This is a genomic window from Enorma massiliensis phI (assembly GCF_000311845.1).
GTDB lineage: Bacteria > Actinomycetota > Coriobacteriia > Coriobacteriales > Coriobacteriaceae > Enorma > Enorma massiliensis.
This window is the reverse complement of record NZ_HE978574.1, coordinates 1454688-1568510: the sequence shown is the minus strand read 5'-3', so window position 1 is coordinate 1568510 and position 113823 is coordinate 1454688. Positions and strand designations below refer to the sequence as shown.

Here is a 113823-nt window from a genome sequence, read left to right as displayed (position 1 = left end):
CCCGCGGCGGCCGTGGGCAGCGCGTCTGCCGCCGAGCACCTCGCTCGCCTCGCTGCGGAGGTCGATCATGTTCCCACGGACCCGGGGTGCTATCTCTGGAAAGATGCCTCGGGCACGGTCATCTATGTCGGCAAGGCCAAAAACCTGCGTGCGCGCATGCGCCAGTATGTGACCCTGACCGACGACCGCGCCAAGATTCCCCTCATGATGCAGCTCGTGGAGAGCTTCGATTACCTGGTGGTGGATACCGAGCACGAGGCGCTCGTCTTGGAGCGCGAGCTCATCGGCCAGTATCGGCCCTACTTCAACGTCGACTTCAAAGACGATAAGAGCTATCCCTTCATCGCCATCACTAAAGGCGACGTGTACCCCGCTATCAAGTACACACGCGAGAAGCACAAGCCCGGCACGCGCTATTTCGGCCCGTATACCGATAGCCGTGCCGCGCGCGAGACCATCGACACGATTCGCAAGGTTATTCCTATCTGCATCGCGACCTGCGCGGAGTGGAAGCGCACGCGACGGCTCATTGAGGCGCATGTAGACGAGAGCGACGTGATCAACCTTGTGTGCGCGCAGCATGGACGCCCGTGCTTCGATTACCACGTTGGGCGCGGCCCCGGCGCCTGCGTGGGCGCCATAACGCCGCAGGATTATGCTGACAATGTGAGGCGCGTCGAGCGGTTCCTCTCGGGCCGCCGGCGTGAGGTGGTCGATGAGCTTTCCAGCGAGATGGGGCGTGCCGCCGAGGAGCTCGATTTCGAGCGCGCGGGCCGCATCAAACGGCGGCTCGAGGTCATCAACGGGCTCGATGATCGCCAGCAGGTGGTCTTCCCCTCGCGCGTCGACATCGATGTGGTCGGGTTTTTCCGCGAGGAGACCATCGCGGGGGCCTGCGTCTTCGTGGTGCGCGACGGTCGAACGCAGCGAAGCTGCGAATTCATCCTGGACAAAGGGCTCGATGTATCGGAGGAGGAGCTCGTCGGAGGCTTCATCAAGCGCTATTACGATGAGACCTCGGATATTCCTTCCGAGGTGAACGTGGCATGCGAGCTTGCGGACGCTGAGCTCATCGGGGCATGGCTTACCGAGAGACGAGGCCGCGTGTGCCGCGTGCATCGCCCGCAGCGTGGCGAGAAGCATCGTCTGCTCGAGACCGCCGAGCGAAACGCCCGACACGCGCTCATGCGCTACATGATGCGCACCGGGTATGCTGACGACCGCACCAATCAAGCGCTTCTGCAGCTGGAGAGCGCCCTTGCGCTGCCGGCGCCGCCCCTGCGCATCGAGTGCTTCGATATCTCGACCATCCACGGTGCCTTCACCGTGGCGTCGATGGTGGTCTTCACCAACGGCAAGCCCGATAAGTCGCAATACCGGCGGTTCAAGATTCGCAGCATCACGGGCGAGGCGAACGACTTCCTCTCCATGCAGGAGGTGCTGGGGCGCAGGTACGCCCCCGAACGCATGGCAGACGAGCGCTTCGGCGCGCGCCCCGATCTGCTCGTGGTCGATGGCGGCAAGCCGCAGCTCACGGCGGCGCTCACGCAGCTCGAAGGGTTGGGCCTCGATATTCCCGTCTGCGGTCTTGCCAAGGCCGATGAGGAGGTGTTCGTCCCCTGGGACGAGACGCCCGTGGTTTTGCCCAACGGTTCTGCCTCGCTCTACCTCATCAAACAGGTGCGCGACGAGGCTCACCGCTTCGCGATCACCTTCCATCGAGAGCTGCGCGGCAAGGCCATGACCGTTTCCGTGCTCGACGAGGTCGAGGGCGTGGGGCCCACGCGCAAGCGGGCCATCATGCGGCACTTTGGTTCCATGAAGAAGCTCCGCGCGGCGAGCGCAGACGAGATCGCGGCCGTGAAGGGCGTGCCGCGGCATGTGGCGGAGGACGTGTACCGAACGCTTCGCGCTTGGGATGCCGAGCGAGAGGCCGGGCGCGCGGGCTCTGGTTCCTGACATTGGAACGTGGAGGCACAACATCGCATGAAAGGGGACGCCGTGTCTATTCACCCGCTCATCCAGTCACTTAAGGGAACGCTGATCGTGAGCGTTCAGGCATATCCGGGCGAGCCGCTCCGCACGCCGGAAACTATGGCGCTCATGGCGCGCGCGTGCGAGCTTGGTGGGGCTGCGGCCATTCGTTGCCAGGGACTTGCCGATATCTCGGCGATAAAAGGGCGTGTCGAGGTGCCGGTCATCGGATTGTGGAAGGACGGCCATGACGGCGTCTACATCACGCCGACGCTTCGGCATGCGCGCGCCTGCGTGGCGGCCGGCGCCGACATCGTGGCCATTGATGCCACGGACCGCCCCCGTCCCGATGGAAAGTCGGTGGCCGACACCCTCGCTCCCCTTAAGGAGGAGGGGGTGCTCACCATGGCTGACTGCATGACCATCGACGACATTCGCCGTGCGGTCGACCTTGGGTTCGATATCGTATCGACGACGCTCTCGCATGGGACCGCAGCGATCGACTGCACGATGGCCGATGGGCCCGACCTCCCGCTTCTTCGGCAGGCTGCCGAGGAGTTCCCCGGGTTCCCCGTGGTCTGCGAGGGTCGCGTGCACACGCCGGCCGAGGCCCGGGCCGCTATGGACGCCGGCGCCTGGGCGGTGGTGGTGGGAACGGCCATCACGCATCCCACGAGCATCACGAACTGGTTTGCCGCCGCGCTGGATGCATAGAGGGCTCGCCGTTGTCGCAAGCGATTGATTAATCGCGTACGGGTCGCTCTGGTGGCTCGCGAGCGGGGTGCCGTTTTGCTCGCGCGCGGCCGGAGCGTCCTGTCGGTAGGGGAGGCGCACGGGTATACTGGGGAGGACGGCTCGACGGCAGGAAGGCGATCCCCATGGCAGAGATGAATCCTCAGGCGATCACGGCGGCGGAGCTCGCCGATCGCGTTCCGGACATCGTGATCATCACAGGTATGAGCGGGTCTGGGCGCACGCAGGCCATGCACGTGTTCGAGGACATGGGCTACTTCTGCATCGATAACCTCCCGCCGAGCCTCGTGCTGCAACTCGCCCAGCTGGTGGGCATCAACACGGGCGTGGGGCGACATCTCGCCGTGACCTGCGACCTGCGTAGCCAGGGGCTCTTCGACGAGCTGCTCGATGTGATCGTATCGCTCGAGGCGCACGAGATGACCTGCAAGGTCGTCTATCTTGAGGCGTCGGACGAGGTGCTCATGCGTCGTTATAACGAGAATCGCCGCCGGCACCCGCTCGCAAAGCCGGGCGAATCCACCGCCGACGCCATCCAGCGCGAGCGCGTCCAGCTGCGCAAGGTACGTGATCGGGCCGACATGATCATCGACACGAGCCGACTGCGCGTATCGGCGCTGCGCACGCGGCTGCGCCTTGCGTTTTCCGAGCTCACCGACCAGCAGCTGATGGATGTGCAGGTTTTCTCGTTCGGCTTCAAGCATGGCATGCCGGTCGAGGCGGATATCATGATTGACGTCCGCTTCCTGCCCAATCCCTTCTACGACCCTGAGATGCGCACCATGACGGGGCTCGATGAGAAGGTGTCGACCTTCGTGCTCGAGCATCCGAAGACGAAGGAGTTCCTCACCGCGTGGTACCAGCTGCTCGATGCCGTGATGCCCGGCTATGTGGCCGAGGGCAAGCCGCAGCTATCGATCGCCATCGGCTGCACGGGCGGCCAGCATCGCAGCGTGGCCATCGCTGAGGCCACGGCGCGCTATCTGGAGCGCCAGCAGTACCATGTGTCGATTTCGCATCGCGACCTAGCGCGTGCCAACAAGACCGCGACGGGCGAGGCTCACTAGGGCCTGGTGGGGATTGGTCGTGGGTCATTCTGGGACGGGGTTGTTTTGACTCACCCGGGTGAGTCAAAACAACCCCGTCCCAGAATGACCCAACGCGACTGACCTGGGGAGGAACAGGTGTATGTCATTTACGGCTGAGGTGCGCGACGAGCTTTCGCGTTGCGAGCCCACCTGCGAGTACTGCGACCTTGCGACGCTCGCGGCCCTCGTTCGCGTTTGCGGGACGCTCTCTATCACGGGGCCCGGCCGCTACCGGCTCACGGTTGCCACCGAGACCGGTGCCGTGGCACGCACCATGCTCGGGCTCACCCATAAGATCTTGAAGCTGCGCACCGAGTTCACCGTCCGCCGTTCGGTGCTCCACAAGGTGCGCAACTACCTCATCACCCTGCCCGATCAGCCGGGGCTCGACAAGGCGCTCGTGCTGCTTGGTATTCTCGACCGCCGCGGCGGGCTCGTGCGCGGGATTCCCCGGCATGTGGTGGCGCGGCCCTGCTGCCGCCTCGCCTACATCCGCGGGGCACTGATCGCGGGGGGCTTCGTGGCGGACCCTCGTGGCGACTTTCATCTTGAGATCGCCGTGCAGGGCGAGGAGTTCGCCGACGCGCTCGCCGAGCTCATCGGCCAGATCGGGGTCAATGCCCGCGTGAACCGGCGCAAGTCGACCTTCGCTGTCTATGTGAAGAGCGCACGCGACATCCGTGCCCTCCTCGAAGCGGTGGGGGCTCAGCGCAGCGTAGACGTCCTGGAGGACGCTCGCGCCATGAAGTCGGTGAAGAACGAGGTTAATCGCAAGGTGAACGCCGAGCTCGCCAACCAGACACGGAGCGCCGGTGCAGCACAGCACCAGCTCGAGCTCATCGCGGAGGTTGAGCGCCGGGGGCTGCGGGGCACGCTTCCCCGTGCCCTGGAGGACTTCTGCGCCCTCCGAGAGGCGTATCCAGACCTATCGCTTCGCGATCTGGGCGAGGTTTCGGACCCGCCGCTCTCGAAATCTGCCCTCTACCACCGGGTGCTGCGCTTGGAAAAGCTCTTAGAATGATAAAACGAACCGGGTTCGTTTTATCATTCTGCGGAAATCTGCTGGCTGGTTAGGGTTAAAGCGTTTCAATGCAAGGGAATCATCAAAAAGTGCGCAATTACGCGAATAGGGCTTAGAAAAAAGGTATATTTGGTGAGTGGTTAGTTTGTGGGTCTAAACGGTGGGCAAAGAACCCGCCGGGCCCTACGAAAGGAGACACACATGGCAGTAAAGGTTGCGATTAATGGCTTTGGCCGCATCGGTCGTCTCGCGTTCCGCCAGATGTTCGGTCACGAGGGCTCCGAGATCGTCGCGATCAACGACCTCACCTCCCCGGATATGCTCGCGTACCTGCTGAAGTACGACTCCACGCAGGGCAACTACAGCCGCGATCACGAGGTCACCGCCGGTGAGAACTCCATTACCGTTGACGGCAAGGAGATCACCATCTACAAGGAGGCCGACGCCAACAACCTCCCGTGGGGCGAGCTCGGTGTCGACGTCGTGCTCGAGTGCACCGGCTTCTACACCTCCAAGGAGAAGGCTCAGGCCCACATCAACGCTGGCGCCAAGAAGGTCGTCATCTCCGCTCCCGCGGGCAACGATCTCCCCACGATCGTCTACAACGTGAACCATGAGCAGCTCACGGCCGAGGACAACATCATCTCCGCCGCGTCCTGCACCACCAACTGCCTCGCCCCGATGGCCAAGGGTCTCAACGACTTCGCGCCCATCGTGTCCGGCATCATGACCACCATCCACGCCTGGACCGGCGACCAGATGCCGCTCGACGGCCCGCAGCGCAAGGGCAACAAGCGTCGTAGCCGCGCCTGCGCCGTGAACATCGTCCCGAACTCCACCGGTGCCGCCAAGGCCATCGGCCTCGTGCTCCCCGAGCTCAACGGCAAGCTCATCGGTGCCGCCCAGCGCGTTCCCACCCCCACCGGCTCCCTCACCAACCTCTATGCCGTGGTTGACAAGGAAGTCACCAAGGACGAGGTCAACGCTGCTATGAAGGCTTACGCCGCGACCATCTCCGAGACCTTCGCCTACAACGAGGACGACATCGTCTCCACCGACATCATCGGCGAGACCCATGGCTCGATCTTCGACGCCACCCAGACCATGTGCGCCCCGCTCGGCAACGGCCAGACGCTCGTTCAGGTCACCTCTTGGTACGACAACGAGAACTCCTACACCTCCCAGATGGTCCGCACCATCAAGTACTTCGAGAAGTTCGTCGCCTAGTCGCGCGTCTCTCGCATGCTTGGGCGCGGTCGCAGCTCACAGGGCCGCGGCCGCGCCCTTTTTGTATTCACCAGATAGAAAGAGGAGCGAAATGGCTTTCACCAAGAAGACCGTCCGCGACATCGATGTGGACGGCAAGCGCGTGCTCATGCGCGTTGACTTCAACGTGCCGCTGAAGGACGGCGTCGTGACCGACGACACCCGCGTGCGCGCCGCCATCCCCACCATCGAGTACCTGAAGCAGCACAACGCCAAGATCATTCTCATGAGCCACCTCGGCCGCCCCAAGGGCGATGGCCCCGAGCCCGAGCTCTCGCTCAAGCCTGCTGCCGACAAGCTCGCTGAGCTCACCGGCTTCGACGTGAAGTTCGTCGACGACACCTATGGTGAGAAGGCCGCCGAGGCCGTGGCCGCGCTCGAGCCGGGCGACATCCTGGTGCTCGAGAACGTCCGCTTCGACAAGCGCGAGAAGAAGAACGACCCGGAGATCGCCAAGACCCTTGCCTCCTACGGCGACGTCTTCGTGCTCGACGCGTTCGGCACCGCGCACCGCGCCCAGGGCTCCGTGGTTGGCCCTGCCGAGTACCTGCCGGCGGTCGCTGGCTTCCTGCTTGAGAAGGAAGTCGACACGCTCACCAGCATTTTCGCCGAGCCGGAGCGTCCGTTCGTGGCCATCGTGGGCGGCTCCAAGGTGTCCTCCAAGATCGGCGTGCTCGATCACCTCATCGACTCCGCCGATACGCTGATCATCGGCGGCGGCATGGCCTACACCTTCTTCCTGGCCAAGGGCTACAAGACCGTCGGCACCTCCCTCAAGGAAGAGGACTGGATTGAGCGCGCGGCCGAGATGCTCAAGAAGGCCGAGGACAAGGGTGTGAAGATCCTGCTCCCGGTCGACAACGTCGTGGCCGACCACTTCGGCGAGGATGCCGAGGGCGAGGTTGTGGCCTCCGACGCCATTCCCGAGGACCGCATGGGTATGGACATCGGCCCCAAGACCGAGAAGCTCTATGCCGACGCCATCGCCGAGGCCAAGACCGTGTTCTGGAACGGCCCCATGGGCGTCTTTGAGTTCGATAACTTCGCGCACGGCACCCAGGCGGTCGCCGAGGCCGTGGCCGCGAACGAGGGCTGCACCTCGATCATCGGTGGCGGCGACTCCGTCGCAGCCGTGAACAAGTTCAACCTGGCCGACAAGATGTCCTGGATCTCCACGGGTGGCGGCGCCTCCATGGAGCTCGTCGAGGGCAAGGCCCTTCCTGGAGTGGAGGCTCTGAACGATGCCGAGTAAGCGTACCCGCCTCATCGCAGGCAACTGGAAGATGAACAACGACCTCAACGAGGCCAAGGACCTGGCGCAGGCGCTCGTTGCCGCGCTGCCCGAGATTCCCGAGGGCGTCGAGGTGTGCGTCTGCCCGCCGACCGTCGACCTTCGCGTCGTGTCTTGCAAGGGCGGCGTCAAGGAGAGCCCGATCAAGCTCGGTGCTCAGAACGTGTACTGGGAGGCCTCCGGTGCCTACACCGGCGAGACCTCTGTTGCCATGCTCAAGAGCGTGCCCGTCGAGTACTGCATCATCGGCCACTCTGAGCGTCGCGACTACTTCAAGGAGACCGACGAGGACGAGAACAAGAAGGCCAAGGCGCTCATCGCCGGCGGCATCGTCCCGATCTTCTGCTGCGGCGAGAGCCTCGAGACCCGTGAGGCGGGCGAGCACGTTGCGTTCGTGACCGGTCAGATCAAGGCTGGCCTCGAGGGCGTCGAGATTTCCTCCGGCGACCAGCTCGTCATCGCCTACGAGCCCATCTGGGCCATCGGCACCGGCAAGACCGCCACGGCCGATGACGCCCAGGAGGTCTGCGGCGCCATCCGCGCCACCCTGGTCGAGATCTTCGGCCAGGAGATCGCCGACGGCATCCGCGTACTCTACGGTGGCTCCGCCAAGCCCGAGAACATCGCCGGCTTCCTGGAGAAGGAAGACGTCGACGGCGCGCTCGTGGGCGGCGCCTCGCTCAAGGCCGATAGCTTCGCGGCCATGGTCGAGAAGGCGGGGGAGTAGCGCATGGCAGAGCGTCATCTTCCTGCGCTCCTGGTCATCATGGACGGCTTCGGCCTCGCCCCTGCGGGCGACAACAACGCCGTCTTCAAGGCCAACAAGCCCTACCTGGATAAGCTTTGGGAGGAGTACCCGCACACCACGCTCGGCGCTTCGGGTGAGGATGTGGGCCTGCCTGCGGGCCAGATGGGCAACTCCGAGGTCGGCCACCTGAACATCGGCGCCGGCCGCATCGTGTTCCAGGAGCTCAGCCGCATCAACAACTCCATCATCGATGGTTCCATCGAGGAGAACCCGACGCTCGCGACTGCCATGGAGGACGTCGCCGCGCGCGGTGGCACCGTCCACCTGCTGGGCCTCGTGTCCCCGGGCGGCGTGCACTCCATGCAGCGCCACGGCGAGACCCTCTCGGTGCTCGCCGCCATGCACGGCGTCGAGAAGATTCGCTTCCACTGCTTCATGGACGGCCGCGACGTGGACCCGCACTCCGGTGCCGGCTACATCGAGACCCTGGCCGAGAACCTCGAGGCCCTCTCCAAGTACACCGGCGTCGATGCGCGCATCGCCACCGTGTCCGGTCGTTACTGGGCTATGGACCGCGACAATCGCTGGGAGCGCGTTGAGCGCGCCTACGACGTCATCACGCTGCCTTACGACGGCGAGGACGTGGACCCGGTCGCGGGTGTTAAGGCTTACTACGAGAAGGACGAGCGCGGCGACGAGTTCGTCGAGCCGTTCGCCTGCCACAACGAGGGCGTGCACGACGGCGACGCGATGGTGTTCTTCAACTTCCGTCCCGATCGCGCCCGCGAGATGACTCGAGCCTTCACCGAGAAGAACTTCAACGGGTTCGACCGCAAGGTCGCGCCGAAGCTCTCGCACTTCGTGTCGATGACCGAGTACGACGAGACGTTCAAGAACGTCGAGGTGGCCTTCCCCAAGACCTTCCCCGAGAACGTGCTTGCCGATGTCATCGCGCAGAACGGTTTGAAGCAGCTGCATACGGCGGAGACCGAGAAGTATGCGCATGTGACGTTCTTCCTGAACGGCGGCGTCGAGGAGCCCAAGGAAGGGGAGGAGCGCGTGCTCGTTCCCTCGCCCAAGGTCGCTACCTACGACCTGCAGCCCGAGATGTCTGAGCCCGAGGTCACCGAGAAGCTCGTCGAGGCCATCAACGAGGACCGTGCGGACTTCTACATCGTCAACTATGCGAACTGCGACATGGTTGGCCACACCGGCGTCTTTGACGCTGCGGTGAAGGCGGTCGAGGCTGTGGACGATGGCCTTTCCAAGGTTATCCCCGCCATTCTCGCCAAGGGCGGCTTTGCGCTCATCACGGCCGACCATGGCAACGCGGACCATATGTACGACGTGGACGACGCGGGCGAGAAGCACCCGTTCACGGCGCACACCACCAACCGCGTGCCGTTCATCGTGGTCGACCCGGCCGCTAAGCTCACCGGTATCGAGGACGGGCGCCTCTCGGACATCGCTCCGACCATGCTCTCCCTCGCCGGCATCGAGCCTTCTGCCGAGATGACCGGTCGCGTTCTCGCCACCGAGGACTAACCAGTCATTCTGGGACGGGTTTGTTTTGACCCAAGTAGGGGCTGTCGCACTCTGCGGCAGCCCCTTTTTTATGCGTCAAAATGGTATGCGTCAAAATGGGACGTGTTTGTTTTGACCCATGTGGTCAAAATGGGACGGGGTTACTTTGACTCACTTCGATGATGCCTGTGAGAGAAGAGGGTGAATGTGGCAGCGAGTATCGATCGCTCCGCTCTGTAAATGAGGCAGTTTTTAGCTTCCGGCAATATCCCTTTCAGATATTTGTCAGATAGTGTTCAGTGTGGAAAACTGCAGGTACCGACTACCGTTTTTCAAATACCGCTCGCCGTGGACGACATGACGCACCCTTTTGAACGCCCTACGCTTTGAGGATGCTCGCTGCGGGGAACAATGGCATTCGCGAAACTTGACAACGAAGATGCGACGGATGGTGCGGAATCGCGACGCCACTCTCTGCAGGCGATGCTCAAACGTCGGGCCAATACCAAGGGGTGATGGGGAATGCCGCGCGTAGCACGACAGATTGCAGACTCGGGCTTCTATCACGTGACGTGCCGGGGAAATGGCCGTCAGCTGCTCTTTGAGGACGATGAAGACCGCCGGCATTACGTAGCGTTGCTGGAGAACAAAGCGAGATCGCATGAGGTGGCGGTGCTCGCGTGGTGCCTCATGGACAACCATGTTCACCTTCTGCTTGATGATCCGAAGAACGAGGTCAGCCACATGATGCATGGCCTCACAACGGCCTACGCCCAGTATTTCAATAGCAAGACCGGTCATGTTGGCGCGGTTTTTCAGGGCAGGTTCACCGGCGTGCCCATTACGGACGATCGTCAGCTGCTGCAGGCGGTTCGGTATATTCACGAAAACCCGGCTAAGGCTAACATCGCGGCGGTCGATCGATATCGGTGGAGCAGCTATCAGGAGTATCTAACTGGTGGCGGTATCGTGTCGAGTGAGCTCATCCTTGATATGGTAGGCGGTCCCAAGGGCTTCAGGGAGCTATTTCAGGACGAGAGATACGCATACTATTATGTGAAAGCGTCGCGTAGGGTTGCCGACGACGAGGCTCTATCGGCAGCGAGATGCGCACTAGAAGGCAGGCAGCCAAGTGATATCAAGGCTCTTTGCCGAGAAGACCGGGATGAGGCTTTGCGCAGGCTTAGGGAGACGGGGCTGACTGTCAAGCAAATTGAGCGGTTGACGGGCATTGGGAAAAGCTCGATAACGCGAGCAACGGCCGTGCGTAGCGATATGATCCGCTCCCAATAAATCGTTGAAAGCCCGTTTCAACCTGCATGGGAGGGCGATGTGCGAAATGAGTCAAAACAACCCCGTCCCATTTTGACCGGAGGGCGATGCGCGAAATGAGTCAAAACAACCCCGTCCCATTTTGACTGTCCCATTTTGACTCAAAAGAGGGGTTAACAGTGGATGTGCCGGTGTGCTACGATACGAGAGTTTTGCTGTGGTGAAAAGGAGTCGTTTATGGGTCCCTTCCAGGTCATCATTTTCATCGTGTGGGCGCTCTCCGCGCTCGCGCTCATCGCCCTCGTGCTCATGCACTCCGGCAAGGGTACCGGCGTTTCCGATATGATCGCCAGCTCGCTTTATAACTCCAGTGCAGCTACGGGCGTCATGGAGCGCAATCTCGACCGGCTTACGGTGATCGTCGCCGTGGTCTTCGCCGTCTGCGTCGTCCTGTGCATGTTCTTCTTCCCGCAGGGCGGAATTCAGGGCGTCGATTTCGTCTAAAACGTCCGGCGCCGCTCGATTGCAGAAGAACCGTTCACAGGCTCGATTCGACCGTTCATCGCTGGAGCGCCCGAAAGGCGTTTTCACGACAAGGAGCGCTCGTCAAGCATAATTGCATCGTTATTACGCAGACGCATCCCGCTCTGGCACGGCCTTGAGCGGGATGTTTGCATAAGAAGGATTGTGCAATGCATATCGGAAAGGCTTTCGTCGCTTTGTTGAAGTAAAGTGTTTCCTTCGTTTCTGTAAGGTTTCTTGCAGACTTTGTGATGAGAATCCGGTATTGTATTCAAAGCGTCCCTTCGTCTGAGTTGCCATGGGCGAAGATCGACGGATGCATCAAAGGTGGGGCAGATCGGCTCTACCCGTTAAAAAAGGAGGAAGGCATGGCAGATTTCGAGAAGAAGCGGCCGGTGCTCGACCGCCGTCACTTCGTGGGCGGAGCCCTCGCTGCTAGCGCGCTCGCCGCGCTCGCGGGTTGCACCAAGGGTGGCACCACGACCGGTGGTTCCGCAGCCACTGGTGGCGCCCAGGGCGGCACCCTGCGCTACTACATCAACAACCCGGTCTGCATCGAGCCGTACAACCTGCAGGAGGACCAGGGCACCCAGGTCGGCTTCCAGCTGTTCGACTCCCTTACCCAGTACAACTTCGAGACCGGTGAGCTCGAGCCGCTCGCGTGCGAGAGCTGGGAGGCGAACGAGGATGCCACCGAGTTCACCTTCCACCTCAAGGAGGCCAAGTTCCACGACGGCACCGACGTCCTCGCTTCCAACTGGAAGTATGGCTGGGAGCGCATCGTGAACCCCGCCACCAACCCCGAGAGCCCCTCGGTCATCGGCTACCACCTCGCCATGATCGCCGGCTACGACGAGCTGGCCGCTGGCGAGGCCGAGGAGATGTCCGGTCTCACCTGCCCGGACGATCACACCCTCGTGGTCACCCTCTCCTACGCTTACGCTGACTTCCCCTATGTCGCCTCTCACCCCGCGCTCGCTCCTATTCCGGATTGCGCCAAGGACATGACCCAGGTCGACTTCGGCCTCGCACCCGTGGGCAACGGCCCGTTCAAGATGGACGGCGAGTGGGTCGACGGTCAGTACATCAACATCGTGCGCTTCGACGACTACTACGGCGAGCCCGCGATCCTCGATGGCGTGAACTTCATGATCCAGAAGGACGTCGAGACCGCCTACAAGGAGTTCCAGGCCGGTAACCTCGATGTCTCCGACGTGCCCGTTGCTTCGCTGCAGTCCGCTGCCGAGCAGTACGGCGAGTCTGAGGATGGCTACACCATCACCCCGGGCCATCAGTTCCTGAACGGCTCTGAGCCCTCCACCTACTACCTCACCTGCAACGTGGTCGAGGGCCCCTTCACTGACGTGAACCTGCGTCACGCCGTGTCCATGGCCATCAACCGCCAGGCCATCTGCGATACCCTCTTCCATGGTTCGCGCACCCCGGCCGACAACATCGTCCCGCCCGGAATCGCCGGTTACGAGGAGGGCGCCTGGACGTACTCCAAGTACGACGTCGACGCCGCGACCGAGATCCTCGACCAGTACTATCCGGCCGATGCCGATGGTAACCGTGGCCTCGAGCTCGAGATTACCTCGAATCAGGACGGCGGCCACAAGGAGGTCATGGACTCCATCATCTCCGACCTCGCCGCTGTGGGCATCACCTGCACCGCGAACACCCCTGACTGGGCTACGGTTCTCGACCTGTATCAGAAGCTCGACTACCAGTTCGGCCGTCTGGGCTGGGTCGCCGACTACCCGATCATGGACAACTTCCTGTACCCGCTGTTCTACACCGGCAACGGCGACAACCGCGCCGGCTACAGCAACCCCACGGTTGACGAGGAGCTCATGGCTGCCCGTCAGACCGTCGACGATGCCGAGCGCATCGCCGCGCTGCAGGAAGTCAACAAGCAGATCGCCGAGGACATGCCGGTCATCCCGCTCATGTTCTACACCCACACCATGGTCGGTGGCTCCAACGTGGCGAAGCTGTACCTCGACCCGCAGAAGAAGGCTGACCTCTCCCAGGCTCAGCTTGTGAGTGCCGAGTAGTTATGATGTAGGTTCCAAATCTGCGTTATAATTTGGAATCCATCTGTACAGGGCGCCTGTCCTCGCAGGATAGGCGCCCGTTTTTAGTGGCTAGTTTTAATGCTATAGCCACGTATCAACGGACCAGGGGAGTATTGTATGGGAAAATACATATTGAAGCGCGTGCTTCAATTCATCCCTGTCTTCATCGGTGTGACCATTATTCTTTTTGCCATGAAGACCATCGTGCCCGGTGACCCGATTTCGATGATCACCGGCGGTCGCTCGGTTCCCGAGCAGACGCGACTCCAGCTTGAGGTGGAGAACAACATGATCTACGGCGACGAGAACGGTCGCCCGATCTACGATGAGAACGGCGACACCATTCCCGTTCCCATCTGGGAGCAGTATATCCGCTACATGGATGACCTGCTCCATGGTGATCTGGGTACTTCCTATCAGAAGAAGCGCCCGGTCACGGATATTTTCGCTGAGAAGTATCCCTATACCGTCAAGCTTGCTGTGTGCGCCATCTGCCTTGAGGCGGTTATGGGCATCGGCGCCGGCTTAGTCTCCGCCATCAAGCGCTACTCCTTCTGGGACATTCTGGTTACGCTCATCACGTCGGTCCTCGTTGCCGTCCCGGCTTTCTGGCTCGGCATGATATTACAGCTGACATTCGGCATCTGGCTCAAGGACCTCACCGGAGGAGCCATCTCGCTGCCCATCTCGGGCGCGGGCGGTCCCAACTCCCAATACATGGATTGGGTCCACTACATCTTGCCGGCCTTTACGCTGGCGGCGGTCTCGACCGCCTACACGGCGCGCATCATGCGCTCGCAGCTTCTTGACGTCATGAACCAGGATTACATCCGCACCGCGAAGGCCAAGGGCCTCTCCGGTCGGGCGATCATCCTGCACCACGCGCTCAAGAACGCGCTCATTCCGGTTGTTACCTATATCGGCATCGACTTCGGCGCCATGATGGCTGGCGCGATTCTTACCGAGACGGTGTTCAACTGGCCCGGCGTCGGTTCCGAGATCTACCGTGCTATCTCGTCCCGTGACTGGCCGCTCGTGATGGGCGGCGTCACGATCATCATCGTGGTGGTCATGGTCATCAATCTGCTCGTCGATATCAGCTACGCCTTCCTTGATCCTCGCATCAGGCTTGGCAACAGCAAGAGCGAAGACTAGGAGGGAACACGTCTATGTTGTACCCGAGTCCTACGCAGCGCGCCGGAATGGCGGCGAAGGCTGAGGCTTCCGCGCCGCACAACGTTTCGGGCGAGGCCTCCCGCACGCTGTGGGGAGACGCCTGGAAGCGCCTTCGTAAGAACAAGCTCGCGATCATCGCTGCCGCATGGATCGTGTTCGTGGCGCTTGTTGCCATCACGGCCGATCTCTGGGCTCCCCAGCTCCTCGGCTCGCCTACCGCAGCCGATACAACCGCTATGGCGACGAGCTCGCTGCTGCCTCCGTCGCTTGAGCACCCCTTCGGCACCGACGTCACCGGTCGCGACATTCTGGTCCGCGTGATTTATGGTGCGCGCATCTCGCTTACCATCGGCTTGCTCGCAACCGCCATCTCTACGGTCATCGGCCTCATCATGGGTGCCATCGCCGCATACTACGGCGGCATCTTGGACACCATCATCATGCGTGCCGCCGACATCTTCCTTGCGTTCCCGTACGTGCTCTTCGTGCTGTGCCTGATTGCAGCGCTCGGCCAGAGCATCACGAACGTGTTCATCGCCATCGGCATCCTCGGCTGGCCGTCGATTGCGCGCGTGTTCCGCTCCGCGATCCTCTCCGTTAAGGAGAACGACTACGTTGACGCCGCCCGTTCCATGGGAGCTTCTGACGCCCGCATTATCGCGCGTCACATCTTCCCTAATTCGGTCGCTTCCATCGTGGTCTATGCCACGATGAATATCGGTTCGGCGATTCTTACCGAGGCTTCGATTTCGTTCCTTGGTATGGGCGTGCAGCCGCCCAACCCGTCGTGGGGCATCATGATCCAGGACGGCCAGGCGTATCTCATGACGGCCCCTTGGCTCATGATCATGCCGGGTCTCGCAATCCTTTCTACGGTGCTTGCGTTCACCCTGCTCGGCGACGGCCTGCGCGACGCACTTGACGTCAAGATGAAGGATGCATAATGGCGAAGAAGAACAACAACGGCTACGTCGACCTTAAGACGAAGCCCGTGCCCGAAGGGCACCATCTGCTCGAGGTCGACAATCTTAAGATGTATTTCCACACGCAGGACGGCGTCGTGCATGCCGTCGACGGCGTGTCTTACACGCTCGATCGCGGCGAGACGCTCGGCGTGGTGGGCGAGTCCGGTTCCGGCAAGTCGGTGACGCACATGACCATCATGGGGCTCATCGATATGCCTCCGGGCAAGATCGAAGACGGCGACATTCTCTATCGAGGCGAGTCGCTCCTCGAGAAGTCCGAAGAGGAGATGCAGCACATTCGCGGCAACGATATCGCGATGATCTTCCAGGACCCCATGACCTCGCTGAACCCGGTCTACAAGATTGGGCGCCAGCTGGGCGAGGGCTTGCGCCTGCACCGTGGCTACACTAAGCAGCAGGCACAGGAGCGCGCCATCGAGCTGCTTCGCCTCGTGGGCATTCCGAACCCAGAGAAGCGCGTGAACGAGTATCCGCACCAGTTCTCGGGCGGCATGCGCCAGCGCGTGATGATCGCCATGGCGCTCGCCTGCGACCCGGATATCCTTATCGCCGACGAGCCCACCACGGCGCTCGACGTGACCATCCAGGCGCAGATCATCGAGCTCATGCAGGAGATGCAGCAGAAGAACGGCAACGCCATCATCATGATCACGCACGACCTGGGCGTCGTGGCCGATATGGCCGATAAGATCATGGTCATGTATGCCGGCCGCCCGGTTGAGTTCGGCACTGCCGACGAGATCTTCTACGAGAGCCGCCACCCCTATACCTGGGGCCTCATCCGCTCCATTCCGGAGCAGGCGGTCGACGAGAAGAAGCCGCTTACGCCCATTCACGGCAACCCGCCGTCGCTCGTGAACCTTCCCAAGGGCTGCCCCTTTGCCCCGCGTTGCCCGTATGCGGTGGATGTTTGCCATGAGCAGGCGCCTGAGTACATTACGACCGAGACCGGTCATTACTCCGCATGCCACTTTGCCGACGATCCCGCGTTCCTCAAATTCGCTCCCGATACTTCGCGCTCGCGCGGTAAGATCGCGACGGGAACGCCCGATACCATCGAAGCATTCTCGAAGGGAGGCGAGGCTTAATGGCCGATACCACCAAGGAGCCGCTGCTTAAGGTCGAGCATCTGAGCAAGGAGTTTCCTGCGGAGGCGGGCATGCTCGCCGGTAGGTTCTCCAAGCGCGTTGTTTCCGCTGTAAACGATGTTTCGTTCGAGATCCATGCGGGCGAGACCTTCGGCCTCGTGGGTGAATCCGGCTGCGGTAAGTCCACGACGGGCCGCTCCATCATGAGGCTGACCACCCCCACCTCGGGCAAGGTGTATTTCCAAGGCAAAGACGTCTCGAAGATGAGCCATAAGGAGCTCAAGGAGATGCGCCGCGACATGCAGTTCATCTTCCAGGATCCCTATGCGAGCCTGAACCCGCGTATGACCATCGGCGAGATCGTGTCGGAGCCCATGACGATCCACAACGTGGGCACGAAGGAGGAGCGCATGCAGACCGTGCGCGAGCTCCTCGACGTCGTGGGCCTCAACCCCGAGCACATCAACCGTTACCCGCATGAGTTTTCCGGCGGTCAGCGCCAGCGTATCGGCATCGCCCGCGCGTTCGCGCTTAAGCCGAAGCTCATCATCTGCGATGAGCCCGTTTCCGCGCTCGACGTCTCCATTCAGGCGCAGGTTCTGAACTTGCTCAAGGACCTGCAGGACCGCTTTGGTACCGCCTACCTGTTCATCGCGCATGACCTTTCGGTCGTTCAGCACATCTCCGACCGCGTTGCGGTGATGTACTTAGGCAAGATGGTCGAGGTTTCCGACTGGAAGACCCTCTACACTGAGCCGCATCATCCGTACACGCAGTCGCTGCTCTCTGCTGTTCCGGTGCCCGATCCCGACGTGCAGAAGACGCGTTCCCGCATCATCCTTGCGGGCGATCCGCCTTCGCCAATCGATCCTCCGAGCGGCTGCCGTTTCCACACCCGCTGCCCGATCGCGCAGGCGATCTGCGGCAAGGAGGAGCCTAAGTTCCGTGAGGTTGCACCGGGTCATATGTGCGCATGCCACTTCGCGGAGAAGTTCCCGATCAAGGAAACCCACATCGACCTGTAGGATAGGTTGACAGGCGGACGAGCCCCGTTCTCTTCTCTTCGCTAGTCCTCGGAACTCGGCAGGGCCGAGTTCCTGCGGAAGCGCTCAGAGGAGAGAACGGGGCCCTCGCATTTCGGAGCCTTTGGGTCTAGATTCCTTTGATCGGCGGTAACGGGCTTGGCTTGCATGGCGCACGCGGCATTCTTGTCGAGTGGGTGGTGCTCCGTGCGGCGGCTCACGTTGTTGCGGCCATTTTGATAAGCTGGTCGCGGTAGATGATTGCGATATGAAGGGCGCTTGGCATGGATCGAATGGCTCATGGAACGCTAAGCCGCAGGCGTTTTCTAGGCGGATCGCTGGCTGCGGGTGCGCTCGCTGCTCTTTCCGCGTGTACCTCAGGCGGGCAGACCGAGCAGGGGAGTGCGGCGGTTGCCGAGCAGCCTCTGACCATCGGCTTCTCGCGGCCTGCAAGCATCGACCCCGCCCTTGCGATCGATACGAGCTCTCTTACCGTCGTGTGGCAGCTGTTCGACTGCCTCACCTCGTATGATTTTTCCACCGGAGAGCTTTCTTGCCTTGCCGCGGAACGCTATGAGGTGTCGGATGATGCCCAGACGTTCACATTCTATCTGCGGGATGCCACGTTTCACGATGGCTCGCGGGTAACCTCTGAGGATTTCAAGCGCGCATGGGAGCGAATCGTGAGTCCGTCGAGCGCTCCGAGCCAGGTTGCTGGCACCACGCCCTATGCCTACCTCCTTTCGCTCATTGATGGCTATGATGCTCTTCACATTGGGTCGGCGACGGAGTTTTCCGGTGTCACGTGCCCGGATAGCGCAACGCTTTGCATACGCTTGAGCACGCCCTATGCCGATCTACCCTATCTGCTAGCGCATCCGGTGCTTGGCCCCGTTCCGTCTTCCGCTGACGACGACCTGCCGTCCTTCTCCCAGCGACCCATCGGCAACGGCCCGTTCATGATGGCAGATACGTGGAAGAGCGGCTCGGGCACGCTCTCGCTATCCCGCTATGACGACTATTATGGCGAGGTTGCATCACTCGACCGCGTGCTCTTCGATGTCGAGCCGGATGCGGAATCGTCGTTCCGTTCGTTCCAAACGGGCGATATCGATGTGAGCCTGTGCCCTATAGGCGATGCGAGCGACGCCGCATCGAGTTTTGGGCGCTCAGAGGATGGCCGCACGCTCGGCGATGATGGGCGCTTTGTCTGTGTGACCGGGCTTACGACAAGCATGCTCGCCTGCAACTGTTCGGCGGCACCGCTCGATGATCCCGTGGTGCGGCGCGCCATCTCCCTGGCAATCGATCGCGATTACCTGTGCGACACGCTTTACCGCGAGACGCGGGTGCCGGCGCACGGCGCTGTTCCACCGACGGTCTTCGGTTATCGCGAGGAGTCGTGGGCGTACGCTGCGTTCGACCCCTCGAGCGCCGCGGAGCTGCTTGAAAGCTCCTATCCGCTCAATGATGACGGCGATCGTGGCATTGAGGTTCGCCTCTCGTATAACACCGATGGCGGGCATGCGGAGGTCATGCAGAAGATTTCTGACGACTTGGCGGACCTCGGTATCACGTGCCGTCTCGAGGCGCTTGATGCCGAGACGCTTCGGCAGCGCATCGAGGATGGGGATTTCGACCTCGTTCGCGTTGACTGGACGGCCGATGCGCCAACCTTGGATAGCGTGCTCTTCCCGCTCTTCTTCTCGGGCTGCATTGGTTCGACGAATTATGCCCGTTACCAGAATGCCCATGTTGACCAGCAATTTGCTCAGGCCCGAACAGAGCTTGATGTGGGCACGCGGGTTTCGCTCTTGCAGGGGGCGGACAGCATCATTGGATCCGAATGCCCGGTGGTGCCGCTCATGTACCATGCCCGGTCGTATGCGGCTTCGGAGCGCGTGACCCATCTGGCCATCGATACCCAGGGGCGCCTCGATCTCGCTTCGGCTGAACTCGCGGAATAGCACTTCGAACTGCTGCTTCTGAGTGACGGCGGACGCGGTGGGCCCGCGCGAGAAAAATTTCTCAAAATTCTTCTTGCGTTCTACGGAGGGGCTGGGGTATTATCTACTTCGCTGCTTGTCGGAGTGGCGGAATTGGCAGACGCGCTAGCTTGAGGTGCTAGTGATCACTTTTCGATCATGCGGGTTCAAGTCCCGCCTCCGACACCATCGAGTGTTCAGGGCCTCCACGGAGGCCCTTTTTCATGTCTCAAGCGTCTATGACATCGGATGTGCGCCCTGCGCGAGCGCTGCGATATGCGTGCAGTGTGTGCTCGGGCGCAATCCGGACACAGGTGCTGCGCCATCTTCGGGCGTCTTTCGACCCTGGAGTCGTTCTCGGGCGTGATCCGGACACAGGGACCATTCTCGGGCGATATATCGCCATGTTTGCGCCTCCTAGCGGAGAATTGTCGCCCGAAAATGAGATTTGTGTCCGAATGTCGCCCGACAACGCCGCCTGCGTCCGAATGTCGCCCGAAAGCGGGGTGCCTACCCGCAATCCGTTCAAGAACGAAGCGTTCGCCCAGATTCCGCTCGAGAACCCTAAGGCGGGGGAGACCCGATAACGGGGTATAGTAGGTCAAGACGCTACGAACGAGAGGACTCGCGATGGATGCAACGGGACGAGATGAGCTTTCCGACCTCCCACGGCTTGCCGAGCTTACGAGCGACGCCATCATCGCATGCAGCACCGACGGTACCATCTACCAGGTCAATTCCCGTCTGGTCGCTTTAACGGGGGAAGAGGCCAACCAGCTTATAGAAACCGATGTCAAAGACCTCCTCTTCAGCTCATCTTTCGAGCGCGCTGCCGATCACAAGCTGCCGTTTTCCCTCGATGGCAAGGATTGCCCGCTCATGCTCAAGCTTGCGGACGGTTCGTTCATTCCAGTGCTCGTGCGCGCGATTCAGGTGACACCGTCCGAGCGCCTGCGCAAGCGTTTGCTCAAGCGCGCTTCTGGTAAAGGGCATGTGCTTCTCGCGCTTCGCAGTCTCGAAGAGCGCTATGCGCATGATCGCCAGATGCGCCGTGTGCTCTCGGAGCTTCAGGCGGCGAACAAGCGCCTTTCGGGGACGCTCTCGGTCATCATGTCCACCGTGGGTGCAGAGAATCTCCCATCGCTTCTGGACACGGTGCTCAACAAGCTCGTGGATGCGCTCGATGCCGATGGGTCGACAATCTACTTCGCAGAGGGCGGAGGGTTCAAGCTACGGGGTATTTCGCGAAGCCTCGAGCTCGATTATGTACCGGAGTTCATCCCCTTTGGCGCGGGCGTGCCCACCTATGTGACACGCAAGGGTTCGAGCTGCCGCCTCACCATCATCCGCTCTGGCGAGGGCTCGGGCACCAACGCCGGTTCGCTCTACGACCTGGACGCTCGGTGCGGTAGAAACCTCCGTGCGCACTATATGCCGCCCTTCAAGACACTCATCGCGGTGCCGGTCTTCTTCGGTACGCAGATTCTCGGTGTGATTGAGCTGGGCTGGAAGCGCCCCACGGCATCGCGTGCGTATGACGTGAACGTTATCGAGGTCGTTTGCGATTATCTATCAATCGAGCTCATGAGTTTGGCAACGAGCATGCGCTCCCAGCGCACCGCCGAGCTCAGTCGCTCGCTCAACCATGTGCGCGATGTCGTATATGGTGCCGAGGGCGACATCGGGCTCATCTGGGCCGAGACGATCACCGAGGTGCGCCGGGTGCTCTCGTGCCACATGTGCCCTGTGGTGAGCAACCCCCGTACGGGGCAGCTTGAAATCGACTTCGAGGGCGGGAGCCGCGTCGCGCTCCCCGGCGACATCGACCAGCTCTTCTTCTCCACGACCGCGCCCGCCGCCCGCATGAACCAGGAACCGCGGGATTACTTTGCGCATGCAGCGGGGGAGTTTAGGTCGGACGGGACCGAATTGGAATACGTGCGCATCACGCGCATCGAGCGCATGTCTCGCATGGGGACATGGCTGAGCTCGCAGGGTCTGCCCGACCAAGGCGTGTTCTTCGAGATGCGCGGAGACTTGGCGTTCGGCAGTGTCGATGCGGGCGCTACTCCTTTGGGGGAGCATGCCGATCGCGATGCAGCAGAAGCGTCTCGCGCGGCGGAAGCGGGCGATACGGGTGCCTCGGAAGGCCTGGACGAGGCTTTGCAGACGGCGCAGGGGGTTGGTTCTGCCCTTGCGCCGCGATCGCCCGGGCTCGCTCCTAACACCTTCTTGCTGTTGCGCGACGACTCCCAGGAGCCTATCGACGATATGGAATTCGATTATCTCGTGCGCTTGGCGCATGAGTTCGAGCTCCGGCTGCGCGACGCCACGCAGAGCAAGGAGGACCGGAGGATCGCCCAGACGCTGCAGGCAGGCATGAGAAGCTCTCTCGGGGCCGTTCCGGGCATCGTGAGCGACTCCCTGTACTCATCCGCCACGCAGCAGGCGCTCGTGGGAGGAGATTTCTACACGCTTATTCGCCTTCCCGACGATCGGGCGGTCATGATTCTGGGCGATGTATCCGGTAAGGGCATCGAGGCCGCCTCCATGTCGGCGCTCGTCAAGACAGCGCTCTCCGCCTATGCATGGGAAGGGCTGAGCCCTGTTCGCATGGTCCGCTCGCTCAATGCGATGCTCATGAATTTCTCGCGAGTCGAGACGTTTGCGACCATGTTCGTGGCCAAGCTTGATTTACGGCGCGGGAGGGCAACGTATTGCTCGGCGGGGCACCCACCCACGATGCTCGCCCATGTGGGCGGCGATGCGGGGGCTGCGCCAACAGAAGATGGAGAGACGCTCTCCGGGGGAGAGGCGTCTCCGAGTGAGGTGGAGCTTCTGAGCGAGCAATCGGGCGTGGTCGGCGCATTCGAGGATATGGCATTCAAGAGCGGGTCGTTTGCCTTCGCCCGCGGCGATGTGCTGTTCATGTATACCGATGGCGCCATCGAGGCACGGAGCGCCTCGGGCGAGTTCTTCGGCGAGCGGCGCCTGCGCGACATCATCCTTGCGAACGCGCGCTTTGGCGCGGACGGACTGTGCCAGCGCGTGCTCGACGAGCTCGATTCCTTTACCGATTCATCGCTCGAAGACGACATCGCGCTCGTGGCGCTTGAGTTCCAGGGCCCCGAGCGTTCCGGCTTTCAGCATGCGGCAACGGAAGGCGTTGCGCGATGAGGCTGCATATCCAGTTGCCGGAGCGAGCGGCTCGTCTGCGGGGCGCACTGATTAGAAGTGCTTCGACGCGGGAAGCATGTGCATATGCGTGAGTGGAACGACATAGCGGTTCTCGCCCCGCCGGGCGATATCGACATCTCGACGACGCCTTCGTTGCGCGCCGACGTCGATGCCCTGATTGATGGCGGCGCGCGGCGCATCATCGTCAATTGCGAGCACGTGAGCTTTATCGATTCCACCGGCCTTGCCTTCCTGCTCACCCGCGCTCGCCGCTTTATGCGAAGCGACGGCTTGCTCTCGCTCGTTAACGCATCGCCGGCAGTTGCGCGCTTTTTGCAGATTGCCCGCCTCATCGACGTGCTTCATGTCACCGCTGCCGACCGGCCGCCCATTCCGGCGCTCTCACCTACCGAGTTGCCGAGCTGGAGCAAGAGCATCTCTGTTACCGAGGGCATCGAGCACCTCGGCTTCTATCGTCATCGCGTTGTCGAGCTGCTTGAGAGCCTGCCTATGGCACAGGACGCGCGCTACGATCTGGCACTTGCTGCGAGCGAGGCCCTCGGCAACGCCTACGACCATGCATGCGGGGTGGGGTGCGTGCTCAACGCGCGGGCCTATCGCGATCGCGTGGTGATCGAGGTTTGCGATTGCGGGTGTGGGTTTGAGATTTCGCCCGATGAAGAGCCCGAGGAGAGCGAGGAGCGCGGGCGTGGCATCAAGCTCATGCGCCTGCTGGTGGATAGCGTTGAGATACGGCGCCGTACCGATGCTCAGGGCACCATGACGCGCTTGATTAAGCTCTTGTGACAAGCCGGCTGGAGATAAGTATTTCCGAGGGCTAGAGGCAGTTGGCCGTAGGGTACGTCGATGGACGGCACCCTAGGCTTCGTTGTCCGGTCGGCGTCTCGCGGATCGTTATCCAGCGGGTATGCTTGCCACAGATGCGCAGGCTACAAAAAACGGGCACCGTGAAGGCACCCGTTCAATGCAATGGAGGCGACGCCCAGATTCGAACTGGGGGTAAAGGCTTTGCAGGCCTCTGCCTTACCACTTGGCCACGTCGCCGATGAAAAAGGCCGAATGAAAATGCTCCATCCGGCCCGTCTCATGCAATGGAGCGGACAACGGGGCTCGAACCCGCGACCCCAACCTTGGCAAGGTTGTGCTCTACCAACTGAGCCATGTCCGCTTGCAGGAAGATAATATACGCGAGTTTGTAAGGACTTGCAAGCATGATTTTCAAAAAATTTTGGCTTGGGTACAATACTGCTCGACCGGGGGCGTCACGCTGCTGTGTTTACGGGCCGTTTTCCAAGATCAGGCGTGTCGCGCACATCTAACGGCGTTTAGCGAACGGGGGATCTCCCTTGCTCTTCACCATTACCGTCTTTATCGTTGCGCTCTTCCTTGTGGCGCGCGGCATCACATTCCTCATCCAGCGGTATCTCGATTTTTCGCGGCGCGGGAAGGTCGTTCAAGAAGCTTCTTCGGCAGGGCCGTATCGATGCGGGAGTGTATGCAGACGCGGTGTGGTCGGAGGTCAACCGATTCGGCCACAAGAAGCTCCGCGCGAAGATTTCAAAGGAGCAGCAGCGCGTAATTCGCGACGCGCGCCGGCAGCTGCGTGACGACTTCCTGAACGATAACTGTCCCGGGTTCTACCAATATCTCATCATCTTCTTGGTTGCCTCGGTGCTCGGTCTTATTCTCGAGACCATTTGGATGTTCGTGGCCTATGGCGTGCTCGAGAGCCGCGTAGGGCTCGTGTGGGGTCCGTTCTCGCCGCTATACGGGTGCGGCGCGGTGCTGCTCACCGTTGTGCTGTGGCGTCTGCGCGATCAGCCAGCCTGGATGATTTTCCTTATATCCGCGGGTCTTGGTGGGATTCTCGAGCAGCTCGCTGGGTGGAGCATGGAGACGGTCATGCACGCATGGTCGTGGTCGTACCTGCATTTCCCCGATCATATCACCCAGTGGGTGGCATGGCGCTTCCTCATCGTGTGGGGGCTGTTGGGCGTGGCGTGGTGCAAGGTCATCATGCCCGAGCTTTTGTACCGGATCGGCGAGCCTACGTCGCGCCGCCAAGCCGTGGTGGTGAGCTTCCTGACCGCGTTCATCGCGCTCGATATCGCCATGACGGTTGCGTGCTTCTGGCGCGCTGGCAAACGCGAGGAGGGGGTGCCTCCTCAGAACGTCTTTGAGGAGTATGTCGACCGTCATTTTGGGGATGAGTTCATAAAGGGCAAGTTCGAGAACCTCAGGATGGATAGCGACGAGCGCCCCCGTACGTCATAGGGCGCGCGGTCTTCATCACGGCATCATATTTTAAGAAGTTGAAAAATTCTCGTTGGCATATGGCTCCGGGCATGGTAGTATAGCTACCGCTGAAAAGCACACGGGCGTTTAGCTCAGGGGGAGAGCGCTTCCCTGACACGGAAGAGGTCACAAGTTCAAATCTTGTAACGCCCACCAAACTTTCGCAGCTCAGAGCATGTCGGCTCTGAGCTGTTTTCGTATCTGTCCAAATGATGTCCAAACAGCTGTCCAAATTCGGCAGGATTCACCGGACGGTATGGAATGTCAAGATGTGCACGGACTTGAGCAGCCTGCTCTTCAGTTGGCGACATAATCCCACCAATACTCCATATTATTTATCTGTTTGGATGCCCCGGGGCCTTGGGAAGAAGTGGCGGACTGTGGGCCGTTACGTTGTGTGGAGGCTCTCAGAGCCGCCGCTTCGGTCAGGATACTTTACTGAGGCTAGAAGCCAACCTTTCGCTAAACTTGATCTCCCTGATTCCAAGTATTTTCGATTCATCACTTCAATGCCAGTGATCATTTCTACTGTCTGCGCAAAATAAAGCTGCTCGGGATGTTGGTGTGATTCTGTTGTACTATAGTTATGCTTTTACCGAATGGGGAAGGAGCTGTAGTGGATATCTCGACATGCACCTTTAGTCTTTTTTTCAACCCATTCCCAATATTAGGCGCGAAGCTTTTGAGATTGAAGCCAAGCTTGATGGCTATATGAAGCCGTTCCAAATTCACTCTGTTCCCGACGAGGCGCCTTTCGAGCTACCACGCATCTCTGCAACTACTGAGAATGGACATTCTTCGCTAAACATTGCGGCACAAAGCGCTCAAGTTTTGTCGCGATATGATGAGGCCTTTTCCAAAGATTTCGCAAAGAGTTTAAATTACTCAAAAAGCAAGGCTTTGGAGCTTTACGCCGCTCTGACGACCATGCCAGCTATCCGGCTGCATTTTGCGGGGCTAGCTGTTCAGCTTCTCATGTCCGCTTCTGAAATCGGCTCGTCACCCGTAGAATTTATCAGCGATACTTATCTGAAGGTTTCAAGCAAACTGCCAATGTCTGATGCGTCTGCAAAGCTTGTCTACAAAGTGGACAACGACTTGTACCTAAATCTTGAGGTACAGAAGATTGTCTTGACTGATCCCCTGTCGATCAACATTGGGCCCGACGGCATATCAGTAGTAAAGAAGCTTCAATCGAATAACGAGGAGATGCTGGCCATTTCCATCGACTTCAATAATCGGCTTGCATTCAATGAAGGCCGAATTCTTGGGTGTGATAAGAATACAATCGAAAGCTTCTACGGTCGCATTCAGGCTTTCCTTGAAAGTGGATTCGATATATTACTCAAGAATGGGGAGGTGAAGTTCTGATGCCTGAAACCGCAATGAAAAAAACGCCCGCCGTAGTTGCGACAACGTCAGTTGCTTCACTCATGGTGGCAACGATGTTTGCCGTCCCCATGACAGGCACCACTGGACAGAATGCTTATCTCGATACGCCCGACGCTATGGTTCGATACGTGAACAATGGCTTCGACTTCTCTACATCTACAAATTGCATGATGTTCTACGAGCAGATTCAGAAACCAAATTATGCTGCCAAGTACGCAGCCTTCGAGATGTTCGGGGAGATGAGAGGCTCGACTTCAGAAGAGAGGAGCTTGTACGGGGACATGCTTGCTCGTATGAGTAGGCCGATTGATGTGGACATCTTTGCTCTATGATGAACGGCTACATTGACTTCCTCGAAAAACTATTTCCTGCGATAGAGCCCTACACTGCGGAAAGGGCGAAGGAAGCCGTAAGGGAGTTCTCGCGTTATGGGACTAAGACACCGTTCTTCTCTCGCCCCCTAGACAGAGACTTCCAACAAGGCGATCTCTTCACGAGTGTGCCGTTTGTCTACATTGACAAGAATGGAAAGGGTCAACTCGCTGAAACCGGCGGCATGTTGCTTACCAACTCTTGCGATGCAACGCGCAATGATTTTCTTCAGTTTGCAGCTATGACCCCACTCGCAAACTACTCTACAAACCCCGCACATCAAGATGCAGTCAAGAGCAATATTAACTATGAGTATCTGTATTTTCCGGATACTGAAATTGATGACTCTTTCGTAAACTTTGGATTGATTACTTCAGTGTCTCGTGAGGCTTTTGAAAAGTATGTCAAGACTGGGAAGAGTAGGCGTATAGCTTCACTTAATGCGACGGGTTACTTCCTTTTCATTACGAAACTCACTGTTTTCTTGATGAGACCGGAGGACAGCGAGGTTTATCATGCGCGCGGCGTTGCGACTGCGTAGTCTCAGTAATATTCGGATAAGGATTGAGCGACTACTTTCATATTCAAGTAACCAGTCAAGAGAATAACAGTCTCGCTATCTACGACTAAAAACGATGTTTGTCATGGCCATATTTCATATAACAGCGGTGGTCGCCGAGCCAGGCTTCGTCACCGTTGTGCGCAGCAGCTCGTGACTACCGTCGCCTTGCGCGACATACTCGCCGGTAACTACGTCGCCCCGGCGGAGTTTGACGCGGTCGCTGACCTCCGCCCACCATGGCGGACGATACAATCGCTCGCTATGGGACGCAGAACCCTCTTGTATCCCACCCTGCGTTTCCCGCGAGGGTCCTTGATTCGACGCGAGGCTGATGCCATGATGATGTACACAGATGCAAAAACCTCCGAGGTTTTGCGAGGGCCGGTCCTCTCGGAGACTGTGAGTACTGCACGTATTTAGTACCGCCGTTCTGCGAAAGCGGTACCGGTGACTTAGTCCCAGTATCCCTTCTCCCTCTCCGCCTTCAGCCTGGCGGTGTACTCGCGCATGTTGGGGCCCTTGATGTCCAGGAACCTGGCATGCTCCACGACCCTGTTCAGGATGGAGTCCGCGCACAGGTCGGAGTTGATCCTCAGGTACCACTGGTCGGGCTCGAGCTGGGTCGCGATCAGTGTGGAGCCCCTGCCCTCCCGTGCCTCCAGTATCTCGAAGAGGTCCATCGCGTTTGCCGGGTTCTCCACCGGCGTGGTGAAGAAGTCGTCGATGATGAGCAGGCTCGGCTTCGAGAACTCGTCGAGGGCGTCGTAGAGCCTGCCCTCGGTCCTTGCGACGTTGATCTCGCGGAACATGTCGTTGAGGCGGACGTAGCGCACGGAGAGGAGCCTGCGGCACGCGGCGACGCCCAGGGCCTGGGCCAGATAGCTCTTGCCCCCGCCGCTCTCGGAGACGATGATGGATTGGCTACACTAGATTGGACAATCTGAAGAGGGCGCGAGGGACGGGAGGGAGACATGAGGGACCCGAAGCACCCGAGGCACTTCACCGACGAGTTCAAGAGGCAGATCGTCGGGCTGCACGACGCCGGCAAGCCCAGGCGCGAGATCATGGAGGAGTGCGATCTCGGCAAGAGCGCGCTCGAGCGCTGGATCAAGTCGATGAACGCCACCGGCTCGCCGCGGGCCGCGGACAACAGGACGCCCGAGCAGGACAGGGTCATCGAGCTGGAGCGCGAGGACAAGAGGCCCCGCATGGAGGTCGACGTCCCAAAGCAAGCGGCGCTGATATTCGCACGAAAGTGACGGCGATAGCGGCTAACGCCGACCGCTGCCCGGTATCAGCGCAGTGCGAGATCCTCGGCGTGCCGCGCTCCACCTACTACCACCTGCGCTCCCACCCGGAGACGCCGCCCGCGCCGGACCCCATCGAGCCCGACGTGCTCGCCGCCCACGCGGAAAGCAGGGGCAGGTACGGGTCGAGGAAGGTCAAGGCGTCGCTCGAGCGACGCGGCATATCGGCGAGCCGAAGGCGGATCGCGCGGATCATGAGGGAGAACGGCCTCTCGAGCGCGTACGGGAGGAAGCGGTTCAAGGTCCACCCCGGCAAGCCGAACGAGGCGGAGCTGCCGAACCTGGTGGCCCGCGAGTTCGACGGCCGCGCGCCGCGCACGCACGTCTGCAGCGACCTCACCTACGTGCGCGCGGGCGGATCGTGGTGCTACGTCCGCCTGCTCGTCGACCTCTACAACAGGGAGATCGTCGGCCGCGCCGCGGGCAGCAGGAGGGACGCGCTGCTCGTCAAGGCGGCCTTCGCCACCCTGGAGTTCCCGATATCCGACATCGCGGTGTTCCACACCGACCGCGGCAGCGAGTTCGACAACGCCGAGATCGACCTCATGCTAGAGGCCTTCGGCGTAGAGCGGTCGCTCTCCGCCAGGGGCTGCCCCTACGACAACGCCGTCGACGAGTCGACGAACAAGATGCTCAAGGCCGGACTCGTCTACAGGGAGAGCTTCCGGGACCTGCGCGACCTGCAGGCAGGGCTGTCCGACTACGTGCACTGGTACAACAACCTCAGGATCCACTCGACGCTCGGCTACATGAGCCCCGTCGAGTTCAGGAAGGCGGGAATGCCCCTCTCAAAACCGTCCAAATAAATGTTGCCAATCCAGGCCGTGTAGAAGCGCACCTGAGGTACCTCCACGATGCGGCTAAAACGCTCGAGCACGCGGTTGGATCGCGTCGGGTTCGCCAGCGAGAAGTCGTCCAGGATGCCGCGCAGCGTCGGCGTAATGAACAGGTAGCGGCTGCCGGTGGACACCTGCTTCTCGTCCATGTCGTTGGTCACGGCGCGTAGGGCAGCGAGCACGTCCACGGCGGACGCCTCGGAGAGGTCCTCGCCCTTCACGGTCACGCCCTCGGTAGACGCGATCTGGCTGAACGTGTAGGCGTCGCCCTCCGGCGCGACCTGCGTGCGCTGTAGCTCCGCTCCCGCCTCGACGAAGCAGTCCAGGACGCCGCTCTCCTCCACGTCCATGACGTCCGCGAACAGGCGGATGGCCCGGTCGTAGCCGAAGCTGTGCGTCTCGTACTCGTAGGTGATGGACCCGGTCTTGTAGCCCACGTTGCGGGTGTAGTCCCCGAGTCCCGTGACGGAGATCTTCGGGATGAGGATCTCCTTGGCGTTGCGCCCGGCGCGGACCATGCGCCCGCTGCTGTTCAGGCAGCGCGAGACCGCCGCCCTCTGGTACACCTCGTCGAGGATGCCGGTGTAGTTCTTCGCGAACTCGATGCTGTTGGCCATGTCTCAGCCCTCCTATGCGTTGTCGTTGGAATCGTCCACGCCGGCGAGCCTGCGCCAGCGTTTTATCGTCTTGTCGGCATCCGAGCTGGTACCGGCGTTGGGAAGTCCGGTCTTGCCACCCTGTTGCTTTGCGGGGGTGTCGGCGAACAGCCACGGCTCGGCCTCCTTGAGCGCGTCGACGTCACCGGCGTGGTCGCCCAGGACAGCACGCGCGACCTTCACGTTTCGCACGCCTGCCAGCTGCAGCTTGAAGTCGATCCGGTCGGACTCGCCCTGGGCCTTGAGCTCCGCGATCTGGTTGCGCAGTTGTTCGGCCGTCTCTGCGTTCCTGGCGGCCTCTGCCACTTGGGCTTCCAGCGCCGCGATCTTCTCGTCACGCTCCGCGACGGCCTTCTCCCAATCGGTGCCGCTCACCTGCGGCTGGTCTTGCGCCGCCTGCTGCTGCCCGAGGTCTTCCTGGGCTTGCGGCTCCTCCTGCGTCTTGTCGCCATGGTTATCACCGGCCATGTCAGCCACCTTTCGTGTCGTGGCCGACAAAGAATTCGGCCCCTTAACCTGTATGTAGGCTAAGGGGCTGTCACAAGCTCATCTAGATTCGTAGCTGAGCCAACTACTCTGTCACAATCTCATTCCTGAAGACCAGGGAGCTTTTGAAGCGAGATTCCGATTAACTTTTCGTAGCTCCGACCACCTGGACGACGGCTGACCCGCCGCTCTGCCTCGATGTCAACCTGATCGCCAGGATGCAGGGTCACTACATCGGCAGCTGAAATCGTTCCTATAGAGAGCGTTATTTCTTGCTCGCTGTCCGTGAGGACACGGAGCTTATCTTTCTGCGACATGGTTACAGTCAGGATTTTGCCAACGATGTGAATCGTCTCGCTATCGATATTTGCGTTCTGAATGACGACGGAAGCGTGTTTAGCTGTCTCATGCGTCAATCTAGACGTCTCGGGCGGCCTACCAGGTTCCTCCCATTCGAAGTCAACGTCAAGCGCGCCTTTGTCGACAGAATCACAGAAGGCTTTCATGGTAGAGGCCACGCGTGGGCCATGGTCCGTAAGTCGGTCGAGAAAATCCGTCTTGTCTGGCCCATCGACGTTGAGATCCTTAATCAGAGATGAGAATTCGTCAAACGCCAGGTCGGCAAGAGGCCGCGCGCCGATTTCGTCCTCGAGATCGAAGAGCGACTGGTCCTTCCCCTCGGGATAGAGGTCCGATATTCTGTCAAGCGTTGGAGCGACCTGTATGACCACAGAGCCAGGCATTGGCGATGCCACCATGGAAAGCTGTGTCCTACCGGTAACGCTGAATGGCAATGCGCCTGCAGAAGTCATAATTCCCTGAATGGAAGCCCCAATTGCATCAACACCGTCTTGCAGGGCCGAGAGGAACGTGCCGACGGCTTTGAGCGGTGCGGTGTGACCCTTTACGGAAGGTCCGGTGATGTGAATCACACCAATAGACGCGGGGTCGTCCTCTGGAGAGTGTTCGCGGACAAAGGCGTTCACACCCATCAGGGCCGCATCAGCAGGGTTCTCTGGCACCGTATAGGTGACATCGGGGTCAAAGCCCAGGGAGGACAAATAGTCATCGAGGTTAGGCGTCGTAGCCATCGATAATCACCTCCAGGTACCCTGCAGCCGGATAATGCCAGCGATCGTTTCCTTCAGCAAAACGTGCCTTCGACCAGAACTGGTCCCAATAACCACGTGTCACCATGTAGTTGTAGTCGTACCCGTACTCAGTTGGCGGCACTGGCAGCAAGTAGGAGTCAACACGGTCGTTCAGGCGCTTGATGAGCGGGTTCTTGTGCAGAAGGACCTGTGTAATGAACTGGCCCCTCGGGTCACTGGCAGCTTTGTTATACGCATCGCCATCAACCAGATAGACGACGTCGATATCGTGCGGCACTTCCTCTGAGGTGATAAAGCTGCCGCCAATCCATACAGCCGAGAGCCTTCCATAAGCTTGCTGCACGACGGCGGTTACTTCTTGGAATGCATCCCATATCTCACGGCGATTTGCATTGTCTTCGGGTACGTATTTATTGCGTAGCTCATCCATGGTCGTCTGATATCGGCCAAGCGGAAGAACCCTGCGAACTGCACCGATTTCTTGCAATTCAGGAATCAAGGCTCCTCCTTTCGCTTGGTTTCAAACTGCCGAAGTTTGAATTAGAAAGTATATACCCCCTGACGTCACCGAAGGCTTCACGTTACTGGACTTTTGGGTAACTGTAAGCATCTGTCCGGCAGTTAGCACTCTCAACTTGCATAGTAGGTAAAGGTCACATATTAGCTGCGCAGTCTGTAGAAACCCGCTTCGTCCACGACCATCTTACTTCCTATACAGCGCATCCAGCGTCTGCTTGTCGCCGTCTTTCCACTCAATCCATCCGTTGTTGGACCCACCCAACACGAAGTCGGCTGCGCCGCTGGGCGTCGAGAAGGAGACCGTCTTCACCAGCCGTCCGCCATCGCCATCCTGGACTAGGTCACCGGACGCCAGCAGCTCCTGCCGCAGCTTCTCGTAGCGGTCGAGCTTCGGCTTCACTTTAAGGTCAACAGGTGAGCCCTCAAGCACATCGAACGTATCGCCCGTATACACACCACGCGCGCGCACGCCGCGCCGCGAAGTGTAGAACAGCTTCACGTCCGCCAACGCGTCATCGCTATCCTCGATCTGGTAGTCGAACGTGCCCATCACGAAGGCGATCTCCTCGTAGATTTGCTCGACGGTGGGCTTTTGGTACTGGTCGATCACGTAGCGCGGATCCACCTTGTTCTCCACGGTGTACCGCTTCGATGCGGTCGCCTGCTCGATGGCGAACTTCTCAAGTGCGCTCACGTTATCGAGCGAGAACGACTGAATGTCATCCGAGAGGAACAGTATCGCCTTGTTCCAGAAGTCCTTCTTAGCGTTGTGGTCGTCGAGCCGTGCGATGCCCTGCTTGGTCTGTCCAACGTACAAACGAGAGATGGCCCCATCCTCGTCGTTGATGAGGTAGTAGATGCCGCGCATCGGCAAGTCTGCAATTTGCTTTGCGCGGGAGAGGAGCGGTCTCGGCACGAACACCGTGGTCATGGTCGAGAGCGTGCAGCGGCAGATTCGCACCCCGTTGGGCTCGCCATCAATGAACTGCGTTGTCATGGTCTTCAGTCTTGCCATACTGCGCCCCTTATCAGAGTCTATTCCTGCGGCGAGTTATCGCCAGCGCCGTGCAGGCTCCGATACACGTCATCGACAAACGCATGAACCAGCTGCCTGCGAGCTTCCTCGTTGTTCAAGAGGAAGCCATACCACTCGTTGTCCTGGTCGTAGTCTTTGACCAACGCGTCCTCAGCGCGGTCATCCACCGTGTTGCGGAAGTCGCGGGCAGTGTTGACCCTCGCACTTTGCTGCACCTTCGGATCGGCGCGGAGCGTGTCAAGCAACGAGACAAGCGACCCCGCATGCACCACGGGATCGAGCGTCAACCCGAATCGAGCGCTCCACTCCTCAATGATGCGCGAAAGCTTCTCGTACTGGTCCTCGGCAAGACCGGTGCCCGTTCCCTTCGGGATATGAACCTCAGGCTCGGGCTCAAGTGGGACACCAACGTGTTCGCCCGACTTCTCGACCGTGAAATCTTCGAGCGAGACTTTATCGGCGATGTTGAAATCGTTCCCACCACCATGACCGGAGTCAATCTCGCGAATGAGCGACACGCAGAAGTTGTACTCCATGTGCATGTTCTTGTTCACGAACGGCGCAGCCTGCAGAAGGAAGCCGTACTGCTTGATGAAGTTCCTGATGACGCGTCTGACTTCGTCGGCCTCGTCCTCCTCCATCGCCCTAACCAGCGTGGCGGCAGAGTCGAGAAGTGCCCACATGCGGCCCTTCTCGCTGTTGGTCCGATGGGCCTTCGCGAGCAGCGTGTTGAACTCTTCGACGTCATCGAGGTCGAGGATGCCATAGCCGAGGAGCCTGCGCTCGGTCTCCCTCACATCGTCGATGGTCAGCGGCTCGGTGAGCAACGTGTCCTCGTAATAAGGGGCGAACGATTTCCTCACGTTGTCGTAGCTGTTTCGGTAATCGAGAACAAAGGTGCGCTTCTCGTATGGCGGGCAGATGCGGTTGAGCCTCGAAAGCGTCTGCACGCAGGTGATGCCCGATAGACGCTTGTCCACATACATTGCCGCAAGGAGATTCTGATCGAAGCCCGTCTGGTACTTATCAGCGACGAACAGTATGCGGTAGTCATCGGTATCGAAATAGTCGGGCAGCTTCTCCTCGGCGAAACCGTTGATGCCGACCTCCGTGTAATCCGTCCCGTCAACAGAAACAGAGCCAGTGAACGCCACGAGGGCGCGGTACGAGCCCATTGTCTGCATGTGGGCTCTCCGCATCCCCTCGTATGCGAGGTAGTAGCGTACGGCCTCCTCGCGTCCAGCGGTCACCACCATCGCCTTCGCCTTGCCGCCAAGCGTCATGGCAACCGTTGATGCGAAATGGTCGACCACCACGGATAGGTTGCCCTCGATGGTCCCCGGTGCGACCGAGATGAGGCGCGCCAGCTGCCGCTTTGCGGCCTTAGATTCCAGCTCGGGATCGTCATCAATCACCTTCACGACCCTGCAATACGAATCGTAGGTCACGTAGTTCGAGGTCACATCCAGGATGAACCTCTCCTCGATGGCCTGCTTCATGGAGTACAGATCGAAAGCCACCTTTTGGCCGGATGCGTCGGTTTGGCCAAACTGCTGCAGCGTCTTGCCGGTCGGTGTCGCAGTGAAGCCGATGAGCGTGACATTCGGCTGCTTGCCAGAACGTGCGATGTCATTTGCAACGAATGCGGAGAGCTCGTCAAGCGACGAATCCTCCTCGACGCCTTCTGCGAGCGTGCTGTTCACGGCCTGCATCGTCTTGCCCGAGGTTGAGCCATGGGCCTCGTCGATGAGCACGGCAAAGTGACTGCCCTCGCCCTCGAAGGTGCCCGGCTCAAGATGCAGGAACTTCTGCATGGTCGTCACGATGATGCGATAGCTTTTATGCAACGCACGCCCGAGGTCGGCCGAGGTCTTACCCTTGTCCATTACGCACACGATGGCGGGTTCTTTGGCCGTATCGAGCACGGTGTCCTGGAGCTGCTTGTCGACAACCCGACGGTCTGTCACGATGACAACCTTGTCGAACAGTGGTGAATCGGTGCCCGGCAGATACGCTGCCGCCAGCTTATGCGATAGCCATGCGATGGTATTGGTCTTTCCCGAGCCTGCACTATGCTCTATCAGGTAGTTTCGTGCGGTAGCGTTGTGCGAGATGTCATCGACAACCTTCTGAACGGCGCGAAGCTGCTGATAGCGCGGGAAGATGCGCGTCTCGCCAATCTTCTTGCCCTGCTTGTTGCGCTTGGTCGCCATGTAGATAAAGTCGTAGATGAGGTTGAAGACGGAGTCCTTGGTAAGAACTTCCTCCCAGAGATACGCCGACCTTGGCCCTCGCGGGTTCGGCGGATTACCAGGGCCGGTCGCATGAGCATCGCCACCCTCGTTACAGCCTTTGTTGAACGGCAGGAACGACGATTCTTTGCCTCTCAGCTCGGTGCATACGTAGACCTCGTTCAGGTCTACGGCAAAGTGTGCGAGAGCGCCTGCCTTGCTGTCGAGCAGCCTCGTTGTGCAGTCGCGGTCCTCCTTGTACTGGCGTATTGCCTCGCGATAGTCCCAGCTGGTTCCGGCAGAGTTACATTTCAACTCGATAGTGAATATTGCCAAGCCGTTCAGAAAGATTACGAGATCAATCCGCTCGTCTTCCTTGTGCCAGACCTCCTGCATCACCGAGAGGTCGTTCTCCTCGAAGAGCCTGACAGCATTGGGGTCGAATACGGCAGACGGCTTCGGATACACGAGATCAAGCGTGGCTACGCCATCGAAGTCGACGCCGTCCCACAACACGCGGATGAGTCCACGCCTGCCAATATCGGTGGCGACGCGATTAAAGATGCCCTCCTCGATGTCGCCGTCGAACAGGTTCCAGAGCTTCTCGAACGTCTCGGGCTGCGTGTCCTCGATGAACGCCATGAGCATGCCAGGGTCCATCGCGCGCTTGGAATCAAACTCGAAGTTGCCGCGTTTGATGTAGCCGTTCATTTCCAGCCCGTCATAAACGAGCTGCTGGAAGTCTTTCTCGGTAAGTGGGTTCTGTACAGTCATGGGCGTATCCTAAACAACGCGGCGCTTGCCGGTAACATATTCGTAGATGAGGGACTGACGCTGGGCGCGTAGGGTTTCAAGCTGCTTGCGCTTTCCGGCGATAAGGGCATCGACCTTCGAAATCTTGTCATCGAGATACTCGACTACTGCTTGCATTTCCTCAATTGTTTCGGGTATGGCAAACGGCATGTTGAGCAGATCGAACGAAGCGATATTCTGCATTGACTCACTAGCCCCGACTGACATCATCCAGCAATAGGCTCGAGCATAGGGCGAACTCAACGCGTACCGAACATATTGATTGTGTAGGGACGTCTCGCAATCGATTTGCCAAATCTTGTCTGGCAAGTAAAGGTTGTCGCATTCCTTGTCAACCAAAGCGGCGGTTCCCACCCACTCCGAAGTATTGCAACGACTAACCAGCAATGTCCCGTACCGTACAGGGCACGACAAGCGCGGCGCCTCGTCATCGCCAACCGCCTTGTTGGCATCGGCGTTAAACCTGCCCTGAAAGACTGCGCTAAGAGACAGAACGCCGGGTTCGCCATCAATAGCCGGATACTGCGCGGCTCGCACGCTCGTGCCACTTTCAAAGTGACGAACGAGCCCCTTGAGCTTTGTCGTTTTCCATCCTGCGGGGATAATGCCAATCCAATCAATGCCACTTGGTTTTAGCTCAACATCGGGATTCAACCCTTTAGTAACTGCCTCCTGAATCAGGGATTTTCGGTAGGCATCGAGAGTTTCTAGCTGCCGCGTTACCAAGCTAATCGCGTGGTCGAGCGCCGCTGTTCTCTTGTCGAGCTCCTCGGCAATGGCTTCCTGCTCTTCGATTGGGGGTGATGGGTACACGAAATGTATGAAGTCCCCTTGAAAAAGATGTTTAATGGTGCTTGCGCCAGCGTCTATCTCGCGATACCAGTCATAAAAGACATCGGTTTGCAGCACGTAGTAGAGATACTTAGTGACATAACCATTCGATCGAGGCACGATTCTCATCAATCCGCTGTTGAGCGAGGCATGTCCTGGTAAATTGCTGACAATTGCGAGCTTTCCGATGGTCCCGTCCTTGGAAATAAGCAAATCGCCTTCCTGCAGCTTTATCTGCCAAGCTTCTTCCCACCGATCTTCCGATACATGCACGCAGCTTGACCAGTCAATATAGCCATCTCGGAAATCAGTTCCAGTGACGAGATATGCGCCTTCGTCTGTATACTCGTCACTGGTCAACCCCTGCCAACCAATTCGCCCGAATAGTCCAGCAACGTTATTGAGCCGCTCGAGCTTCCAGGACACAGGAATTGCTCCAATGGCCGCTATGCCCGTCTCTCGCACTATAGCTGCCATGCTACTTCAAGCCGCCAATCAATTCCGAAAGCTCGTCTTCCATCTGCAGAAACTCATCGAGCAGTTCGTCTGAAGGACGAGGTGCTTCGTACTGGTAAAAGTAGCGCGTGAACGGGAACTCCGCTCCAGTCCGTATGACCTTGGGCGTTTCCTCGTCAAACCATTGGGCGTCAGGCACGTACGGGTGAACCTCACGGGCAAAGTAGTCTTCGACGGGCTCGGCCAAGCGTACGATCTCTGTGTCCTTGGTCGCCGGATCGTACTCGACGCTGCCGTCGCGCTTGTACCGAAGCGGTGCCTCCTTGTCGATGACCGAGAGGGCAAACATGACCTTCTCTATGACGGCCTTGCGCTGGGCGGGCGTTTCGCCCTTTCGATAGTCCGGCACGTCAGCAAAGAGCGTTTTCAGGTGTGCCTCAAACGCCTTGTGGTCGTACCAAACTTCATCACTCACGTTGTCACGTAGAATCTGCACCATCTGTTCGAAGACCGGCTCGGCCGCTTCGAGATCGGCTAGAAGTTTTGCTTCCTTGTCCTTGCGATCCGCCTCGTCGATGAGTCGCAGCTCCTTCACCTTCGCGGGGTCGTGCATGCCGCGCATGAACTGGCCCTCGCACATAGCATCAATGCGCTCGTCGCAGATGCAGTAGCTTCGCTGAAGAGGCTGGTAGACCGCATACTCCTTGTAAAGGAACTCTTCGCAGGGGAGAATGTGGCTGCGCTCGTTTTCCTCGAAGGCGTGATAGAGCCCCGTGATCTCCTCGGCCTGCTCTTCTGAAATGAACTTGCGCTTCTTGCCGAGCGAACGCCTCATCGGCTCCCAAATGTCGGTTGCATCGATGAGTTGCACCTTGCCGCGACGTTCCGCCCGCTTGTTGCGTGAGATAACCCAGATGTAGATGCCGATGCCGGTGTTGTAGAAGAGGTCGGTCGGCATGCCGATGATGGCTTCGACGTAGTCGTTTTCCAGCAACCAACGGCGCACCTGGCTTTCGCCCGATGTCGTTCCTCCCGAGAAGAGCGGGCTGCCGTTCGAGATGATGCACGCACGCCCGTATTGCGGATCGAGCTTGTAAATAACGTGCTGCATGAAAAGGAGCTGCATGTCGCCCTTCGCGGGAAGTCCCGCTGGGAATCTCCCGTTGGGCTTAAGGTGCTCCTTCTCCACGGCCTTCTCCACGCCCTGAGAGGCATCTTTGCCGCCCCACGGCTGTCCAAACGGAGGATTGATGAGCGACAGGCGCATGAACTCGCCTGGGAAACAGTCTTCCTTCATGGTGTCCGCAAGCTTGATGCGGTCCTCGCGCTGTCCCTTGATGAGCATGTCGGCAAGGCAGATGGCATGCGATTCAGGGTTGACCTCCTGACCGTACAGATAGACCGTCGCATCGGGGCACATCTCGGCGAGCTTCTCCTGGGCGCAGGAAATCATTCCGCCCGTTCCGCAGGCGAAATCCCCCACATTGATGTTCTTGCCAGGTTCGGTTAGGTCGTCGCATCCCTCGGCAAGGGCAAGGCGAACCATGAGTCGCACGATCTCGCGCGGAGTGTAGTGATCACCAGCCTCAGCATTCTCAGAAAAGCGTCGGATGATCTCCTCGAACATGTATCCCATGGCCACGTTGCTCACGGTATCGGGGTCGAGGTCGAGATCTGCGAATTTGCGTACCACTCCCGTGAGCTTGGCTCCCTTCGCCATCTTGTCAATTTGCTTCTTGAAGTCGAGGTCGCTGATGATCTGCTTGATGTTGGGCGAGAAAGAGTCAAGATAACTCTTGAAGTTTCGCGCAAGCGACTGCGGCTCAGCCAAGAGCTTGGCGAGCGTCCAGCGGCTGTAGTTGTAGAACGGGAATCCCGAAATCTTCCGTAGAACCGCATCGGGTGTGTGCTTGTTCTTCTCGTATGCGGAGCAGACGGCATCACGCGTATCCGCCATGGCGCATTCCAGTCGACGGATGATAATCATTGGAATGATGACGTCCTTGTACTTGTCCGATTGGTATGTTCCACGAAGACTGTTCGCTATGCTGAATACGGCATCTACCTGCCGCTTGACGTCGATGGAGCTCTCGCTTGCCACTGCTCTCGCTCTTCCTATAACAGACTGCTGCCGCAGAGGCAAGCAGAAACCGATAAGTATAACCAAACCATTTTACCAGCGAGAAGAATCGATGAGAGTGAGGCAATAGGCGGGTTATACTAGCGATTCCACAGGCGGGATAATCCGCTGCTGGTGAGCCAGCAAAACAAGCGCGTCTGCTCTTCTCGAGTTTTTTGCCGCCATCCCTGGCTGCTGGCCTGGCCGTGCGCTACCAACCTCGAGTTGTCCGCAGCCCGGCCGCCCACGCTCCGGGTGTGCGCCGCTGGCCGGGCGTGCCACACGCAGCCCACGCGCCCATGGGAGTCTCCCGTACGGCCAGCCGTCGGCTTCGGTCGGTCTTCGCATACGCGCCTACAGCAGCCCGCTTCGCGGTCTGCTTCCGGCCGCGTGCTCAGCCCGCCCTACGCCGCCGCCCGGCCTAATGCAAGGTCAACGGGGGCGCGTGGTCAGCGTGCGTCACGCCCGGCCAGCGGCGCACACCCTACGCGCGGTCGTCCGGTCTGCTGCCGTCACGCGCTCGTCCGCGCCCGTCCAGTCCATCAGCCAGCGCGGGCGGCAAAGGCTCACTGCGGCGGCAACTCAGCAGCCACCACACGCCACCGGCATCCGCCTCCCAGCCGCTCCACCAGCGGCCGACGCCCAGCAGCGCCCGCCAGAAGCCGTCCCAGAGCCGCGATAGCCCCTCTTGCGACCCCCGAACTCACCAGCTCCACAGAGAGCGCCTGCGGGCTCCTGGCAGCCCACCCGATGCCGCATGCCACCCCGGACGCCGCCGCACCTGAAGACCGCCTCCCCCGACGGAAGACGCCGCCCCAGCCGTTACAATTGCTCCTGCAATCGTCCACCGAAAGCGAGGCGAGCCCCATGGCCATGCCCACCACCATAGACGGCCGTGCGGCCATCCAGTCATCCCTCGTGCGGGCGTGAGGGCTCGAGGGCTACGCCCGCATACAGCGCACCGTGCGCGAGATCGACGTCAGCTCCGACGCCGACTTCCAGCGGTTCTACAACCGCTTCTACAGCGTGCGCAGGAACGCGGAGTGGCAGTCGAGCTACTACGCGATCATGGAGAGGGAGAAGGCCACCCCCTCCATGGCGTTCGGGGACGTGCTGCGCGAGATGCACGAGCTCACGGGCAATGTGGAGGCGTCCTTCACCAGCAAGATGATCGCCACGCTCCACCCCGACAGGCCGATATGGGACAGCCTGGTGCTCGCAAGGCTCGGCCTGAGGCTCAAGGGAACGACGGCGCAGGCCAAGCTCGAGAACGCCGTCGAGTTGTACGGACAGATCGCCTCCTGGTACGAGACCTACCTGGCCACGGAGGATGCCGAGAAGAACATACGGCTCTTCGACGAGCTCCTTCCCGACTACGCTTGGCTCACCCCCGTAAAGAAGGTCGACTTCCTCCTCTGGAGCGAACGCTAGGTATCCTCACCATTGGAAGCCCGAATCTGCCCCGAATCCGTTGACAGGTCGAGTTCCGTTTCGGCACCATTGCCGTTGCGGGGGAACGGAGGCGGATCATGGGAAAACCGTGCCCCAAGTACACGGCCGAGTTCAAGCGGCGCGCCGTGCAGCTCTACAACGAGAGGGGGACCACCTATGCGGAGGTCGCCCGCGAGATAGGCGTCGACCCGTCGAGCCTGGCCGACTGGGTCAGGCGGGCCGGAGTGGGGCGACAGGGCCGTTTGGGAGGAGCTCCGCCGCAAGGACCCGTACCCCTTCTGGCTCGACTGAAAAGCACACATTTTGTCCTATAAGCCTGATACGAGGCGCTGCTCGGCAACGACCTGCTGGACAGCGCCTTTCTTATGGATTTGCCCGGCGTTGCCGCTTCGCACCGTTTGTAGCGTATAGGGCGCAATGAATATGCGCGCGGACCCTGGCAGTCTAGTTCCCTCGTAGCGCGTGGCCAGCTCTAGCAATCTACCTGCGTCTTGCCGATCATGATGTTGAGGATCTCAACGTCGGTGGGCTTCATGCCCACGCGGCCCACATAGCCCATGCTCGCGATGGTTTCTTCGATGGTCTCCTGCACGATTCCCTCGCCCGCATGGAAGCTCTTGCCTGCCATGGCCATGCTGTGCCCCAGAATCGCCGCGTCCACCGAGGCAGAGATCTTGGCCGCGCAGCTCGACTTTGCGCCGTCGCACACGATGCCGCCAACATTGCCAAGGGTGTTCACTACGGTGGCGCCGATCTGCTCGAGCGTGCCCCCGCTCATCCAGGTGATGGCCGCGCCCGCGCCGCACGCCGCGCACACGGCGCCACAGAAGGCGGAAAGCTCGCCGATATAGCTCTTCACGTGGATGGCGACAAGGTCGGAGAGCGCGAGTGCGCGCAGTAGTCGGTCGCCCGTCACGCCCAGCTTCTCGGCGTATTCGAGCACGGGCAGGCAGGTGGTGATGCCCTGGTTTCCCGAGCCGCATACGATTACCACGGGCATGGCGCATCCGCTCATGCGCGCGTCGGACCCGGCTGCGGCGCGGGCGCGGGCGCGGTCCGCCACGTCATCCGGGCGGCTTGCCAGCAGCGTGCGTCCCACCTCGGCGCCCCAGGCATGCTCGAGCCCCTCTCGCGAGATGGCGTCGTTCAGTTCCATCTGGCGCATGAGCGCCGCTCGCGCGCCCGTGATTTCTCCATGCTCTGCAAAATCGATGATGCCCTCAAGGGATAGCGAGCTTCCCTGTGTGCGGGCGGCATCGGCCACCACGGCAGCGCACTCGGGCGCGTCCCAGGAGCCGGAGAGCTTTCGGTCGTCAAGGGCGCGCCAGACCACGTTGGTGTGGTGGTCTGAGATGATGATGTCGGCAGTGTGCCCCTCGGAGCGGGCCTTCACGCGGATATAGAGGTTTGGAACGTTCTCGGCGAGCGAGACGTCGGCGAACGCAGGGTCGGCGAGAAGCTCGGCCGTGCGGGCGCGCGCCGCATCGTCTACCGATTCCAAGACTTCGAGCGCGTTCTCGGGGTTGCCGCCAACCGCGCCAAGGGTGGCCGCGGCTTCAAGGCCGTGCATGCCACCGGAGTTGGGAACGGTGACGCTCTTCACGTTCTTGATGATGTTGCCGGAGCATTCGAGTTCAAGGTGCTCGGGCTCGCTGCCGAGCGTCTCGCGCGCGATCGCAGCCGCGTACGCCACGGCAATCGGCTCCGTGCATCCCAGCGCGCAGACGAGCTCTCGGTTCAAGATGCTGCAGTACTGCTCGTCACGGTCGGCAACGGTGGTGGAATCGATCTCGCAGGACATGTGTGCTCCTCGGCAACGGGGTTATGGCGTCCCCATTGTAGCGCCCGCGCCCGCTTGTGTGCGACGCGCGCCGTTCGCCCCGCGATTATGCGCGGCCGCGCGTCACATCCTGCACGATATCGGAGAGCTCTCGCTCCTGGCGCTCGTAGAATCGCTCTTCAATCTCGTTAAAGCTGGAGGCGAAGTCTGCCATGGAGCCCGACCATGTGGCGCGCACCGGCCTGCCCGTTCCCACGTAGGCGGTTTGGATGCCGCAGTCCGGGGTGGGGAAGTCGCGCTTAGGGTCGTTGCCAACCATGAGCACCTCATCGGGCTTGAGACCGAGCGATTCGATGGACTCGAGGTAATAGCGCGGGCTGGGCTTCACGCGCGTGCTGTTTTCCATGGTCGTGACGAGCTCGAACGGCATGTCGAGCATGTCTCCCCAACCCATGCGGCATTCGATGCAGGCGCGGCTGAAGCTCGGGTTGGTGAGGAGCGCCACGCGGAGCCCTCGGCCCGTGACCTCCTCGATAGCCGCGCGCGCTCCTTCCCGGGGGCGTGCGGCGATGATGGCGTCGTTGCGCTTCGGCAGAACCTCGCGCTCGTAGCATTCGAATGCATCGGCGATCACGGGGTCATCGATGGGCACGCCGCACCGCTGCCTGAGGGTGTCTACGAAAAACGCATAGTTGGTGCGATCATCGTCCTCGTCTCGTTCGTTCGCGTTGAGGTCGTAGAGCGACCCGCCGAGAGCTGCAAGCGCGGAAAACGGGTTCTTGCGCCCGATATCGCCGAGGAGCCGCGCCTCGTCGCGCACGTAGACGGCGAGAAATGCGCTCAGGTTGATGCTGAGCAGCGTGTCGTCCATGTCGAAGACCACCGCTTTGAGCACCAGCTACCTCCTTTTTCCTCGTCGAATCGTCGCCTTTTCCAAAGCCCGGCAGTGCCGGGTAACTCCTATGAGCTCTATTATCCCCACATGATGCCCATTTGTGCCCGTGATGATTCTTACGGTTCTGTCATGCAGATTATTGGCATGAGCGTTTGTTTGCGTTGTCGGGCGAGATTCGGACGTTCACCGCGTTCCCGGGCGACTTCTGGACGTTCAGGCCCCTCTACGCGTCCAAATCTCGCCCGAGAACTATCTGATTGTCCAAAAGTCGCCCGACAGCCCGCCGATGCCCAAAAGTCGCCCGGCAACGCTGCAAGCGTCCGAATCTCGCCCGAGAATGCCCTGCCATCGAACACCGCGCCCGAACGCGAGCGCCGCTTACCGTTCCGTTCGGACCGCTTGCGGAGCGGCTTTGGCAAAACGAGAGAAGGCGTGAAAAAATCCGTGCTCAACCTTGAAAAGCAGAGCGTTTCCACGTAATCTATTACTTCGTGAATGCATACGCTTCACATCCGTATCTGTTGGCCCCCGAGTGTTTTCCAGAGGGTGTGCGTAGGCGCGGTTTCGCCCTGTGCCCATCCGCAGGTCCTTGCAATCGGGGCCCCGTTGTTCGAAAGGGGTCCACCTTTGAGTGAGATTCAGAACACGTCCATCTTCTCGCTAGACGATATGAATGATGAGGAGATGAACAATCTCGTCGACGGTACCATTACCGACTTCGACGAGGGCGATCTCGTGAGCGGCACCGTGACGAAGATCGACAAGGACGAGGTCCTGGTCGACATCGGCTTCAAGTCTGAGGGCGTCATTCCGGTCCGCGAGCTGTCCATCCGCAAGGACGCTAACCCCGCAGACATCGTTTCGGTGGGCGATTCCATCGAGGCTCTTGTTATGACCAAGGAGGGCACGGACGGCCGTCTCGTGCTGTCCAAGAAGCGTGCTGAGTACGAGCGCGCTTGGAGCCGCATCGAGGAGAAGTTCCAGTCCGGCGAGAACGTCGAGGGCGAGGTCATCGAGGTCGTCAAGGGCGGCCTTATCCTCGACATCGGCCTGCGCGGCTTCCTGCCCGCCTCGCTCGTGGATCTTCGCCGCGTGAAGGACCTCCACAGCTACATGGGCACCTCCATCGAGGCTCGCGTCATCGAGATGGATCGCAACCGCAACAACGTCGTGCTTTCCCGCCGCGTGGTGCTCGAGGAGTCCCGCAAGGCCGAGCGCACCGAGATTCTTTCCAAGCTCAAGCCCGGCATGCGCCTCAAGGGCACCGTTTCCTCCATCGTGGACTTCGGTGCTTTCGTGGACCTCGGCGGTATCGACGGCCTGGTTCACATCTCCGAGCTCTCTTGGAACCATGTCAACCATCCCTCCGAGGTCGTCAAGGTCGGCCAGGAGATCGAGGTCGAGGTGCTCGACGTGGATCTCAACCGCGAGCGCATCTCGCTGGGCCTCAAGCAGACCACCGAGGATCCGTGGCGCGCGCTCGTCAAGAAGTACCCCACGGGTGCTGTGGTCGAGGGCACCGTCACCAAGCTCGTTCCCTTCGGCGCGTTCGTCGACCTGGGCGATGGCATCGAGGGCCTCGTGCACATCTCCGAGATGGCGCACAAGCACGTTGACCAGCCCAGCCAGGTGACCCACGTGGGCGCCAAGGTTCAGGTCAAGGTCATGGACATCGACCTTGAGCGTCGCCGCATCTCCCTCTCCATGAAGTCCGCTGCCGAGACCCTCGGTACGGAGATCGAGGTTGCTCCGCTCGAGAAGCCCGAGGAGAAGGCCGAGGACGCCGAGTAGCAGGCGCCTCGCGTTCTTTCGCGCATCAAAGCGCCCCAGTGCATTGCGCTGGGGCGCTTTTCTTTTATCTTCTTCAGGTATGATGGTTGGCGTTGCACGCAACGTAAACGGAGGCGTATGGAAACGGTATATGAGCGTGGCGCGTTCGAGCGTCCGGCTGTGCTCTTCGATTTCGATGGGACGATTGCAGATACCGGGCCCGCGGTGCTTTCTATCTCCCGGCGAGCGCTTGCTGCCCGGGGGTACGACCTCGAAGCGGTGGGCGATCTGCGCCAGCTCATAGGTCCGCCTCTCGTTGATGGCTTCATGCTCGTCACGGGCGGTTCGCGCGATGAGGCGCTTGAGCTTGTCGATGTCTATCGCGGGCTCTTCAACGAGTACGTTGCTCCAGACGACTATCCGCCGTTTCCGGGCATCCCCGAGCTGCTTCGCGCCCTATCAGATCGCGGCACCAAGATTGCGGTTGCGACGTCGCGCCTTGATGAGACCGCCCGCCAGATGATCGCCGCGCTCGATCTTCCGCCGTTCGACATCATCGCCGGCCGCCTTGAGCCGGGTCGCGCTACAAAAGCGGATTGCATCAGGGCCTGTCTCGACGGGCTGGGTATGGGCCCTTCAGACGCCGTGATGGTGGGCGATAGGCACCATGACGTATTGGGCGCTCACGAAGTGGGGCTTCCATGCATCGGCGTTTGGCGCGACGAACCTGCCCGCGCTGAACTTGCTGGGTCTGGAGCCGATGGTCTTTGCCGCGACGCTACCGAGCTCGGTTGGCTTCTGGGCGTGGACGGTGGTTTCATGGAGCGATTCGCCTGATTCCTGCATAAGCTCAAGGTGCCGGTTGTGCCGGCAGAGAGGAGTAAACAGTGGACAAGACGCTTGAAGAACGAGTAGACGCCTATATCGATACGGTCTGGGACCAGGTGCTTGCCGACATCGCCGAATTGGTGGGCTGCCCGTCGGTTGCGGATACTTCGCTGGCGGAGCCCGCGGCGCCTTTCGGTCCCGACGTTCGCCGTGCGCTTGATTGCGCTCTGGGCATCGCGCGGAGGTTGGGGTACGACACCGCCGACGACGAGGGCTATCTGGGATGGGGCGATATCGCGGGGGAGCGCCCCGAGCAGGTTGCCACCATCGCGCACGTGGATGTTGTGCCTGCTGGCCCTGGCTGGTCGACCGATCCCTTCAGCATGGAGCGCCGCGAGGGCTGGCTGCTTGGCCGCGGGGTAATCGACGACAAGGGGCCGGCGGTGCTATCGCTCTATGCGGGCGCGTTCTTCCTGCATGAGGGCATCACCCCACGCTACAGCTTCCGTGCGCTTCTAGGATGCGACGAGGAGGCGAGCATGTCGGATGTGAAGCATTACCTTGCGGGACACGAGTGCCCTGCCTTCCTTTTCACGCCCGATGCCTCATTCCCGGTCTGCAATGCCGAGAAGGGCTGCTTCGGCGGTTCCTTTGTGAGCGGACCGATTGCGGATGGCGTCATCCGCTCGTGGAGCGGTGCCGAGGCAACCAACGCTGTCCCCAGTGAGTCCGTGCTTGTCGTGGGCGTCGATGCCTCCGCATTGCCCGCGCCCCGCATGAATGCGGACCGTCTGACCATCGAATCGACGGCGCCCGGCGAGGCCCGCATCCTCGCTCGGGGTATCGGAGGACACGCCTCGCTCCCTGAGGGAACGCTCAACGCCATCGGCTTGATCGTCTCCTATCTTGGGGAGATTCGCGAGCTGCTTGCCCCTGCAGAGCGCGACTACCTTGCGCTGCTCGAGCTGGTGCACGCCGATACGGCCGGCGAGGCGGTGGGGATTGCCTGTTCAAGCACTGCGTTCGGTGCACTCACCTTGAACGCTGGGACGATCGCGGTCCGGCCGGATGGCCGCATCGAGCAGACGATCGATGTTCGTTTTCCGGATGCGACGACGACCGGTGCCATGGAGGCGACGCTAACCCAGCTCGCGTCTCGTTTCGGGGCATCGTTCGTGCTTGGGCGTTCTAAGGATCCCTTCTCCGTCGATGCCGGGCACCCTGCGGTTCAGGCGCTGCTCGATGTGTATCGTGAGGTAACGGGAAGGGAGGCCGAGCCCTTCTCGATGGGCGGCGGCACCTATGCCCGCAATTTCGCCCGAGCCGTCTCCTTCGGCCCAGAGGACGAAGAGCTGGAGCTGCCAGCCTGGGCTGGTTCGATGCACGGACCGAATGAGGCTGCAAGTGAGGAGGCGCTCAAAGAGGCGCTTAAGATCTATATTCTGGCGCTCGTACGGCTTATGGGCTTAGAGCTTTAGCATAAGGGCGGCATGATGGAGCAGATTATCTATATAGCGGTCATTGCTGCCGCCATGGTGTTCGGCTGGCTTCTCAGCCAGCGCCGGCAAGCATCGCGTAAGGGCGACGAGCATGCGGTGGCGCGTCGCACGCGCAAGCCGCGCCCGAGGAAGCGCTCGTAGCCGGCCTGGATCGCTTTGGATTCGCGTCGTTTCGCGGGGCCTAGGTGCGACCCCGCGAAACGCGCGCTTAGCTTTCGAGCTGTTCAGATACCTCGAGCCATGCGGTCTCGAGGTCGTCAATGGCGGTACGGGCTTCATCGATTTTGCGCTGCTGTGTTTCGAGCGCGAGGTAGTCGGTCGGGTCGACGGCGGCCATCTGGGCTTCGAGCTCGTCGATGCGCTTGCGCTGGGTGTCCATGCGGCGCTCGAGCGAAGCGGCTTCCTTGCGCAGGCGCTGGCGCTCGGCGTTGGAGAGGCCGGTCGAGGCAGTTCCGTCAGGTTTCGCGTCGGACTTGCCGGCGCCAGTGCGGGCAAACGTAGGCGATCCTCCTTGGCCACCGCTCAATCCCGCGCTGCTTGCGAGGCGCAGGTACTCGTCCACGCCGCCCGGGACATGCCGTAGGTGCCCGTCGATGAGGGCGAACTGCTGGTCCGTTACGCGCTCCATGAGGTAGCGGTCATGGGTGACGAGGATGAGGGTGCCGGGCCAGCCGTCGAGCAGATCCTCTACGATGGCGAGCATGTCGGTATCGAGGTCGTTGCCGGGCTCGTCGAGGATGAGCACGTTGGGCTCTTTGAGGAGCGTGAGCATGAGCTGTAGCCTGCGCCGCTGCCCACCGGACAGGTCGCCGATGCGGCTCCAGAGTTGCTCCTGGGTGAACCCGAGCCGTTCCAAGAGCTTTTCAGGGCTTGTCTCTTTGCCGTCGATGATATAGCTGCGCTTATAGCGGCTCAGCACTTCGCGAATGGTGTCGTTGAGGAGAGGCTGAAGCTCGTCGAGCTGTTGTGAGAGCACGCCGAAGCGCACGGTCTGCCCGATCTTCACCCGTCCAGACAACGGCTTGAGCTTGCCCTGAATGATGTCGATCAGCGTCGATTTCCCGGCTCCGTTTTCGCCGAGCAAGCCAAAGCGGTCGCCCGCTCCAATAAGCCAGGTAACATTCTCGAGCACGGGTTTGTCTGCCCGCTCGTTCGGCACCTCTTGACGGTGCTCGCTGCCATTTCGCTCCTTCAGGGGGTCGGGATAGCCCGCAGTCACATCGAGCACATCGATAACTTGCTTGCCGAGCCGCGCCACAGCGAGGCGCTTGAGCTCAAGTTCGTTTCGCAAGGGCGGCACATCGGCAATGAGCTCGCGCGCTGCCTCGACGCGGAATTTCGGTTTGGTGCTTCGCGCTTGCGCTCCGCGGCTCAGCCACGCGAGCTCCTTGCGGGCCATGTTGCGCCGGCGTTCTTCCTCTACCTGAGCTCGGCGGTCCCGCTCAACGCGCTGAAGGATGTAGGCAGAGTAGCCTCCCTCGAACGGGTCGACCGATCCATCGTGGACTTCCCACATCGAGGTGCAGACCTCATCGAGGAACCATCGGTCGTGCGTGACCATGAGCAGCGCGCCCGCGCCCGCCTGCCAGCGGGTTTTCAGATGGTGGGCGAGCCAGTTGATGGTGCGCATATCGAGATGGTTGGTGGGCTCATCGAGCATGAGAACGTCGTAGGTGCCGATGAGCAGGCGCGCAAGATCGACGCGCCGGCGCTGGCCGCCCGAGAGCGTGCCGACCGCACCCTCCCACGGGACGTCGGGAATAAGCCCGGAAAGGATTTCTCGCACGCGCGGCGAAGAGGCCCACTCGTACTCGGGTGCGCTCCCCACCACCGCGTGGCGCACGGTATCGGAGTCATCGAGGCTGTCGCGCTGGCCAAGAAGCCCTACGGAAAGGTTCCGCCGGTGGGTTACACGCCCATCGTCGGGTTCAAGTATTCCGGCAAGCAAATTGATGAGTGTCGACTTGCCATCGCCGTTGCGGCCAACGATGCCGATGCGATCGCCCTCATTAACACCGAGGGTGACGTTTTTAAAGACGCGTTTTGTGGGAAAGTCCAAAGATATGCTGTCGCAGCCCAGAAGGATTGCCATGTCATGCCTTTCGAAAGCGCTGGAGAGGAGGCCCAGGCAATCGCCGATTCAACGGCGCGCTGGGCTGATCGCGTGTGGTGTATCCGACTGCCTATCCTAGCAGACTGGCGTGGAGGTCGTAGGGTCGAGAGTGGGGTGCCGCGCGCCCGCTCGGCGCCGTTTGGATACAATAGGTGCGTTTGCGCAGTCGGACGCACGGGGGAGCAGGCATGATTAAAGCCGCCTTTTTCGATATCGATGGTACGCTGCTGAGCTTCAAGACGCATGCCATGCCAGAGTCTACGAAGCACGCGCTTCGCGCCCTGCGCGAGCGCGGCATCAAGACGGTCATCTCGACAGGCCGCTCGATGCTCGAGCTCGTTGACGAGCTAAAGAACGGGTTCGATGCCTATATCACGCTCAACGGCCAGCTCTGCCTCGATGAGACGGGTGCGTATCGCGATGTGCCGGTTGACGCCGAGGATGCCCGAACCATTGTGGAGCATGCGTACCGGGAGCGTCGCTACGATATCTTGGTGCAGCAACCCGAGGCAAGTTTCGTGAGCCGCCTGAGCGATCGTGTGCGCACGGTTGGCGATAAGGTGGGCATTCAGTACCACGAGGAAAGCTACGAGAAAGCGCTCTCGGCACCGATCTACCAGTTCTGCGTTTTCGTCGATCCGGGCGAGGAGCACGTGTTTCTCGATTACACCCACAACGTGAAGGCGACACGCTGGACCGAGCTGTTTTGCGACGTGGTGCCGCGAGAAGGCGGTAAGGCATATGGCGTTGCCGCCACGCTGGAACGATTTGGCCTTGAGCCCGAGGAAGCGGTCGCCTTTGGAGATGGGGAGAACGACCTCTCCATGTTCGAGGCGGTGGGAACGAGCGTGGCTATGGGCAACGCTTGGGATTCCGTGAAGGAGCGGGCAACGTTCGTAACCAATGATGTTGACGACGACGGCATCTATCATGCTTGCCGCCGTTTGGGCCTTCTGTGACGTGCTTCATATGCTAGCGGGTGCGTATGGGGATCGACGGGGCGCATTCATGCTGCGGGGCCGTCAGGTTGCGTCGAGTCGGATTGCTAAAAACCGGGCGCTAGGGCTAGACTATCAAGCCCGGTCAATAGTAATGCCCCCGCACCCTATAAGTGCTCGAGCCGCTAGTCCTTCTTTAGATTTGGAATGATGCGCTTTACGATCCACCAAATCGCAACGACGATCACGATGGCGATAATGATGTATTTCACAACGTCGGATACCCACTCGGCCTGAGCGGTCACGGTTTCCCAAGCGCTTCCCGCCGCCGCGCCGAGCGAGCAGAGCACCGTGTTCCAAACGGCCGATCCGAACAGCGTGTACAGGGCGAACTTGACCATGTTCATGCGCGCCACGCCTGCGGGAATGGAGATAAGGCTGCGAACGATGGGCACGAAGCGGCAGATGAGCACCGAGATCTGGCCGCGTCGGTCGAACCAGTCAATGGCCTTGGCAATATCGTCGCCCTTGAAGCCCAAAAGACGCATGGGCTTCGTCTCGAAAAGCCGCATGAGGCGATCGCGGTTCAGCACATAGCCGATGCCGTAGAGAATGTAAGCGCCGAGCACCGACCCGGCGGTCGCAGCGATGATGACGCCGGGCAGGACCATGTCGGTCGTAGTGGTGAAGAAGCCTCCGAGCGGCAAGATGAGCTCGCTCGGAATGGGCGGGAAAATATTCTCAATAAAGATAAGTGCGCCCACGGCGAAGTAACCGAACTGGTCGATGAAATTGAAGAACAGCTCTTCCATTGATATCCCTTCATAGGGGCAGCCCCGATCGGGCTTCCCAATTGCCTGGAAAAGTGTAGCCCATGCATGGCAATGGGGCGGATATTACACGGTACCTCCGGAAGCCAGGTGCGCTGAAGCATAGACCGAGCAGCCTCGTACGACGGCGTTTCGCGCGGTGCCTGATCAGGCGGTGTGGCCTTCTGCCGAGCGCTTGGGGATCCAGCGCATGCGCATGAGCGCATCGAATGGCGGGGTGAGCGCCGGGATCGCGCAGAGGACCGTGATGCCTCCGCTCAGAGCGAGGATGATGGCTGATCCGATGAGCGGGTCGAGCAGAATGGGCAGGTGGTAGAAGGGCGTTTGAAAGGTAAGCCAGGCGCGGATGAGGCGATGGAGCACATAGACCTGCAGCGTGCGGGCGCCCAGAACGGTGAGCTTGCTCGAGGCCTTCGGTACGAGCTTAAGGGTGGCAAGCGAGAATAGCACGGCAATGGCGGTTGCCGTGAGCCGCGCCGCCACGCCGGAAGCGATGCCGCTTCGATACGGGTTGTCTCCATAGACCATCTGGAAGAACCAGTCGTAGGCGTGAGCGTCTGCGATGCGCAGCAGCGCGATGCAGACTGCCGCCACGACTGCTGCCCAGAGCTCTCGGCGATATGAGAGGTGCTCGAGCTGCTCGGTTGTGCAGTAGTATCCAAGGCTGAAGAAGGGGAGGAAAGCGAGCGAGCGGCTGATGGCGAGGAAGCCGTTCGAAAGATCGATGCAGCCCGAGGCGAGCGATGCACAGAGGCTCACCGCAAGCCCGGCGGGCGCTGGCAGGCGGGAGAGCATGGGTGTCGCCGCGTACCACCACGCCATGCCGATGAGGTACCACGGTGCGGAGGTGAAGAGCAGCATGCGTTGCGGCGTGAGCATGCCGCTGATGGCGAGGTACGCCGCCTGGTATGCAAGGCCGAGCACAAGGAAGGAGATCATGCGGTTCACATTGAGGTGCCCCTCGCGATAGGCTCCCTTGGCGAAAAGGCCCGACATGAACACGAAGAGCGGCATATGGAAGAGGTATATCACGTCGAATGCCGCGCTGAGTGCAAGGTTATCGTTGTGAACGGGATGCATGAAGTGGCCTGCGACCACAAGGATGATGAGCACGCCCTTGATGTTATCGAATAACGCGATGCGTTTTGCCAAGGTTTCCCCTCCTCGTACAACGCCGCGCGGGCGGCATCCGCGCGGCGCGCACGATTATACCCGCATGGCGCGCATGGCGTTCAGGATGGCGATGATCGCCACGCCCACATCGCCGAATACGGCAAGCCACATGTTGGCGATGCCGAGCGCCGCAAGCACGAGAATGGCAATCTTGATGCCGAGCGCAAAGATGATGTTCTGCCAGACGATGCGCATTGTTCGCCGGGCGACGTTCATGGCGCGGGCAATGTTCGAGGGCTTGTCGTCCATGAGCACGACATCGGCCGCTTCGATGGCCGCGTCCGACCCCATGGCGCCCATCGCGATGCCCACGTCTGCGCGCATGAGCACGGGGGCATCGTTGATGCCGTCGCCCACGAACGCGAGCTTTGCGCCGTCGCGCTCGAGCGAGAGCAGGCGCTCGACCTCGTCAACCTTGTCCTGCGGCAGCAGCTGTGCGTGCACCTCGTCGAGTCCGAGTTTGGCTCCAACCTCCTCGGCAACATCGCGTCGGTCGCCGGTAAGCATGACGCACGATTTCACGCCAGCGGCATGGAGGTCGCGGATGGTCTGCTCGGCATCGTCTTTTACCGTGTCGGCGATCACGATGTTGCCAACATAGCGGCCGTCGACGGCGACGTACAGAATCGTCCCGATCTGCTCACTTTCCTGCCAGGCGATTCCGTGTTCGGACAAGAGCTTATCGTTGCCAACGAGCACGCCTTTCCCGTCGACCATGGCAAAGACGCCGTGGCCGGACTCTTCGCGCACGTCGCGCACGCGGTCTTGGTCGATGCCGGTGGCGAGCGCTTCCTTGATGGAAACGGCGATGGGGTGGTCGCTGAACGCTTCCGCGTGAGCGGCGGCATCCAGAAGGCTTGCCTCGTCGATGCCTTCTTCCGGGCAAACGGCAACGACCTTGAATGTGCCGGAGGTGAGCGTGCCGGTCTTATCGAAGACCACGGTGTCAACGTTCGAAAGCAGCTCGAGATAGTTTGATCCCTTCACAAGGATGCCGAGTCTCGAGGCCCCGCCGATTCCGCCGAAGAAGCTGAGCGGCACCGAGATGACGAGTGCGCAGGGGCAGGACACTACGAGGAAGGTGAGGCCGCGAAGCAGCCAGTCGCTCCAGTGCCCCATGCCAAGCAACGGCGGGATGATGGCGAGGGCGAGCGCCGCAAAAACGACGATAGGGGTGTATACGCGGGCGAACCGGGTGATGAAGTTCTCGGTCTTCGCCTTCTTCTCGCTCGCATTCTCCACAAGTTCGAGGATGCGATGCACAGTGGATTCGCCGAACGGCTTTGTGGTGCGGACGCGCAGCGGTCCCGTCATGTTGATGCACCCGGATATCACGTTGTCGCCCACTTCGACATGGCGAGGGACGCTCTCGCCGGTGAGGGCGGCGGTGTCGAGCTGGCTTGCGCCGTCTGCCACGACGCCGTCAAGCGGCACGCGCTCGCCCGGCTTGACCACGATGATGCCGCCGACGGGGACATCGTTCGGATCGACCTCGACGAGCTCGCCGTCGCGCTCGATGTTGGCGTAGTCGGGGGCGATGTCCATCATGCTGGCGATAGACTTGCGACTCTTGCCCACCGCATAGCTTTGGAAGAGTTCTCCTACTTGGTAGAACAGCATGACGGCGCAGCCCTCTGCAAGCTGAGGCTCGGTCTCGGGGAAGCAGATGGTGGCAAAAGCGCCGATGGTGGCGACGGTCATGAGGAACGCCTCGTCGAAGGCTTCGCCGCGCCGAATGTTGCGCCATGCCTTGCGCAGCACGTCATGGCCGGCGATAAGGTAGGGGATGAGGTAGAGCGCAAATTCCCCGTAGGTGGCGTAGCTGCCGAAGAGCGCGTTCCATAGGCCGAGCTTCTCGGCGAGCATTATGGCGAAGAAGAGCGCGATGGCGACGAGGATACGGTTGCGCCACCTCCGTTGCTTCTTGTTCACAGTACGTTGCTCCTTCCTGGACACGGGCCTTGAAACGTGAGGCCGCAGGGATGCTGCTAGCGCAGGATCTCGCAATCCGGTTCAAGGTCTGCGGTGAGCTTAACCACGCGGTCGAGCACGTTGTCGAAGATGTTGTCTGGCGCGGAAAGCGTGAGCTTCTGGGTCATGAAGTTGACGCTCGCGCTCTCCACGCCTTCGAGCCCGTTGATGGCGTCTTCGAGTTTCCGCGCGCAATTCGCGCAGTCGATCTCGTCGAGCTTGAATGATTTACGCATGGTTGCCCCTTTCTTTCTGCCGGGTGCCCCGGCGCGGTTCCCAGCTGTTGGAACTTACTCGCAGATGTGGCTCATGCCCTGGTTGAGCATGGTGTAGACGTGGTCGTCGGCGAGGGAGTAGTTGATGTTGCGCCCGTCGCGCCTGAACTTCACGAGGCGCGACTGCTTGAGGATGCGCAGCTGGTGCGATACGGCGCTTTGCGAGGTCTCGGTGGCCTCCGCGATGTCGGAGACGCTGAGCTCGCGGCCCATGAGGGCGTAGAGAATTTTGATGCGCGTCGTGTCGCTAAAGATTTTGAAGAGGTCGGCGAGGTCATAGAGGAGTTCCTCATCGGGCATTTCTTCCGGAGTCTCGTTGGATGCGCCTTGCTCCTGGAGTTCTTCTGTCATAGTCTCATCTCTTCTCATATGAACACGCGTTCAGATATTAGATGACTATGATTATATGAACGTATGCTCATATGTCAAGAAAATTATCGTAAGAATCGCGATTTCTTTTTGCGCCGCAGGCAGATCCTTTTAGCGCCACGGACAAAACCTCTTTGCGCCGCAGACAAAGCTCCGCGCGCTGGGGCGCGTGCAGGCAGAGCTCCGCGCGCTGGGGCGCGTGCAGGCAGAACCCCGGCGGTTCGAGCGCATGCAGACAAAACTTGCCTCAAAGGATCGAATTTTATGAAGCAAGGCGAGTAGACCAAGAATGCGCAAGTCATATACCTGCGAAAACGCCAGCGAAGAGTTGAGGGATAGGAGCATGGCGGTCCAAAATCCGATCCTTTGAGGAAAGTTTTGATGTTCCCCGGCATCGGGGAGGCGCGCTAGCAGACAGTACGCTCGTGGCAAGACGAAATGGCTGCGAAAAAAGCGACGGCGTCGTGGGTGTGACGGGATTGAGGCGCGGTGCTTACACTGCTGGTCCCTGCACGAACCAGATGACCTCAGATTGGCATGGGCCAAGCGAATGGTCTAGGCGCAGCGCCGCCGCGGCGCCCGGTCGGAACGAGAGACGCGAGCCGGTAAGGTATTCCGTTACGCGGTCGACGAAGGGGATGTGCCCCACCACGATCAGGCAATCGGCATCGGTTTGACGCACATGCTCGATGAATCGCTGCTCATCCTGGTCGAAAAGGTAGCTATATGAGGTGATGGTGCGTTCTCCCAATACTGCCGCAACCTCTTGGGCCGTCTGCCGGGCGCGTAGCGCCTCGCTTGCCCAAAGCGCAGCTTCGCGGCGTTCATCGCTGCTCAGCAATGCGAAAGTACGCGGGAATCCCTGCGGACCGGCAAGTGCGGCGCGACCGGCGTCGGTCAGCGACCGCTCAATATCCGGCACTGCTGCCGAGGACGGCTCGGCCTGACCATGTCTCACAAGAATCAACGTCTTAACCATGCATGCCTCCTCGTAAGCGCGCTGCACCCGCGATCTGGGGCAGCGGCGCAGCCGTTATGCCGCTGATGTGAACTCTACCACGGCATACGGCTCGCCGTCACTGCCGTTGAGTGCAACGACGAATCGTCCGTCTTCCTGCCCGACCATCGGGTAGATTGTGTCATCGAGGACGGCGGCGCGCCGGTAGTCTACGCGAATGCTCACGGGGTCGAGCTCGCGAGGGAGCACTTCGAGTGCCATCTGCACGTACTGCCCGTTGTTGACGTGTTCGTTGGTGTCGATCTGGTGCAGGCGCACCGTGAGCGGCTCGCAGGAAGTGGGCACGGCGGGCACCCGCACGCGGCGCTCCTCGTCGGGCATCTCGAGCGGTTCCGCCGTTCCGTATGCCTTGACGAGCTCCGGATCGGGGCGCATAAGGCGGCCTTTCCTAAAATCCATGAACGCCCAGGTCGAACGGGCGCGCGCGATGAGCTCGCCCTGCGCGCCGCGCATATAGAAGAATCGCGTTGCCGCAACACCCTTGAAGGAGCTCGGGAAGGTGCCGACAACGACGTGCTCGCAGAGGCCGGGGTAGCGGTCGATAACGATTTGCCAGTGCGTGAGCACCCAGCCCTGACGCTCTTCGTGGAGTTTCCCGATGTTCATGCCGATTTCGGCCGACTGGAAGGTGCTGCAATCCTGAAAGCAGTTGATGAGCGCGGGAATCGTGAGCGTGCCGCGGTGATCGACCTCGCTATAGCGGATGCGGGTGTTAAGCTCGTACACCGGAGCCCCGTCTCGCGGCGCCTGATACGTCATGAATGCTCCTCATGCATGATCTCGATGGAACCGTGCCGGGCGGCTGCGCCCGCGTTGTAATCCATGAGCATAGCACGTGCGGCACGCGAACGAAATCGGGTACGCCGTGCGCGCGTTAGCTGATTTGTGACACAAACCCATCGAGCGAGGTTCCGCCGTTCATGCGTACGCGCGGTAGCGCGCGAACGTCGTCGCCAATGTGAGCCCAGCTGTTTTTAGTGGTGAAAGCGCAGAGGATACCGGCTTCTTCGACCGCGGCACGGCCATCGTCGGTCACATCGCCGAAGGGGTATGCGAACGCCTCAGTGGTGCCGAGAATCTGCTGTGCGTGCTCCAGATCCTCGACGATCTCGTCTTTGCTAAGCGCGCTGATGAGACCGCCGTGCCCCACGGTACCGCCAGGCTGATGCAGCCCGAAGGAGTGCGACTGGAACGAGATGTAGGGGTTCTGGTACGTTACCACGACGTCACCCGCGTCGCTGTTGTTGCAGATGATGAACGATGTCACCGGAATGTGGTACTTCTCGAAGAGCGGGCCTCCGAGCGTGAAAACGCCGTTTTGCCCGTCGTCGAAGGTGAGGACGATGCTTTTGGCCGGCAAGCTGTGGGTGCCCTCGATGAACGCCTTGAGCTCCGGGTAGGAGGGGAAGTAATAATCGTTTTCGGAAAGGTAGGCGAGCTGCGCATCGAGGTCGGTGTCGAGAATATAGTTGGCGTTGAGGTCTTCGGGAGGGTTGTCTGCGCTGTAGACATAGTGGTACATGACGATCGGGATGCCGTCCTGCTGGGTCTCCATGTCGTCTACCACATGTATCGTGCGTGTTGCTTCGGCGACGTGGCCGGAGGAATCTTTGACGCGATAGGTGACGGTGTAGTCTCCCGCTTGGGACGTGTCGACATCGCCCGAGATCTCGATCTTGTCATTCAGAATGCCGTCCGTGGGCTCTGCTGCGTGGGCACCGGCCTCAAGATACTCCTCGCCGGTGAGCACATAGGTGTCTTCGTCGCCATTGAGCCCGATTACGATGTCGCCGGGATCAGCAACGGCTTCTTGTATGGTTGATGGCTCGTTTCCATCTTGTGCTTGAGAGGCATCGCTCGAGAAGATGCCGGCGACCACCGCGCCAATGTTCCACAGGGCAAAGGCGAGCACGGCGAGAACGCAGGCTCCTGCGATGATGGGTGCAATGCCGCGCGCGCTTCTCCTCCGTGCGGCCGCCGTCCTGCGTCCGGGCTGTTGCCGCCTGTACCCGGGCTGCTGCCTGTACCCGGGGCGCTGGCTGCCTTCGGGCTGTTGCCTCCTATGCCCAGGCTGCTGCAGCGAAGGAACCTGCTGGTTCCTCGGCGCCCTCGGGCGGGCGGGATGGGCGTTTGGGAGCTGTCGAGAGCCGTGAGCGGATTGATCGCTCCGGAGGTCCCGGCGTGGTTGACGTCCGGTAGGCCGTGGTCGCGCCGCAGGGTGTGTCTCGCTGTGCATCAAAGGCGATCCATGCTTGCCGCGTGGTGCCCGTCGCATGTGCGGATGCTGCCCCGCATCTCTCCGCGGTGTGCGGTCGTTCATAGGTGCCCCCGTACCTCTTGTTGTTCCCTAGCGATATTGTAGCAAGCGGCTTGCGATCAGTTGCTTACATGGCGCTGCGCGCATTCTTCGAGTGAGCGCGATTTCGCTTTCCAGATGATTGTGGCGATGCCGCGCGGGCTCTCGGGGCAGCCACGCCGAAGCCAGAGCCAGATCACCGACGCCACGCCCGAGAGCATCATTTCGCGCGCATAATCCTCGGGCACGTCTCCGTAGTCCACCGTGATGCCGTGCTGCCGCGCGCTGCGTTCGACCAACTCTCCGATGAGCGCCTTCATCTGCTCGTAGATGCGCTGATCGGTGCCGTTGTCGGTGAGGGCGGCAAGAAGGGCGTAGTGGTCGCGCGCATAGACGAGGGCGGCCTGCACGCGCTCGAAGGGTATGGGCTCCACCGCGCCCGGCTCATCCGCCGGCACCTCGCGGTCCTCGCCTTCCGCATCGGCCGCGACGCCTTCCTCTCCGAGCACGATATTGGTGAGGTCCTCGAGCACGCCGTTGATCAGCTGCTGCACAAGATCGTGTTTGTCGGTGTAGTGCGCGTAGAAGGTGCCACGGTTGACGCCCGCTCGCCGCGTGATGTCGCTCACGGAGATGGTTTCGAGGCCGCGCTCTGCAAGGAGCTCGGTAAGCGCCGCACGGAGACGTGGCTCGGTGGTGGTGCGACGAATCTGGTTTGCCATAGTGCCCTCCTCGAAGCGCGTGTTCTTCATGTGGAGATGAACCCTAAATCAACAGGTGAGGAATATCTGTCGATGGACTTAAAACAACACGTTGTCTATTTTATTCCGCAACGAGTGTCGGATGCAACCTTCCCCTATGGATGGCGGGGCGCTCGAACTCGTAGGCGGACAGGCACGCGGGCATGGCCCGCGAGAAGAGAGGACGTGGCTGATGGCATACATCGAAGTGCAGAATGAGTGCAAGCGATACCGAGCAGGAGGAGGCGTAATCTGCGCCAACGATCATGTGAGCTTCGAGGTCGAGCGCGGCGAGCTCGCTATCGTGCTCGGCGCGTCGGGTGCGGGGAAGTCGACCGTGCTTAACATTCTCGGCGGTATGGATACCTGCGACGAGGGGCGCGTGGTTATCGACGGGACGGACATCGCGGGATATTCGGCCCGCGAGCTCACCCGCTACCGACGCGAGGACGTGGGCTTCGTCTTCCAGTTCTACAACCTCGTCCAGAACCTCACCGCCAAGGAGAACGTCGAGCTGGCGAGCGAGATCGTCGCAGATGCCCTCGACACCGTGGAGGTGCTCCAGATGGTGGGGCTCGGCAAGCGCATGGACAACTTCCCCGCGCAGCTCTCGGGCGGCGAGCAGCAGCGCGTTGCCATCGCCCGCGCCGTGGCGAAAAACCCCAAGATCCTCTTGTGCGACGAGCCCACGGGTGCCCTCGATTATCGCACCGGTAAGCAGATCTTGCAGCTTCTGCAGGATATGAGCAGGGTGCGCGGGGCAACGACGGTAATCGTGACACACAACTCGGCGATTGCCCCCATTGCCGACCGCGTGATCCATATGCACGACGGGCACGTGACGGCGGTCGAGCTCAACGAGCGGCCGCAGGCCATCGCGGATATCGAGTGGTAGGTGGGGCGGATGAGCAGGAAGAATAGGAAGGTACCGCGCGGCAAGCGCATGCTTTGGCGCGACATCAAGCGCACGGTAGGCAAATCGCGCGGGCGCTTCGTGTCGATCGTGTTGCTCATGGCCCTTGGTGCCTTCGCGCTCGTGGGTCTCAACGTGGCGGGCCCGGATATGCGCATCACGGGCAGGCATTACTTCGACACATACAACGCGGCGGATCTTACCATTATTGGAGGTCTGGGAATTGATGAGAGCGACGAGGCCGTGATCGAGCGGGCATCGGGCATCTCGGATGTCGAATATGGCTACATGAAGGACGTGACGGTTGCAGGCACGCATAATGCGGTGCGCGTGAGCTCGCTGCCGGAGCGCATCTCGCAGTATGAGGTGGTCGAAGGCAGGCTTCCCGAGGAAGCAGACGAGGTTGCGATCTCCACGACCATAGCGGACGAGCATCCGGTAGGTTCGACCATCGTCTTCGCCGAGGAGGAAGACGTAAGCGGTGATTACGCGCTCACGCGGCACGATTTCACCGTGGTGGGTGTGGTGAACTCGTCGGAGATCGTCTCGAACCTCAACATGGGCCAGTCTCAGGCGGGCACCGGCGATCTTGCCGGCTTTGCCGTGGTAACTGACGATGCCTTCGATGTTGACTATCACATGGTGGCGCGCTTGCGTTTCGACGACACCGAGGGCCTCGACCCGTATGGCCAGGAGTATCTGGATAGGGTCGCGGCGCATAAGGAGGAGCTCGAGAAGCTGCTCGAGGGCCGCGGGGCGCACCGGCTTGCCGTGGTGCAAGGTCAGTTTGACGAGCAGATCGCCGACGGCCAGGCGCAGGTCGACGATGCGCGTGCGCAGCTTGATGACGCCGCGGCGGAGCTCGCGGGCGCCTCCGCCCAGCTTGCAGATGCTCGCGAGCTGATCACATCCTACGAGGGCGAGCTCGCGGACGCCGCTGCTCAGCTTGCGGATGGTCGTGCCGCGCTCGATGCGACGTGGGGTCAGCTTGAGACGGCGAAGGCCCAGCTGGATGCCGGCCGCGCCGAGCTTGATGCAAGCGAGCAGCAGCTTGCTGTTGCGGCGCGGCAGCTGGCGGACGGCCGGCGGGAGCTTGCAGAGAAGCAGCAGCAATACGACGAAGGCGTGGCCGAAGCCGATGCCGCGCAGCAGCAGGTCGATGCCGAGCGAAAGAAGCTCGAAGGGGGCAAGGCCCAGTACGAGCAGGGGATTGCCCAGCTTGAGGCCGCAATTGGGCAGGCGGGAGCGGCAGGCGAGGACACGACGGCGCTCGAAGCGCAGCTCACGCAACTCAAGGCGGCGTATGAGGCATTCATGAACGTGGACGCCGACCAAGGCACCGCCGGTGACGATGGCGGCTACTACGCCTGCATCCAGGCGATCGATGCTGCGCAAGACGAGCTTGACGGCAAGCGGGCGGAGCTTGCATCGGCTGCCGAGCAGCTCGCAGAAGCGGGCCGGCAGCTCGCCCAAAAGCAACAGCTCTACGAAGCCGGATATGCGGCGTACCAGAAGGGCGTCGCTTCGTACAACGAGAACCTCGGTGCCTACCAGAGCGGGCTCGCCGCATGGCAGGCCGGGGCGGAGGAGCTTGCCGCCAAGACGGGCGAATATGATGCCGCCGCCGAAAAGATCGACGCGGCGCGAGAGGAGCTTGCCGCGAATCAGACGGCCTACGAGGACGGGCTTGCCCAGTACAACGAGGAGCTTCCCGAGGCGGAGCAGGAGATTTCCGATGCCGAGGAGGAGCTTACCGACGCCCGCGAGGCGCGCGACAGCATCGATTCGCCCCTGTATACCGTTTATAACCGCCGCGAGGTCCCCGGTTCAGAGGGCTATACTGTCTACGCGACCATCTCCGAGATCGTCGATGCCATCGCTCGCATCTTCCCGTACTTCCTCTACTTCGTGGCCGCGCTCGTGACCTTCACCACCATGACGCGCATGGTCGACGAAGAGCGCATCAACGCCGGCACGCTCAAGGCGCTCGGCTACGACGACCGCGATGTCATCAAGAAGTTCTCGTTCTACGGTGCGGTCGCGGGCCTTACGGGCACGGTGATCGGCGTGCTTGCCGGCCATACGCTTCTGCCCCTCATCGTGTGGGCCGCGTACGCGCATGCCTACACCATGCCGCTCATCGAGCTCCATATTTACCCCGGGGTGACGCTGCTTGCGTTCGCGTTCTGCTTTATCGCCGCGGTGCTTCCCGCCATCATCGTGGCGAAGCGGGAAGTGCGCGAGAAGCCCGCGGCGCTGCTGTTGCCCAAGCCCCCTGCGGCGGGGTCGAAGATTCTGCTCGAGCGCGTGGGGCCGGTGTGGCGCCGCCTTTCCTTCACGCAGAAGGTCACGGCGCGCAACCTCTTCCGCTACAAGAGCCGCGCGCTCATGACCATCGTGGGCGTGGCGGGTGCCGCGGCGCTCCTGTTCACGGGCTTTTCGGTGCAGCACTCCGTGGGCGGAATCGGTGACCGGCAGTTCGGCGAGCTCATCGACTACGATCTTATCGTGGCCGAGGGCGCGCACGTGTCGGACGAGGAGCAGGCAGCGATCAGCGAGGTCCTTGCATCGGATGAGGTGTCGAGCTATGCGCCCATCCGCTACGAGAGCGTCTCCAAAGAGGCGGGCGACAAGGGCGACACGCAGAGCATCACGCTGCTCGTGGCGCAGGACGGCATGGACCTCTCGGATTACATCGACCTCAGGAACCGCGTGACGGGCGAACCGCTCGATCTGCCCTCCGACGGCGCCGTGATCTCAGAACGCCTGGCGGACCTCACGGGTGTCGAGGTGGGCGATACGCTTACCTTCAAAGATGCCGATGGGGCCGACCACGAGGTGCGTGTTTCGGGCATCTGCGAGATGTACGTCATGCATTTCATGTTCATGAGCGAGAGCTGCTATGAGCAGGTATTCGGGCAGGTATTCGATTCGAACGCCTACGTGGCCAAGCTAGCCGACGGCAGCCTTTCGAACACGCAGACCATGGCGGCCCGCTTCATGGGGCTCGACGGTGTGGCGGGCGTGGTGCAGAACACGATGTATATCAACCAGGTGAACACCATCGTGCGATCGCTCAACATGATCATGGGGGTGCTCATCGTAGTCGCTGCGATGCTCGCGGTGGTGATCGTCTACAACCTGGTGACCATCAACGTGAGCGAGCGCATCCGCGAGCTTTCGACCATCAAGGTGCTCGGGTTCTACGAACGGGAGGTGACGATGTACATCTATCGCGAGACCATCCTGCTCTCGTTGATCGGCGTGCCGGTGGGCTGGGGCGCGGGGCGCATCCTGCAGCTCTATATCATTCGCGCGGTGCCACCGGAGGAGCTTATGTTCAACCCCGCATGCGGCGCGCTTGCCTTCACGATGCCGGTGCTCGTGGTGGCAGCCGTGGTGATCGTGATGTACTTCGTGGTAAACCGAAAGCTCAGAAACGTCGACATGCTGGAAGCGCTCAAGAGCGTGGACTAAGGCAAGGTGCACGCTTCCGTCAGGGATCGAGGGGACGGGCAGCGTCCGTAACCCGCATCCCCTCTCGCCGACAGCCCTGTAAGGCCTAAGCGCATGGCATCCCTCTGCGCACGCGGCGGCCCTTGCCCCGAGCGCTTCCGCAGCAGTTCGGCCATGCCGAACTGCGAGGACCAGCGAGGGGCAAGGGCCGCCGCGTGCGCAGAGGGACGCCCAGGGGGAGCGAGGCCTTACGCTGCGAACATTGACTTTCGGTTGAATTCTGCCTGCACCGTTCGAAGCATGAGATCGGTATCCTCGAGGCCCTGATGGCGCTCGGCTTCGTTTTCCGCAAGGGTCCCACGGCGGCGCGCCCAGTTCTCAAGGGCGGCGGGAGCGGATTCGCGCGGCAGCGAGACAACTTCACCGTCGAGGCGGCGGCAGATGTCGCGCGAGTCGATGACCACGATCTTGCCCTCGCGTCGCGCCTCGGCATAGCCCTCGAGGTGCATCATGAACCAGGAGTCCTCAAAAGCGGCGTTGTGGGCCATGATGGGGTGGCTCGTCATAAGGTCGAGGAGCCGTGCCTGCAACTCGCGGTCTTCGCGGAAGAGCGGCTTGCCCTCGATGTCCGACCAGCTGATGTGGTGGATGTTCTCGAGCGGGACGCCGGTTTCCTTGTAGGGGTTCTCGGGCAGGCCGAAGAAGTGCGCTTCGCCGTCGCGCGGCACCGCGGTGCTCGTGAGGTCCATAAGCTCCCAGCCGACGTTGATGATGTAGCCGCGCTCGGGTGCGGTGCCCGTGGTCTCTATGTCGATACCCAGCACGGTGCCACTGACCTTCTCGCGCACATAGGCGACGCCGAGTGCGTTGCGGTCACCGCGCACCTCGCGCTCGACCGAGGCGAGCGTGCGGCCCTGCATCGTTGCGATGCCTTGGCAGATGTCGCGGTCGGAGAGGCTGCGCGCGAGCACGCTGCTCGCGGTGTTGCGGAGGCGCGACTCGCCGATGGCATCGCAGAGCGCGCGGTTGCGATCGCCGAGCTCGCGCACCACGTCGAAGCCGAACGAGGTGTCCTGGCCTTCATTCCAGGCGGCGACGAGCGCCTTCAGCGCCTCCTCGCCCTTCTGGCGTTCCGCCTCCATGACCTCGTAGCCGCCACCGAAGATGAACTCGGGGATATAAAACGCGTATGCGTAATCAAGTGCCTGCTGGGTATTCAAGAGGGCCGTCCTTCCCTGATCGATCAAAGTATCTATGTTTGCTCTATGAAACTTGCATGGGTACAATAACTCAACTTGCTCGGCGCGCTATGGCACCGGCGCGAAGGGTATGAACCTTTCACAACTACGCTTTTCGCTAGATAGCCGCGCCGTGCGCGCGACGATTATGCTTTGCGTACGACGGCCACGCTTTACGTTAGGGGAACGCTCCCGATGGAATTGTTTGAACATATCGTGACGCACGCGCTGGAGGATACGCTCCCCATCGTGCCGTTCTTGCTCATTACCTATTTGGCGCTCGAGCTCCTGGAACACGCAGCGGGCGATCGGGTGAATGGCGTCGTCAAGCGCGCTGGTGCGGCGGGGCCGGTGGTGGGCGCGCTTCTCGGCATCGTGCCGCAGTGCGGCTTCTCCGCCATGGGGGCGACGCTCTATGCGGGACGCGTCATCACGCTCGGCACGCTTGTGGCGGTGTTCCTCTCGACTTCCGACGAGATGCTGCCCCTGCTCGTGGCCGAGCGCGTGGATGCGGGCCTTTTGGCACAGGTGCTTCTGGCGAAGGCGGCGGTTGCCGCGGTGGTCGGCCTCGCTGTCGACGCCGCGCTGCGTGCGCTTCGTCGCAATGCGCGGGCCCATGCCGCCATGCGCCGCGGTGTGCTGGGGCCTGCTGCCGTGGCGGGCGATTCCGCGGTCGAGCAGGATGTGATCGACGAGCTCGCGGAGGCGGGGGAAGGCGCAGACCATATCCATCGCCTGTGCGAGCGCGACCACTGCGGTTGCGACGACGATCATGAGGCAGGGTCTTCGGGTCATGATCACGGCCATGATCACCACGGCGGAGCGTGGCCGGTCGTTCGCAGCGCCCTTTCGCATACCGTACAGGTGACCGCGTTCATCTTCCTCGTCACCATGGCTCTCGTGGCGGTGCTCGAAACGGTGGGGGAGCCGGCGCTCGAGGCGTTCCTGAGCGGAAACCGCATGCTCGCGGTCTTCGCCTCTGCCCTCGTGGGGCTCATTCCAAACTGCGCGGCCAGCGTGGTTATCACCCAGCTTTACCTTGAGGGAGTGCTCTCGTTTGGGGCTATGCTCGCGGGTACCCTCGTAGGAGCCGGTGCCGGCTTCCTGGTGCTCTTCCGCACCAATCGGAGCCTGCGAGAGAACGTGGTCATCCTCGTCGCGCTGTACGTGGTGGGCGTCCTATGCGGCATCGTGCTCACCGGTATGGGAATGTAGGCCGGAGGGCCGGTGCGGCTGTGGAAGCCAGCGCGGGCGTGGTGGCTGGCGCGGGCGGAAAGCCGAGATACGGGCGGGATGGCCGGCGCCGGCGGGCTTGAGCGAGAGGCGGGCCGGCCCCACGCATCACGCGAGGTGCAGCAGCGTTTTCTTAAGCGATGCGATGTAAGAACAGGCCGCTTCTGAGCTTCGGCTCGAACCAAGTTGATTTCGGCGGCATGAGAAGCCCGGCATCGGCTACCGCCATGAGCTGGTCCATGCTTGTTGCATGCAGGGTGAAGGCTACGCCGAGGGAGCCTGCTCGCTCTTCGAGCTCCGTCGTCCCGCGAATGCCGCCTACGAACGCGATGCGCTCGTCGAGTCGTGGGTCCCCAATGTCCAGGATCGGCTCAAGAAGATGCTCTTGGAGGATGGATGCGTCGAGCGCCGCAACAGGCCCCGCGCTTTGCGCCTCTGCCAAGAGCTCGGGCGAACAGGAGAGCTTCCACCAGCGTCCAGCGCTGAACAAGCCGAAAACGGTTGGCTGCTCGGGTTCGACGGGGCCGGTATGCTCTTCGACCTGAAAGCCTGCTGCCTGCACCCGCTCGATGAGCTCGGCTGGCGAGAGCCCCGCGCGGTCGGCGACTACACGGTTGTAGGGGAGGATGGTGAGCTGGCTTGCGGGGAACAGTACCGAGAGGAAGTAGTTGAAGGGCTCCTTGCCAGTGTAGGTGCCCTCTGCCTGGGCCTTGCTGCGAAGGTCGTGGGCGGCGCGGACGGCCGAAGCGGTCCTATGGTGGCCGTCTGCGATATAGAGACTCGGCATACGATCGAGCATGGCATGAATGGCTTCGATGCTCTCGGGACGATGGACGCGCCAGACCGTCTGCTCGATTCCCTCCTCGTCGGTGAAGTGGTACAAGGGCTTGCCGGTTTTCACGGCGTCTAAGATGAACTGAAGCACCGGCTCGTCTCGGTAGGCGAGGAAGATGGGGCCGGTTTGGTAGCCGAGCGCCTCGATGTGGTCGACGCGGTCCTGCTCTTTGTCTGGCCGGGTGAGCTCATGGCGCTTGATGCGGCCCTCCTCGTAGTCGGCGACGGAGCATACGGCCACGATGCCCGTCTGCGCGCGACCCGCGCGCTTCAGCTCGTAGAGGTAGTAGCAGGGCGCCGCATCATAGAGATAGGTGCCGTCGGCGATGCGTTCGCGCAAAAGCTCCGCCGCGTGCGCATAGACCTCGGGCGCATACATGTCTTGGCTTGGGGGAAACTGCGTCTCGGGCCGATCGATGTTTACGAACGAGAGCGGCCGCTCCTGCACGTAGGCCGCTGCCTCGTCGCGGTCAAAGACATCGTATGGTGGGGCGGCAACTTCGGCTGCAACCTCCGGGGCCGGTCGCGTGCAGGGAAACGGTAAGACCTTCATGGTAGGCCCTTTCAAATCATGCGGAAACGATGGCCGCTCTATTGTACCGTGACGGATGTAGGCGCTTTGCTGACATGGTTGATGCGGCGCTTGGAACAGTTCGTTCGCTATTGGGTGCTTGCCGCAGCCGGTCACGGACGTTCCGGGAGCGCGGGCGCTGCCCCCGGAACCCAACGGCCCTTCTCTCGAAGAGGACGGCTTACGGCGCTGTATTCGATGCGGGCAAGGGATATCAGCTATTTGATAACGCGGACGCGGTACATCGACGAGATGCGCTTGAGGGCATCGATGGTCGAGCTCTCGAGATGCTCGTCGGTGTCGAACATCGTGTAGGCATTCTCGCCGGCGCTTTCGTTGACCATGCGCTGCACGTTGGCGTTGTCCTTGGCGAGGATTGCCGTGATCTGGCCGATCATGTTGGGCACGTTCGCGTGCAGGCAGGCAATGCGACTCGCCGCGCGCGCCTTGCCCATGGAGCAGCTCGGATAGTTCACGGAGTGCGCGATATTGCCGTTCTCCAAATAGTCCTTCAGTTCCGAGATGGCCATATCGGCACAGTTGGCCTCGGCTTCCTCGGTGCCGGCGCCCGAGTGTGTGGTGATGAAGGTGTTGGGCATGAGCACGGTCTTGGGCGTGGCGAAATCCGTCGCGAACCACGAGAGCCTGCCCTCATGGAGGGCGGCGTCGACGGCATCCTCGTCAACGATGGTCTCGCGTGCGAAGTTGATGAGCACCGCGCCGGGAGCGAGGAGCGCAAGCTGGTCGGTGCCGATCATGCCCACGGTGTCCGCCTTGCTGGGCACGTGGAGGGTCAGGTAGTCGCAACCGCGGCAAAGGTCTTCGAGGGTGCCCACGCGCTGCACGTCGCGGCTGAGCTCCCAGGCATGCTCAACGGAGATGAAGGGGTCGTAGCCATACACATCCATGCCCAGGTAGACGCAGGCGTTGGCAACCTTGGAGCCCACGTTGCCCAGGCCGATCACGCCCACGCGCTTGCCCTTGAGCTCGCGTCCCACGAACGCCTTCTTGACATGCTCGGCGTGGGTGAGGATATCGGGGTCGTCGGCGTTCTGGCGTACCCAATCCATCGATTGCACGACGCCGCGGCTCGAGAGGACCATCATGCAGAGCACAATCTCCTTGACAGCGTTCGCGTTAGCGCCCGGAGAGTTGAAGACCACGACGCCGCGCTTCGCGTAATCGTCGATAGGGATGTTGTTCACACCGGCTCCGCAGCGCGCGATGGCCCGGATGCTCGCGGGCAGGTCGTATCCGTGAAGGTCGGTCGACCGCATGAGGATGGCGTCGGCTTCGGCCGTGTCGTCGACAAAGGCATAGCCGTCGCCGAAGGTGACCTGGCCGTCTTTGGTGATGTCATCGATGATTTTGATGTTTCGCATGAGTGCTCCCGTCAGGTTCAGGGCGTGTCTCCTGCGCTCGGGCAGTCCTGCTCGCTCGGAGGCGCCGCTGGCGCCTCCGGCTCGTGCGGAACTCGCGCAGGAGACACGCCCTGAACCCTGCGCACGCGCGTACAAGTCGGCGGGAATTCGAGAGCGGGGGCCACGTTGGGTGCAGGGGGTGCTGGACCTGTGGTGGCGCGGCGGGCGAATCCTGCCAGGAGGCTAGCAGCGGCCTTGCGGGCCGGGGCTGCTAGCCTAGTTAGATCGACGGCTCTTCTCGAACTCTTGCATGTAGGCTGCGAGCGCGTCGACGGATGCTTGGGAAACGGCGTTATAGATGCTCGCCCGCATGCCGCCCACGAGGCGGTGCCCCTTGATACCCTCGATGCCGCGCTCGCGAGCACCGGAGATAAACGCTTCGTCCAGTTCCGGCGTGGCGCAACGGAAGGTGACGTTGCTGATGGAGCGAGATTCCGGCTGCGCCGTGGGCACGAAGATCTCGCTGCGGTCGAGCAGGTCGTAGAGCGTCTTCGCTTTCTGGCGGTTGCGCTTTTCCATGGCGGCGAGCCCGCCTTCGTTCTCGACCCAACGGAACACCTTGCCGCACAGGTAGATTCCGAACGTGTTCGGCGTGTTCATCATCGAGTCCTTGTCCGCCTGCGTGCGGTAGCTCATGTACGAGGGGCAGCATGCGAGCGCCGGGCCCTCGCCCAGCAGGTCGTCGCGGACGATGACGACGGTCACGCCCGCAGGGCCGGCGTTCTTTTGCGCGCCGGCATAGATGAGCCCATAGCGCTCGACGTCGAGCGGCATGGAAAGGAAGCAGCTCGACACGTCTGCGACGAGCGGGGTGGCTCCGCAGTCGGGGAGCGAGGAGAACATCGTGCCGAAGATTGTGTTGTTCTGGCAGATATAGACGTAGTCGAGGTCTCCAGCTGCGGCCCGCTCCGCAGCGGGCGCAAGGTCGGGGATGCGATCGAAGCCGGTCTCTTCGCTCGAGGAGAGCGCCTCGGCCTCACCATACTTTCGCGCTTCCTGCCATGCAAGCCTGGCGAAGTTTCCGGAGACGATGTAGCCCGCCCGGCCTGTGCGCATGAGGTTCATGGGGATACCGGCAAACTGCAGCGTAGCGCCGCCCTGAAGGAACAGCACATGATAGTTGCTTGGGATGCTAACGAGCCGGCGCAGCGTGTCCTCGGCGTCTTGGATGACTTCGGAGAACGCGTGGGAGCGATGGCTCATCTCCAGGATAGACATGCCGCATCCACGGTAATCGAGCAGTTCGGCCTGGGCCTCCTGGAGCACGCTTTCTGGGAGCGCAGCAGGACCGGCGGAGAAGTTATGCACGCGTTGCACCGAAACCCCCTTGTCTATGCAATATCGGAGTCTCGTAACTCTACCATATGCCCTACGGCGCAACGCGACCGTCGCTCAGTTAATCCCAGTGAAACACTCGAGATTTCGGGCATCCCGAGGGGCGCCGGCGGCGACGGGGCGCGGGGGCAAGGCCGGAGCGTCGGCGGCGACGGGGCACGGTGGGCAAGGATGGGGCACCGGCGGCGAAGGCCTGCGGGAGAACCCAGCCGGGCGTGAGCGATGCCGTGCGGAACGGGTGGCGGAGCGGGTACAATACAGGCACGAGCGCGCATGGCACGCGTTCGATGCACGGAGGAGACGCCATGGCGATTTATGTGATGTCGGACATTCACGGACATGTCCGTGCCCTCGAAGAGGTGCTCGATCTTGCGTCCCCGGGCGATGACGACGAGGTCTACGTCCTTGGCGACATGGTCGATCGCGGGCCCGCGCCCGTCGACGTGATTCGTTGCGTGCGGTCGCTTCCGAACGTCCACGTTCTCATGGGAAATCACGAGAACATGCTCCTCGACGTGCTTCTCGATACGGGGGAGATGGATGGCTTCACCTGGGCACTCAACGGCGGGTTCGCTACGGCGACCGGCCTCGACGTGCTCGATCGCGATGAATACGCCGAGCTCATCGATTGGATGCGCGGGTTGCCGCTGTTCGCCGTGGCAGAGACCGAGAGCCGTCGCTACATCCTCACGCATGCGGGCATCGACGCGATGGAGGCGCGCGGGTACCTGGCGACGGCGGGAGTAGACACGAGCGAAGGGCGCGGTGCGGCGGAGGCCACCGAAGAACAGCTGCTCGATATGATGTCGCGCCAGCTGCCGGAAACCCTGCTGTGGACGCGCGAGGAGTTTTGGGGCCAACCGACCGGATTCGTGGGCAAGGATGGCACCGGTCCCGTCGTGGTGGTGGGCCATACTCCGTCGATCGTGCTTTCGCGCTACGCGGACCGCATGGCAAACGAAGGCGTTAACGAGGATGGCCGCGGCATCGTGGTCCCCGTGGGAGCATGCGATGCGACGGGCGGCGTTGCCGATCGCATCGATATCGATTGCTCCGCGGCAGCGGGCGCGCCGAGGGGGCGCGTGGGGCTCGTACGCCTCGATGACGGAGCCGTTTGGTACGGCACCATCAAGGACGGCGAGTAGTGAGACAGTTTCACCCGGCACAACTGTCTCACTCCGCATGAGACAGTTGTGCCGGGTGAAACTGTCTCGTTTGCGCGCGTCCGGCCGCTATGACGAGAACGGGTTCCGCTCCTTGCGGATGGCGCGGCGAATGTTGAGGTATTCCAGAATGAGCAGCACGAGCAGGAAGGCCATCGACGCCAGATAGCTCACCACGGCGCCCGTGAGCCCGATGAGGTTCACGAGCACGAGCGAGAGCGCCGTGACCGCCACGAATGCGAGCAGGTAAAGGCGCATCACGGAGCCTTGGCGACGAAGCACCGTCACGATGGCGTACAGGAAGTCAATCGCCGCGATGACGCCGCCCGCGATGACCATGAGGTAGCAGAGGAAGCGGAACTGCTCGAAGTCAACGCCGTACATGAAGCTCGTGAACGGTATGCCGACCGTTGCCATGAGGATGCCCACCGCTGCGGTCACGCCAACGATAACGGCCACCATCGCGAGGATGATGAGGTCGAACCGGCGGCGCTTGCGCGGGTTGGACCAGATGTTGGCCAAGCGTACGAGCTGGGGCTTATAGATGAAGCCGATGATGATCTGGATGCTTTGCGACGGGAAGTACAGCGCATTGAAGTAAATCTGGTTCTCGTAGGGGAGCGATCCCTCCATCACGAGCTTCGGCATGGTCTCGATGAGGTTGAAGAGGAAGAGCGCCGCAAAGAGCGGGAAGCACTGGCGGAAGAGATCGATGACCTCCTCCATGCGCCAGCGGCGTGACTTCTCGGTCTCGAGCAGCGCGAGCGGAATCGTGACGAGCACGAGCGATGCCACCGCGGCGATGCCCATGGCGACGGATGCCACGGCGATGTTGTGCGTCACGAGCAGGAAGAGCGTGAAGATGAGAAACACCGCGCCCGATCGGAGCGTCTGCGAGATGCCGGCGAGGTAGAGCTTGTCTGCCTGCTGCAGCCGCCCCTCGTAAACGTCGGCGATGCCGTCGACGAGCTTGAAGAGGTACACGCCGGCACAGATGGTTGCCATGTAGGGCTGGTAGTCGCGCACGGTGCAGTAGAGGATGCCGAGCACGAGCGCGGCCGCGGCGGAGCTCCAGCGGTTGATCTGGTACGAGGTGAAGGCATGCGTCTCGTCGATGTCAGAAACCTGGAAGTTGCGCACGCCGTAGTTGGCGGCGTACATGAGCAGCATGCCCGTGGAGAACGCGAGCGAGAACATGCCCGCCTGCTCGGTGCCGGCGAGCTGGGTGGCGATGATCGAGAGGATGGGAAGCGACATGCCCCATACGGTGGTTCCGATGGTGTTCCACACGTAGTCGCGCGAGGCGCTGTGCGATTCGTATTCCTCTTCCTGCTCGCTGAGGGAGCCCTTGTACACCGACTGGAGCAGGCGCGTCCACCATTGGTTGACAAGGCGGGCGAGGTAGGGCTGGCGGCGGCGCCGCGCAGCGGGGTGGCCCGCGTTGGCGCGCGCAGCGCGGGAGGGGCTCGCGGCCGGCGTGCCGCGACGCTCGGCGAGCTTAAGGCGGAGGGTATCGAGGGGATTCAAGGACACGGCGTTCCTCTTCATCGGGGTCATGACCGTTCACGGTGTCGTGGTGCGACAACGCGTGAACGTCAATTATAATCAGTTACCAGTGTAGTTGAGCGATGTACACAGTTGTTACGGACGGCGCGGCTACTTGATCGCTCGGAGTGCGCGCCAAGGGCTAGAAAGGTACTGCGAATGATCGAGACGATACTGCTGGAAAACGGAATCAACTGCGATTTCGATCGCGTCCATGTGGACTGGAGCCCCGCGAAGCTCATCGAGCACTCCGTGTCGCACCATGAGGCATACCTCACCTCGACCGGTTCGCTCTCCGTGTCGACGGGCGCCTTTACCGGCCGCAGCCCCGAGAACCGTTACATCGTCGACGCCGGTGAGGCCGACGAGCAGGTGAATTGGAACAGCAAGACCAACAAGCCCATCGACGAGGCCACCTATAAGCGCGTTCGCAAGAACGTGGTGCGCTACATGTCGCAGCGCCGCCACCTGTTCGTGATCCGCGGCTATGCGGGCGCCGACCGTCAGTATGCGCGCAAGGTCATGGTCGTATGCGAGCGCGCGCACCAGGCGCTCTTCATCCAGAACATGCTCGTCCGTCCTTCCAAGGATGAGCTTGAGGTCTTCGGCCGTCCGGACATCATGGTGCTCGCGGCGCCCACGTACGTGTGCTCCCGCGACCGCGATGGCGTCGAGCCCGCTGCGGTGATGCTCGATATGAACGGGAAGCAGATCGTCGTCGCCGGTACCGGCTACTGCGGCGAGATCAAGAAGGCCGTCTTCACGATGATGAACTACCTCCTGCCCATCGAGGACGGCGTGCTCCCCATGCATTGCTCTGCCAACGTCGATCCCGACACCGGCAAGACCTGCATCCTGTTCGGCCTCTCGGGTACCGGCAAGACCACGCTCTCGGCCGACCCGGCGCGCCTCTTGATCGGCGACGACGAGCACGGCTGGAGTCCCCGCGGCGTCTTCAACATCGAGGGCGGCTGCTACGCCAAGACCATCGACCTCACGCGCGAGCGCGAGCCAGATATCTACGACGCCATCCGCTTCGGCAGCGTGTCCGAGAACGTCAAGCTCGACCGTAAGAGCCGTACGCCCATCTACTCCGATAGCTCCATCACCGAGAACGGCCGCGCCGCCTACCCGCTCACGCACATCGAGCGCGTGGTGGAGTCCGGGACGGGCGAGGTGCCGAGCGTCGTGCTCTTCCTCACGGCCGATGCCTACGGCGTGCTGCCGCCCATCTCGCGCTTGAGCCGCGAGCAGGCAATGTTCCACTTCCTTACGGGTTACACCGCCAAGGTTGCGGGAACGGAGCTCGGCGTCAAGGAGCCGCAGCCCACGTTCTCCGCGCTTTTCGGCGAGCCGTTCATGCCGCTCGACCACATGGTCTACGCCTATTTGCTGGGCGAGAAGATCACGCAGAACGATACGCGCGTCTACTTGGTGAACACCGGCTGGACGGGCGGCCCGTACGGCGTCGGTCACCGCATCGCGCTCTACCATACCCGCGCGCTCGTCAAGGCTGCTCAGGACGGTTCGCTGGACATCGCTGGCTACAAGCACAACGACGTGTTCGACGTCGAGGTGCCCAACGAGTGCCCGGGCGTGCCCCGCGAGCTGCTCGACCCGCGCGGCACCTGGGACGACCCCGCTGCCTACGATAGGGCCGCGGCCGAGCTCGCGTCCAAGTTCAAGGAGAACTTCGAGAAGCGCTATCCGGGCGTCGACCTTAAGAGCATGACGCGCGTTCGCTAGCGAGTTGACGCCGCGCGGCGCCCTGGCGGGCATGCAAAATCAGGACAGAGGGAATTTTGCAAAGGCAGTCTGTCTCGCCAGGGCGTCGTTCGCTGAAGCTGGCTCAATCCGCGATGATGATGCAGAGCCGGTGACTTACATCACTTCTATCAGGTCTGTTGCGGTATCATGGTCGCGACATACCGCCCCATCCCCGGATGGGGCATCGCGAGCGCGTGCGTGCCGACACCGTAGGGCAAAGAAGGTGGTCGGCGGGTGCGCGTTCGTTCGTTTTGGGTGCCTGATGGCGTTCAGGTCGAAGGGCGCCTTGCGAAAGGAGCGACATACATGAAGAGATTTGTTGTCGAGGATTCGTTTTGGGAGCTCTTTCCCCAGGCGGTGATCGGCATCGCTGTCGCGGAGGGCATGAAGCCCGCGGCCAGCGTTCCCGCCGACGATGCCGCAGAGATCGAGCGCCTGCTCGACCGAGCCAACGTGCAGGCCGAGCGCTTCATCACGAGCGACGTTATCTCAGAGAATGAGCCGGTGCGTGCCTGGCGCGAGGCCTACCGGGCCTTCAAGACGAAGAAGGGCGCGCGCTGCTCCATCGAGAACCTGCTCAAGCGCGTGCTTAAGGGCAATCCGGTGGGAAGCATCACGCCCTCGGTGGATATCTACAACGCCATCTCGCTCAAATATGCGTTGCCTGTGGGCGGGGAGGACATCGATGCCTTTGAAGGCGATCTGCGCCTGGGCGTGACGGAGGGCGGCGACCCGTTCCTGCCGCTCGGGGCAAACGAGCACGACGACCCGACGCTTCCCGGAGAGGTGTGCTACCGCGATGACGCGGGAGCCGTGTGTCGTTGCTGGAACTGGCGCGATGGCGTTCGTACGGCGCTTACCGATGAATCAAGCAATGCGTTCCTTATCATCGAGTGTGTTGAGCCTGAGCGCGCTGACGACTGCCAGGCGGCTGTTGACGAGCTCGCTCAGCTCGTGGAGCGCTACTTGGGTGCCACGATTCGCGTGAAGGCCCTCGTGACCGCGGAAAACCCGGAGGTCGTCATCGCCGATTAGTAGCATGTGAGACAGTTGTGCCAGGTACAACTGTCTCAGAGACAATCGTGCCTGGCACAACTGTCTCATGCCTGGCACAACTGTCTCATCTGAGGGGCGGGGGAGGAGGTCCGTATGGAGCGCGAGGGATTCTTCGAGCGCGTGTACGACATGGTGGAGCAGATTCCCGAGGGGATGGTTGCCACGTACGGACAAATCGCCCGCCTGGTGGGCGAGCCCCGCAAGGCCCGCTACGTGGGCTTTGCGCTCCATAGCAATCCGCGCCCCGGCGAGGTCCCGTGCCATCGCGTGGTGTTCGCCGATGGAAGCATCTGCGAAGGGTTCGCATTCGGCGGTCCTGAAGCTCAACGAAGGCTTCTTGAGGACGAGGGAGTCGCCTTCAAAGACGAGACGCATGTTGATATGAGGCTGTGCCGCTGGCCTGCAGGCACAGCGTGACAAAGAGGGGGAGCCATGGCGAACGTACCGTTTTGCACCTGCACCGACCATACATGCCCGAATAACCCGTGCAACCATAATTCTGGCTGCACGCCGTGCATTGCGAAATGCCTGAAGCAGCATGAGATCCCGACCTGCTTCTTCAAGGACATCTCGACCGATTTGCTGCCCGGCGATGAGCAGGATTGGACCTACAAGGGCTTCGCCGAGCACGCGTTGAAGCATCTGGATGCCTAAAACTGGACGTCTGGCTGGCGGGTCGCTTTTACAACGTGCTGCTAAGCCGGGCTGAAGTGCCGATCGAGGTCGCAATTTGGACGTTTTGCGTTCCAAAACGGCAAATACACAGACTTCAATTCGTCAATGCGGTTTGGCGCAGGGGCGTCGTGCTTCGGCAAGCAGAAGGTAAGCTCTAGCTAACTTATGAAAGACCTATGAAGGTGTCCTGGGAATCTGGACGACGCCCATATAGTTTACTAAAGTTAACTCAACGACCGAGAGGTAAAGGCGATGAGAAAACCTCTCGCGGCGTGTTCGATCGCATCCTCCCCTCTGTGCGATTGGTGTACTTCAGGAAGAGGCCCCTGCGTCCACGTAGGATGCAGGGGCCTCTTCCTGTGCGCGCAATCTGCCGAGCGTTTTGTTCCGCCGGCGGGCGGGGTAGGTTCTGTTACCGATGCTCCGGCTCGATGATGCGCGTGACGAGCTCGGCTAGGGCACCGTCCTCGGCGCGGGTATCCAGTACGACGTCGCAGAAGGGGCGGGCGTCATCGGAGACGTTCGCAACGCCAACGCCGAGGCCCGCGCGCTTTAGCATGTCGAGGTCGTTCGCGGCGTCTCCAAAGCCAATCGTTTCGGAGATGTCGATGCCCAAGAGCTTGGCTAGGTGCGCCAGCCCCGTGCCCTTGTTCACGCCGGCGGGGACAAATTCGACATAGCGATTCGATGAGTATGTGATAGCGACGTTGCCGGGATCGAGGGTGGGCGCAAGCTCCTCGCCTATCCGACGGCAGCGATCGAAATCGATATCCATGAAGATGATCTTCATGAGCTCCTCATCGCCGAAGAAATCATCGAGGCTGCTTACCGAATTGTCGAGCTCGATGCATCCTGGAAAACCCTTCAGATACTCCTGCTCTTCCGGTGGGAGGAACTGCACATAGGTCTCTCCGCTCGTGGTATAGAGGTGCAGCGCTTGGCGATGCTCGACGCCCCATGCGTAGAGGCGCTCGATCGAGGCACGATCCCCGGTGGTAGCGAGCAGCGGCTCGGGATCGCCGTAGCGGTTGATGAAGCCGCCGTTGTACGAGATGATATAGGACCCTTCCATGAGCGACTGATCGACATTGGCGAAGTTGTCCATGATAGATTGATAGGGTCTGCCGGAGCTCGGCACAAAGAGCGCGCCGAGCTCGCGCAGGCGGCGGAGCGCCTCGACGTTCGCCGCGGGAATGCTGTGGGTGCCGTCGAGAAAGGTCTCGTCCATATCGCTTGCGATCAGCTTGTACATCGGCGCTCCTTTAGGTCCAGAGACGATTTGGGAATGGGACTCCCTGTTATAGGTTACCAGCATGAAAGGGGCTTTAGGTCCAGTTCACGACAGCGAGCGCGCCCCAGGCGGGGAAGGTTGCCGTGAACGAGGAGGACGTAGACCTAGGGGTCGCGCCCGACGAGTGAGCGGCAAGATTCCCCGCCTGGGGCGCGCGCAGCGTCAACTAGCTAGTACACCATTCCCATGGCCTCGCGGACCTCGGCGAGGGTTGCTTCGGCAATCTCGTTCGCGCGGCGGTTGCCCTCGTGGAGCACGTCTTTCACGTAGTCGAGATCCTGCTCAAAGGCGTGACGGCGCTCGCGGATAGGTTCGAAGTAGCCGTTTACAGCTTCGGTTACATACTTCTTGAGCTGGCCAGACCCGCCCATGCCAATCTCTTCGGCAATCTCCTCCGGCGCGCGGCCCGTGCAGATGGCGGCGGTCGAAAGCAGGCCGCTCACGCCCGGGCGCCCCTCGGGATCGAAGGTGATCATGCGCTCGGAATCGGTCTGGCTCTTCTTGATGCGCTTCGCCGTTTCCTCCGCGGTCATAGAGATGGAGATGGCGTTGCCGTAGCTCTTGCTCATCTTGCGGCCGTCGAGGCCCGGCAGGAGCGGCGTGTCGGAAAGCAGCGCGTCGACTTCGGGGAATACCTTGCCGTAACGGTTGTTGAACTTGCGCGCGATGAGGCGGGTGAGCTCGATATGCGGCAGCTGGTCGCGCCCCACGGGCACCACGTTGCCCTTGCAGAAGAGGATGTCGCACGCCTGGTGCACCGGATAGGTGAGGAGGAGCCCGGTGAGCTCGTGGCCCGAGGCCTCCATCTCGGCCTTCACGGTGGGGTTGCGCTGCAGCTCCGCCTCGCTCACCAGCGAGAGGAAGGGCAGCATGAGCTGGTTGGCCGCCGGCACCGCGGAATGCGTGTAGATCATGGTCTTTTCCGGATCGATGCCGCAGGCCAGGTAGTCCATGACCATGTTGTAGACGTTGTCTTGGATGTGCTCGGTGGTATCGCGGTCGGTGATGACCTGGTAGTCGGCTATGAGCACGCTGGTCTTGACTCCCATGTCCTGCAGGTCGACGCGCCCCTTGAGCGTGCCGAAGTAATGGCCCAGATGCAGGCGGCCCGTGGGGCGGTCGCCCGTGAGCATCGTGTACTTCTCGGGGTGGAGCGGAAGGTCGGCGCGAATCTCGTCACTGCGCTTGCAGGCGGTCTCGTAGCTGCGTTCGTTGGGCATGGTCGACTCCGTTCGTTCATCTTCGTTCCGGCACATTGCGTCTTTGCGAGGTAGGCGAACGCGCTCAGGAAGAGGCTTTACTTTTTAGCGGCATCATTATCGCGCAGATGGCTCTGAAGGCGCTCGAGTTCTTCGCGGCGCTCCTCGCGGCGGCGCTCGTGCTCGCGCTCCTCGGCAAGCTTCGCTTCGGTGAAGGCCGGGTCGTCGGGGGTGACGATCTCGTCCTCATGGGTTTTGGGGTTGTAGTGGTGGCGCAGCACCGGCTCGAAAAGATGGAGGCGCAGCGCGAAGGCAGCCGAGCAGACGAGCAGCACGATGAAGATGACGATGCGCAGCTCGATGCGAACTTGGTTGATGATGGACGCACCGATCGAGAGCATGATGGACCATGCGTAGATGAGAAGCACTGCTTGCCGTTGGTCGAAGCCCTCTTGAATGAGACGGTGCTGGATGTGGCCCTTGTCGGCTTGTCCGATGCTCACGTGCGCGCGCTTGCGCCGTACGATGGCGGCGAGGGTGTCGATGATGGGTACCCCGGCCACGATGAGCGGGATGAGCAGCGATGTGAGCGCAGCGGTCCTGCTCACCGAGAGCAGCGACACCGTACCGAGCGCAAAGCCCAGGGTGAGGGCGCCCGAATCTCCGAGAAAGATGCTCGCCGGGTGGAAGTTGAAGCGCAGGAAGGCAAGGCAGGAGCCGAAGAGCGCGATCGAGAGCGCAGCAGCATCGGTGCGTCCGGCCAAGATGGAGAAGCTGAACATCGTGATGCTTGCGATTGCCGAGATGCCCGTGGCGAGCCCGTCGAGGCCATCGATGAGGTTGATGATGTTCGCGAACGCCACGAGGTAGATGATCGTGATGGGGTAGGAGAGCCAGCCGAGGTCGATGAAGGCGCCCGCGACGAAGGGGTTGACGATGCTTCCGATGAGGAGCCCGCCCGCGGCGGCGACGCCTGCAGCGACGATTTGGCCTGCTAGTTTAGCGTACGGCTTGAGGGTTACGATGTCGTCCACGACGCCGGTGATAAAGATGATGCAAAAGGCGGCGGCGAGCAGGTAGTAGTTCACGGGCATGCTCGGGTGCGAGACGAGCGCAGAGGGCCAGCCCCAGCACCATGTACCGATAACCTGCAGGATGAGAGCAACGACGAGGCCGAAGAACACGGCGACGCCGCCCATGCGCGGTGTGGGAGTCTTGTTGATGCGGCGTTTGGAGGGGTAGTCGACGGCGTCGACCCGGATTGCGAGTCGCTTGGCCAGCGGCACGAGGGCGTAGGTGGTTGCACATGCGGCGCCCGCAATGCAGATGTAGGGGAAGAACGAATCCATGAGGGCGCTACCACCAAGACGTGTCCGATAACCATCGCCCGCATCGTGCGGGCATAACGCGATACATCATACCGGAAAGGCGGAAGTGGGGCGCCAGTCGCGGCGATTCCTCACCGTCACAGCAGATACGCGACCGGCGTGCAGGGGATGCCGTCGGGCGCGTAGGGGATGCCGTTTGGTGTGCGCGGGGGTGTTGGCGGCGCGGTCTGGTGGCAGGGCGAGCAGACGGCAACACGGCGGCTGTGCCCCGCAAGCGGGCGATAGGTATTCACAATTTGAGATGAGATGATGAAATACAGGTTATGACCTGCAAAAATGGCGGTATGTGACGACGCACGTTACCACGCCCATCATCTAACACGAAGGGAGATAAGTCAAGACTGGTAATCGGTATTCGGCACGATATGATGATGGTGTTCCGCACCCCGTGGAGCAACTGGGTGAACCGTCACGTTTTTTCAGGGAGCCCACACAGTCGTACTCAGTACAGGCATCCTTCGTTGTTAAGGAAGCTGGAACGGGCGATGAGGGCACCCACCTTGTAGAGGTGGGTTCATTTACGCATAAACGGGGTGCGGTCCTTTTGTGTCGGCTTGCGATGGCCGGGCCTTCTTCACAGCTCTCTATCAACAGAATCAGTCGATTGCCGCTTGGGGTTTTGTCCTCTACTCATCGAAACGGTTGATCGCCGCGTGGGGTTTGTCCTATAAGCCCGATCTGGGCAAGATCGTGGCCTATCAGATCTACATCAAGAGCTTTTGCGATAGCGATGGCGATGGCATCGGCGACCTGCCGGGCATCACCTCGAAGCTCGACTACCTGGCCTCGCTGGGAATCGACTATGTGTGGATCACGCCGTTCTTTCCCTCCCCGCAGCGCGACAACGGCTATGACGTCTCGGATTACTGCGCGGTAGATCCGGTCTACGGAACGATGGGCGATTTCGACGAGCTTGTGAGCGAGGCCCGAGCGCGAGCCTCGGCATCATGCGCGACATGGTGCTCTGCCATACCTCCGTGGAGCACGCCTGGTTCCAGCGGGCGCTTGCCGGCGATGAGCGCTACCAGCGCTTCTGATGGTGGCAGGCGGCGGCAGGTGGGGGCAGGCGGCGGCAGGTGGGGGCGGTGCCGGCGGGAATGGCGGGGCGCGGCGGTGTGCTTGCTTGCGGCGTGCGGTGTCCACGGCCGTGAGGCCGGTGCCGTCGCGCATGCGACGGTTGCCGCCGGGGTTGTTGCGGCCTCGTTGCGGCCGCCGCTGGTGCCTGAGCTGGTCATCGCCGCCGCGTAAAGAGGCTTCATCGTTCGATGGGCCACGCTCCCGCGGGAGAGATCCAAATTGTCTGTTGACACTCGCCCGTGGCTTGGTAGAATATCTTTCTGCTTGGGGACGTAGCTCAGCTGGGAGAGCGCTGCCGTCGCATGGCAGAGGCCGAGGGTTCGATTCCCTTCGTCTCCACCACAAGCAATTTACTCGAACCCGTAGGAGTGCCTGCGGGTTCGTTTGTTTTAATCGTTTTTGCATCCTGCCTCGGATGGCGTGGCGGGGCGCGGGGCGGGGGCGCTATGGACATCGTTGCTGCAACGGAGCACGACCTTCCGGCTGTCGAGCGGCTCTACCGGGGTGTCGCCGACGAGATGAACGGTGCTCCCCACGACGTCTGGTGGGACTTCGGCGTGCATCCGACCCACGAGGGGCTGCTTGAAGCAGCCCGCTCGGGCAATTTGTTCGTTGCCGTTGCACAAGCTCCAGAGGAACAGCTTTTCGGCGATGAGCCCGAGTGCGAAGCGGGCCGGCCGGTCGCAGGCCTCGGCTGCAAGCCGTCGGTGCTCGGCGCGTTTGTGCTCGATGCTCGGCAAGGGACCGATTACAGCCTCGCGTCCTGGCTCGTTGACGCCCCCTCTGGCCGCGTGGCCGTCATTCACCTGCTCGCCGTGGCGCCAGGGGACCGCGGGCGCGGCGTCGGCCGGGCCCTGTTGCGCGCTGCCGTTCGGGAGGCGCGCTCGCGCGGTGCATGGTCTCTCCGCCTCGACGTATTCGACAACAACGCCCCTGCGATTTCGGCATATCGCCGTGCGGGATTTGCCGATCTTGGCATCTTCGATATCGAGGTCGGGGGCGGATTGCGGCATCCCTCGCATCTCATGGAGCTCGACCTGCGTGAGACAGATGAGAAGCGATGACGCGCTCTCTATTGCTCCCCTCAACCCTTAGCGCGTGCGAACTCTGCCCGCGCAGGTGCCGTGCAGATCGAGCGGCGGGCGAGCGTGGCGTTTGCGGGGCAACCGACACGCTGCGGCTTGCCCGCGCGGCGCTGCATTTTTGGGAGGAGCCGCCCATCTCGGGCGAGGCGGGTTCGGGCACCGTGTTCTTCAGCGGATGTCCGCTCAAATGCGTCTATTGCCAGAATCACGAGATTTCGACGGGAAACTTCGGCATCGATGTTTCGCCCGAGCGACTCGCCCAGATCATGCTGGAACTTCAGGATCAGGGCGCCCTCAATATCAACCTCGTGACCGCGACTCACTATGCGCACCTGCTGCCGGAGGCAATCGCTGCCGCCCGTGCGCAGGGGCTCGCTATCCCCATCGTCTACAACACGAGCGGGTACGAGCGCGTGGAGGCAGTGCGCGAGCTGGACGATCTCGTTGATATCTGGCTCACCGACTTCAAGTATGCCGATGCCGGGCTGGGCCGTGCTCTTTCGCATGTGCCCGACTACCCTTCAGTCGCTCAGAGCGCGCTCATTGAGATGGCGCGGCAGCTTGAGCGCCATGGGGGAGGAGCCGCTCGCGCAGATGGCACCTGGACGCGCGGGATCATCGTGCGCCATCTGGTGCTGCCGGGGCATGCCGAGGATTCTTGCCGTGTGCTCGATTTGATCTGGGACGCGGTTGGCGACGTCCCCATTTCCGTCATGAACCAATACACGCCGAACGCTGCGATGCGCGCGGCGGGAGGCGAGCTCGCCCGCGCGGTTACCCGGGAGGAGTACGAGCGCGTGCTCGATCATGCCGACGACCTCGGGTTCACGCAGATGTTCTGGCAAGAAGGCGGAGCGGTGGACGAGAGCTTCACCCCGCCCTTCGATACCACGGGCGTGCTTGAGCGCGCGGATGCGCGATAGGGTGCCGATTGGGGCCTTTCGGCATTCTCGGATTTGGCTGAATGCAAGTTTTGGGCACTTCGCGGGGCATCTTCAAAGTATACGGAAGACCGGCAATTCATCTACCTGCTATTTCTTTGGCGTATTGTCTTCGTGTATTCAAGGAATCGCTTCTGGAGTGCCCAAAACTTGCACATTGCCCGGGAATGTCAAATTGGGGACTGTTCCTCATTTGACGTGACACAGCGGGGTATACTTCAACCCGATGATTGCCCGTGCGGCACGGTGCCGCCTTTTTGAGAGGACCACTCATGGCAGATGGAGATGCTCGTCCGCTTACCGATGAGGAGCGTGCCGAGCTCGAAGCGCTTCGCGCCGAGAAAGCGCATCGCGAAGAGCAGGAGCGCGCACGTCGTGAGCGCGCTGAGCTTGAGGCGCTCCGTGCCGAGCGGCGTGAGGTTGAGGAAGCGCCTGCGGCCGAGCCCGCCGCGTCGCCAGCGTCGCGAGCGCCGAAGCCCGCTGCCGGCGAGGCCGCCCACGGTGCTCCTTCCGGGTCCACCGGGAAAAAGACCCATGAGCGAACATTCGGCGAGCGCATGGTGCTTTCGGAGGGCGAGGACGATGACGGCATGCCCTCGATGCCGCCTGCCCAGAAGATCACCATCGGCATCTGTCTTGTTGTCGCCTTGTGCGTAGTCGCCTATATCGCCCTAAGTAACCTCGGCATGCTCGGATAGCACATTCTGCCTGCGGCCGAGCCGACGTGGTCCGTGCCGCACCGCGCGATAGGAAAGGAAGCGGATCAACATGGCTTTGACGGACGAATCGCGCCCCACGGACGTAGCGCTCCTCACGGACCTCTACGAGCTCACCATGGCCCAGGGGCTCTGGGAGAGCGGCAAGGTGGACGAGGAGGATTGCTTCACCGCATTCTACCGCGACCATCCCTTTGGGAGCGCGTACGCGGTGATGTGCGGCACCTCCGACCTGCCCGACCTGGTGGAGAACCTTCGCTTCACCGACGAGGACATCGCCTACCTTGGGTCGCTCGAAGCGCCTGCGGGCGGCGCGCTGTTCAAGCCCGGCTTCCTCGACTACCTGCGCGACTTCCGTATGCATGTGGATATCGACGCCGTGCCCGAGGGCGAGCTCGTGTTCCCGCGCGAGCCCATGGTGCGCGTGTGCGGCCCGGCGCTCGAGTGCCAGATGCTCGAGACGGCGCTTCTCAACACGGTTGGCTTCCAGACGCTCGTGGCCACCAAGACCGCGCGCGTGGTCCAGGCGGCGAAGGGGCGCCCTGTAGCGGAGTTCGGCCTGCGCCGAGCTCAGGGACCCGATGGCGGCATGGCCGTGGCCCGCGCGAGCTACGTGGCCGGCTGCTCGAGCACCTCGAACGTCCTTGCCGGGCGCAAGTACGGTATTCCGGTCTTCGGCACGCACGCGCACAGCTGGGTGATGAGCTTCGATTCCGAGCTCGAGGCGTTCCGTGCTTTCGCGCGCACCAGCCCCAACAACTGCACGCTCCTCATCGATACCTACGACGTGCGCGAGGGAGTGGAGAACGCCATCACCGTGGCACATGAGATGGAGGAGCGCGGCGAGCGGCTTGCCGCCATCCGCATCGACTCCGGCGACTTGGCGAAGCTTTCGACCTATGTGCGCGGACGCTTCGACGAGGAGGGCCTGCCGTACGTGAAGATCTCGGTTTCCAACGACCTTGACGAGTACACCATCCAGAGCCTCTTGGATCAGGGCGCGCCCATCGACTCGTTCGGTGTGGGCACCAAACTCGCGACCTGCTACGATCAGCCGGCGCTCGGCGGCGTTTACAAGCTCGCCGCACGCCGCGACCCCGGTGACGAGGGCTGGACGCCCGTGGTGAAGCTTTCCGAGCAGCCCTATAAGCGCACGATTCCTGGTGTTCAGCAGGTGCGTCGCTATATGGACGAGTCGGGCAGCCCCGTGTGCGACCTCATCTACGATGAGGCGTTCATGGAGGGTGAGGGCGAGGCCCGCGGTACGACGCTCGTGGCCGTGAACGACGCCGCGCTCGTAACGAGCGTGGCGGGCATGCCATACCGGGAGCTGCTCGCTCCCGTGGTGCGTGGCGGCAGCGCCGTTGCCCCGCGCGAGCCGATTGCCGATGCCCGCGCTCGTTGCGTGGCGGCCATCGATGGCCTCGACGAAGAGTACAAGCGCTTCCTGTACCCGCAGTCCTATATCGTGGGCATGGAGTCCGGCCTTGCGCGCGTGCGCGACGAGCTCGTGCGCGAGCGCATGGAGCAGGCGGGCTCCGCGATGCCGTGGAAGGCTCCCAAGACGAGGCGGTAGCGGCGCGCGGCCCGGTCGCTCGGCATCGTTATCGCCCGCGATCCGGCTGGATGGCCTCGGACGTGATACTATCCAGCCTGGTCGTTGTAACCGCTTATGCAAAATCTGATGGGAGATGCCATGCCCGCTGCTGCCAAGACCATGGTCGTGAAGATCGGTTCGAGCACGGTGACCGAGCCGGGTGCAGGCGTGAACCGCCCCTTCATCGCGCGGCTTGCGCATGAGGCGGTCGAGCTGCGCTCGCTCGGGTGGAATCTCGTCGTGGTGAGCTCGGGGGCCATCGCATGCGGTGCGCCGGTGCTCGGGTTTAGCACCCGGCCTGCCGACATGCCGAGCCTGCAGGCCTGCGCCTCGGTGGGGCAGTGCGTGCTTTCTGCGGCCTATGACGAGGAGTTCCGCGCCTGCGGGCTCGCCACGTCGCTCGTGCTCCTCACCCGCCATGACACGGCGCGCCGCCAGTCGTACCTGCATGCGCGCGACGCGCTCACCAGGCTCGTGGAGCTCGGCGTGGTGCCCGTGGTGAACGAGAACGATACCGTTTCGGTTGACGAGATTCGCTTCGGCGACAACGACACGCTCGCGGCGCTCGTGGCCTGTCTCGTCTCGGCCGATCTCTGCGTTACGCTTTCGGATATCGAGGGGCTCTATACCGCGAACCCGTCCATAGACCCCAATGCCCGTTTCGTACCGCGCGTCGAGAAGATCGATGCGGCGATCATCGCTTCTGCGGGCGATTCATCGAGCGCGGTGGGTACGGGTGGAATGATTACCAAGATTCGGAGCAGCCGAATCCTCATGACGGCGGGCATTCCGAGCGTGATCTGCAGCGGTGCGGACGAAGGGGCGCTTGCGCGTCTGGCTCGCGGCGAACAGGTGGGTACGCTCTTCGTGCCACCGCATGCGCGCACGGACATCGCTCCGCGCAAGCTTTGGATCGCACTCGGTGATGCGGCCCATGGCTCGGTTACGGTGGACGACGGGGCGGCTCGGGCGCTCGTCGAGCGCGGTTCGTCGCTTCTGCCGGTGGGCATCACGGCAGTTGAGGGGCAGTTCAAGGCGGGCGATGTACTCGATGTGCGCGATGCGGGCGGTTTCGTGCTCGCGCGAGGCATCGCTGAGGCCGGCTCCGATGAGCTGCAGCTTGCTGCGGGCCGCCAGCAGAGGGAGATCGCTGGGAACCACTTGCTCCAGGCCCTCGCCGGCCGCCCCGCCATTCACCGGGATAATCTCATCGTTTTCGCCTAGCCGTTTTCGGGCAGCCTGTTTTGCCGTCCCAAGCTTTAGGACGTGGCCTCAAGGCCCGTCTATGCGGGGGCGTGGCCGGGCTTAACCTGATCGTAGGCGTAGACCCACCAGCGCAGGCTCTCATCGGTTCCCAGGGCGGGCTGTGCGCCCCGCCGTTCGAGATACAGGTCGGTTTCGTGCCTGCCGAGCCTCACCCGGTACCGCGCCATCTGCCGACCGCCCGCCTCTGCGCCAAAGCGACCGGCTTCAAGCACCTCGTCAATGGGGAAGCTGCGGCCGTCCCGCCATGCGACGCACACGGGCTCGATCGCGCCGTCGCGCCCGAACCGGGCCACGACGTCGACGTACTCGCGGTGGATGCGCCGCCGTTCCCCAGATGTCGTCGTCACATAGTCCATGGCACTAGTATCGAACAACCGTTTGCATTTTGCTAGCGAACATGGCGTGGATTCTCCGTGCGCGTTCGAGCGCCGTGTCCGGACGCCATGCAAAACTAGGACAGAGGCGATTTTGCAAAACTAGGACAGAGGCGATTTTGCCTATGTGCGCGGGGTGCCGCAACGATGTGAAAGTCTCTGCCACAGCGTTGCGGTCGAGAGCCTCTGTCCCCGGTTTCACGTTATGAGCGGAGGGCCCGCTCGAGGTCTCCGCGGTTCAGGGCCTCTTCGAAGAGATGCTTGAAGACGGCATCGCCGTGGAGGCCGTCGTGTTCAAACTCGTTCGTGACCCATGCGTGGCTTGCGCCCACACGGCTGAGCGTGTCGAGCTGCAGGCCGGAGTCGACGTACATGTCGTCGAAGTAGACGGCCGCTTGGAGCGGCACCTCGTTGGCCGCAAGGCGCACCTGGTCGTAGATGCGGTCGAACTGGTCGTCTTCCATGAGGAGCGAAACCGCCGCCTCGAATGGTTTGAGTTCGGGCATCTGGGCGAACATCCAAGGGAAGCAGGCTTCTCCGGTAAAGAGGAGCGGCCGTTCGCTGGTGCCGAACGCCGCGCGCGACGCCTTCTCATGCTCGGCCGCCCATCCTATGGGCTTGGTCATGCCGTCGGCGTAGATGAACTCCTGGAGCGTCCAGTAGAGCGGGTTGGCTGCGGTGCTTGTACGCTCAAGCACGCTCATGAGGAAGCCGTCCGAGAGCGCAAGCCCCGCGGGGTCTTTTGTCGGCACCGAGCCGTCGCCCTCTTCGAACGCGTGGTCAAAGAGCCAGTGCATCCTCTCGAAGCTCGGCTTCATGCCAAAATCGCTGCCCAGGAGCTGTAGACGCTCCACGGTGAGCGGGCTGCCGTCGGGCAGGGCCACGCCGCCTGCGGCAACACGGTCCGCCACCGCGGCAACGCGCATGGCGTCCTCGGGGTAGCGGGCGTAGTACTGCCCGGTCTTAGCGGCCATACGCGGAAACGTGTGAGCGTAGACCTCAGCGGCGCTCGCCGGCACGTGGGGGATGCCACCGCAGGTGAAGCTCGCCGCTACGCCTTCAGGGAAGAGCGAGAGGTAGGTGAGGGTGAGAAAGCCGCCGTAGCTCTGGCCGAGCGTCGTCCACGGTCTTCCCCCGAAGGCCGTGAGGCGCAGATATTCGAAATCGTAAACGATGGAACGGGCGAGGAAGCGTTTGAGGAAATCGGCCTGTGCGCGAGCGGCGGTGGCGGCGAGCGTGCCCTTGGCCGGGAGCGTAGCGGCCTCGGCTTCGGTTCCTGCGTTGTCGCGTACGGCGCTCGCCGCGCTCTTACCGGCAGCCATGGCCGTGCCGGCTGCGGTTCCACCCGCGCCGTGGGCCATGTCGGCGCCGCATGCCGCCGCGAGCCTCGCCATCGTCTGACCGCTCACGCGCGAGCTGCGGCCCGTACCGCGCTGGTCGGGAAGCACCACGCGGAAGTGCTTGATGGCCTCGGCGATCCATCCGTCTGCCGTGGGCGAGGTGGGGCGCGGCCCCTCGCCGCCCGGCCCTCCCTGCAGGAAGACGAGGAGCGGCAGGTCATCGTGGGCATGTTCGGGAGCGCAGAGGGTTCGATAGAAGAGCTTGATGCTCTCGGGTGCCCCGGGGATGGGGTCGGGGAAGGCGCCGTGACGCACGCCGATGCCTACCGCGAGCGTTGCCGGCTCGAGCCCGCGCCAGTCGAGCGGCACATCGATCGAGAAGTCCTCGACGTAGAGTCCGGGAACGTAGTAGCTGGCGAGTTTGGTCATGGTTTCTCCTCGGGTACGCCGCGCGGCGCGGAACGTGACAACGTGATTGTTGACAACAGGGTACACTCAATACGAGTTTACGAGAACGATCCGAAGGGGAGTTCCATGTCCCACGACATCCAAGATATCCCACGCTACGTTACCGAGCTTGCGAAGGCGTCCAAGGCGGCGAGCCTGCCGCTCGGCCGCGCCACCGATGCCGAGCGCATAGCGGCGGTGCGCGCCATGGCCCAAGAGCTCCGGGCCCGCACAGGCGAGATTCTTGCCGCAAACGCCCAGGATATGGAGGCTGCCCGCGCTGCGGGCACGAGCGATGGGCTCCTGGACCGGCTGCTTCTCACTCCTGATCGCATCGAGGGCATGGCGGCCGGGCTCGAGGCCTTGGCCGACCTGCCCGATCCCGTGGGGCGCGTGCTCGAGCACCGCACCATCAGCGAAGGGCTCGACCTTACCCGCGTGAGTGTGCCGCTGGGGCTTGTTGCCATGGTCTACGAGGCGCGCCCCAACGTGACGTCCGACGCCGCGGGCATCTGCATCCGCACGGGCAACGCCTGCATCCTGCGCGGGGGCTCCATCGCGCAGCGCTCATGCGTGGCCATCGCCCATGCGCTCGCCGACGCCGTGGAGGCGCAGGGCTTCCCGCGGGAGGCCGTTTCCATCATCGAGACCACGGACCGCGCCGCCACGGGTGCGCTCATGGGCTTGCGCGGCATCGTCGACGTGCTCATCCCGCGCGGTGGCGCGGGGCTCATCAGCCGTTGCGTGCGCGAGGCGCAAGTGCCGGTCATCGAGACGGGGACGGGCAACTGCCATATCTACGTGCACGAGAGCGCGGATTTCGATAAAGCGCGCGCGATCGTGATGAACGCGAAGACCCAGCGCGTGGGAGTGTGCAACGCCGCCGAGTCGCTCCTCGTGGACGAAGCGGTTGCGCCCGCGCTCCTGCCGCTCATCTTGCGGGACCTGGCCGGAGCCGGGGTCACCATTCATGGCGACGCTGCTGCGTCGGCGGTCGCGGAGGCCGATTCCGTCGTGGGCGAGCGGTTTGTTCCCGCGGTGGAAGAGGACTGGGATCGCGAGTATCTTGCCCTCGAGATGAGCGTCAAGTGCGTGAGCGGCTTAGACGAGGCGATTGCCCACATCAATGCGCACGGCACGCATCATTCTGAGGCCATCGTTGCCGAGGACCGGGAAGCATGCGAGCGCTTCCTTGCCGAGGTCGACGCTGCCGCGGTCTATGCCAATGCGAGCACGCGCTTCACCGACGGCGGCGAGTTCGGCTTGGGCGCCGAGATCGGCATCTCCACCCAGAAGCTCCACGCACGCGGACCCTTCGCGGCCGAGGCGCTTACCACGTATAAATACGAGATTCGTGGGGCGGGGCAAATTAGGCCATAAGGTAGGGTACAATTTGCCAAACGATTGAGAGGAGATACCATGGCCCTGGAGCGCACCTATATCATGATCAAGCCGAATGCCGTGGCAGAGCGCCACGTAGGCGATATCATCGCGCGCATCGAGCGTACCGGCCTTTCCATCGAGCGCATGGAACTCGCCGTGCTGACCGAGGAACAGGCGGAGGCGAACTATGCCGAGCATGTGGAGAAGCCCTTCTTCCGCGAGCTCGTTGACTTCATCACCTCGGGACCGGTTGTGAAGATGGTCGTCTCGGGCGAGAGCGCCATCAAGAAGATGCGCACGCTCATGGGCGCGACGAATCCCATCGACGCGGCACCGGGCACCATTCGCGGCGACTTCGGCCTCGACGTTGCGGCGAACGTGATTCACGGCTCAGATTCCCCCGAGGCTGCCGAGCGCGAAATCGCTCTGTTCTTCGGTGAGGAATAAACGCCACAAAGCGGATTGAGCGATTGCTCCGTACCCGTGCACTGAACCGCTTTCTATTTCTTGGACAGGGAAATAACGCTCCAAAAGATGGGAAGCGGTCGATTGTGCCGGTGCGGGGCTTTTTGCTGACTAGTGGGTGTATTAAAAGGGATTGCGCGCCATTTTCAGGATACGTGCTGCTAAAGCAGAAACCGGGCCGGGTTCCTATGTGTAACGGAACCCGGCCCGGCGTGTGGTCAGCGTTTGGGTATGCCTAGGCTTCGGTGTTTTCCTTTCCGAAGGTGTCGCGATCGGGCGCGAAGCTCTGCATGGCCTCGATCGTGCGGGCAAAGAGCTCGTCAAGTTCCCAGCCAAGCATCTCGGCGCCGGAGCGGATGACGTCGCGATTCACGCCGGCGGCAAAGCGCTTATCCTTGAATTTCTTCTTGAGCGACTTAACGTTGAAATCCATAACGCTCTTGCTGGGGCGCATCACGATGGCGGCGCCGATGAGGCCGGTCAGTTCCTCTGTGGCGAAGAGGATCTTCTCCATCTGGAGCTCCGGTTTTGGCAGCTCGGGGTTGAAATCCGAGGTGTGGCTTTGAATGGCGCGGACGAGCTCGGGCGTTCCACCGGCCGCCTCGATGAGCGGGGTGGCGTAGAGGGTGTGCATGGCGGGCTCGTCGTCATGCTCCTCCCAATCGAGGTCATGGAGCAGCCCCACGATGCCCCAGAACTCCTCGTTCTCGGGATCGAACTCGCGCGCGAAGTAGCGCATGGTCTGCTCGACGGTCTCACCGTGCTCGATATGGAAGGCATCCTTGTTGTGCTCGGTCAGAAGCGCGAATGCCTCGTCGCGCGTCATACCGGCGGAAAGCTTCTCTGCCATGAATCCCCCTTCGTCGTGTGTCGAGTGTGCTCATTATAGGACAACGTATGGAGGGGGAGGTGCCTGTTGGCGCATGCGGCCGGGCATGCCTATAACTGCGTTTCAATCACTTCGTATCCTGCCTTGCGCACCGCCTTCGAGCATGCTTCCTTGTCGACCGGATGCTTGCTGCGAACGATTACCGTACTAGGTAGCTCTGCTTTTGCGATGACGTCGAGCGACTGAAGGGCATCCTCGATACGGCGTGCGCAGTTCTCGCAGTGCATGCCGCTTACCTGCAGCTCTAGTGCATATGGGTAGCGTTTGGCATCGATATGGCGCACGCGGCGTCGCCTTTGCCGGACGGGCCGGGCTCCTCCGCCCTCGCAACCACAGCCTCCGCCGCGCCCAATGCGCATCGCTTGCCGGACGAGAATAAAAACCGCGAGCGCTAAAGCGGCTCCAACGATAAGGTAGTCGACCATGCTTGCCTCCATGACTCTTCTGGGTGATGCGAAACTTGCCGATAAAAGTAATACTAGTCTAACATTCTTTCGGCGATGCGTTGCGCTCAAGAAAGCCGGGCGGTGTTCAAGACGCGTTGGTACAATGGTGCCATGAGCATTCGACGCGTCTCTGAGCGCTCCAAGCGCGACTACCTTAAGCTGCTTCTGCTTGCCGACGAGCAGGAGGATATGATAGACCGCTATCTGGGGCGCGGTACCATGTTTGCCTTCGATATAGCGGGGAAGACGGTTGGGGTCTGCGTGGTAGCCGATGAAGGGGATCGCATGCTCGAGATCAAGAACCTTGCCGTCGATCCAGCCTACCAGCGCCGTGGCCTTGGTCGTGCGCTCATCGAGTTCATCGTGCGAAACGCAAAGGGTGCCTATGACGCGCTGCAGGTGGGTACGGGGGACAGCCCGCTCACGGTGCCCTTTTACGAGGCATGCGGTTTCGTGCGCCACCACCGCATCGAGAATTTCTTCATCGACAACTACGACCACCCTATCGTGGAGGCAGGCGTTCTGCTTAAAGATATGGTTTACCTGCGGCGAAGTTTGTAAAGCGATGGGGTGGAGCCGAGAGGGGCGGGGCGCCCGCATAGTGCATGGCTCTCAATCGTCGCGACCCGATCTTCGTGCACGCAATCGGACGTGGGTCGCCTTACGCAACACGACTAAAGAGGCTTTGTAGCTTCTTGTCGAATGTGAGGGCCTTTCGTCCGTTCTCGGAAACTTCGGCTGCCAGCACGCAATCGACGAAGTCGAACGAACTTCCGCTGTAAAGGCCCAGGGCTGCGGCGGCAACGCGTTTACGGCGGCATGTTACCTCATCGAGCAGGATGCCAAGGCTCTCGGCAATGTCCGAACGGCTGACGTGGTACACGCCAGAGAGCACATATACGCACTCGGCCAGCACCTCGACGGTAACCTCGGCACCTGCTTCTATTGTTTCTGCGACGCAATCCGATTGTTCCTGAATGTCTTCGAGGAGGTACCGGAGAACCGCGTTGGCATCAAGCAGCTTCTCCATGCTTCTCCACCATCATTTGCTCGAATGCGCTCTTCTCAAGCGCGCGCTTGCTGTTGTCTGCGTATGGGGCTAGAAGGCCTTTTGCGCGCTTTGCTGGCATCGCACGCTCCTCTGGTACCGGCGCGATGCATGCCGCCGGGCGCCCATAGCGCATTATGATGCAGGCTTCACCGGTTCGTTCGACCGTAGCAACCAGATCGCTCAGGTGAGCCTTGGCGTCTGCCAAGCCGTACTTCTCAGCCCGATGCATGTCGATAGAGACGGAACCCATCGCGTCCTCCCGATAATCGATTCGATCAACAACAGTATACCTACAAGATTGACTAATTTGTTAGTCAATATATGCATCTGTGGGCTAGGGCGTTCATATGAATTTCGCACCTTGTAATGGTTGCAGCCAGTTGCAGGCGAACGCGTCCGGCCCAGCCATGGGCGCGGCGCGCGGCCCGTCTTTGCCGGCCTCTTCTCGTAGATGATGGGCCTCAGCCGCTGCTTCACCGATCGGGCCGCGCGAAAGCTCGCCTTCGCCGCGCTGGTCGTGCAGAGAGCGCGCACGGCGATGGCGGCGAGGGCCGCGCCGGCGGTGAGGACGAAATCACCCGTTGACGCCGAATGCTCGAAAATGCTTCCGAGCATTCGGCAAACGACCGAGATCAAGCAGATGTTCGCAACGAGAGAGACCCACTGGAATGCGACGTTCTGGGCGACGAATCTCCTGCTCTCGGGTACCAACCCTATGAGCCGCTTGTTAATCATCATGCCTATGGATTCTCCCGTCTGCCGGCCGGGCACCGGTCCGGCCGCGGCGTAACATGTAGTTAGGCATGGTAAACTAAGCGGCTATAAATTAGAAGACCCTAACTTTTTTGCCGAAGGTGCCTGCTTTGGGAGAGGTTGCCCTTGGTGACAGGCAGGCCGGGGCGCGACGATGGAGGCGAGCTCGGCTCCTCAAACCCATCGTCGCGTTGGTGGCTACAAGGTCCACTCGGCGCTCTCGCGTTGGAGGCGCACCATGCGAGCGAAGAGGCCGTCGCGTTTCATGAGTTCAGCAGGGTGCCCCTGTTCGGCGACGCGCCCGTCATCGAGCACCACAACCTTGTCCGCATTCATGACGGTACGCATGCGATGCGCGATTACGATGACCGTCTTGCCGGCAAGCAGCCGCGAGAGCGCCTCCTGTACCTTGGTCTCGTTCTCTACGTCCAAACTTGCTGTGGCCTCATCGAGGAGCACCACCGGCGCGCCCTTGAGGAGCGCTCGCGCAATCGAGATGCGCTGCCGTTCGCCGCCCGAGAGGCGCGCTCCGTTCTCGCCAATCATGGTCCCGTACCCTTCCGGCATGCGCGAGACGAATTCATCGCAGTTGGCGGCCCGTGCCGCTGCAAGGACCTCCTCGTCGGTGGCGCCGCGCTTGCCCAAGCGGATGTTTTCCATAACCGTATCGTCGAAGAGCGTCACATCTTGAAAGACGACGGAAAAATCAGCGAGCAGCGACTCGGGCTCCACCGTGCTTACGTCCACGCCGCCCACGCTCACGCGGCCGGAGCTCACGTCCCAGAGTCTGGCCGCAAGCCGCGCGCAGGTTGACTTGCCGGAGCCCGACGGGCCCACGAGCGCCGTGACCTCGCCCTCGCGTGCCGTGAAGGAAACATCCTCCAGCACCTTCTCGCCGTCCTGTTCGTACGCGAAGCCCACGTGTTCAAAGACCACGTCATGGCCGGAAGGAGAGTACTCGGTTCCGCCGTCGGCCAGCGGCTCCTCGAAGAAGCTCTTCATGCGTGCCGCAGCGGTGCGTGCCGAGAACAGCTCGGCGATGAGCATGAGCGCCTGGTCGAAGGGTGCATAGATGCGGCTCACCACGAGAAGGAAGCAGAAAAGGGTGAGGAAGTCGCAGGTGCCGTCGGCGATGAGGGTGGCGCCGGCGAGCAGCGTGGTGGCAAAGCCCAAGCGCAGCACGATCTGCGCGCCGTTCACGCAGAGGCCCGTTGCAAGCTCGCCGCGGATAGCGGTGCGTTCCGCGGTGTCTACGCTTTTATAGATGTGCTGGAGGTAGCGTTCCTCCTGATTGGTGGCGCGCACTTCGCGCACGCACTCGAGAGCCTCTTGGATGTACTCGGACGTTTTGAGCCCCGCCATGCGCGTCCTGTGCATGAGCGGCTGGAGCTTGGAGCGCACGCCGAAGAGCATGAGCAGCGCTACCGGACCCGACCACATGGACGCCACGGCGAGTCTCCAGTCGAACGCGGCGAGGCACACGAAGGCGATGGCCATGGTGGCGTAGGCGCCATAGAGCTCGGGGAGTACATGGCTGTAGGCGTGCTCGGTGGTCTTGACGTCACCCATGAGCGTCTCGGTGAGGTCTGCGAGGTCGCGACGGCCGAAGAAGCCCAGGGGTAGCTTCCGCAGGCGCTCGGCGAGCGCGATGCGCTGACGGCCGCTCTCCTTGTAGATGACGCCGTATTGATAGTAGTATGCGAGGCGCTCGCACACGAAGAGGACCGCAAGGTAGACCGCGATCGCGACGATCCAGCCGACCAAGGGCACGGACAGCGGGTCAAATCCCAGCTCTCCGAACGGCCCCAGCACGGCAGGCTCTCCCGTGAGCCGTGCTACGATCGCGCTCATGATGACGTAGACGAATCCCACGCTCGCGAAGACCACGAGGTTGGCGACGGTCGTCCACGCTGCGCCGAGCTTGACGTTTCTCACGCCCTCGTCGGTGAGGGCGTACTTCTCCTTGATGGACATCTATGCCACGCTCCCTTCAACCCGGTCGGCGCGATGGGGCTCTGTCCCTTTCGGCTCCTTCGAGCTTTGCTCTACGCTTGTGATTCTCCAGCTCACAGCCTTCTCGTAGTCGGCCCACATGCACGCGTAGAGCCCTCCTGCGGCGAGGAGCTCCTCATGGGTGCCCTGCTCGGCCGCGCATCCTTCGTTGAGCACAACGATCTTGTCGGCGTTCCTCACGGTGGAGAGTCGGTGCGCCACCATGAGCACCGTTCGCGGCGAGCCGTCCCGCCCTCGCGCAAGGCGTTTGAAGGCGGCCTGGATCTTCACTTCGTTCTCGGGGTCGGCGAAGGCTGTGGCCTCGTCGAGCACCACGATGGGTGCATCTTTTAGGATTGCGCGGGCGAGCATGAGCCGCTGTACCTCGCCTCCCGAGAGGTGGGAGCCATCGGTTCCATAGACGGTGTCCACTCCGTTCGGCAACTTGGCGATGATGTCTGAGCACTGCGCGGCCTCGAGCGCGGCCATTACTTGTTCGCGCGTGGCATCGGGGCGCGCGGCGCGCACGTTCTCCAGGATGCTCTGCGAGAAGAGCCGGTTCGCCTGGAAGACGAAGGCCACGCGGCCCATGAGGTCGGCGGGGTCCATGTCACGAACATCGGTGCCGCCCACGAGGACGTGCCCGGAGTCTGCGTCCCAGAAACGCGGCACAAGGCTCGCGGCTGTTGTCTTCCCACCTCCAGAGGGCCCTACGAGCGCCACGGTGGCCCCTGCCGGCACATCGAAGGAGACATGGTCGAGTGCGGGCTCCCCGCTTCCTTCGTACGTGAAGGTGACGTCGTTGAAGCGGATGGAGTTGTCCGCTGGCGTGCGCGGGCTTAGGGGCGCTTCAATCACGGGGGCGGCGAGCACTTCCTCCACACGGTTCACGGCGTCCGTCGCCGATTGGAATGCATCGGACATGAACATTACGCGCGTCATGGCCGTAGGGATCACCGCTGAGAAGATCGCGTAGAAGGCAAAGTTGGCGGCAAAGTGGGCGAGGTCGGTCTCGCCGGGAGCGAGAAGCACTGCCACTGGCACGAGGAAGGCCGCCGCCGCGCTGATGACGGTGAGCGAGAGCGCCTGCGGCGTCTGGCACCATTTCACGGCGTAATCCTGAGCGAGCACCGTGAACTCCTCGATGGCGTCGTGGAACGCGCGGAAGCTGTATACCGTCTGTTGGAAGACCTTGACCACGGGAATGCCTCGCACGTACTCGGTGCCCGTCTTGTTCATCTTCACGAGCGACTCCATGTAGCGCGTCATGAAGTCCATGCCTCGCCCACCCATCATGTAGAACATGCAGGCGAGGCTGATGACGACCGGCACGAGACAGGCCACGCCCAGTCGCCAATCGAAGACGAAGAACAGCGCGAACATGCCTGCGATCATGGCTATTGAGCCCGCGGTGTCCGGCAGCTTGTGGGCGAGTAGGCCTTCGGTCTCGAGGGCGCAGCCATCCACCACGCGCCGGAGCGCTCCGCTCGCATGCGTATCGAAGTAGCCTAGGCCCGCGTGCATGAGGTGTTCGGTCGCGCGCTTGCGCATGTTCGATGCGCAACGGAATGCGGCGAGGTGCGTGCACATGAGGCCTATGAAGTAGAGTGCGATGGACGCTATCGCAAATCCGAGCGCCCACCATCCGTAGGTTGCGATGTCTGTCGCTGCGTCCCAGTTGGGAGCTGCGGCGATGAGGTCGCGCGCGGCGAACCATATGCACACATACGGTCCGAACGAAACGAGCATCGAGATGGCTGAGAGCACGCAGCCTAGGTAGGTGAGTGCTCGGCGCGGGCCGGCGAAGGCGAGCAGCCTCCCTACGGGATGCGCCGTCTTGTTGGGCCGCGCGTCCGCAGCAGCCTGTCCTTCCATAGAAGCCTCCGTTCCCTTGAACTGTTAGCATCGACTAACTTATCATGAGGACAAGACGATGCGCTGCGCATGCAGAAGCTTGGTACGAATTCGAAAAGCGGAGGGAGGCGGCGCGGTGACAGATCGGCTCGATGAGCTCTACAGACCTCAGATTGAGCAGTTCGGCATCACGCTCGAAGAAGCGGGCGACGCGCTTACCGGCGCGGTCTCGGATGAGCGGGCGCGGGCGTGCGTGGTCGTGTATCGGCTGAAAGGGCTTTGCGTCGTGACCTCCCATCGTATCGAGGTGAGAAGCGACATGGCATTTCACGAGCGCAGCGTGCCGGGCCTCTGCGTGTGCACGCTGTCGGCCGACAGCCTCTCGCTTTGCCCGGTGGCCCAGCCGATCCGAGCGCAGCGCGCTGGCAACGTGGCCGTATTCGGACATGCCGATGACCCCCAGCGGTGCGTACTTCGCGCGGGGGATGTGCACGATGCGGTCTCGGTTACGTTCCTGCCCGAGTGGTTCTCGCGTCTCGAGGCGCGCGAACAGCGCTCCGCTCTAGAGCTTATCGATGAGCCGGGGAGTGCCTGCGATGCGGAGCTCGCCTGCGCGCTCGACCGATGCCTGTGCTCCATGACGCCGCTGTTTGGCGGACGGCTCCTCGACGGCGCGTCCGCCCTGCGGGGCGCCGAGACCGCAGCGCGGACCGCGATAGCCTGGTTCGAGGAGCGGAGTCGTGCTGAGCGCGCCGCGGGCACGCGTGAGCAGGCGCGGCTCGTGCGCGCGGCCGAGCGTCTCGTTGCGATGCGCATGGATGAGATGTTGACGCTCGACGAGCTCGCGCGCGCTCTGCTCACAAGTAGGACGCGCCTGTGCGCCGTGTTCCGCCAGGAGACGGGAGAGAGCTTGGGGGCGTATATCCGCAGGTCGAAGATGGAGCGCGCGCGTCAGCTGCTCGAACGGGGCGGGCTCAGCGTCTCCGAGGTCGCTCACGGCGTCGGATACCCTCGCGTTTCGAGCTTCACCGTTGCCTTCGAGCGTGCCTTCGGAATGCCGCCGAGTGCGATAGGAGAGTGAAGGCGACCTCGGGGCCGGCCGTTTGGCACGTTCGATTGCAACCAAAATGGCCCTGGAGTAATGGAAAAGGCCAAAACTATCGCCAAAGGACTGGATTTTGAGGGTCAAGCGAAGTAGACGGTTTCACCCCATCGCGTTTACCTGCGGTTTCTACGCAACGTTCATGAGGTGTACTCGGGCAGTCCCCGAAAATCCGATCCTTTGGCGATAGTTTTGCTCAGGCGCCGTCCGCGCATCCCATATTCTTCGGGAGTTGCCATGCCATGCGTCCGCCACCCGTCTGGCCGAACGAAGGACCCGTCCTCTTGGCGATGGGATTGCCGGAAAAGTGGCCGTTCGCCACGGCAGCGGCTTGGCTATGTGCTGGCTAGTTCAAGCTTGCGTCGATTGCGGATTCCGCAGCCGAGAGGCGTTGCTCGATATCCTCCTCAGGGCAGCCGATGGCCACAGCGAGCTCCTCGAGCGAGCGGCGGCGCGCCTCCTTGAGCACGCGCGCGTAGTAGCTGCTCGGCTTCTTTGCTTGGCGCTCGGCAAGCCGGATGCGGTGGTGCATCGTCTTCGCCACACGCACCGTCTCGGGCGCTCCTTCTTTGAGGAGCTGTTTGAAATGGGTTTCTTCAAGCGAGCTGTTGCGCTCGGTAAAGGGGTCGCATTCGAGGTCGCCGTAATGCTCGATGAGGTTTTCGGCCTCCTCGCGCGAGATGGCCAGGTGCAGTCGATCGGATTGCGCGAGCGGGTACATCATGCGCGTCTTCGCGTGCCCTTGCTTACACTCAAGGATGATCATGGGCGTGGGGGCGTCTTCGTCGAAACCGGTGACGGTGCAGACTCCCTGCCCGGGGTGAATAACGTGCTCTCCGATACTGAACATGCTTCCTCCAACTATTAAGCTACCTTGATATATAGAATACCACGTTTACGTGCGGATTTATGCCGATGTCCCTCAAAATGAACACGAAGGGCACGATTCGGATGCATCGGGCGGGCCCCGCTCCTTTGTGTATAGCGCGTTCGAGATTCCTCAGCTCCCGCGCAGCTCGCATGGGGTGTGCTATAGTTCAACTACTTGTATGTGCGTGCCCTGGGAGGGTACCGAAGCATTTTTCAAGGAGGAATTGCATGCCCGAGAAGATCGAAGAGCTGGTTCGCGCCGCTCTCGCCGCCGCCCAGGAAGCCGGCGACCTGCCCGCATTCGAGCTGGAAGATTGTGGCATCGAGCGACCGGCGGACACCTCTCACGGCGAGTGGACCTCCACCATGGCGTTGAAATCCGCCAAGCTCGCCCACCAGGCTCCCCGCGCCATCGCCGAGGCGATCGTGAAGTACCTGCCCGAGAGCGACGTCGTGGAGAAGGTCGAGATCGCCGGCCCCGGCTTCATCAACTTCTACCTCTCCGTTGCAGCGAAGAACGCCGTCTTCGCCGAGGCGCGTGAGCAGGGCATGGACTTTGCGAAGTCCAACGTGGGCGGCGGCCTCAAGACCCAGGTCGAGTTCGTGTCCGCTAACCCTGTGGGCCCCATGCACGTGGGTCACGGCCGCTGGGCTGCGCTCGGCGACTCGATGTGCCGCGTCATGGAGCACGCCGGCTACGACATCGAGCGCGAGTTCTGGATCAACGACTACGGCAACCAGATGAACACCTTCGGCAACTCGATCTCCAAGCGCTATATGCAGCTTGCCGACATCATCGAGAAGCAGGGCTGCGATATCGACGCCGCGCGCGACTTCCTTGCCAAGGATCGCGACAACTACGTTCAGGACGAGGCCGACGAGCACCCCGATAGCCATCCCTACATGGATGACTTCACGGCCGACCTGGGCAAGGACTCCTATGGCGGCACCTACATCATCGACGAGGCGGCTGCCTTCTGGAAGACCGACGGCGACAAGTGGGTGAACGCTGATCCCCAGGAGCGCATGCTCAGCTTCCGCGAGCGCGGTTACCAGAAGATGCTCAAGGACATGAAGGAGACCTGTCACGACGTGCGCTGCGACTTCGATGTGTGGATGAGCGAGCGCACCATGTACCAGAAGGACTGGACGGGCACCTCGCCGGTGGAGCGCGCCTACGACAAGCTCGACAAGATGGGTTATCTCTACCGCACCGACGATGGCGCGCTGTGGTTCAAGTCCACCGAGTTCGGTGATGACAAGGACCGCGTCATCCAGAAGTCCAATGGCGACTACACCTACTTCTCGTCCGACATCGCCTATCACTGGAACAAGTTCCAGCGCGTCGACCGCGTTCTCGACATCTGGGGCGCCGACCACCACGGCTATATCGCGCGCGTGAAGGCCGTGTGCGACGCTCTTGGCTACCCCGGGCAGTTCGAGGTGCCGCTGGGCCAGTTCGTGAACCTCCTTCGCAACGGCAAGCCGATCCGTATGTCCAAGCGCAAGGGTACGATGATTACGTTCCGCGAGCTTATCGACGAGGTGGGCGCCGATGCGGCCCGCTACACGCTCGTGAGCCGTTCCTCCAACCAGACCATCGACTTCGACATCGAGAAGGTCAAGGAGAAGACGGCCGATAACCCCGTCTTCTACGTGCAGTATGCTCATGCGCGCATCTGCTCCATCCTGCGCAAGGCTGCAGGCGTCACGCCCGAGCAGGCCGACCTCATGGGCATGGAGAACGTGGCCATCAAGGCCATCTACGGCGACGTCGACTACTCGCTGCTCACCGATCCCACCGAGCTTGCGCTCTCCCGCAAGCTCTCTGAGCTTCAGGATCTCATCGCCGGCGCAGCCCGCGACCGTGCCCCGTTCCGTATCACGCACTATGTCGAAGAGCTCGCGTCTGCGTTCCATAGCTTCTACGCCGCTTGCCAGGTGCTGCCGAGCGAGGGCCGTCCGGTTGATCCGGCGGTCGTCCGTGCGCGCCTTGGTGCCTGCGACGCCGTGCGTTCGGTGATCGCCCTGTGCCTCTCGCTCATCGGTGTGTCCGCGCCTACGCAGATGTAGGTTGAACGAGCCTTCGGCTCCCATGGGAAGGCCCCGGAGGGTTCCTCCGCGCGTGGTCCTCGCTGCTCGGCAGAGCCGAGCAGCTGCGGGAAACGCGCGAAGGAATCCCTCCGGGGCCTTCCTGCGTCTCGGGCTCGTTGTCGGGGATGTAGAGAAAGAAATGGGGGTGGGGGCTCGGCGCTGCGCGCCATCGCCCGTGCACGGGCCTTGGGGATGGGGTGTGGGAAGGGACTCGGCGCTTCGCGCCATTGTCCGTGCACGGGCCCTGGAAACGAGGCGGTGGGAGGGGCTCGGCGCTGCGCGCCGTTGCCCCTCTGCACGGGCTTTTCCAGAGCGGATGGCGACCGCTTCCCCATGGTTGAGGGCGGTAAGGGTTTCCGGTTCGCGTTGCGGGTGAAATGAGAGCAACGGGACAGTTATTATGTGGGATAATGACGAATAGTCAATAACGCTTGGGCGGATGATCGGGGTTGAGTGAGCCGCCCTCGAATGGTTGGGAGTAGCTATGGGTTCCTTCGTCTTGTCTTGTGAGTCGACGGCGGATTATCCGCGCTCGTTCTTCGAGGCGCGCGGCATCGAGTACATCATGTTCCACTACGAGCTCGATGGCGTCGTTCATGAGGACGACCTGTACCAATCTGTCACGCCCGAAGCGTTCTTCGGTGCGCTCAAAGCGGGTTCGACCTCAAAGACCTCGCAGGTGAGCGTGGGCGAGTACACCGAGTTCTGGAAGCCGATGCTCGAGGCGGGCAAAGACGTCCTGCACCTCACGCTCTCCTCCGGCATTTCGGGCACCTATAACTCCGCGGTCATTGCGGCGCGCGACCTTGAGGCCCAGTATCCCGATCGAACGGTGCGCGTGGTCGATTCGCTTGCCGCATCGGCGGGCTACGGTTTGCTCATGGATTACCTTGCCGACATGCGCGATGCCGGGGCAACGCTCGACGAGGCGGCTACGTGGGCCGAGGAGCATAAGCTTAACGTCAACCATTGGTTCTTCGTCTCTGACCTCGATTGCCTGAAGCGCGGCGGCCGCGTTTCCTCCACCAGCGCGCTCATTGCGACGGCACTCAAGATCTGCTCGGTCATGAACGTCGACTATCAGGGAAAACTGATTCCGCGCGAAAAGATTCGCACCAAGAAAAAGGCCATCACCGAGCTTGTGAAGAACATGATGGCCCATGTTGAGAACGGCGCCGCGTACACCGGTAAATGTTCGATCTCGCATTCTGCTTGCAGGGAGGATGCAGAAGAGGTCGCGCGGCTCATCGGTGAGCAGATTCCCGCGCTCAAGGGCAACATCGCCATCAACAATATCGGCACCGTCATCGGTTCGCATACGGGCCCGGGCACCGTTGCGCTGTTCTTCATGGGCGATAAGCGCGTCGATTAGCGAACGCGCTGCTGCTTGCCAGCTGGCATCGCGCGCTGCTTCGCATGCCCGTGTTGCGGGCCGCTGCCACGCGAACTCGATTTTTCTTGATGCGATGGTTCTGCCGCCCTCGGCTTCCGGTATCTGGTAAGCTGTCGGGCGATAGGGGTTGCAAGAAGGGACGGTGACTATGAGCGCCATGGATATCATCCAGCCGCTGGGTATCGTCGTCGGCGTGATCGTGATCGTTGCCGTCGTCTACTTTGCTGGCACGGCTATCAAGGCGCGCAGGGAAGAGCGCCGTGCTCAGTCGGGCCGCGGTGGGCGGCACCGCCGGTAGCGATGAAGCGGCGAGTGGTGCCGTAGTATCGATCGCTCAGCTATGTTGCAGGCGAGCTGGCTGCCTTGGCAGCTGGCTCGCTTTTTTGCACGACGCTAATCCTTTTTGGCTGATTTTGGGACAGTCCCATTTTGACGCTTTCGTGGGTCAATTTGGGACTGTCCCATTTTGATGGATGGGCCGGAGCTGCTCCGCAGGTCCCGTGGGCACCAGGAGGCGAGGTGGGCACCCGCTGGCAGCGCGCGCTTTATTGCTTTTTGATGAGGGCAAGGTAGAAGCCCTCGAAGCGCTGGGAGGGGCAGACGGTAACAGTTCCCTCGACGGCGCTTTTCAGCGTGGGGATCGACCCGTCTTCAAATGCGCCAGCAAGCGCGCGTGTGCTGGCAGGCAGGGGCTTGGCGTCATCGTCTGTAACCCCAGCTTGCTGCACTGCGAGCGGCACGATGCTGCAATCGCGATGCCGCCGCAGCGCGGCCGCCACCTGCTCGCCATTTTCCTCAGGCAAGATTGAGCACGTGGAGTAAAGGAGCGTGCCGCCGGGTTTGAGGACGGTGAGGGCACGGTCGAGAAGCGCACGCTGCGAACGGGCCGTCTTGGCGAGGAGCTTGCCTGTCATGCGGCTCTCCGCGCGATCGTCGTCCAGGCGAAACGTTCCCGTTCCCGTGCAGGGTGCGTCGAGCAGGATATGGTCGAAGGAGAAGAACTCATCGAGCCGCCGCGCGTCTGTGCGCATGATGTTAACGCCGTGCACGCCAAGTTTGCTGAGGTTGTAGGCGAGCTTTTCGGCGCGCGGCGCGCTCATCTCGCACGCGGTGATATGCGCCGTGCCGCCTGTGAGGGCGGCAATCTGGGAGGTCTTGCCGCCCGGTGCGGCGCACATATCGAGGACATCGGCCCCATCGCGTGCGGCAAGGGCGAGCGGCGGAAGCATCGAGGAAAGGCTCTGCAGATAGACCTTACCTTCCTGATAGAGCTCAAGCTCCCATACCGTTTTCTCGCGCACGCCATCGCCCAACACGAACGCGTCTTCATACCATGGAACGCGTTCGAACGGAATGCCCCTCTCGGTAAGCTTTTCCGCCACTTCGTCTGGCGTCGTCTTAAGGGCATTGGCGCGCAGGGTGACGGGGCGAGCTGCGGCGGCCGCAAACCCAGCCTGGACGCGTTCGGCCTCCTGGTCGCTCATAGCTGCATATGCCTGGGCGATGAGCTCCGGCGTGCGGGGCAATGGCGTGGTGGTTGATCCTGCGTTCATGAGGCCTCTCAGAGAGCGTGTCGCGCGGTGCTGCCCGCGCCTTGTATCGGTTTCTGCATGGTAGCAGATGACACCCCGCGCGCGCACGGACATGACGCCACGCGCCCGCGCGGGCGCATGCAAGGATTTGGAGGCGTCGGGGCCAACCCAGGGGCTCCTAGTACGCTATTCCTAGAACGATAAGCCCCACGCAGAGCGCAAGCGCGGCGATATCGCGCCCGGCAAGGGGGTAGCGCTTGTACGCGGAAGCACGGGTTCTCAGGTAGAAGCCGCGCTGCTCTGCCGCGAGCGCTGTGGCATCCGTCTTGCCCACGCTCGATATGAGCAGCGGAATGCAGAGCGGCAGCATGAGGCGAAGCTTCTTGAGAGGGTTGGGCGTGTCGTACTCCACGCCGCGCGCGGTCTGCGCTTCCATGATGGCGTTCATCTCCTGGCTGAATACCGGGACGAAGCGAAGCGCCGTGGTAAAGGTGAATGCATATTGGTACGGTACGTGCAGCACCTCGACGCAGGCGTTCGCGAGGTCGGTGAGCTTGGTGGTTACGAGCGCGGGGATGAGCGGCAGCGCAAGGCAGAGAAGGCGCAGGCATACCATGAGGCCGAGCATGAGGCCCTCATTTGTTATGGAGAGGAAAACGGGCGTTCCCGAGCGCACGAAGATCGCCTGCATGACGAACATGATGATGGAAAGCGGAATAAGCAGTTTGAGAAACGACCGTACCTGGCGCATGACGTGCGCATAGGCGCTCGCAGCGAGCGTGAGCGCAAGCAGCGAGACGAGCACGATGGGGGAATCCGCCGTGAGCGACGAAGCGATGAGCGCGACGGCAAGCGCGATCTTGGTGACCGGATTCAGCCGGTGGAGCAGCGTGGTGCCCGGTACGTAATCGATGACATTAACCATGAAGAACCAGCTCCTCGGTGCATGAGACGACATCTAAGACCTCGTAGAGCCCGAGGAACCGGGGCGAAACCGTGTGCGCAAGCTCGTTCGCGAGCTCAACCACCTGAGGGGGCCTCATGCTCGCTCGCTTCATGAGGCTCTCATCGGCGAAGAGGTCGTGCGTGGGGCCGGCTGCGGCGATCTCGCCATCGGCCATGACGACGAGGCGCTCGGCAAAATCCGAGACGACCTCCATGTCGTGGCAGACCATGATGACGGCGCTCCCGCGGTCCGCCATGCGGCGCACGGTTTCCATGACCGTCATGCACTCGCGATAGTCGAGGCCGCTCGTCGGTTCATCTAGGATCACGAGCTCAGGCTCGAGGACTACGACCGAGGCAAGCGCAACCATTTGGCGCTGTCCACGCGAAAGCGAGAAGGGCACCTCGCCGAGCGGCAAGCCGAAGTCCTCTGCCACTGCGCGCGCCCGTTCCCGGGCCGTCTCGGCGTCCACGCCGCCCAGCTCAAGGCCGAACGCGACCTCATCGAGCACCGTGTCGCGGCAGATCTGATGGTCTGGGTTCTGGAAGAGCGTCGCCGCGTGGCGCGCGATCTGGCTCGTCCTCGCCGTGCGCGTGTCGAGCCCCGCCACCTCGACCGTTCCCGAGGACGGCTTGAGAAGACCGTTCACCAGCTTGGTCGCCGTCGTCTTGCCTGCGCCGTTTTGACCTACGAGCCCTACGAATTCGCCGGGATAGACCTCAAGATTAAGGTGGCGCACCGAGGCGCCGCCGCCAGGGTAGGTGTAGGTAACGTCTCGCAGACGCACGACGGGCGAGGCCCCTGGTTTCACGGCGGGCCGGCGCGGGCTCTCTGCCATGCCGCACTCGCCGGGGCTCGCGATGGTGGAGCGGTCGGCGCCTGCGGTCGCATGGGCGTCAGCGGCAGCGCGGTCGGCGCCTGCGGTCGCATGGGCGGTGGCAATTGCGCGGTCGGCGCCTGCGGTCGCCGCGGCTCTAGGGGCGGGGGAGGAGGCTTTGCACAGGTTCTGGATGAGCAGCGAGGCCTCCCGAACGTTCAGGCAGGGCTCGCCGGCCTCTATGAGCCCGCGCGCGGCAAGGCTGTTCGAGATGCGCGTTACGCGCGGGCTGTCGACGCCGATGCTCCGCAGCTCAGCGCTATGGGAGAACACCTCGCTCGGCGTGCCCTCGAGCGCTATGCGTCCACCCTGCATGACGGCGATGCGGCTCGCATATTCAGAGAGAAGCGCGACCTTTTGCTCGATGATGACCACGGTGACGCCGAGCTCCCGATTGATGCTGCGCAGCGTCTCGAAAACCATGCGCGAGCTGGCGGGGTCGAGCGCTGCCGTGGGCTCGTCGAGAACGAGGACGCGCGGCCGAAGGGCGAGGATGGCGGCGATGGCAACCTTCTGCTTCTGCCCGCCGGATAGCGTGGCGATATCGCGCTCGCGCAAATCGGCGATGCCCACGGTTTCAAGTGCATCAATGACGCGCTCCTCGATTTGGCTGTGCGGAACGCCGAAGTTCTCGAGCCCGAAGAGCATCTCGTCTTCTACGACGGAGGCCACCATCTGCGTGTCGATGTCCTGCAATACGCTCCCCACGACCTGGGAGATATCGGTTAAGGTGACCGCGCAGGTATCCTTGCCGTCAACGAGGACGCTGCCGAAGAGCGGGCCGGTGTAGTGATGGGGGATCGCCCCGGACATAGCCGAGGCGAGTGTGGTTTTGCCAGCGCCGGATGGTCCGATGATGCCGAGGAAGTCTCCAGGGCTCACGCTGAGCGTGACATCGTCAAGCGCTCGAGCGCTTGCCTCGCCATACGAGAACGATACATGATCGATGCGAATGATGGGGTCCATTGCGGGCCGGTTCCCCTTCCTTTGGGCGTTCGTCCGCCCCGTTTGCATGGCCGGGGCGGAACATGGTTTCTAGTCAGCGAGCTTGAGCGCCTTCTTGATGGGCAGGTACAGCGCACCCACGATGATAGCGTTGGCCACGCCCGTACCCAGCACGACGGGGAGCATGATGAGGAGGGTGGCGTTGACGGTGCGGAGGGCATAGATGACGATGACGGCGTAGATGAGACCGGAGAGCGTCGTGGTAACGAAGGTGCCGAGGACGGGCACGATCGCCTTGGCCTTGCCCTTCATGCCGGCTGCGACGATGAGCGCCATAACGAGGGCCGCGATAGGCTCGGCGATGAGGTCCGGGCCCTTGACCGAAGCCGAGATTTGGATGACGGCGCCCGCGATGAGTCCGATGACGAGCGCCTGCGCGGGCTTGGGCCTGACGATGAGGATCTCGAGGCAGAACGCCGCGATGATGAACTCGGGGCTGAGCGTGCCCATGGTGAGGGCAGAAAGCGCCTTGCCGACCGTCATGTTGAGGATGAAGCCGGCTGCCAGCAAGATGGCGAGCAGCACGAGGTTGCGGATGTCAAGCCCGCCACGCTCGGAGGCGGTTACGGTGCGGGGCTGGGAGAAGTTGTTCTGAGGCATGGTGATCAACCTTTCTTGTTGATGGAAGAGGGGAGGTGAAAGTGAGTTGCTGCTCTCATTGGCGGCGGGCGCCCGGAGAGCGTTCGTTGAGGCGCGTGATACGAAAAAGGCCCCCGGTCGAAGCGGAGGCCTTGCTAGATACCTATGGGTAAGGCGCAGGAGCTACCGTCGACCGACCGTATTCGCATCACGCCACCACCAGTTCATGAGGGAGTTGTTGAGCATGGACATCATGGTGGCGGCTCCTTTCGGTCAATCGAGAGTTCGTAGCCGAGCTACCTTGCGTCGCACTATAGCACAGCGGAGCGCGCCGCGGGGAATATTTCCAGCGCGTTTCGAAGCGCCCCATGAAACACGCCCGGCAGCGCACGCGGCGTCCAGATTCCGCCCGGCAACACGGGGCATGCGATGCGCGAGCGCTGCTACTCTTGGGAATCAGCGCGGAGGTTCGAGAACTCGTCAACGATGATATCAAGGCATTTCGGCAGCACCCGAGCGCCGAACACACCCGAGTTATTGGGTATGACCTCGCCGTCGAACTGCATGCCGAGCGAGGGCGTGCAGGTAATCTTGGCGGTTTTCGCCTGGAAGGTCTTGAACTGCGGCCGCCCGAGCCCGCGCCCGGCGGGGTCGAATACCGCGGCGGCCACGGTGGGCAGAAGCCCTACGAGCGTCGTGGGTTCCACGACGGCGATGTCGATGAGCCCATCGTCCATGCGGCAATCGGGGAACAGGTTGATTTCATTCTGGATGCCGGCGGTGTTGCCCACCATGCACGAGATGCCGTCAAGTTCGTCGACTTCGCCGTCATGCTCGATGGTGAAGTGAGCCACCTGCGGCTCCGGGGTGGAGAGGGCTGAGAGCACGTAAGCGATCTCGCCGATATCGTTTTTCGTGGGCGCTGCTTTCTCCATGATGGTGGCATCGAAGCCCGACCCGGCGATGTTGATGAAGCCGTGTCGGCGCGTCTCGCCGGATTCATCGACCCAGAACAGCTCTCCCATGTCGACCTTCGCCGTGATGCCGGCGCGGCAGGCCTGAGCGAGCGCGGCTGCGTCCGGGGCGTTGCCTACGTTTTGGAAGTAGAGGTTCGCGGTGCCGGAAGGGAACACGAGGATGGGAACGCCGCAGTCGCGGAGGTGGTCGAGAACGTTCGCGACCGTTCCGTCGCCGCCCGAGACGACGATGCGGTCAAAGGACCGGGCGTCGGCCACGGCCTCCTCGGTCTCCAATGCCTCGCCGATGCACCTCATCACGACTTCGTCGCCAGTGGCGAGCAAGGCATGAATGAAGGTGAATATTTCATCCGAATGCGGACCCGACGCAAGGTTGTGGACGATGAGACAGCGCATACCCTGTTCCCGTTCTAGCCGAAGGCGAGTATAGTTACAGACAGTAATGCCGTTATCCTACCCCGTGACGCGTCGGGGTTCCTCGAGACGACGGGGGAGCATGTATATTTCCACAGAAGCGGATCTTGCAGCGTTTTGCGACCGCGCGGCCGCCTTCGACGCCGTTGCGGTCGACACCGAGTTCTTGCGTGAGCGCACCTATCATCCGCGGCTCTGCCTGGTGCAGGTCGCAACGCCCGAAGAATCGGTCGCCATCGATCCCATCGCCCTCGACGACCTCGCCCCGCTCGCGGACCTGCTTGCAAACGAGCGCGTCATCAAAGTCTTCCATGCGTGCCCGCAAGATATGGAGGTCCTGCTGCAGTCGCTCGGCGTGCTTCCCGCTCCGATCTTTGATACGCAGGTCGCGGCAGCCTTCTTGGGCGAGCGCCTGCAGACCTCATACAACGGCCTCGTTCATGCCTTCTTGGGAATCTCGCTGCCCAAGAGCGAGTCGCTCACCGATTGGTCGCGCCGCCCTCTCACGGAGAAGCAGCTCGAGTACGCCCTCGATGATGTGCGCTATCTCATTCAGGCCTATCACGTCATGGTCGAGCGGCTGCAGCGGCTCGGCAGGCTCTCGTGGGTGCTTGACGAGATTCGGCCGCTCGCCGAGCGCGCTCATTACGAGGTCGACCGCCGGCAGGTCTATAAGCGCGTGAAGCGCGTGAGCTCTTGCACGCGTCGCCAGCTGGGCGTGGCTCGCGAGCTCGCTGCCTGGCGCGAGGGGAGGGCCGAGCGGTATAACATCCCGCGCAAATGGGTGATGTCCGACGAGGTACTGCTCGCCCTCGTTAAGCGCGCGCCGCGTGACGTTTCGAATTTCCGCAGCATCCGAGGGACCGAGCAGCTTTCCGAAGACGATGTGACGGCCGCCCTCATGGCTATCGGGCGCGGCCTCAGCTGCCCGTCCGACCATCTCCCGCCCGTCTTCCATGCGCGGAAAGCGCCCTCAAGCGATCTGGAGAGCGTCACGGACCTCATGTACGCCCTCATCCGCTTGGTTTCTGATCAGTCGGGCGTGGCGACGGCCATGATCGCATCGCGCGACGATCTCGCCGAGTACATCGATCATCCCGAGCGGAGCCGCCTTCGCGACGGCTGGCGCTTCGAGCTTTTGGGCACGCGCCTGGATGATCTGCTCTCGGGCAACATGGGCCTCACGGTCAAGGACCGCAAGATTGAAATCCTGTAGAGCGGGAAGATTTCTCGCCTAAAGCCCGTTCCCTCCTTGATGAAGATGGGGAACGGGCGCCTTGTCATAGATGTTCCCCGCCGATATGGGTACAACATGCTCGTTCGTCATCAATGCGAGAAAGTGAGGGCATATGCCGCTCTATTATGGATACGGGTATGGCTACGGGGCGATGTTCGACCCGTTGTACCTGGTGGTCGTTATCGTTTCGCTCGTCTTGGGCCTCGCGGCGCAGGCCTATATCAACCGCGCCTACCGCACCTGGTCCAAGGTTTCCTCAGATGGATGTTCCGGTGAGGACGTCGCCCGGCGCATGCTCGAGGCGAACGGCTGCGGGGCGGTGGGCATCCGCCGCGTGAACGGGCACCTTACCGACCACTACGACCCGCGTGATAACAACCTCTACCTCTCGAGCGAGAACATGCTCGGCGGATCGGTCGCCTCGGTCGCGGTCGCCTGTCACGAGGCGGGGCACGCGGTGCAGCGCGCCCGCGGTTTCAGCATGTTCAAGATGCGCCAGGCGCTCGTGCCGGTCGTTAACTTCACCCAGAGCATCTGGATGATCGTGCTTTTGCTCGGCATCTTCATGAACATGGCGGGGCTCACCACGATCGCAATCGCGCTTTTCGCGTTCTCGGTCGTCTTCCAGCTGGTCACGCTTCCCGTTGAGTTCGATGCAAGCCGCCGTGCGGTCGCCTACATCCAGGAATCGGGTATGAGCGCGCAGCAGGTCGAGGGCGCGCGCAAGGTGCTCACCGCTGCGGCGCTCACCTATGTGGCCGCGGCTCTTACCTCGATCTTGCAGCTCCTGTATCTGTTGGCGCGCACGCAGCGCTCGCAGAACGACTAGCGCCCTGCCAAAAAACGTGTCCGGGCGGCGCGTTAGACTGCATGGAGCATGAGAGAAGGGAGCCAGGTGTGGAGGGATGGAATCTAACGGGGGCTCGTGCAGGGTCGTCTGCCGCCGGGCAGCGCCCTTCCGCGCGCCGAAGCGGGGGGTCTCAGGGAGGCTTTCCGTGGGAGGGCCCGGATACCCCAGCTGCCGCCAGCCGCGACGATGACGCGCTCTCGGTATCGCAGGCCGTCGAGCTTGCTGCCGGCGCGCTTGACGCGCTGCCAACGCTAACCGTCATAGGTGAGGTCACGGGGTTTCGCGGTCCTAACGCGCGAAGCGGTCACTGCTATTTCCAGATTAAGGACGACGACGCGGCGGTCGACTGCATCATCTGGCGCGGTGTGTACGGGAAGCGGACCTTCGACCTGCGCGACGGCATGCAGGTCCAGTTCACGGGCAACTTCAACCTGTACAAGCCCACGGGGCGCATGAGCTTCGTGGCAAAGACGTTCTCGCTGGCGGGGGAGGGGCTGCTGCGTCAGCAGGTGGCTGCGCTTGCCGAGAAACTTCGCCGCGAAGGCCTTATGGACGAGGCCCGCAAGCGCCCCATCCCTGCGTTCTGCACGCGCGTGGCCGTGGTCACGTCGCTCTCGGGGGCGGTGATCGACGACGTGAAGCGTACGCTCCGTCGGCGCAACCCGTTGGTGGAGCTCGTGTGCGTCGGAGCCAAGGTCCAAGGGGAGGGGGCGCCTGCCGAGCTCATATCGGGCCTGGGGCGCGCGGCGGCCATGAGTCCCGCCCCCGATTGCATCCTGCTCGTTCGCGGCGGCGGATCCTACGAGGACCTCATGACCTTCAACGACGAGGCGCTCGCGCGTGCGGTGGCGTCGTGTCCCGTTCCGGTTGTGACGGGCATCGGGCACGAGCCGGATACCTCGATTTGCGACATGGTGAGCGACCGGCGCTGCTCGACGCCCACCGCTGCGGCGGAGTCGGTGGCCCCTGCCATGAGCGACCTGGCGGACCTTCTTTCGTCGCGTGGGCATCGTCTCGCGCTCGCGGCGTCTTCGAGGGTCGAGGGCGCTCGCGTGCAGATCGAGGGCCTGGACGGGCGCATATCGAACGCCATGGCCTCGCGGCTCAAGGGGCTCGGCGCCGCGCTCGACGCGGCAGCATCGCGCCCCTGCCTCAAGAGCCCTCAAGCTATCGTGGAGCGCCGGCGCGCCGAGCTCGCGCAGACCGCCGACCGCCTATCTGCGA

At 61.9% G+C, this 113823-nt stretch carries 100 protein-coding genes and 5 tRNA genes (1 of these 105 cut by a window edge); 58 read left to right on the top strand and 47 right to left on the bottom strand.

The window, feature by feature from the left end; genetic code table 11:
* The first annotated feature begins 12 nt into the window (after window positions 1-12).
* The 19 genes from uvrC (at window position 13) to HGEM_RS06510 (ending at window position 23778) form a co-directional block, all read left to right on the top strand.
* A complete protein-coding gene (gene uvrC, locus HGEM_RS06600) occupies window positions 13-1959 on the top strand; it encodes an excinuclease ABC subunit UvrC (RefSeq protein WP_051008495.1) in 1947 nt (648 codons plus the stop codon).
* Window positions 1960-2001: 42 nt separating this feature from the next.
* Window positions 2002-2688, top strand: a complete 687-nt coding sequence (locus HGEM_RS06595) for an N-acetylmannosamine-6-phosphate 2-epimerase (protein ID WP_019128637.1) — start codon at window positions 2002-2004, stop codon at window positions 2686-2688.
* Window positions 2689-2852: 164 nt separating this feature from the next.
* On the top strand, window positions 2853-3794 hold the full coding sequence (gene rapZ / locus HGEM_RS06590) for an RNase adapter RapZ (protein ID WP_019128636.1): 942 nt from the start codon (window positions 2853-2855) through the stop codon (window positions 3792-3794).
* Window positions 3795-3915: 121 nt separating this feature from the next.
* A complete protein-coding gene (whiA, locus tag HGEM_RS06585; RefSeq protein ID WP_019128635.1) occupies window positions 3916-4836 on the top strand; it encodes a DNA-binding protein WhiA in 921 nt (306 codons plus the stop codon).
* Window positions 4837-5037: 201 nt separating this feature from the next.
* The gene (gene gap / locus HGEM_RS06580) at window positions 5038-6063 is read left to right on the top strand and encodes a type I glyceraldehyde-3-phosphate dehydrogenase (RefSeq protein ID WP_019128634.1); all 1026 of its coding nucleotides are present in this window, start codon (window positions 5038-5040) and stop codon (window positions 6061-6063) included.
* Window positions 6064-6154: 91 nt separating this feature from the next.
* The gene (locus HGEM_RS06575; RefSeq protein WP_019128633.1) at window positions 6155-7354 is read left to right on the top strand and encodes a phosphoglycerate kinase; all 1200 of its coding nucleotides are present in this window, start codon (window positions 6155-6157) and stop codon (window positions 7352-7354) included.
* Window positions 7344-8120, top strand: a complete 777-nt coding sequence (tpiA, locus tag HGEM_RS06570; RefSeq protein WP_019128632.1) for a triose-phosphate isomerase — start codon at window positions 7344-7346, stop codon at window positions 8118-8120. The genes HGEM_RS06575 and tpiA overlap by 11 nt, the downstream gene beginning before the upstream one ends.
* A 3-nt stretch (window positions 8121-8123) precedes the next feature.
* Window positions 8124-9686 carry a 2,3-bisphosphoglycerate-independent phosphoglycerate mutase gene (gpmI, locus tag HGEM_RS06565; protein ID WP_019128631.1) on the top strand — a complete coding sequence of 521 codons (1563 nt, stop codon included), beginning with the start codon at window positions 8124-8126 and terminating at the stop codon, window positions 9684-9686.
* A 501-nt stretch (window positions 9687-10187) separates the two neighbouring features.
* Window positions 10188-10958, top strand: a complete 771-nt coding sequence (locus HGEM_RS06560; protein ID WP_019128630.1) for a transposase — start codon at window positions 10188-10190, stop codon at window positions 10956-10958.
* A gap of 216 nt (window positions 10959-11174) precedes the next feature.
* Window positions 11175-11441 carry a preprotein translocase subunit SecG gene (gene secG / locus HGEM_RS06555; protein ID WP_019128629.1) on the top strand — a complete coding sequence of 89 codons (267 nt, stop codon included), beginning with the start codon at window positions 11175-11177 and terminating at the stop codon, window positions 11439-11441.
* Window positions 11442-11827: 386 nt separating this feature from the next.
* A complete protein-coding gene (locus tag HGEM_RS06550; protein WP_019128628.1) occupies window positions 11828-13516 on the top strand; it encodes an ABC transporter substrate-binding protein in 1689 nt (562 codons plus the stop codon).
* A gap of 138 nt (window positions 13517-13654) precedes the next feature.
* Complete coding sequence (locus HGEM_RS06545) at window positions 13655-14692, top strand: ABC transporter permease (protein WP_019128627.1); 1038 nt, start codon at window positions 13655-13657, stop codon at window positions 14690-14692.
* Between the two features lie 14 nt (window positions 14693-14706).
* Window positions 14707-15657: an ABC transporter permease gene (locus HGEM_RS06540; RefSeq protein ID WP_019128626.1), complete on the top strand. Its 951-nt coding sequence runs from the start codon at window positions 14707-14709 to the stop codon at window positions 15655-15657.
* Window positions 15657-16787, top strand: a complete 1131-nt coding sequence (locus HGEM_RS06535; RefSeq protein WP_019128625.1) for an ABC transporter ATP-binding protein — start codon at window positions 15657-15659, stop codon at window positions 16785-16787. Before HGEM_RS06540 ends, HGEM_RS06535 begins: the two co-directional genes overlap by 1 nt.
* A complete protein-coding gene (locus HGEM_RS06530; RefSeq protein WP_019128624.1) occupies window positions 16787-17812 on the top strand; it encodes an ABC transporter ATP-binding protein in 1026 nt (341 codons plus the stop codon). The genes HGEM_RS06535 and HGEM_RS06530 overlap by 1 nt, the downstream gene beginning before the upstream one ends.
* Window positions 17813-18093: 281 nt before the next feature.
* Window positions 18094-19776 (top strand): ABC transporter substrate-binding protein, encoded by a 1683-nt coding sequence (locus tag HGEM_RS06525; protein WP_019128623.1) that lies wholly within the window; start codon window positions 18094-18096, stop codon window positions 19774-19776.
* A 117-nt stretch (window positions 19777-19893) separates the two neighbouring features.
* Window positions 19894-19983 (top strand) — tRNA-Leu (locus tag HGEM_RS06520).
* Window positions 19984-20424: 441 nt separating this feature from the next.
* Window positions 20425-22971, top strand: a complete 2547-nt coding sequence (locus HGEM_RS06515; RefSeq protein WP_019128622.1) for a GAF domain-containing SpoIIE family protein phosphatase — start codon at window positions 20425-20427, stop codon at window positions 22969-22971.
* Between the two features lie 84 nt (window positions 22972-23055).
* The gene (locus tag HGEM_RS06510) at window positions 23056-23778 is read left to right on the top strand and encodes an anti-sigma factor antagonist (protein ID WP_019128621.1); all 723 of its coding nucleotides are present in this window, start codon (window positions 23056-23058) and stop codon (window positions 23776-23778) included.
* Between the two features lie 184 nt (window positions 23779-23962).
* Here HGEM_RS06510 and HGEM_RS06505 read toward each other — a convergent pair.
* The 3 genes from HGEM_RS06505 to HGEM_RS10605 form a co-directional block, all read right to left on the bottom strand.
* Window positions 23963-24036: transfer RNA gene (locus tag HGEM_RS06505), tRNA-Cys, on the bottom strand.
* A 48-nt stretch (window positions 24037-24084) separates the two neighbouring features.
* Window positions 24085-24160 (bottom strand) — tRNA-Gly (locus HGEM_RS06500).
* 157 nt (window positions 24161-24317) lie between these two features.
* A complete protein-coding gene (locus HGEM_RS10605) occupies window positions 24318-24449 on the bottom strand; it encodes a hypothetical protein (RefSeq protein ID WP_268257918.1) in 132 nt (43 codons plus the stop codon).
* A 34-nt stretch (window positions 24450-24483) separates the two neighbouring features.
* On the opposite strand from HGEM_RS10605, the gene HGEM_RS06495 reads away from it, so the two are divergent.
* The 5 genes from HGEM_RS06495 (at window position 24484) to HGEM_RS06475 (ending at window position 27592) form a co-directional block, all read left to right on the top strand.
* The gene (locus HGEM_RS06495) at window positions 24484-25266 is read left to right on the top strand and encodes a putative ABC transporter permease (RefSeq protein WP_019128620.1); all 783 of its coding nucleotides are present in this window, start codon (window positions 24484-24486) and stop codon (window positions 25264-25266) included.
* A 102-nt stretch (window positions 25267-25368) separates the two neighbouring features.
* Window positions 25369-25443: transfer RNA gene (locus HGEM_RS06490), tRNA-Val, on the top strand.
* Window positions 25444-25998: 555 nt separating this feature from the next.
* Complete coding sequence (locus HGEM_RS09760) at window positions 25999-26658, top strand: hypothetical protein (RefSeq protein ID WP_051008454.1); 660 nt, start codon at window positions 25999-26001, stop codon at window positions 26656-26658.
* Window positions 26658-27011 carry a hypothetical protein gene (locus HGEM_RS06480; RefSeq protein WP_019128618.1) on the top strand — a complete coding sequence of 118 codons (354 nt, stop codon included), beginning with the start codon at window positions 26658-26660 and terminating at the stop codon, window positions 27009-27011. Before HGEM_RS09760 ends, HGEM_RS06480 begins: the two co-directional genes overlap by 1 nt.
* Entirely contained in the window at window positions 27008-27592 is a 585-nt protein-coding gene (locus HGEM_RS06475; RefSeq protein WP_019128617.1) for a hypothetical protein, read from the top strand. Before HGEM_RS06480 ends, HGEM_RS06475 begins: the two co-directional genes overlap by 4 nt.
* 473 nt (window positions 27593-28065) lie before the next feature.
* On the opposite strand, the gene HGEM_RS06470 is transcribed toward HGEM_RS06475, so the two are convergent.
* A complete protein-coding gene (locus HGEM_RS06470; RefSeq protein WP_268257923.1) occupies window positions 28066-28524 on the bottom strand; it encodes an ATP-binding protein in 459 nt (152 codons plus the stop codon).
* 60 nt (window positions 28525-28584) lie between these two features.
* On the opposite strand from HGEM_RS06470, the gene HGEM_RS10480 reads away from it, so the two are divergent.
* Both HGEM_RS10480 and HGEM_RS06460 read left to right on the top strand, forming a co-directional pair.
* Window positions 28585-28872, top strand: coding sequence for a transposase (locus HGEM_RS10480; RefSeq protein WP_019128615.1), 288 nt, complete (start codon window positions 28585-28587; stop codon window positions 28870-28872).
* Window positions 28869-29726 (top strand): IS3 family transposase, encoded by an 858-nt coding sequence (locus tag HGEM_RS06460; RefSeq protein WP_019128614.1) that lies wholly within the window; start codon window positions 28869-28871, stop codon window positions 29724-29726. The genes HGEM_RS10480 and HGEM_RS06460 overlap by 4 nt, the downstream gene beginning before the upstream one ends.
* Here HGEM_RS06460 and HGEM_RS06455 read toward each other — a convergent pair.
* The 9 genes from HGEM_RS06455 to HGEM_RS10250 all read right to left on the bottom strand — a co-directional run bounded on the left by HGEM_RS06455 (window position 29666) and on the right by HGEM_RS10250 (window position 40920).
* Window positions 29666-30373, bottom strand: coding sequence for a hypothetical protein (locus HGEM_RS06455; protein WP_019128613.1), 708 nt, complete (start codon window positions 30371-30373; stop codon window positions 29666-29668). The genes HGEM_RS06460 and HGEM_RS06455 overlap by 61 nt on opposite strands.
* Before the next feature lie 12 nt (window positions 30374-30385).
* Entirely contained in the window at window positions 30386-30880 is a 495-nt protein-coding gene (locus HGEM_RS06450; protein WP_019128612.1) for a hypothetical protein, read from the bottom strand.
* A gap of 119 nt (window positions 30881-30999) precedes the next feature.
* Window positions 31000-31989, bottom strand: coding sequence for a hypothetical protein (locus tag HGEM_RS06445; RefSeq protein ID WP_019128611.1), 990 nt, complete (start codon window positions 31987-31989; stop codon window positions 31000-31002).
* A complete protein-coding gene (locus tag HGEM_RS06440) occupies window positions 31973-32509 on the bottom strand; it encodes a DUF6932 family protein (protein ID WP_019128610.1) in 537 nt (178 codons plus the stop codon). The genes HGEM_RS06445 and HGEM_RS06440 overlap by 17 nt, the downstream gene beginning before the upstream one ends.
* A gap of 204 nt (window positions 32510-32713) precedes the next feature.
* Window positions 32714-33544 carry a GIY-YIG nuclease family protein gene (locus tag HGEM_RS06435; RefSeq protein ID WP_019128609.1) on the bottom strand — a complete coding sequence of 277 codons (831 nt, stop codon included), beginning with the start codon at window positions 33542-33544 and terminating at the stop codon, window positions 32714-32716.
* A 20-nt stretch (window positions 33545-33564) separates the two neighbouring features.
* Window positions 33565-36570, bottom strand: coding sequence for a DEAD/DEAH box helicase family protein (locus tag HGEM_RS06430; RefSeq protein ID WP_035100755.1), 3006 nt, complete (start codon window positions 36568-36570; stop codon window positions 33565-33567).
* 9 nt (window positions 36571-36579) lie between these two features.
* Window positions 36580-37866, bottom strand: a complete 1287-nt coding sequence (locus HGEM_RS09755) for a restriction endonuclease subunit S (RefSeq protein WP_019128607.1) — start codon at window positions 37864-37866, stop codon at window positions 36580-36582.
* 52 nt (window positions 37867-37918) lie between these two features.
* Entirely contained in the window at window positions 37919-39997 is a 2079-nt protein-coding gene (locus HGEM_RS06420; RefSeq protein WP_019128606.1) for a type I restriction-modification system subunit M, read from the bottom strand.
* A gap of 584 nt (window positions 39998-40581) precedes the next feature.
* Window positions 40582-40920 (bottom strand): hypothetical protein, encoded by a 339-nt coding sequence (locus HGEM_RS10250; protein ID WP_019128605.1) that lies wholly within the window; start codon window positions 40918-40920, stop codon window positions 40582-40584.
* A 58-nt stretch (window positions 40921-40978) separates the two neighbouring features.
* On the opposite strand from HGEM_RS10250, the gene HGEM_RS06415 reads away from it, so the two are divergent.
* Together HGEM_RS06415 and HGEM_RS10680 are read left to right on the top strand one after the other, a co-directional pair.
* Complete coding sequence (locus HGEM_RS06415) at window positions 40979-41446, top strand: hypothetical protein (protein ID WP_019128604.1); 468 nt, start codon at window positions 40979-40981, stop codon at window positions 41444-41446.
* A gap of 98 nt (window positions 41447-41544) precedes the next feature.
* A complete protein-coding gene (locus tag HGEM_RS10680; protein ID WP_019128603.1) occupies window positions 41545-41781 on the top strand; it encodes a transposase in 237 nt (78 codons plus the stop codon).
* A gap of 158 nt (window positions 41782-41939) precedes the next feature.
* On the opposite strand, the gene HGEM_RS06405 is transcribed toward HGEM_RS10680, so the two are convergent.
* Window positions 41940-43268 carry an L-cysteine desulfidase family protein gene (locus HGEM_RS06405; protein WP_019128602.1) on the bottom strand — a complete coding sequence of 443 codons (1329 nt, stop codon included), beginning with the start codon at window positions 43266-43268 and terminating at the stop codon, window positions 41940-41942.
* A gap of 85 nt (window positions 43269-43353) precedes the next feature.
* Window positions 43354-44142 (bottom strand): HAD family hydrolase, encoded by a 789-nt coding sequence (locus HGEM_RS06400; protein ID WP_019128601.1) that lies wholly within the window; start codon window positions 44140-44142, stop codon window positions 43354-43356.
* A 627-nt stretch (window positions 44143-44769) separates the two neighbouring features.
* Between HGEM_RS06400 and rpsA the strand changes: the two genes are divergently transcribed.
* From rpsA to HGEM_RS10245, 4 genes are all read left to right on the top strand, one after another.
* Window positions 44770-45933 (top strand): 30S ribosomal protein S1, encoded by a 1164-nt coding sequence (gene rpsA / locus HGEM_RS06395; protein ID WP_019128600.1) that lies wholly within the window; start codon window positions 44770-44772, stop codon window positions 45931-45933.
* Between the two features lie 117 nt (window positions 45934-46050).
* Entirely contained in the window at window positions 46051-46749 is a 699-nt protein-coding gene (locus HGEM_RS06390) for an HAD hydrolase-like protein (RefSeq protein ID WP_019128599.1), read from the top strand.
* Between the two features lie 50 nt (window positions 46750-46799).
* The gene (locus HGEM_RS06385; protein WP_019128598.1) at window positions 46800-48218 is read left to right on the top strand and encodes a Sapep family Mn(2+)-dependent dipeptidase; all 1419 of its coding nucleotides are present in this window, start codon (window positions 46800-46802) and stop codon (window positions 48216-48218) included.
* Between the two features lie 12 nt (window positions 48219-48230).
* A complete protein-coding gene (locus HGEM_RS10245) occupies window positions 48231-48380 on the top strand; it encodes a hypothetical protein (protein ID WP_022349510.1) in 150 nt (49 codons plus the stop codon).
* A gap of 67 nt (window positions 48381-48447) precedes the next feature.
* Here HGEM_RS10245 and HGEM_RS06380 read toward each other — a convergent pair whose 3' ends face one another.
* Window positions 48448-50331 carry an ABC-F family ATP-binding cassette domain-containing protein gene (locus tag HGEM_RS06380; protein WP_019128596.1) on the bottom strand — a complete coding sequence of 628 codons (1884 nt, stop codon included), beginning with the start codon at window positions 50329-50331 and terminating at the stop codon, window positions 48448-48450.
* Window positions 50332-50540: 209 nt separating this feature from the next.
* On the opposite strand from HGEM_RS06380, the gene HGEM_RS06375 reads away from it, so the two are divergent.
* Window positions 50541-51311, top strand: a complete 771-nt coding sequence (locus tag HGEM_RS06375; RefSeq protein WP_019128595.1) for a Cof-type HAD-IIB family hydrolase — start codon at window positions 50541-50543, stop codon at window positions 51309-51311.
* A 164-nt stretch (window positions 51312-51475) separates the two neighbouring features.
* On the opposite strand, the gene HGEM_RS06370 is transcribed toward HGEM_RS06375, so the two are convergent.
* The 9 genes from HGEM_RS06370 to HGEM_RS06330 all read right to left on the bottom strand — a co-directional run bounded on the left by HGEM_RS06370 (window position 51476) and on the right by HGEM_RS06330 (window position 59944).
* A complete protein-coding gene (locus HGEM_RS06370) occupies window positions 51476-52102 on the bottom strand; it encodes a DedA family protein (protein ID WP_019128594.1) in 627 nt (208 codons plus the stop codon).
* 165 nt (window positions 52103-52267) lie between these two features.
* Window positions 52268-53272, bottom strand: a complete 1005-nt coding sequence (locus HGEM_RS06365) for an acyltransferase family protein (protein WP_019128593.1) — start codon at window positions 53270-53272, stop codon at window positions 52268-52270.
* Window positions 53273-53326: 54 nt separating this feature from the next.
* Window positions 53327-55225, bottom strand: a complete 1899-nt coding sequence (locus HGEM_RS06360; protein ID WP_019128592.1) for a heavy metal translocating P-type ATPase — start codon at window positions 55223-55225, stop codon at window positions 53327-53329.
* A 56-nt stretch (window positions 55226-55281) separates the two neighbouring features.
* Window positions 55282-55500, bottom strand: a complete 219-nt coding sequence (locus tag HGEM_RS06355; protein WP_019128591.1) for a cation transporter — start codon at window positions 55498-55500, stop codon at window positions 55282-55284.
* Window positions 55501-55554: 54 nt separating this feature from the next.
* The gene (locus tag HGEM_RS06350) at window positions 55555-55890 is read right to left on the bottom strand and encodes an ArsR/SmtB family transcription factor (protein ID WP_019128590.1); all 336 of its coding nucleotides are present in this window, start codon (window positions 55888-55890) and stop codon (window positions 55555-55557) included.
* 511 nt (window positions 55891-56401) lie between these two features.
* The gene (locus tag HGEM_RS06345) at window positions 56402-56887 is read right to left on the bottom strand and encodes a SixA phosphatase family protein (protein WP_019128589.1); all 486 of its coding nucleotides are present in this window, start codon (window positions 56885-56887) and stop codon (window positions 56402-56404) included.
* A 54-nt stretch (window positions 56888-56941) separates the two neighbouring features.
* A complete protein-coding gene (locus HGEM_RS06340) occupies window positions 56942-57685 on the bottom strand; it encodes an acyl-[acyl-carrier-protein] thioesterase (RefSeq protein ID WP_019128588.1) in 744 nt (247 codons plus the stop codon).
* 115 nt (window positions 57686-57800) lie between these two features.
* Entirely contained in the window at window positions 57801-58838 is a 1038-nt protein-coding gene (locus HGEM_RS06335) for an immunoglobulin-like domain-containing protein (protein ID WP_019128587.1), read from the bottom strand.
* Window positions 58839-59302: 464 nt separating this feature from the next.
* Entirely contained in the window at window positions 59303-59944 is a 642-nt protein-coding gene (locus HGEM_RS06330) for a TetR/AcrR family transcriptional regulator (RefSeq protein ID WP_019128586.1), read from the bottom strand.
* A gap of 211 nt (window positions 59945-60155) precedes the next feature.
* Here HGEM_RS06330 and HGEM_RS06325 point away from each other — a divergent pair, with 211 nt between their 5' ends.
* Both HGEM_RS06325 and HGEM_RS06320 read left to right on the top strand, forming a co-directional pair.
* Window positions 60156-60857, top strand: a complete 702-nt coding sequence (locus HGEM_RS06325) for an ABC transporter ATP-binding protein (protein WP_019128585.1) — start codon at window positions 60156-60158, stop codon at window positions 60855-60857.
* A gap of 9 nt (window positions 60858-60866) precedes the next feature.
* Entirely contained in the window at window positions 60867-64352 is a 3486-nt protein-coding gene (locus HGEM_RS06320; RefSeq protein ID WP_051008450.1) for an FtsX-like permease family protein, read from the top strand.
* Window positions 64353-64579: 227 nt separating this feature from the next.
* Here the strand turns inward: HGEM_RS06320 and HGEM_RS06315 are convergent, their stop codons facing one another.
* Window positions 64580-65551, bottom strand: a complete 972-nt coding sequence (locus HGEM_RS06315) for a 3'-5' exonuclease (protein WP_019128583.1) — start codon at window positions 65549-65551, stop codon at window positions 64580-64582.
* Window positions 65552-65764: 213 nt separating this feature from the next.
* On the opposite strand from HGEM_RS06315, the gene HGEM_RS06310 reads away from it, so the two are divergent.
* Entirely contained in the window at window positions 65765-66784 is a 1020-nt protein-coding gene (locus tag HGEM_RS06310) for a putative manganese transporter (RefSeq protein WP_019128582.1), read from the top strand.
* A 151-nt stretch (window positions 66785-66935) separates the two neighbouring features.
* Here HGEM_RS06310 and HGEM_RS06305 read toward each other — a convergent pair whose 3' ends face one another.
* The 3 genes from HGEM_RS06305 to serC all read right to left on the bottom strand — a co-directional run bounded on the left by HGEM_RS06305 (window position 66936) and on the right by serC (window position 70945).
* Window positions 66936-68189, bottom strand: coding sequence for a DUF1015 domain-containing protein (locus tag HGEM_RS06305; RefSeq protein WP_019128581.1), 1254 nt, complete (start codon window positions 68187-68189; stop codon window positions 66936-66938).
* Between the two features lie 236 nt (window positions 68190-68425).
* Window positions 68426-69589 (bottom strand): phosphoglycerate dehydrogenase, encoded by a 1164-nt coding sequence (locus HGEM_RS06300; protein WP_019128580.1) that lies wholly within the window; start codon window positions 69587-69589, stop codon window positions 68426-68428.
* Between the two features lie 255 nt (window positions 69590-69844).
* Window positions 69845-70945: a 3-phosphoserine/phosphohydroxythreonine transaminase gene (gene serC, locus HGEM_RS06295; RefSeq protein WP_019128579.1), complete on the bottom strand. Its 1101-nt coding sequence runs from the start codon at window positions 70943-70945 to the stop codon at window positions 69845-69847.
* A 323-nt stretch (window positions 70946-71268) separates the two neighbouring features.
* Here serC and HGEM_RS06290 point away from each other — a divergent pair, with 323 nt between their 5' ends.
* Window positions 71269-72108: a metallophosphoesterase family protein gene (locus tag HGEM_RS06290; protein ID WP_019128578.1), complete on the top strand. Its 840-nt coding sequence runs from the start codon at window positions 71269-71271 to the stop codon at window positions 72106-72108.
* A gap of 87 nt (window positions 72109-72195) precedes the next feature.
* Here the strand turns inward: HGEM_RS06290 and HGEM_RS06285 are convergent, their stop codons facing one another.
* Window positions 72196-73659, bottom strand: coding sequence for a lipopolysaccharide biosynthesis protein (locus HGEM_RS06285; RefSeq protein WP_019128577.1), 1464 nt, complete (start codon window positions 73657-73659; stop codon window positions 72196-72198).
* A gap of 171 nt (window positions 73660-73830) precedes the next feature.
* On the opposite strand from HGEM_RS06285, the gene pckA reads away from it, so the two are divergent.
* The 4 genes from pckA to HGEM_RS06265 all read left to right on the top strand — a co-directional run bounded on the left by pckA (window position 73831) and on the right by HGEM_RS06265 (window position 77148).
* Window positions 73831-75417, top strand: a complete 1587-nt coding sequence (gene pckA / locus HGEM_RS06280) for a phosphoenolpyruvate carboxykinase (ATP) (RefSeq protein WP_019128576.1) — start codon at window positions 73831-73833, stop codon at window positions 75415-75417.
* Window positions 75418-75744: 327 nt separating this feature from the next.
* Complete coding sequence (locus HGEM_RS06275) at window positions 75745-76473, top strand: B3/B4 domain-containing protein (RefSeq protein WP_019128575.1); 729 nt, start codon at window positions 75745-75747, stop codon at window positions 76471-76473.
* 114 nt (window positions 76474-76587) lie between these two features.
* A complete protein-coding gene (locus HGEM_RS06270) occupies window positions 76588-76911 on the top strand; it encodes an MGMT family protein (protein WP_019128574.1) in 324 nt (107 codons plus the stop codon).
* A gap of 15 nt (window positions 76912-76926) precedes the next feature.
* Complete coding sequence (locus tag HGEM_RS06265; RefSeq protein ID WP_019128573.1) at window positions 76927-77148, top strand: DUF6485 family protein; 222 nt, start codon at window positions 76927-76929, stop codon at window positions 77146-77148.
* A gap of 433 nt (window positions 77149-77581) precedes the next feature.
* Here HGEM_RS06265 and HGEM_RS06260 read toward each other — a convergent pair whose 3' ends face one another.
* From HGEM_RS06260 to HGEM_RS06250, 3 genes are all read right to left on the bottom strand, one after another.
* A complete protein-coding gene (locus HGEM_RS06260; protein ID WP_019128572.1) occupies window positions 77582-78421 on the bottom strand; it encodes an HAD-IIB family hydrolase in 840 nt (279 codons plus the stop codon).
* A 209-nt stretch (window positions 78422-78630) separates the two neighbouring features.
* Window positions 78631-79680 carry a tryptophan--tRNA ligase gene (gene trpS, locus HGEM_RS06255; protein ID WP_035100749.1) on the bottom strand — a complete coding sequence of 350 codons (1050 nt, stop codon included), beginning with the start codon at window positions 79678-79680 and terminating at the stop codon, window positions 78631-78633.
* Window positions 79681-79757: 77 nt separating this feature from the next.
* Window positions 79758-81008, bottom strand: coding sequence for a glycosyltransferase family 4 protein (locus HGEM_RS06250; RefSeq protein WP_019128570.1), 1251 nt, complete (start codon window positions 81006-81008; stop codon window positions 79758-79760).
* A 699-nt stretch (window positions 81009-81707) separates the two neighbouring features.
* Between HGEM_RS06250 and HGEM_RS10475 the strand changes: the two genes are divergently transcribed.
* The 7 genes from HGEM_RS10475 to proB all read left to right on the top strand — a co-directional run bounded on the left by HGEM_RS10475 (window position 81708) and on the right by proB (window position 87687).
* Window positions 81708-82295, top strand: coding sequence for an alpha-amylase family glycosyl hydrolase (locus HGEM_RS10475; protein ID WP_230197231.1), 588 nt, complete (start codon window positions 81708-81710; stop codon window positions 82293-82295).
* A 95-nt stretch (window positions 82296-82390) separates the two neighbouring features.
* Window positions 82391-82466 (top strand) — tRNA-Ala (locus tag HGEM_RS06240).
* Window positions 82467-82570: 104 nt separating this feature from the next.
* Window positions 82571-83188: a GNAT family N-acetyltransferase gene (locus HGEM_RS06235; protein ID WP_019128569.1), complete on the top strand. Its 618-nt coding sequence runs from the start codon at window positions 82571-82573 to the stop codon at window positions 83186-83188.
* Complete coding sequence (locus HGEM_RS06230; protein WP_019128568.1) at window positions 83185-84132, top strand: radical SAM protein; 948 nt, start codon at window positions 83185-83187, stop codon at window positions 84130-84132. The genes HGEM_RS06235 and HGEM_RS06230 overlap by 4 nt, the downstream gene beginning before the upstream one ends.
* A 290-nt stretch (window positions 84133-84422) precedes the next feature.
* Window positions 84423-84848, top strand: a complete 426-nt coding sequence (locus HGEM_RS06225) for a hypothetical protein (RefSeq protein ID WP_019128567.1) — start codon at window positions 84423-84425, stop codon at window positions 84846-84848.
* Window positions 84849-84918: 70 nt separating this feature from the next.
* Window positions 84919-86442: a nicotinate phosphoribosyltransferase gene (locus tag HGEM_RS06220; RefSeq protein ID WP_019128566.1), complete on the top strand. Its 1524-nt coding sequence runs from the start codon at window positions 84919-84921 to the stop codon at window positions 86440-86442.
* 120 nt (window positions 86443-86562) lie between these two features.
* Window positions 86563-87687: a glutamate 5-kinase gene (gene proB, locus HGEM_RS06215; RefSeq protein WP_019128565.1), complete on the top strand. Its 1125-nt coding sequence runs from the start codon at window positions 86563-86565 to the stop codon at window positions 87685-87687.
* Between the two features lie 59 nt (window positions 87688-87746).
* Here proB and HGEM_RS06210 read toward each other — a convergent pair whose 3' ends face one another.
* Window positions 87747-88103, bottom strand: coding sequence for a hypothetical protein (locus HGEM_RS06210; protein ID WP_144687731.1), 357 nt, complete (start codon window positions 88101-88103; stop codon window positions 87747-87749).
* 203 nt (window positions 88104-88306) lie between these two features.
* Window positions 88307-89872 carry an alpha/beta fold hydrolase gene (locus HGEM_RS06205; protein ID WP_019128563.1) on the bottom strand — a complete coding sequence of 522 codons (1566 nt, stop codon included), beginning with the start codon at window positions 89870-89872 and terminating at the stop codon, window positions 88307-88309.
* A 105-nt stretch (window positions 89873-89977) separates the two neighbouring features.
* Between HGEM_RS06205 and HGEM_RS06200 the strand changes: the two genes are divergently transcribed.
* Together HGEM_RS06200 and ndk are read left to right on the top strand one after the other, a co-directional pair.
* Window positions 89978-91270, top strand: coding sequence for a glutamate-5-semialdehyde dehydrogenase (locus tag HGEM_RS06200; protein WP_019128562.1), 1293 nt, complete (start codon window positions 89978-89980; stop codon window positions 91268-91270).
* A gap of 39 nt (window positions 91271-91309) precedes the next feature.
* Entirely contained in the window at window positions 91310-91720 is a 411-nt protein-coding gene (gene ndk / locus HGEM_RS06195) for a nucleoside-diphosphate kinase (RefSeq protein WP_019128561.1), read from the top strand.
* 253 nt (window positions 91721-91973) lie between these two features.
* On the opposite strand, the gene HGEM_RS06190 is transcribed toward ndk, so the two are convergent.
* Both HGEM_RS06190 and HGEM_RS10355 read right to left on the bottom strand, forming a co-directional pair.
* On the bottom strand, window positions 91974-92588 hold the full coding sequence (locus HGEM_RS06190) for an HD family phosphohydrolase (RefSeq protein WP_019128560.1): 615 nt from the start codon (window positions 92586-92588) through the stop codon (window positions 91974-91976).
* An 89-nt stretch (window positions 92589-92677) separates the two neighbouring features.
* Window positions 92678-92911 carry a heavy-metal-associated domain-containing protein gene (locus tag HGEM_RS10355; protein WP_019128559.1) on the bottom strand — a complete coding sequence of 78 codons (234 nt, stop codon included), beginning with the start codon at window positions 92909-92911 and terminating at the stop codon, window positions 92678-92680.
* 273 nt (window positions 92912-93184) lie between these two features.
* Here HGEM_RS10355 and HGEM_RS06180 point away from each other — a divergent pair, with 273 nt between their 5' ends.
* Entirely contained in the window at window positions 93185-93634 is a 450-nt protein-coding gene (locus HGEM_RS06180) for a GNAT family N-acetyltransferase (protein ID WP_035101469.1), read from the top strand.
* A gap of 100 nt (window positions 93635-93734) precedes the next feature.
* Here the strand turns inward: HGEM_RS06180 and HGEM_RS06175 are convergent, their stop codons facing one another.
* From HGEM_RS06175 to HGEM_RS06155, 4 genes are all read right to left on the bottom strand, one after another.
* A complete protein-coding gene (locus tag HGEM_RS06175) occupies window positions 93735-94103 on the bottom strand; it encodes a PIN domain-containing protein (protein WP_019128557.1) in 369 nt (122 codons plus the stop codon).
* Window positions 94087-94329 (bottom strand): type II toxin-antitoxin system Phd/YefM family antitoxin, encoded by a 243-nt coding sequence (locus HGEM_RS06170; protein ID WP_230197230.1) that lies wholly within the window; start codon window positions 94327-94329, stop codon window positions 94087-94089. Before HGEM_RS06170 ends, HGEM_RS06175 begins: the two co-directional genes overlap by 17 nt.
* A gap of 746 nt (window positions 94330-95075) precedes the next feature.
* Window positions 95076-96851 (bottom strand): ABC transporter ATP-binding protein, encoded by a 1776-nt coding sequence (locus tag HGEM_RS06160; protein WP_019128554.1) that lies wholly within the window; start codon window positions 96849-96851, stop codon window positions 95076-95078.
* On the bottom strand, window positions 96852-98744 hold the full coding sequence (locus HGEM_RS06155; RefSeq protein ID WP_019128553.1) for an ABC transporter ATP-binding protein: 1893 nt from the start codon (window positions 98742-98744) through the stop codon (window positions 96852-96854).
* Between the two features lie 115 nt (window positions 98745-98859).
* On the opposite strand from HGEM_RS06155, the gene HGEM_RS09750 reads away from it, so the two are divergent.
* Window positions 98860-99804, top strand: coding sequence for a helix-turn-helix transcriptional regulator (locus tag HGEM_RS09750; RefSeq protein WP_019128552.1), 945 nt, complete (start codon window positions 98860-98862; stop codon window positions 99802-99804).
* A gap of 367 nt (window positions 99805-100171) precedes the next feature.
* Here the strand turns inward: HGEM_RS09750 and HGEM_RS06145 are convergent, their stop codons facing one another.
* Window positions 100172-100675: a CarD family transcriptional regulator gene (locus tag HGEM_RS06145; RefSeq protein ID WP_019128551.1), complete on the bottom strand. Its 504-nt coding sequence runs from the start codon at window positions 100673-100675 to the stop codon at window positions 100172-100174.
* Window positions 100676-100923: 248 nt separating this feature from the next.
* Between HGEM_RS06145 and argS the strand changes: the two genes are divergently transcribed.
* From argS to HGEM_RS10350, 3 genes are all read left to right on the top strand, one after another.
* Window positions 100924-102768 (top strand): arginine--tRNA ligase, encoded by a 1845-nt coding sequence (argS, locus tag HGEM_RS06140; protein ID WP_019128550.1) that lies wholly within the window; start codon window positions 100924-100926, stop codon window positions 102766-102768.
* A gap of 505 nt (window positions 102769-103273) precedes the next feature.
* Window positions 103274-104161: a DegV family protein gene (locus HGEM_RS06135; RefSeq protein WP_019128549.1), complete on the top strand. Its 888-nt coding sequence runs from the start codon at window positions 103274-103276 to the stop codon at window positions 104159-104161.
* Between the two features lie 169 nt (window positions 104162-104330).
* Window positions 104331-104480 carry a hypothetical protein gene (locus HGEM_RS10350; RefSeq protein ID WP_019128548.1) on the top strand — a complete coding sequence of 50 codons (150 nt, stop codon included), beginning with the start codon at window positions 104331-104333 and terminating at the stop codon, window positions 104478-104480.
* A 247-nt stretch (window positions 104481-104727) separates the two neighbouring features.
* Here the strand turns inward: HGEM_RS10350 and HGEM_RS06130 are convergent, their stop codons facing one another.
* From HGEM_RS06130 to HGEM_RS06110, 5 genes are all read right to left on the bottom strand, one after another.
* Window positions 104728-105735, bottom strand: a complete 1008-nt coding sequence (locus tag HGEM_RS06130) for an RsmB/NOP family class I SAM-dependent RNA methyltransferase (protein ID WP_019128547.1) — start codon at window positions 105733-105735, stop codon at window positions 104728-104730.
* A gap of 157 nt (window positions 105736-105892) precedes the next feature.
* The gene (locus HGEM_RS06125) at window positions 105893-106639 is read right to left on the bottom strand and encodes an energy-coupling factor transporter transmembrane component T family protein (protein ID WP_019128546.1); all 747 of its coding nucleotides are present in this window, start codon (window positions 106637-106639) and stop codon (window positions 105893-105895) included.
* The gene (locus HGEM_RS06120) at window positions 106632-108503 is read right to left on the bottom strand and encodes an ABC transporter ATP-binding protein (RefSeq protein WP_019128545.1); all 1872 of its coding nucleotides are present in this window, start codon (window positions 108501-108503) and stop codon (window positions 106632-106634) included. The genes HGEM_RS06125 and HGEM_RS06120 overlap by 8 nt, the downstream gene beginning before the upstream one ends.
* Window positions 108504-108572: 69 nt before the next feature.
* Complete coding sequence (locus tag HGEM_RS06115) at window positions 108573-109142, bottom strand: hypothetical protein (protein ID WP_019128544.1); 570 nt, start codon at window positions 109140-109142, stop codon at window positions 108573-108575.
* 422 nt (window positions 109143-109564) lie between these two features.
* Window positions 109565-110494 (bottom strand): diacylglycerol/lipid kinase family protein, encoded by a 930-nt coding sequence (locus tag HGEM_RS06110; protein ID WP_019128543.1) that lies wholly within the window; start codon window positions 110492-110494, stop codon window positions 109565-109567.
* 100 nt (window positions 110495-110594) lie between these two features.
* On the opposite strand from HGEM_RS06110, the gene rnd reads away from it, so the two are divergent.
* From rnd to xseA, 3 genes are all read left to right on the top strand, one after another.
* Window positions 110595-111728 (top strand): ribonuclease D, encoded by a 1134-nt coding sequence (gene rnd, locus HGEM_RS06105; RefSeq protein ID WP_019128542.1) that lies wholly within the window; start codon window positions 110595-110597, stop codon window positions 111726-111728.
* Window positions 111729-111861: 133 nt separating this feature from the next.
* Complete coding sequence (locus tag HGEM_RS06100) at window positions 111862-112578, top strand: zinc metallopeptidase (protein WP_019128541.1); 717 nt, start codon at window positions 111862-111864, stop codon at window positions 112576-112578.
* A gap of 68 nt (window positions 112579-112646) precedes the next feature.
* Window positions 112647-113823: the 5' portion of an exodeoxyribonuclease VII large subunit gene (gene xseA, locus HGEM_RS10015; protein ID WP_019128540.1), read on the top strand. It continues 311 nt past the right edge of the window; 1177 of the gene's 1488 nt are visible here — the first part of the coding sequence; the start codon lies at window positions 112647-112649; its stop codon lies beyond the right edge, outside the window.

Excerpts from the sequence above, each read along its gene's own strand:
- rapZ (WP_019128636.1), top strand. The coding sequence starts at position 2,853 with ATGGCAGAGATGAATCCTCAGGCGATCACGGCGGCGGAGCTCGCCGAT.
- whiA (WP_019128635.1), top strand. The coding sequence starts at position 3,916 with ATGTCATTTACGGCTGAGGTGCGCGACGAGCTTTCGCGTTGCGAGCCC.
- gap (WP_019128634.1), top strand. The coding sequence starts at position 5,038 with ATGGCAGTAAAGGTTGCGATTAATGGCTTTGGCCGCATCGGTCGTCTC.
- HGEM_RS06575 (WP_019128633.1), top strand. The coding sequence starts at position 6,155 with ATGGCTTTCACCAAGAAGACCGTCCGCGACATCGATGTGGACGGCAAG.
- tpiA (WP_019128632.1), top strand. The coding sequence starts at position 7,344 with ATGCCGAGTAAGCGTACCCGCCTCATCGCAGGCAACTGGAAGATGAAC.
- gpmI (WP_019128631.1), top strand. The coding sequence starts at position 8,124 with ATGGCAGAGCGTCATCTTCCTGCGCTCCTGGTCATCATGGACGGCTTC.
- HGEM_RS06560 (WP_019128630.1), top strand. The coding sequence starts at position 10,188 with ATGCCGCGCGTAGCACGACAGATTGCAGACTCGGGCTTCTATCACGTG.
- secG (WP_019128629.1), top strand. The coding sequence starts at position 11,175 with ATGGGTCCCTTCCAGGTCATCATTTTCATCGTGTGGGCGCTCTCCGCG.
- HGEM_RS06550 (WP_019128628.1), top strand. The coding sequence starts at position 11,828 with ATGGCAGATTTCGAGAAGAAGCGGCCGGTGCTCGACCGCCGTCACTTC.
- HGEM_RS06545 (WP_019128627.1), top strand. The coding sequence starts at position 13,655 with ATGGGAAAATACATATTGAAGCGCGTGCTTCAATTCATCCCTGTCTTC.
- HGEM_RS06540 (WP_019128626.1), top strand. The coding sequence starts at position 14,707 with ATGTTGTACCCGAGTCCTACGCAGCGCGCCGGAATGGCGGCGAAGGCT.
- HGEM_RS06535 (WP_019128625.1), top strand. The coding sequence starts at position 15,657 with ATGGCGAAGAAGAACAACAACGGCTACGTCGACCTTAAGACGAAGCCC.
- HGEM_RS06530 (WP_019128624.1), top strand. The coding sequence starts at position 16,787 with ATGGCCGATACCACCAAGGAGCCGCTGCTTAAGGTCGAGCATCTGAGC.
- HGEM_RS06525 (WP_019128623.1), top strand. The coding sequence starts at position 18,094 with ATGGATCGAATGGCTCATGGAACGCTAAGCCGCAGGCGTTTTCTAGGC.
- HGEM_RS06515 (WP_019128622.1), top strand. The coding sequence starts at position 20,425 with ATGGATGCAACGGGACGAGATGAGCTTTCCGACCTCCCACGGCTTGCC.
- HGEM_RS06510 (WP_019128621.1), top strand. The coding sequence starts at position 23,056 with ATGCGTGAGTGGAACGACATAGCGGTTCTCGCCCCGCCGGGCGATATC.
- HGEM_RS09760 (WP_051008454.1), top strand. The coding sequence starts at position 25,999 with ATGAAGCCGTTCCAAATTCACTCTGTTCCCGACGAGGCGCCTTTCGAG.
- HGEM_RS06480 (WP_019128618.1), top strand. The coding sequence starts at position 26,658 with ATGCCTGAAACCGCAATGAAAAAAACGCCCGCCGTAGTTGCGACAACG.
- HGEM_RS06475 (WP_019128617.1), top strand. The coding sequence starts at position 27,008 with ATGATGAACGGCTACATTGACTTCCTCGAAAAACTATTTCCTGCGATA.
- HGEM_RS10480 (WP_019128615.1), top strand. The coding sequence starts at position 28,585 with ATGAGGGACCCGAAGCACCCGAGGCACTTCACCGACGAGTTCAAGAGG.
- HGEM_RS06455 (WP_019128613.1), bottom strand. The coding sequence starts at position 30,373 with ATGGCCAACAGCATCGAGTTCGCGAAGAACTACACCGGCATCCTCGAC.
- HGEM_RS06450 (WP_019128612.1), bottom strand. The coding sequence starts at position 30,880 with ATGGCCGGTGATAACCATGGCGACAAGACGCAGGAGGAGCCGCAAGCC.
- HGEM_RS06445 (WP_019128611.1), bottom strand. The coding sequence starts at position 31,989 with ATGGCTACGACGCCTAACCTCGATGACTATTTGTCCTCCCTGGGCTTT.
- HGEM_RS06435 (WP_019128609.1), bottom strand. The coding sequence starts at position 33,544 with ATGGCAAGACTGAAGACCATGACAACGCAGTTCATTGATGGCGAGCCC.
- HGEM_RS06430 (WP_035100755.1), bottom strand. The coding sequence starts at position 36,570 with ATGACTGTACAGAACCCACTTACCGAGAAAGACTTCCAGCAGCTCGTT.
- HGEM_RS10250 (WP_019128605.1), bottom strand. The coding sequence starts at position 40,920 with ATGGCCGCACGGCCGTCTATGGTGGTGGGCATGGCCATGGGGCTCGCC.
- HGEM_RS10680 (WP_019128603.1), top strand. The coding sequence starts at position 41,545 with ATGGGAAAACCGTGCCCCAAGTACACGGCCGAGTTCAAGCGGCGCGCC.
- HGEM_RS06405 (WP_019128602.1), bottom strand. The coding sequence starts at position 43,268 with ATGTCCTGCGAGATCGATTCCACCACCGTTGCCGACCGTGACGAGCAG.
- HGEM_RS06390 (WP_019128599.1), top strand. The coding sequence starts at position 46,051 with ATGGAAACGGTATATGAGCGTGGCGCGTTCGAGCGTCCGGCTGTGCTC.
- HGEM_RS10245 (WP_022349510.1), top strand. The coding sequence starts at position 48,231 with ATGATGGAGCAGATTATCTATATAGCGGTCATTGCTGCCGCCATGGTG.
- HGEM_RS06380 (WP_019128596.1), bottom strand. The coding sequence starts at position 50,331 with ATGGCAATCCTTCTGGGCTGCGACAGCATATCTTTGGACTTTCCCACA.
- HGEM_RS06375 (WP_019128595.1), top strand. The coding sequence starts at position 50,541 with ATGATTAAAGCCGCCTTTTTCGATATCGATGGTACGCTGCTGAGCTTC.
- HGEM_RS06370 (WP_019128594.1), bottom strand. The coding sequence starts at position 52,102 with ATGGAAGAGCTGTTCTTCAATTTCATCGACCAGTTCGGTTACTTCGCC.
- HGEM_RS06355 (WP_019128591.1), bottom strand. The coding sequence starts at position 55,500 with ATGCGTAAATCATTCAAGCTCGACGAGATCGACTGCGCGAATTGCGCG.
- HGEM_RS06350 (WP_019128590.1), bottom strand. The coding sequence starts at position 55,890 with ATGACAGAAGAACTCCAGGAGCAAGGCGCATCCAACGAGACTCCGGAA.
- HGEM_RS06345 (WP_019128589.1), bottom strand. The coding sequence starts at position 56,887 with ATGGTTAAGACGTTGATTCTTGTGAGACATGGTCAGGCCGAGCCGTCC.
- HGEM_RS06340 (WP_019128588.1), bottom strand. The coding sequence starts at position 57,685 with ATGACGTATCAGGCGCCGCGAGACGGGGCTCCGGTGTACGAGCTTAAC.
- HGEM_RS06330 (WP_019128586.1), bottom strand. The coding sequence starts at position 59,944 with ATGGCAAACCAGATTCGTCGCACCACCACCGAGCCACGTCTCCGTGCG.
- HGEM_RS06325 (WP_019128585.1), top strand. The coding sequence starts at position 60,156 with ATGGCATACATCGAAGTGCAGAATGAGTGCAAGCGATACCGAGCAGGA.
- HGEM_RS06320 (WP_051008450.1), top strand. The coding sequence starts at position 60,867 with ATGAGCAGGAAGAATAGGAAGGTACCGCGCGGCAAGCGCATGCTTTGG.
- HGEM_RS06310 (WP_019128582.1), top strand. The coding sequence starts at position 65,765 with ATGGAATTGTTTGAACATATCGTGACGCACGCGCTGGAGGATACGCTC.
- HGEM_RS06305 (WP_019128581.1), bottom strand. The coding sequence starts at position 68,189 with ATGAAGGTCTTACCGTTTCCCTGCACGCGACCGGCCCCGGAGGTTGCA.
- HGEM_RS06300 (WP_019128580.1), bottom strand. The coding sequence starts at position 69,589 with ATGCGAAACATCAAAATCATCGATGACATCACCAAAGACGGCCAGGTC.
- HGEM_RS06290 (WP_019128578.1), top strand. The coding sequence starts at position 71,269 with ATGGCGATTTATGTGATGTCGGACATTCACGGACATGTCCGTGCCCTC.
- pckA (WP_019128576.1), top strand. The coding sequence starts at position 73,831 with ATGATCGAGACGATACTGCTGGAAAACGGAATCAACTGCGATTTCGAT.
- HGEM_RS06275 (WP_019128575.1), top strand. The coding sequence starts at position 75,745 with ATGAAGAGATTTGTTGTCGAGGATTCGTTTTGGGAGCTCTTTCCCCAG.
- HGEM_RS06270 (WP_019128574.1), top strand. The coding sequence starts at position 76,588 with ATGGAGCGCGAGGGATTCTTCGAGCGCGTGTACGACATGGTGGAGCAG.
- HGEM_RS06265 (WP_019128573.1), top strand. The coding sequence starts at position 76,927 with ATGGCGAACGTACCGTTTTGCACCTGCACCGACCATACATGCCCGAAT.
- HGEM_RS06260 (WP_019128572.1), bottom strand. The coding sequence starts at position 78,421 with ATGTACAAGCTGATCGCAAGCGATATGGACGAGACCTTTCTCGACGGC.
- trpS (WP_035100749.1), bottom strand. The coding sequence starts at position 79,680 with ATGCCCAACGAACGCAGCTACGAGACCGCCTGCAAGCGCAGTGACGAG.
- HGEM_RS06250 (WP_019128570.1), bottom strand. The coding sequence starts at position 81,008 with ATGGATTCGTTCTTCCCCTACATCTGCATTGCGGGCGCCGCATGTGCA.
- HGEM_RS06235 (WP_019128569.1), top strand. The coding sequence starts at position 82,571 with ATGGACATCGTTGCTGCAACGGAGCACGACCTTCCGGCTGTCGAGCGG.
- HGEM_RS06230 (WP_019128568.1), top strand. The coding sequence starts at position 83,185 with ATGACGCGCTCTCTATTGCTCCCCTCAACCCTTAGCGCGTGCGAACTC.
- HGEM_RS06225 (WP_019128567.1), top strand. The coding sequence starts at position 84,423 with ATGGCAGATGGAGATGCTCGTCCGCTTACCGATGAGGAGCGTGCCGAG.
- HGEM_RS06220 (WP_019128566.1), top strand. The coding sequence starts at position 84,919 with ATGGCTTTGACGGACGAATCGCGCCCCACGGACGTAGCGCTCCTCACG.
- proB (WP_019128565.1), top strand. The coding sequence starts at position 86,563 with ATGCCCGCTGCTGCCAAGACCATGGTCGTGAAGATCGGTTCGAGCACG.
- HGEM_RS06205 (WP_019128563.1), bottom strand. The coding sequence starts at position 89,872 with ATGACCAAACTCGCCAGCTACTACGTTCCCGGACTCTACGTCGAGGAC.
- HGEM_RS06200 (WP_019128562.1), top strand. The coding sequence starts at position 89,978 with ATGTCCCACGACATCCAAGATATCCCACGCTACGTTACCGAGCTTGCG.
- ndk (WP_019128561.1), top strand. The coding sequence starts at position 91,310 with ATGGCCCTGGAGCGCACCTATATCATGATCAAGCCGAATGCCGTGGCA.
- HGEM_RS06190 (WP_019128560.1), bottom strand. The coding sequence starts at position 92,588 with ATGGCAGAGAAGCTTTCCGCCGGTATGACGCGCGACGAGGCATTCGCG.
- HGEM_RS06180 (WP_035101469.1), top strand. The coding sequence starts at position 93,185 with ATGAGCATTCGACGCGTCTCTGAGCGCTCCAAGCGCGACTACCTTAAG.
- HGEM_RS06175 (WP_019128557.1), bottom strand. The coding sequence starts at position 94,103 with ATGGAGAAGCTGCTTGATGCCAACGCGGTTCTCCGGTACCTCCTCGAA.
- HGEM_RS06160 (WP_019128554.1), bottom strand. The coding sequence starts at position 96,851 with ATGTCCATCAAGGAGAAGTACGCCCTCACCGACGAGGGCGTGAGAAAC.
- HGEM_RS06155 (WP_019128553.1), bottom strand. The coding sequence starts at position 98,744 with ATGGAAGGACAGGCTGCTGCGGACGCGCGGCCCAACAAGACGGCGCAT.
- HGEM_RS06145 (WP_019128551.1), bottom strand. The coding sequence starts at position 100,675 with ATGTTCAGTATCGGAGAGCACGTTATTCACCCCGGGCAGGGAGTCTGC.
- argS (WP_019128550.1), top strand. The coding sequence starts at position 100,924 with ATGCCCGAGAAGATCGAAGAGCTGGTTCGCGCCGCTCTCGCCGCCGCC.
- HGEM_RS06135 (WP_019128549.1), top strand. The coding sequence starts at position 103,274 with ATGGGTTCCTTCGTCTTGTCTTGTGAGTCGACGGCGGATTATCCGCGC.
- HGEM_RS10350 (WP_019128548.1), top strand. The coding sequence starts at position 104,331 with ATGAGCGCCATGGATATCATCCAGCCGCTGGGTATCGTCGTCGGCGTG.
- HGEM_RS06130 (WP_019128547.1), bottom strand. The coding sequence starts at position 105,735 with ATGAACGCAGGATCAACCACCACGCCATTGCCCCGCACGCCGGAGCTC.
- HGEM_RS06125 (WP_019128546.1), bottom strand. The coding sequence starts at position 106,639 with ATGGTTAATGTCATCGATTACGTACCGGGCACCACGCTGCTCCACCGG.
- HGEM_RS06120 (WP_019128545.1), bottom strand. The coding sequence starts at position 108,503 with ATGGACCCCATCATTCGCATCGATCATGTATCGTTCTCGTATGGCGAG.
- HGEM_RS06115 (WP_019128544.1), bottom strand. The coding sequence starts at position 109,142 with ATGCCTCAGAACAACTTCTCCCAGCCCCGCACCGTAACCGCCTCCGAG.
- HGEM_RS06110 (WP_019128543.1), bottom strand. The coding sequence starts at position 110,494 with ATGCGCTGTCTCATCGTCCACAACCTTGCGTCGGGTCCGCATTCGGAT.
- rnd (WP_019128542.1), top strand. The coding sequence starts at position 110,595 with ATGTATATTTCCACAGAAGCGGATCTTGCAGCGTTTTGCGACCGCGCG.
- HGEM_RS06100 (WP_019128541.1), top strand. The coding sequence starts at position 111,862 with ATGCCGCTCTATTATGGATACGGGTATGGCTACGGGGCGATGTTCGAC.